We start from the raw sequence: 114,192 nt of genomic DNA, 5'->3' as shown, positions 1-114,192 counted from the left end.
AGCCGCAAGGCCAGCCGGAAACGGCCGGGATAAGGCAAGACGGCTGCCAGCACATTGCGGGTCAGCCGATCCATCAGCGGGCGCTTATAGGTGTTCTCGACATGGACACGCGCATGGTCGATCAGGTGCATATAGTCGACACCGGACGGACAGGTCGTGGTGCAGGCAAGGCAGGAAAGGCAGCGGTCGATATGCGTCACCACCTCGGCATCGGCTGCCCGACCGTTTTCCAGCATGTCCTTGATGAGGTAAATGCGTCCACGCGGACTGTCGAGTTCGTTGCCAAGCGTCACATAGGTAGGACAGGTGGCTGTGCAGAAGCCGCAATGCACGCATTTGCGCAGGATCGCCTCGGATTCGGCCACATGCGGGTCGGCAAGCTGTTCGGGCGTGAAATTGGTTTGCATTTACCCATGTCCCCGTTCGAGCAAGACCACGCCCCTCATCTGACCTATCGGCCACCTTCTCCGCGTTTTGACGGGGAGAAGGGGATTGGCGCATCCTCCGTCACTCCTCAACCTCTCTCGAGCCGATAAGGCGCCGCAAACGAGGTCGTCCCCTCGCCCCGCCTGCGGGGAGAGAGTTAGGGTGAGGGGCCATCGCCGACAGGAACCAGATTTCATCACGCCACTTCCCTGGATTGAAAATTCCGGCCGGATCGAATTTTTCCTTCACGCGCGCAGACAGCAGGGCCACGGCTTCGGGTTGCGGCTGGAAGGCCTGCGTGGTCGCACGTTGGGCAGGGGTGGCGCGCATCAAGGTGGCATGTCCGCCGCCCAAGGCATGAATGTAGCGCCTGAGCACATCACCTTCCGGTCCGGCTTCCATGCGCATCCAGACGAGCCCGCCCTGCCAATCATAATAGGCATCCACGCCTTCTTCCAGGCGAAGTGCTGCGACGAGCTGGTGGCCGATACTGGGTGCCACGGACACACGCCAAACGGGACGCGTCGTACCATCGGCATAGGGCTTCACATTGCGGATTTCGCGCCAGAGCCTGCGGCTGTCATCCTCCTCAAGGCGCTTCACCGAGCCGAGCCGGCCCATGGCGGCAGCAAGCTTTTCACCCCGGACCGAGACGGAACCCGGAAGACCCTCGACGCGCAGCACAGTCGCCTCCCCCTGCGGCAGCTTGCCGTCGAGAAAAGACCAGGAGACGGTCAGCGGCAAATGGGCGGCGCCCGATACCTCGAGCGGCAGAGCCATGGCCGCGGCCATCGCATTGGCGGCCTCCGCATCGTTGAGACCGGAGAGGACAATCGTCTCCTCGGTCTTCGGCTTGGGCGGCACCCGGAACGTTACTTCGGTCAAAAGGCCGAGCGTTCCGTGCGAACCGGCCATCAGCTTGACGAGATCGAGACCGGTGACGTTCTTCATCACCCGCCCGCCGGCCTTGACGATCTCGCCCTTGCCGTTAACGAAACGGACGCCGAGCAGGCTATCGCGCGCCGCACCGCTGACGAAACGGCGCGGCCCGGAGACATTGGCTGCGAAAATGCCGCCGATCGTTGGCTCACCTTCGGTTGCCATCAGCGGCCTGTGATCCATCGGCTCGAAGGCCATCATCTGGCCGGCCTCGGCAAGAGCGGCCTCGATCTCGGCGGCCGGCGTGCCGGCGCGGGCCGTCATCACCATCTCACCCGGATTGTAGGCGACGATGCCGGCAAGGCCGCTCGACGACAGCACCGCTTCGGACGGAACCGCATTGCCGAAGCCTGATCGCGTATTGCCGCCGACGATTGCTAGGGCCGCACCACGCGCGGCATGATCGCCGATGATGGAGGCCGTTTCCTCCTCAGTTCTCGGATGAAATTCGGTCATGCGGCGTTGCGTCCGTCGAGCGGGAAGACCTTGGATGGGTTAAGTATCCAGCCGGGGTCGAAGGCTGCACGAACCGACATCATCTGCGCCAGATCGACATCCGCATATTGGTGGCGCATCAGGTCGCGCTTCTCGATGCCGACGCCGTGCTCGCCGGTGAGGCAACCTCCGGCATCGACGCAGAGCCGCAAGATATCGTTGCCCGCCGCTTCCGCCTTGGCGGCATCTTCGGCGTCGTTGGCATTGAAGAGAATCAGCGGATGCATGTTGCCGTCGCCGGCATGGAAGACATTGGCGACGCGCAGACCATAGCCCTCAACGATCTCGCCCGTCTTCTTCAGCACATAAGAGAGCTGGCTCAGCGGCACGGTTCCGTCCATGCAGATGTAATCGGCAATGCGGCCGGTGGCGCCGAAGGCCGACTTCCGGCCCTTCCAGATTAAGGCCGCTTCCGTTGCCGACTGGCATTCGCGCACCGTTTTGACCTTGTGAGTGCGGGCAATGGCGACGATGCTCGCAAGCATATCGTCCATTTCCGCCTCGGAGCCTTCGACCTCGACGATCAGCAGAGCCTCGACATCAAGGGGATAACCGGCCTTGGCGAAGGCCTCGCAGATCTCAATCGCCGGCTTGTCCATGAATTCGATCGCGACAGGTACGATGCCGGCAGCGATGACGTCGGCGACGCAGGCGCCCGCCTCTTCGGAACTGTCGAAACCGAAGAGTACCGGCCGGGCGCCCTCCGGCTTGGCGAGCAACCGTACCGTTGCCTCGGTGACGATGCCGAGCTGGCCTTCCGAGCCGCAGACCAGACCGAGCAGATCGTAGCCCGCCGCATCTAGCGCCTTGCCGCCGAGATCGATGACGGTGCCATCAGTCAGGACAAGCTTGACGCCGAGCAGATTGTTGGTCGTGACGCCGTATTTCAGACAGTGCGCACCGCCGGAATTCATGCCGATATTGCCGCCGATGGTGCAGGCAAGCTGCGAGCTCGGGTCAGGCGCGTAAAAGAATCCGTCGGCGGAGACGCTTTCGGAGACATGCAGGTTCGTCACCCCCGCCTGCACGGTCGCCGTGCGATTGGCATAATCGATATCGAGGATGCGGTTCATCTTGGAGAGGCCGAGGACGACGGCATCCTCCTGCGGTATCGCGCCGCCGGAAAGCGACGTGCCGGCGCCGCGCGGCACGACGGGAATGCCGTAGCGATGGCAATATTTCATGACGGCCGCAACTTCCGCCGTCGAGCGTGGCAGGGCCACGGCAAGCGGCAGGCGGCGATAGGACACGAAGGCATCGGTTTCGAAGGGCACGAGTTCGCGCGGCTCATGGATTAGGCATTCCGGCGCTAGCAGATCGGTCAAATCGGCGACGATCGCACCTCGGCGCGCCAGAACATCCGCACGCGGCTCCAGAAATGAAATGGCCTCGGCCATGCCGTCCTCCTCCTGCATCCGATGTCGAACGCAGCCCTCATTTAGCGCATTACAGGCTTAGCGCTTTCCCAAGTTTGGAGCAAATGATAAGCACTTATTCCAAAACAGGAAATAATTCTGCATGACCAATTTGGGAGATCTCGAAATCTTCGCCAGCGTCGTTGCGACCGGCAGCATGTCGCTGACGGGTCGTGCTCTCGGTTTTTCGCCGGCCGTCATTTCCAAGCGCATCAAGCGCCTGGAAGACAGGCTCGGCACCCGGCTCCTGCAGCGCACCACACGGCAGATTTCGCTGACGGAAGCGGGCCAGGGCTTCTACGACCGCGTGCTCGCCATCCTCGCCGGGCTGGAAGAGGCGGAAGCCTACATTGCCGGGCGCTCCTCCCAGATGCACGGCACGCTGAAAATCTCCGCCCCGACATCCTTCGGCCGTCTCCACATCGCGCCGCATCTGAAATCCTTCATGCAGGCCCATCCCGAACTGGCGCTCAACCTCGTTCTCAGTGACGAATTCGTCGATATCGTCGGCGGCGGTTTCGATCTTGCCATCCGCATTGCCGAGCTGACGGATTCCAGTCTTGTCGCGCGCAGGCTGGCGCCGGTGCGCCGCGTGCTTTGCGCCTCCCCTGCCTATATCGGCGCCCATGGCATGCCCGAGGATATCGACGATCTGCGCCGGCATACCTGCCTGCCCGCGCACAATCTCGACCCCTGGCGGTTGGAGGGGCCGAAAGGCAGCCTGATCTTTCGGCCGGAGGGCAGGCTCATCACCAATTCCAGCGAGGTCGTACGCGAAGCCGTCATTGCCGGCCTTGGCATTGCGCTGCGTTCCACCTGGGATATCGGGCCGGAGCTGCGCGACGGCCGCCTCGTCCAGGTGCTCCCGGCCTATGAGGGCTCGCACAACGTCACGCTTTCGGCCGTTTACCCCAGCCGACAATTCCTGCCGGCAAAAGTGCGCGTCTTCATCGATTTTCTGGCGGAACTTTACGGGCCTGTTCCCTATTGGGAGCGATGAGAACCCTTTTGAGGATCGAGGAGACCGTCATGGCCGCGCCCGAGAGCATCCGTTCCGATCTTGATCTCAACTCGAAGACGCGCCTCACCGTTATGCTTGGCGATATTACCAGGCTTTCGGTCGATGCCATCGTCAATGCGGCCAATAGCAGCCTGCTCGGGGGCGGTGGCGTAGACGGGGCGATCCATCGCGCCGCCGGGCCGGATCTCCTCGCGGAATGCCGGACTCTGAACGGCTGCAAGACAGGGCAGGCAAAGATAACAGGCGGATACCGCCTGCCGGCAAAACATGTGATTCATACGGTCGGCCCCGTCTGGAATGGCGGAAACCGTGGCGAAGATGAGCTGCTTGCCGGCTGTTATCGCAACAGCCTCAACCTTGCCTGGCAAAACGGTCTGAAGACCATCGCCTTCCCGGCCATCTCCACCGGCGTTTATCGCTTTCCCGCCGAGCAGGCGGCTAGGATTGCGATCCGCACCACCCTTGCCGAAAGCAAGGATGGTGCCTTCGATGAAATCATCTTCTGTTGCTTCGGCGACGAGATGGCGGCACTCTACGAAAGATTGCTGCCGCAGGCGCTGTCCGGAGCCTGATGCCTATCGCGCCAGATCGAGATAGGCGGAGGCGACCAGGGCATCTATATCCGTGGGAACGGGGATGACGCAGGCCTCCTTGCCGAGGCCGCCCTTGGCGACCCGCTCCAGGCATCGCGCCTGCAGGGCGAAGCCGAGATCCATGGATTCGACGGTGTTCCCCAGCGGACGCGGACCGGCCAGATTGGCCATGTGGCCGCCGCCGAGAATGTGGAAGGCTCGGCCGTCTCGCATGCGAACAGTCTCGATCTGCTCAGCTTCGTAACTATCGACGCCGACAACATCGGGACTGCTGCGGAAGCCTTCGACATCGATCTCATGCGGAAAGTGGCCGCCATTCATCAGGATCGCCCCGTCCTTGATCAAGGGCAGATCGGCAACCGTGATAATGTCCGGATAGCCCGTCACGGTGACCAGCACATCGGCAGAGCGGATCGCTGATTCACGCGGCGGCGTTGTGAAGCCATCGAGATGAGCTTCGAGTGTGGTCACCGGATCGATATCGACGACGCTAACAGCGGCGAATGCGTTGCGGAAGCACGCCGCCGTGCCCTTGCCACAAGCGCCGTAGCCGAAGACGGTCACATGTTTGCCATTGGTGGAACGGTTGGTGAAGCGCAGATAGCTCTCGAACAGACTTTGCCCGACGGCATGCCGGTTTTCGGCGAACTGTTTGATCGGACTATCGTTGATGACGAGGATCGGCATGTTGAGCTTATCGCGCATCGGCATCAGGCGGGTGCGGCCGGATGTGGTTTCCTCGGTGCCGCCAAGCAGGTTGGCATGGGGCCTATCGGCCGCGCGGGCGAAGAGATCGCCGCCATTGTCGAGCAGCAGGTCAGGCTTTTCCGCCAGGATCGCATCGAGGCTTGCACCATGCTCCTCTGCGTCGCGGGTCTGCGTCGCAAAGACCTTGATGCCCTGAGCGCGCAGATAGTCCACCGTTTCCGGCTGGGTGCTGTTGAGATTGCCGGTGCAGACGAGATCGGCGCCGCCGGCACGCAGCGTCATCAGCAGCGCAACCGTCTTCGGCTCGAGGTGAATGCCGGTGCCGATGGTGAGGCCGGCAAAGGGTTTTGTGTTACGAAACTCCGCTGCTGTGGCCGCCAGCAGACGACAGCTGCGCGCCACCCAGTCGATACGCGAAAGAGAAGAAGAGTGATCCATGATGCGCTCCTGCCGGTTGGTTCGATGCCGCGATCTGGCATGATCGCAAAGGAGGTGTCGATGGACATTGCAATGCGCTGTATGGCAGAAAATCTGCCATGTCGATGCGCTTCGTTTTGATGTTTTGCTAAGCCGGTTCGGCCCCTGTCTCGCTTAGCCAATCCGCCAATCGTACCAGTGCCGGGTCCTTCACGTCGCCGCTGCGAATGCTGAGGCTGTAGCCCGCCGGCCTACGGATGAAGCCGAAGGGGGCGACCAGAGTACCGCGATCGATATCCTCGCCAATGGCGGTGCGCGGGGCGATGGCGACCCCGAGGCCCGAGCGGGCGGCGCCGATCGCAAGCAGCAGATCCTCGAATTCGCGATCGACGGCAAAGGGGATGGGCGCGCGACCGCTTTCGGCAAACCAGTCCTCCCACAGGCTCGGGGCGGAACGGCTGGCAAGGCCGACGGCTCCGGCAAGTGCCGAAACCCCACTGGCAAGCCCGAGGCGATCGGCGATATCTGGCGTTGTGACGGGACCGAACTCATCCTCCATGAAACGAATGGCCGTGATATCGCGCGTCGGCCGGTATTCGCCGCCCATGATGACCGCTTCCAGGTCGGCGCGCTTGGCAAGCGGCTCGACCGTAGCCATCGGCACGATGTCGATATCGATATCCTGAAGTGCCGCCTGAAGCGCCGCGAGACGCGGCATCAGCCACCAGACGGCAAAGGCCGAGGGAACGCCGAGCCGGAGCGACCGCCGTTGGCCAACGGAAAGTTCGGCGGAGGCCCGCGTCAGGATGCCAAAGGCGACGCCAACGGAATCGGCGAATGCCCGGCCCTTCGCTGTCAGCACCAGCCGGCCATTCTCCCGGTCGAACAGGGGCACACCAAAATGTGCCTCCAGCAGGGTCAGCTGCTGCCTGATAGCCCCGCGCACGACGCCAAGCTCATCAGCCGCCTTCAGAATGCTGCCGCAGCGCGCCACCGCATCGAAGGCACGCAGCGCGTTCAAAGGCGGCAAGCGTCGAGGCGGGATGCGTCCGGACATAATAAATTTTTTCTCTCTTTCCAAAACGATAGCAGCCACATCCAAGCAATTGCGCCATCTGCGGCACGGAAACGCTGTGGAATGTCGCTTTCAGCATAAGCGTTGGCGAATATCAGAAGGCAAATCTTTGTATTTTTATCTACGCAGCACTCAATAAATATGTGGGGAAATACCATATAGCGTTCCGTGGAACGCAAAATTTTTCCCCAAAGTGATAATATAGAATCAAGCTGTCACTCCAACTCCTAAAGGTGAACCGACAATTGGCCTTTCTCAGCCGTATAGCAAATGATGTGCAACTCATGTTTCGGCGTCCGCCGCGACAGCAATATGCTGCGCTCTGCTATCGGGTGAAGAAGAAGACGGGTCAATTTGAGATGCTGTTGCTGACCAGCCGCGACACCGGTCGTTGGGTCATCCCCAAGGGATGGCCGATGCCGGGCAAGCTCTCTCACGAGGTCGCCGCCCGTGAGGCCTATGAAGAGGCAGGTGTGCGCGGTGTGGTGGAAACCGAGCCGCTCGGCTCGTTCGGCTACGACAAGCTGCTGAAGGACGGCATTCAGGTGCCGTGCCGGGTGCAGGTCTATGCCCTCGAAGTCAGCGAACTCGTCAAGAACTTCAAGGAAAAGGGCGAGCGCTCCATGGAGTGGGTCTCCTTCGAGGAAGCCGCCGAACGTGTTCGCGAACCGGAGCTGCACGATCTCATTCTTGCCTTCGCCGAGCGGATGACGGCAGCTTCCGCTGCGATCCAGGCGAAATAAGCCACATTCGTCACAAAAAACTGTGCCAGTGTGCCTAGCGGATATTGCGCGCCTCATCGGTCAGCGCAATACGAGAGTTTTGATCCAGGGAATTGAATGCCCGACCGACCGGCCACGCCTGCAAAAAGGACGCTCGACAAGGACCTCGACAAATTCACCTATGTCGAGGACGCGACCCATCACGTCACGAGGCGCCTGGTGGCGCCGGGCATCGGCCTGATCTTTCTCGGCCTCGCCATGGTCTTTGCCGGTATCTACGTGCTCGACCAACCGGGGGCCACACTGATCTTTGCCGCGGTGGCGCTTGCCGGCTACATGGCCATGAACATCGGCGCGAAGGACGTCGCAAACAATGTCGGCGCCGCCGTCGGTGCGCGCGCGATCACCATGACGCAGGCGCTCGTCATGGCGGCGATCTTCGAGATTCTCGGCGCGACGATCGCCGGCGGCCCGGTCATCAACACGATCTCGACCCATATCGTCGACACCAACCGCATCATCAGTGTCGGCAAGCTTGCCTGGCTGATGATGGCGGCACTTCTCGCCGCAGCCCTATGGATCAATTTCGCCACCTGGCTGAAAGCGCCCGTTTCGACCACGCATACGATCGTCGGCGCCGTCGTCGGCGCAGGTTCAGCCGCTGTCGGCCCCGAGCTCGTGAACTGGAACACGCTGGCGGCCATTTCCGCAGGCTGGGTTGTAACGCCCTTTCTCGGCGGTGCCATCGCCGCCGGCATCCTCTATTTCATCGAGAACTGCATCATCTATCGCGACGACAAGATCGCCGCCGCCAGATACTGGATTCCCATCCTGATCGGGCTGATGGCCGGTGCCTTCTCAGGCTATCTCGTGGTCCAGCTCGAACCCAAAGGCGCGATACCCAGTATCCTCAATCTGACGATCGGCCTCGCGGTCGGCATTATTGTCGGGCTCGGGGCGCGACCGCTGGTAACGGCGCAATCGGTCGGGCTGGAAAACAAGAATAGCTCGCTGCGCAAGCTTTTCCGCCTGCCGCTGATCTGTTCGGCAGCCCTGATGTCCTTCGCGCATGGCGCCAACGACGTCGCCAACGCGATCGGGCCACTGGCCGCGATTGTCCGCGATATCGGACTTGGCGGCTCGCTGAATGTCTTCGCTGAAACGACGACCCAAAAGGCTCCCTTCTGGGTGGTCATGATCGGCGGCTGCGGCATCTCCGTCGGCGTTCTGCTTTACGGCCCGCGGCTTATTCGTCTTCTCGGCGAGCAGATCACCAAACTCAATCCGATGCGTGCCTATTGCGTCGCCGTATCCGCGGCCCTCACCGTCATCGTGGCCGCCTGGTTCGGTTTCCCGGTGAGTTCGACCCACATTACCGTTGGCGCAGTCTTTGGCGTCGGCTTCTTTCGCGAGTGGTCAACCGTCCGTTCCAAGCGGCGATTTGACTATATGCGCAAAAAGGCCGAGGCGGCGGGCATACCCTGGAGCGAGCCGGAAGCCACCGATGAGCGCAATCCCGATGAGGTTCATCGCCGCCGGCTCGTGCGCCGCTCGCATTTCATGACCATCATCGCCGCCTGGGCGATCACCGTGCCGGTCGCAGCCCTGCTTGCCGCCGTCGTTTATTGGGTTATGGTCGCGCTCTTCATTTAGAGCGGTTCGGTTCCCACCGGGTCTTCGAACCGCCCTATCTCATTGTTCTAAGCAATTCCGGGAATCATCCATGCGCGCCAATTTCCGCATGCAGCGGCTGTTCGTGACATCAGACATCAAGGCAGGTGCCTCCATCGAGGCGGACCATGACCAGTTCAACTATCTCGCCAATGTGCTGCGCTTGGAGGATGGCGCCGAACTCCTGATCTTCAACGGCCGCGACGGAGAGTGGAAAGTTAGTGTCTCCTTCCCCACCCGCAAGCGCATCCTGCTGACGCCGATCGAGGAGACACGCCCGCAGCCGGCCCCGTCCGATCTGCATTATCTCTTCGCGCCGCTGAAGGTTGGGCGCCTCGACTACCTCGTTCAGAAGGCCGTGGAGATGGGTGCCGGTCTGCTGCAGCCGGTCATGACACAGCACGTGCAAGGGAAGATTACCAATCTCGACAAGGTCAAGGCCAACGTCATCGAGGCTGCCGAGCAATGCGGCATTCTTGGCATTCCCGACGTCGCCGAGCCGGTTAAGCTTACCGATCTGCTGGCAAGCTGGCCGCGCGAGCGCCGTATCATCTATTGCGACGAAGGCGATGCCGGACAAAATCCGCTGCCGCTGCTGACCAAAGTGAAGGAGAAACATCTGGCGCTGCTGGTCGGCCCCGAAGGCGGCTTTTCGGAAGAGGAGCGTGCCCTCCTGCGCAGCCTCGATTTCGTCACCGCCATTCCGCTCGGGCCGCGCATCCTGCGTGCAGATACGGCCGCCGTTGCCGCGATGGCGGTAATCCAGGCCGCGATCGGCGACTGGAACTGACCCTTTACTCCAAGACGGCAACGATGGTCGCAACGACCAGCAGGATTGCGAGCGAGATGTTGACGATCCGCGAGATCTTCGGATCTCGGAGGAAACGGGATAGCGAAGCACCCACAAGCAGCCAGACCATGTGAATGGCCACGATCATGGCCATGAGCAGCGCGATCTTGACGGTGGCGTCGAGCAGCCGCCGATCCTGAAACAGGCTGACAGTGGCGAAGACGGCAGCGATCGCCAGATAGGCCTTGGGATTGGCGACGGCGAGCAGGAAACCACCAGAAAAGGCAGGCGCCGCAACGTGATCGTCGCGGCGAGACAGCGGCGGCGCCGTGGCGATCTTGAAGGCGAGGTAGAGGATATAGACGGCGGAAACCACCGTCAGCAGCAATGCGCCGTGGGGCACGGACAGCAGAATCGCAACGACGCCGGCGGCGACGGCCAGCAAGACCGCTACGGTGCCTGCGATGAGACCGGAAACGTAAGCGAGCGACCGCCTGAAACCATAGGCGGCGCCCATCGCTGTCGCGCTGATCGTGGACGGGCCTGGGCTGCCCATGATGACCACCGAAGCAAACAGCAGTGTCAGTATGGAATAGTAAAGGGCGTTCGGACCGTTCATCGATGTGCTCCGCTTGATGTCAGTGGACGCAAAACTAGCGGCGTGAATAGAGAGGCGTCTTGAACGCTTGTGCAAATATGCTTGTGCCTGCCACTGGCGTGATGCACTAGCGAGACATAAAATCCTATTTTTTTGAACGACCCTTGAAAGAAATTCACTTGCACCGTACGTCAATCCGCGTCAATCACCCTCCAATTGACCTGCAACTGACGCGGGCTCTGCTCCGAGATCTAAGGTAATACCATGGCGCGCGATACCACCGACCAGACTCCGCTCTCCTCGGTCTCGGAAATGACGGCCTATCTGGCCGCCGGCAACAAGCCGAAGGAGAAATTCCGCATTGGCACCGAGCACGAGAAATTCGTGTTTTTCCGCGCCGACAACAGCCCGGTCCCCTATTTCGGCGAAGCCAGCATTTCCGCGCTCCTCACAGGACTGCAGAAGAAGAGCGGCTGGGATCCGATCATGGACGGCGACAACATCATCGGGCTCGGCGAACCCACAGGCATGGGCGCGATCTCGATCGAGCCAGGCGGTCAGTTCGAGCTTTCCGGCGCGCCGCTCGAAACTATCCATCAGACCTGCAAGGAATCCAACAATCATCTGGCGACGGTGCGCGAGATCGCCGAACCGATGGGCATCCGTTTCCTCGGTGTCGGCGGCAGCCCGAAGTGGACCCTTGCCGAAACCCCGCGCATGCCGAAATCGCGCTACGACATCATGACCCGCTATATGCCGAAGGTCGGCACCAAGGGTCTCGATATGATGTATCGCACCTGCACCATCCAGGTGAATCTCGACTTTTCCTCGGAAGCGGATATGCGCCGCAAGATGCGCGTGTCGATGAAACTGCAGTCGCTGGCAACGGCGCTCTTTGCCTCCTCTCCCTTCACCGAGGGCAAGCCGAACGGGCTTTCTTCCTGGCGCGGCGAAATCTGGAAAGATACCGACAACCGCCGCGGCGGCCTGCTCGATTTCACGTTCCGCGACGATTTCGGCTTCGAAGACTATGTGAAGTGGGCGCTCGACGTTCCCATGTATTTCGTCGTTCGCGACGGCCGTTATCACGACTGTACGCATGTCACTTTCCGTCGGTTCATGGATGGAGCGCTGAAGGGCGAAATCGCCGATTGGCAACCGACGATGGGCGATTGGACGAACCATCTCTCCACCCTCTTCCCGGATGTCCGCCTCAAGCGCTTCCTCGAAATGCGCGGCGCTGACGGTGGCCCGTGGCGCCGCATCTGTGCGTTGCCGGCCTTCTGGGTCGGCCTGCTCTATGACGATGAGGCGCTGACGGCGGCCGACGAGCTGACCAAGGATTGGAACTTCCAAGAGGTCAACGCACTGCGTGACGCGGTGCCGGCGCAGGGCTTGAAGGCTTCCATCAAGGCCCACGGTCTGCTTGATATTGCACGCGAAGTGGTCGGCATTTCGCGCCTTGGCCTGAAGAACCGCAATCGCTTGAATGGCGACGGCCAGGACGAAACCGTCTTCCTTTCGCCGCTCGACGAGGTGCTTGCCAAGAAGGGTACGCTCGCTGACGATCTGCTGATGCTCTACAATGGCCGCTGGAACCAGTCTGTCGAACCGATCTTCGAGGAATATCAATACTGATAGGCGGTTATCTGCCGTCGCGGCCTGGCGAGTTCACGGCAGAAACCGGTATGCGCCCTCTTTTTTCCGCTATACTATCGGAATCAAGCGCCGCCTGATTCCGAAGCGGCCTCATAGCGGGGAAAGGGACTTCGATGCTGCCACTCTTCGACATGATGATGCAGGCACAGAATGGCGCCGCCACGGAGGCCATGGCCAAGCAGTTCAGTCTTGCGCAGGAGCAGGCGGCGAAAGCGATGGCCGCGCTGATGCCGGCCTTTTCCTCCGGCTTCAAGCGCAGCGCCACCGATCCCTATAATTTCATGGGCGTGATGCAGGACATCAGCTCGGGCTCCTATGCTAAATATTTCGAGGACATGACCAAGGCCTTTACGCCCGAGGGCATTGCCGACGGCAATGCGGTGCTCGGACGGCTGTTTGGTTCCAAAGACGTTTCTCGTGCGATCGCGGCGCAGGCAGCGCAGATGACCGGCATCGGGCAGGAAATCTACAAGCGCATGTTGCCTGCTATGGCCGATACGCTGATGGGCGGTCTGTTCAAGGAGACGAGCGGCCAGATCCCGCAGATGGCCAATCCCTTCCTCAACACCGATATGGGCGAGATGATGCAGGGCTGGCTGCAGAGCATCGGCTTTGCGCCCAAACAGCAGCCGACGCCGCAGGCAAGCATCTTCGACAATCCCTTCACCCAGGCGATGGAGCTGATGTTCGGCGCCGATGCCGTCAAGCGCGAGAGGCCGGCGCCGACCAATCCTTTCCTCGACAATCCCTTCGCCAAGGCGTTTCAGGACATGATGAAGAACTTCCCGATGCCATCGGAGCCGCCAAAGGAAGAGCCGAAGGCAAAGCCCGCTGCCGGGGTCGACATGGCCGCTTATACCGAGATGTTCAACGCCATGTTCGATAGCGGCCTGGAAGTGCAGAAGAATTATCAAAAGAACATGGAAGCGATCTTCGACAGCTATTTGAAGACCGAGGACAAGCCAGCCCCAGAACAGAAGTGACATTCGGCTGATCGTATTCCGTTCCATTGTTCGCTATTCCGCACGGGCCGTGCGGATTGCGCCCGATTATCACACACTAAGACTGAGCCTATTTCTTATTTCATCTTGAAAAGGAGATAGCATGTCCAGCATCGATCAATCCGGCAGCTTTAGCCTTGGGGACAGCAAGGTCAAACGGATCGGCTACGGCGCCATGCAGCTAGCAGGCCCCGGAGTATTCGGCCCGCCGAAGGACCATGACACCGCGCTCGCAGTCCTCCGCGAGGCCATCGCCTTGGGCGTCAACCATATCGATACCAGCGACTTCTACGGTCCGCATGTGACCAACCAGCTGATCCGGGAAGCGCTCCATCCCTATCGCGACGATCTCGTCATCGTCACCAAAATCGGCGCGCGGCGCGGCGCTGATGCCTCCTGGCTGCCGGCCTTTTCCGCCGATGAGCTGAAGCAGGCGGTGCACGACAATCTGCGCAATCTGCAGCTCGACGTGCTCGATGTCGTCAACCTTCGCGTCATGATCAATCCACATCACCCGACCGAGGGTTCGATCGAGGCACCGCTGACCGCCCTTGCGGAGTTCAAGCGGCAGGGTCTGGTGCGTCACATCGGGCTTAGCAACGTCACGCGCAACCAGATCGCCGAGGGGCGCAAGATCACCGAGATCGTCTGCGTGCAGAACCTCTACAATCTGGCGCAGCGCACGGATGATGCACTGGTCGATGAACTGGAACGCGACGGCATCGCCTATGTGCCCTTCTTCCCGCTCGGTGGGTTCACACCGCTGCAATCATCGGCGCTTTCCGATGTGGCCGCGCGCCTGAACGCCACGCCAATGCAGGTGGCGCTTGCCTGGCTGCTGCAGCGCGCGCCGAATATCCTGCTCATCCCAGGCACCTCGTCGCTTGCTCACCTCAGGCAGAATATCGCGGCCGCCGAGCTGAAGCTTCCGGAAGATGCGATCGCCGAACTCGATCGCATCGCCGGTGCCGACCACGCTTGACGCACCTCTCACCGATCCGAGAAGGCTCGGGCAGAGAGCTCGAGCCGTCTCTCTATGCCGATATTGTTGAGAAACACCTCGTCGTGGCTGACAACCAGAAGCGCGCCGTCATAGGCCCGCAGCCCGGCTTCAACCGCGGCGATGGAGTCGATATCCAGATGATTGGTCGGTTCATCGAGGATCAGCAACGAAGGCGCCATCGCGCCGCCAAGTACACAAGCAAGTCCGGCCCGCAGAAGCTGGCCGCCGCTCAGGCTGGAGACAATCTGCAGCGCGGCATCAGCCCGAAACATGAAGCGCGCCAGGGCGGCTCGGCAGGCATTTTCGTCCGCATCCGGGTTGATCCGCCGGAAATTATCGCGAATCGAAAGGGATGGATCAAGCAGGCTCACTCGCTGATCTAGCAGGGCGGAATGGACGACCCGCACCGTGCCGCTCCCGGGTTTTAGCGCGCCGGAGACCAATGCCAGCAGTGTCGTTTTGCCTGAGCCGTTCGGCCCGGCGACGGCAACACGCTCCGGCCCCGTCATGATGAAATTGAAGTCGCGCAGGATCGGCCGTTCTGGCTCGTAGCCAGCGGTGACGCCTTCCATCCTGAGGACGATCCTGTTTGCCGGCAATCCCGATGTCGGCAGCTTGACGGCCAGGGGCTGCAGGATCTCGATCTTTTCGCGGGCGGCGGCGGCATCCTGCAGGGCTTGGGAGCGGCGGCGTTCGGCAAGCCGCGTCTTTTCTGCGCTCGTCATTTCGGCCCGCTCCTTCAAACCGCCGAGCATGATGCGCGGAATACCGCCCTTTGCCGCCATCTTTCGGCCGGCTTTGTCCCGCCTCGCTTGCCGCTCGACGGCTGCCTGGGCGCTTCTCTCCACTTCGGCGATACGCTTCTCCGCCTCGGCGAAATCATGCTCGGCGGCGGAAAGCTCCAGCGCCTTACGTTCGCGATATTGGCTCCAGTTGCCGCCATAGCGTGAGGCGCCGAGCGATGTCAGTTCGACGATCGCATCCATGGTATCGAGCAGCTCACGGTCATGGCTGATGACAATGGCGCCTGCCCTCCAGCCCGCAAGCAGATGGATGACAGCGGCGCGACCGTCACGATCGAGATTGTTGGTGGGTTCGTCGAGAATGAGGAAATCCGGATCGTCGACGATAAGGGCAGCCAGGCCGCAGCGCGTGCGCTGTCCGCCGGACAGGGCCACGAGAGGCGTTTCCGGAGTGACGTCAAGCCCGACACGATCAAGGGCTGCGGCGATGCGCGCCTCGAGCGTCCAGTCGGCCAAGACGAGTTCGTCATTGGTCGCCTCGCCGGCTTCCGCCCGTTTCAACACGGCAAGGGCTTTGCTTGCGCCAAAAAGATCGGCAACGGTTTCGTCCGCCTCCACCTGCACGCTCTGGCGCAGGATTCCCAATCGGCCGTTGAACGAGATGCTGCCGGATTGCGGCTGCAACTCGCCGGAGATGAGCTTGATCAGGGTCGTTTTGCCGACGCCGTTGCGCCCGACGAGGCCGGTGCGCTCAGCGCCGAAGCTCAGATCGAGATTAGAAAGAAGCGGCCGGCCGTCAGGCGTGGACCACGAAAGATTGGATAGAACGATGGATATGGGCATGAACATGAATGTCCTCGATGGCAAGGCTGAACGGCATTGCGGTCGAGGTGAAATCCATTGCTGCACACATCCTGTTGGTATCAACGATGCTCATAAACTAGGCGAGCGGCATCTTCAGTTCAAGTCCTGCGAGTGAAGATGCGGGCATTTCACGCATTGGCATCGATGGCGCCAAGGAAGTCTATGACACGCTTCCAGGTGAGATCGGCAGCCCTGGCGTTATAATCGGGTAGGCTGGCATCGGTATAGAGATGGCCGCCGCCCGGATATCGAAAAATCTCTGCGGCGGTTCCGGAGCGCTCGACGGCCTGCCGCCAGGCGGCAACGTCTTCCTCTGGTTCGAACGGGTCCGGTTCGGCCAGATGCAGCTGCAAGGGCAGACCCTTGCGCGTGTTCTCGGCGATCGGGGCGACGCCATGCAGCAAAAGGATGCCGGCCGTCTTTTCCCGCTTGGGCCAGAGGCTGGAGATAACGCCGGCCCCCATTGAAAAGCCGGCCAACACGGTCGAGGCCGGCAGCCCGGCCAGCGCCCATTCGGCGCGCTCGCAGATCGTTTCCCAGCCGATCTCGTCCTTGAATTCGAACCCTTCTTCGATCGATCGGGCGATCAGCCCATCATAGAGATCCGGCGCGAAGGCCTTGTGCCCGGCCGCCTGCACACGCTCGACCGCCTCATGTTCGAGCGACCGCAGACCATAGACGGAGTGGAAGAAGATCACCGTTGCCATCATCACTTCCCTGCTGTTCGGATCAAGTCGTTAGATAAGACAGTTGCTGCAGGAGGCAACTTGCCCGCGCGTGATCCATGACGAAAACCCGGTCTTCAGAAAGAAAAAACCCGGTGTTGGCCCTTGGGCCGAACACCGGGAAAGAGGCAGGGCTTATTGGCTATCACCCTGCGGGGAAACTATCGTCCACCATCAGCCTCTAAAGCTGCTGAAGGCGGAGAGGCGCGCGCAGCGACGCGCGGAATTGGTGAGATGGCCGGACGGATCCCCGAAGAAGGTCGAGGTGGTCAGCGCGGCGTTCAAATCCTGCCTGGTGAGGCCGATGTCGCTCAACTGAGTGTCGTTCAACTCATTCAGATATTCGATTTCCTTACGATTTCGGATTGCGCGCCAGATCGATGCGACATTGCTCAAAGCAAGCCCCACGCGTGCCGTCAGCGACAGCGATGGCGTTGCTAGGCCGAGGTCAAGGGTCCGATCTGTCGTGCGCATTTCCGTGTTCCTTTCTTTGGGCACACGCGAGCCAAGCCCCTTTCCGATGATCCGGAAAAGGGGCGTAGGCCGGGAGGAATTCGACAGGTGTTTCTGTTCGATTGGTATGCTGAATTGCATTCAGAAGATGCCAAAGCCCTATTGATCAGTCCAACGAATGTTTCTAATGATAACTATCAAACTCCTTTATAGGTGAACCCATGTCCGCGCCGCTTGATATCGATCAGTTGCAGACCTTCATCGCAATCGTGGATTCCGGAAGCTTCACCAAGGCAGCCGACCGCGTGTTCAAGACGCAATCGGCCGTCTCCATGCAGATGCGGCGGCTGGAAGAGCGCGTCGGCAAGCAACTCTTTATCAAGGATGGCCGCGGCAACCGCCTGACGGCGGAAGGCGACAAGCTGTTGAACTATGCCCGCCGCATCATTCGCCTGAACAACGAGGCGATGGCGGCTTTCGACGACAATCGGCTCGAGGGCACGCTGCGCATCGGCACGCCGGACGATTATGCCGACCGCTACATGCCCGAAATCATAGGACGTTTTGCCAAGACGCACCCGAATGTCGAGCTCTACATCGTCTGCGAACCCTCGGTCGATCTCGCCGAGCGCATGCATCGCGGCGAGCTCGATATCGCGCTCGTCACCCACAATCCGCGTGAACGCATGTCGGATGTCGTGCGAACGGAACCACTTTGCTGGGTCGGCTCGGCCAATCATCCGCTGCGCGACGATGCGCCCATTCCGCTCGCCGTCGGGCGGCGCGACTGTCAGTGGCGCCAGCTTGCCTGCTCGGCTCTCGATGCCGGCGGCCGCGACTATCAGATCCTGTTCACCAGCTGGTCCTGCACCGTGGTTGCCGCGGCCGTGCTCGCCGGCATGGCGGTTTCGGTCATGCCGGAATCGGCGCTCAGGACCGGCATGAAGGTGCTGACCCAGGCCGATGGCTTCCCACCGCTGCCGCCGGTGCAGATCGGCATCATGAAACGGGCCGGCCTGTCCGTATCGCTGATGAACGCCATCACCGCTCATATCTCGGCCTGCCTGGACAACATCACGCCGGCTGCGGTGGATGACGATCTTGACGGCGAGGTGAAAACCTATACGCGCTTCTATCCCCGACTACGCGCCGGGCACATTCTGCCGGGCTGGTGAGCTCGGGGATCACCAGCCAATCGCCTTCGGGAATCGTTACTGCGCCGGCTCTGCCAGCAAGGTAACGCGGATCACCTGCTTCAATTCATACAGCATACGTAGCGCCATCTCGTCCTCGCTCACGATGGCGAAGCGGATGGATGCGCCGATCAGATGGCTGAACAGCTGCGTGCGTGCCTCAAGGTCGATGCGACTTTCAGCGGGCAGGAAAGGCCGGATACTTTCCAGGAAAATTTCGGCGACGCGATTGCTGTGCTGAATGTTGAGCTGGAGGATATCCCTGTCGATATCCGTGCCGAGCCAGACGCCGATATAGGCGGGATCGCTGCGAAACTCGCGATAATACCAGTCGATCATGGTGCAGACGAGCTCGATGGCATGATCGAGCGATGCCACGAAAGCAAAAGCCTCTCCGACCTTTTGCCGGATTCGGCTGGAATGGCGTTCGAGCAAGGCACGGACGATCGCCGCCTTGTCCGGGAAATACTGATAGACGGAGCCGATCGGGATTGCGGCAACCGTAGCCAGTTCGGTCATCTTCATCGCGCTCACCCCCTTCTCGGCGATCAGCGCGGCCGCAACCGACAGGATGGCATCGACACGCTGGATGCTGCGCTCCTGCTGCGGCCTCTTTCGAAAGTTAATACGGTCGGGATTATCCGGATTCATTCTCTTCCCGTTTCATTCTCGCACTGAACGACGCTCAAGCGCGGCCGACGCTATGACACCTGAGGGGTTCAATGCGCGTAAACGGGAAAAGTCCAATTTTAATCATCACTTAGGAGTCAGAATGAACTCCGGAATCGGGGCCAAGACATGGTTTCGGCCCCGGTAATCGGTGAGCCCGCATGCTCAATCCGCGTCGTTCTAGGACAGGTACTTCCTCAGGAAATCGACGGCTCTGCCCCAGGCCAGGTCAGCAGCTTTCTTGTCGTATCGGGCTGCTGAGGTATCGTTGTTGAAGGCATGATTGACGCCTTCATAGACGAAAATCTCGAAGGTCTTGCCGGCTGACTGCAGCTCCTTGCGATAGGCCTCGATGCCGGCGTTGATGCGATCGTCCAACCCGGCATAGTGCAACAAGAGGGCAGCCTTGATGTCAGGCACGTCGTCCGCCGGCGGCTGCGCGCCATAATAGGCAACGCCCGCCTTCAGCTCCGGCGAGATGGTCGCGAAACGGTTGACGAGGCCGCCGCCCCAGCAGAAGCCGACGGCGCCGACCTTGCCGTTGGCGCCATCCGTCTTGGCGAGATAGGTCAGGCTCGCCTCGGCGTTAGCGGCCGTCAATGCCGGATCGAGATTGGTGAACATGTCGCGCGCCTTGTCCTCGTCCTCGGGCGTGCCGCCGAGCGGGGAGAGGAAATCGGGCGCCAGCACCACGAAGCCTTCCAGCGCCATGCGGCGGGCGACATCGCGGATATGCGGATTGAGGCCGCGATTCTCGTGGATGACGATGACCCCGCCGAGCTTGCCGGCTGCATCTTTCGGGCGGACGAGATAGCCCTTCATCTCGCCTTTGCTGCCGGCGAACGTCACATCCTTTGCGTCCAGCCTGCCGTCATCGGCGGCAATGATCTCGGCGCTGGCCTTATTGGCCGCGAGCAGCGGCGCGATGGCAGCGGCGGCACCCGCCGAGCCTGCAAGCTTGGTCAGCTTTTCCATGAAACCCCGACGATCGAGCGTCAGATGCGTGTATTCGTCATAGGCGTTGATCATCGCCTGCGTCACGACCGGCTTTTCCGTGCTCATAATCCGCTTCTCCCTGTTTCCCCGGTGGTAGGCAACAAACGACCGGCCACCCGCTGACAAGATAGGTCAACCGATGTCGGCGTAACGATAAAGGAAAAACACAAACACGTTACCGCAGGTTGCGGCTTACGGAATGCAGGCAGCCTCAGGAGAAGGCGAGCCAGATGCCAAGCCAGCCCCACATGCAGACCAGGGCTGCAAAGCCGAGAGTGAAGAGCGAGCTGCGATAGCGCAGATCATTGCTGGTCACATGCACGAAGGCATGAGCGTAGCGCGTGGCGACGAAGATCCAGGCAAGGATTACGGCCGGCAGATTATCCGCTTGAGCGGTATAGAGGACGATACAGCCGACATGGAAAAGCAAGGGAAGCTCGAACTGATTGGCGAGGCTGTTTCGCACCACCAGGCTTTCCGCCGGTTCGTCGGCTGTATGGTTTTCGCGGAATTGCGCTGGCTGGATGCGGCCGGCCTTCACCAGCACGCGGCGGCGCCATCCGAGGAGCGCATAAAGGATGAAGACCAGTACCGCATGCGCCATCATGGGCCAGAACATTTCAAAGCCAGTCACGCCGCCAACTCCTTTGGAACTTCCGAAAGCCGATAGGGACAATCAGGACGGCCGCGTGCCGTCCGGCGAGAGGTAGCGAAAAATCGCAAAGCGGGCCAGCAGAATAACCGTCACAACCAGCGTCAGGAATTTCAGTCTGACGATGATGGGCAGCAGGCCGGCCAGCAGCGATACCGTGGCATCGGAGGGCGTTGCCGGCGGATAGAGCATCAGGCCCGCAATATTCTCGGCATAATCGACAAGCGCGTAGAAGATCGGCAGGCAGAAGATGACTGCGGTCGCGCCAGGTGGAATCGGCCGGCCGAAGAAAAAGCCGCCGGGGCCGACGAGCCGCATCAGGCAGAACAACAATCCGCCCAGTACCAGCGGGAAGATCAGCTCAGGCCCGAGATACATCGAATGCAGGATTCTGGCCGGGTCGGGATGATCCTTGAGATAGCGCAGCATGGCGACGACGTCTTCGCGCTCATAGCCGCCGATGCGTGCATCGAGCATCTGCTGGCCGGCTGCGGCATCGCTAAAGGTGCGCATGAAACCGGCATAAATCCAGGCGAACAGTGCCAGCGAAAGCGCTGCGAGGATCGCCGCCAGGCCCTGCAAGGACCTGGCGTTGTCCAAAGCGCGATCTGTCATCGATCAGCCGCCTGCGCCCGGATAATTCGGGCTTTCGCGGGTGATCGTGACGTCATGGGCGTGACTTTCGCGCAGGCCCGCGCCGGAGATGCGCACGAAGGTGGCGCGCTCCTGGAAATCCTTGAGATCGGCGCCGCCGACATAGCCCATGGCTGCCTTGAGACCGCCTGCGAGCTGATGCAGCACGCCAGAGACAGGCCCCTTGTAGGGAACCTGGCCTTCGATGCCTTCCGGCACAAGCTTCAGCGTGTCGCGGACCTCGGCCTGGAAGTAGCGATCCGCGGAACCGCGCGCCATGGCGCCGACAGAGCCCATGCCGCGATAGGCCTTGAAGGAGCGACCCTGGTAGAGATAGACCTCGCCCGGGCTTTCATCCGTGCCGGCGAGCAGCGAACCGATCATGGCGGCGGATGCGCCGGCGGCGATCGCCTTTGCCAGGTCACCAGAGAACTTGATGCCGCCATCGGCGATAATCGGGATGTTCTGATCCTGCGCTGCCTGCACAGCCGACATGATGGCGGCCAGCTGCGGAACGCCGACGCCGGCGACGATACGGGTCGTGCAGATGGAGCCGGGGCCGATACCGACCTTGACGGCATCCGCACCTGCATCGATCAACGCGCGCGTGCCGTCATAGGTGGCGACGTTGCCGGCCATGATTCGGACGGAGTTGGACAGCTTCTTGACGCGGGTGACGGCATCGAGAACGCGCTGCGAGTGACCGTGGGCGGTATCGACGACCAGAAGGTCGACGCCGGCGTCGATCAGGCGCTCGGCGCGCTCATAGCCATCGTCGCCGACGCTGATGGCGGCTGCGGCACGAAGGCGGCCCTGGGCATCCTTCGAAGCATGCGGGTTCAGCTGCGACTTCTCGATATCCTTGACGGTGATCAGGCCGACGAGACGGCTGTCGCCATCGACGACAAGTAGCTTTTCGATGCGGTGCGTGTGCAGCAGGCGTTTGGCTTCATGCTGCTGAACACCGTCCTTGACCGTCACGAGATTCTCGCGGGTCATCAGCTCGTAGATCTTCTGCTGGGGATCGGAGGCGAAGCGAACGTCGCGGTTGGTGAGGATGCCGACGAGGCGGTGCGACTTTTCGACGACCGGAATGCCGGAAATGCCGTGGGCCTTCATCAGGCTGAGCGCTTCGGCGAGCGTTGCGTCCGGACCGATGGTGACCGGATTGACGACCATGCCGCTTTCGAACTTCTTGACCTGTCGGACCTCTTCGGCCTGCTGCACCGGTGTCAGATTACGGTGGATAACACCCATGCCGCCGGCCTGAGCCATGGCGATCGCAAGGCGGCTTTCCGTGACCGTATCCATGGCGGCGGAAAGGATCGGCAGGTTGAGCTCGATGTCCTGGGCGATGCGGGTGGCAATATTCGTCTGGCCCGGCATGACCTCGGAGTGTCCCGGCTGCAGGAGCACGTCGTCGAATGTCAGAGCATCCAACCCGGTTGACGTTTCAATGATGCGTGCCATGGCCAATTCCTTCGTCTGTGAAAAACAGGAAAGCCCGGAACGAATCGTCTACCGGGCGATCTTGCAAGTGTTGCTTGGAAGTTGGCGAGGGCTGGTAACACGTCTATGACAGGAAGGGAATAGCAAAAAGCGATGGGCAGGTATGCTAAGCCGCGACTTCAATGCGGGATCCGGCTGCAGTGTTCAGGGATTTCCATGCGGGGGTTGTTAAACACATGCGAAAGCCCTCGTAATCGTCGGCCGCTTTCGGCAAGAGCAGCAATTGCGAGCGGTCTATTCCGGAAGAGTGCGCCATGACATAAGGTATCACGGTCGATTGGACGCAGGAATCCTGATGCCTGCTTGTAACCTAAAGAAATGATCTTTCAATGCTCAAAAGCCCGGTTACATGCGAAGTTCGCTACCACATCGATCACCACAGAATTTCGGAATTCGAAGCTTACAGTCGGATTTGGATTGAGCTCATCGAACGCCATGGCGGAACACATCACGGCTATTTCCTACCCCGGGACAAGCCCGCAGAGGCCGGAGTGAGCTTTCCGGGCATGGGTGAAGAAGGCCCCGGCGGTATAGCGGTCGCACTATTCACATTTCCAGATGAGATAACCTACCTGCAATACCGCGAGCGTGTTGCAGCCGATCCGGACGGAATTGCCGCAAACGAACGCTTCGGTAAGAACCCGCCATTCATCAGCTACGAGCGAACTTTTTTGCGGCCGATGCTACGGGCAACGACTTAGACAGAGGTGGCACTCATGAGTTTCTGGATAGCAAGTGTCGCTGGATTGGCGATCGCTTATCTCGTAGGCTCCATTCCCACGGGCTATCTGGCGGGAAAACTGCTCAAGGGCATCGATCTTCGGGAACACGGTTCCAAGTCCACCGGAGCAACAAATGTATTGCGTACGCTCGGGAAATGGCCTGCTCTTGCGGTGCTTGTGATTGATGTACTGAAGGGTGCTGGAGCGATCATCTTTGCCCGTTGGTTCTATCCTTGGCTCTGCACGCTGCCAACTGCCTCGTTGTCCACGGCACTTGATCCACGCAATCAACAAGCCTGGATGCCCTCGGCGGTTTGCTTGGCCGGGCTAGCCGTGCTGCTCGGGCATAGCCGCCCCATTTGGCTGAATTTTCGGGGCGGTAAGTCCGTCGCGACCGGATTAGGCTTGCTGCTGGCGATAGCTTGGCCGGTAGGCTTGGGCGCGGTAACGGTTTTTGGCGTCGTCCTGGCTATATTTCGGATTGTTTCCTTGGGATCGATCCTGGCAGCACTGACCGCGATTGCCCTTGCCTGCGGCCTGGAGCAGCCATTGCCCTATCGGCTGCTGGTGATTGCTGGCAGCCTTTACGTGATTGTGCGCCATCGTACGAACATTCAGCGTCTGCTGGCAGGAACGGAACCTCGTCTCGGGCGAAGTGCCGTGGTCCCGAATTGAAACGGGATCGCACATCCGGCATATGCGATCCCATGCTGCCTCGATTGGCTCAAACATCGAACTGGTAGCTTTTCGGAATGTAGCGGAAGCCTTCCGGTTGTTTCTCGACGAAGCCGACGGCGGGGAAAGGCATGTGGAAGCCGAGGAAGGGGATGCGGTCGGCGGCGATCATGTCGAAGATACGGCGGCGGGTTTTCGCGGCCTGCGCCTTGTCCACATCGAAGCGGACCTCCCAATCCGGGCGGCCGAGCGACAGGACATAATGGTTGGCGGTGTCGCCGGTCATAACAAGCTGCCTACCACCGGATTCCAGGTGGAAAACGAGATGGCCGGGGGTGTGGCCCGGCGCCAGCATGGCGGTCATGCCGCTGACGATCTGACCGCCATCCTTTAGGAAGGTCATCTTCTCGGCGAAGGGTACGACATTGGCGAGCACCGCCTTATGCCCGCCTTCCGCCGGCGTTCCCTCACGCGCCTTGTCCGTCCAGAACCCATACTCGATCTCGCCGGTAACGTAGCGAGCGTTCGGAAACGCCGGGCCGCCCTCCTCCATCAGTCCGTTGATGTGATCGCCATGCAGATGCGTGAGCGCGACGACGGTGACCTGCTCGGGCGTGTAGCCGACGGCCTTCAGCCCCTCGAGAAAACGGCCGAGGCCACGCGCGCGTCCGGCTGCACCAAAGCCGGTATCGACGACGATCACATCGGAACCGGTATCGATGATGGCGGGCGCATAGCTGTTCACGAGCTTTTCCGTCGGCAGGAAATTCTGCTCCAGCAATTTGCGAACCGTATCGGGGGCCTGGTTCGAGCCAAAGGTCTCCCAGGGATTATCCATGATGCTGGCGCCGTCCTTGACGACGGTTACGGTGCAGGATCCTAATTTGAACTGATGCGTATCCGGGGGCAGGACGGCAGTCATGAACTTACTCCTTGTGCTGATGCGCAACGTAAGCTGCGCCTATCGGCGTCGTCGGCAGCAACGGCCCTGGAACACATGCTGCTTGACCGAAAATTGGTCATGACAAGACGATCCGAATCCGCTAATACACCGAACGATGTTTTATGCGTTTGGCATTTACATGCTCTTAGCATATGTCAAACCCTGTGTTCCGCGCCAGCGACAGCGGCCATCACGAAGACGTGATCCCCAAGCATTCATGGAGTAAGATCCGGGATTGGCAGCGGCCTCGCATAGGACTACAGAGCGGCTGATCGCGCCAACAGCGATAGCCTTACCGCAGACAGACCTATCGAGGCAGATGCCTATGAATCGCATCGTTCCATTGATCCTCGCCGTCGCTCTCTTCATGGAACAAATGGATTCCACCGTCATCGCGACAGCGCTGCCGGCCATCGCCAACGATCTCCATGTCGGCCCGATCACGCTCAAGCTGGCCCTGACCTCCTACATGGTGTCGCTGGCCGTCTTCATCCCGATCAGCGGCTGGATGGCGGATCGCTTCGGCGCGAAGAACATCTTCCGTGTTGCCATCTGCGTCTTCGTCATCGGTTCCATCATGTGCGCCTTTTCGGGCGGCCTGCTGGAATTCGTCTTCGCCCGCTTCCTGCAGGGCGTTGGCGGCTCGATGATGACTCCGGTCGGGCGCCTTGTGCTGGTGCGCACCACGCAGAAAAGCGACCTGGTTTCGGCCATGGCGCTGCTTTCCATCCCGGCGCTCGTCGGCCCGCTTGCCGGCCCGCCGCTCGGCGGCTTCATCACTACCTATGCTTCCTGGCACTGGATCTTCCTGATCAACGTTCCCGTTGGCATCCTCGGCGTGATCTTGGCGTCAATCTTCCTGCCTGAGGTGGAAGCGACCAAGCCACCGAAGCTCGATGTCATCGGCTTCCTGCTGACGTCCTTTGCCGCCTCCGGGGTCGTTTTCGGCATGTCCGTCATCAGCCTGCCGGCGCTGCCGCCCTATATCGGCATCTCGGCCGTCGTCATCGGCTTCGTCTGCGGCTTCCTCTATATCGGCCATGCGCGCCGACACCCGGCGCCGATCCTCGATCTCACGCTGCTGAAGAACGCCACCTTCCGCGCCTCGGTGACGGGCGGCACGCTGTTCCGCATCTGCATCGGCGCCATGCCGTTCTTAACCCCGCTGATGCTGCAGCTCGGCTTCGGCCTTAATCCGTTCCAGTCCGGCCTCATCACCTTTGCCGGCGCGATCGGTGCGATCTCTACCAAGTTCATCGCGCGCCGCGTCTTCACCGCCGTCGGCTTCAAGACGGCGCTGCTTTCGGCTGCTGCCGTCACGACAGTCACGACGATCTGCACCGGCCTTTTCCAGCCGTGGACGCCGCATCTCATCATTGTCGGCATCCTGCTGATCGGCGGCTTCTCGCGCTCGTTCTTCTTCACCGGCATCAATGCGCTCGCCTTTGCCGATATCACCGACAAGCAGGCAAGCCAGGCGACATCGATGAGCTCGGTCATGCAGCAGATCAGCCTGGCGCTCGGCGTTGCCGTCGCCGCCATGATCCTGGAAGCCTCGACCTTCTTCAGCGGCACGCAGCTGCAGGTTCGCGATTTCCATATCGCATTCTTCTGCATTTCGATCCTGACCGTGGTCGCCACCATCCCCTTCATCCGCATGGATCGCAGCGCCGGCGCCATGGTTTCCGGCCACAAGGCTGGCCTCAAGCGTGTCGCAGCGGTACAGCCGCAGGTGGAGCAGACGGCCGCAAAGTGATGGTCCAGCCCTCATTGCGCTTCAGCCAAACGGCAGCGCAATGAGGGTTTCGTCAGTTTAGCGATTGAGGGTCGCCGGATTTAGCGGTCGGCGGCGGATTGCTCTTCTTCGGTCTCGCCTTCCGGCTTCCGGCCCTTGAAGCCTTTAGCCAGCAGGAACATTTCCACCGACTCGGCTCTGGATGCGCCGGGCTTTACATGGACGACCTGACGGAAATTCTGCTTGAGGAAGGTCAGCAGGTCTCGCTCCGTGCCGCCCTGGAAGGTCTTGGCGAGGAAATGCCCGCCTTCGGCCAGCACCTCGACGGCGAAATGCGCTGCCACTTCGCAGAGATGCATCGTGCGCAGGTGATCGGTCCGGTGATGACCGGTCGTCGGCGCGGCCATATCCGACAGCACCAGATCGGGCGTACCTCCGACCGCATCGATCAGCCGCTGCGGCGCATCCGGCTCCAAAAAGTCGAGCTGCAGGATGCTGACGCCAGGGATCGGCGCCATTTCGAGGAAGTCGATAGCGGCGACGCGGATATCCTCCTCGGTCGAATCGGTCACCTTGGCGGCGATCTGCGACCAGCTGCCCGGAGCGGCACCCAGATCGATGATGCGGCGCGCGCCCTTGAGGATCTGATGCTTCTCGTCGATCTCCAGTAGCTTGAACGCGGCGCGGGCGCGGTAACCTTCAAGCTGGGCGCGCTGCACATAGGGATCGTTGATATGGCGCTGCAGCCATTGGCGCGACGAAGCCTTCAGCTTCTTTTTCTTGACGCGCTGGCCGAGCTTGCGGCCCGTGCGGTTGCCGGCGATGGTTGGCTTGGTCACGTCTGCGGCCCCTTCATATCCCTCGGTCGATGACCCCGGCGCGAGCGGCCCCGCCGCCAAACGCCATCGTCTGCCATCATGTCGGTCAGCAATCCCTCGCGTAGGCCGCGATCGGCAACGCGCATACGCGGGCTCGGCCAGCGGCGGCGGATCGCCTCCAGAATGGCGCATCCCGCCAGCACCAGATCGGCGCGATCCGGTCCGATACAGGGATTGGCGGCGCGGCCGGCAAAATCCCAAGACAAGAGCTTGGCCTGCATCGCGCTCACCTCGTCATCCGACAGCCAGACGCCGTCGACCCTGCGCCGATCGTAACGCGGCAGATCGAGGTGAACGCCGGCAAGCGTCGTCACAGTGCCCGAAGTTCCGATCAGGTGGAAGTCGCCGCTGTCGCGTGCTGCGCCATGCACCGGCGGGCAATCGAAACGCTCGAGCATGCGCTGGACTTCGCACACCATCGTCTCGAACAGTTCAGGCGTTACATCGCGACCGCCATGCCGCTCGGAGAGCGTGACGACACCGACGGGCAGCGAGGTCCAATGGGTGATGTGATTGGCCAGCCGGCTGGAGCGATTCTCGCCGATACGGATGACGGCAATTTCGGAGGAGCCGCCGCCAATATCGAACAGAACGACAGAGCGCGCCTCCGGTCCCACCAGCGACGAGCAGCCGGAAACGGCAAGCCGTGCCTCGGTCTCGCGATCAATGATTTCGAGCTGGAGTCCTGTTTCTTCGGTCACGCGCGCAAGGAAAGCTTCGCCGTTGTCCGCCGCGCGGCAGGCTTCGGTCGCGATCAGCCGCATGCGCCGGATTTCGCGTGTCTTCAGCTTGGCCGCGCAGATGCGCAGCGCCTCCACAGCCCGATCCATGGCATCGCTCGACAGACGTCCGCTGGCTCCAAGTCCTTCGCCGAGGCGCACGATGCGCGAAAAGGCATCGACCACCCGGAACTGGCCGGGGCGGGTCGGCTGCGCGATCAGCAGGCGGCAATTGTTGGTGCCGAGGTCGAGGGCCGCATAGAGGTCGAGTGGCCGGGAATCAGCGTCGGCATAGTGGTGATGTTGGCCCTGCCCTTCGCGGCGCGGCGGCGATTGCCTGATCTGGCGATGCTCGTCATGGGCCACTGGCGCATGCGCGTTCGAAGGCGCATTGGCAGGCGCGACGATCTGCGCCACTTTCTCATGCACCAGAGGCCGGCCCTGCAGGCCACGCTTGCTGCGATGCTTGCGTCGGTTCTTGCCGCTTTTATGCGAAGACGGATGGCCATGATCCGGCGAGGCACGATGCTCAGCCGGTGTCGAAAGCTGCTGTGTCTGGGAAGCAGGCTGCGGGCCACCTTGGGCTGCGCGTGCACGGCGCCGGCGCTTGCGCTTTTTGGCCGGTAAGCCGGCCTCATCCTCTGCTGGGCGTTGCGCCACCTGGCCGGACTTGCCTGCCTGGGCGGCCTCCGCAGAATGAGCGTTCGGACGGCCGTGACCGCGCTTACGCTTCGCGCGCCGGGAGGATTTACCCTTCCTGCGCTCTGCTGCCGACGCCCCGTCTGCCTGCGGCGCTAGGCCGCTGTCGGGGTCACTCACGTATCTTTTCCACCGCGCCGCGCAAGGCCCCTGAGGGTATGCTGCTGGCGCTCGTTCGATTTTCGTTGGGCAAAGAATACCAGCAGGATGGGTTTTCGCCAAATTCTTTTTGAATCACGCCATTTTAGTCGCGCGCCAAACAGCCCTCACGCGACCAGATGCGCCCTGACATCAGCCGCAAGTTGCTCCATCCGGTCGATCGGCGCATGCCCGATCAGCATGAAGGCGTGGGTGGCGCTCGACCAATAAACGACATTCATGCCCTTGCGATTTTCCATATCCGGCGCCGCCGCACCCTTGGCGGATCGGACGATGCAGAGCGCCATGGGACCGCTTTCCGGATCGAGATAGGCGATCTGAGCCAACGGCTTGCTGTCATAATTCAGGATCTGAGCACGCTTGAACTCGATACCCGGCATGGCGACGGCTTCGGGCGCCAGCGATAGATTCAATTTGGCGCCGACTTCATTCAATTGCACAACCTGTTGCGCATGATCACCGGCCGGAGCGCTCAGCGTATCCGCCGTATAGAGCGAGAGATATTCCGCCACTACGGCACGCCATTCCGCATCTTCGTCCGGTTTCGAAAGCCGGTGGCCGATGCCGATCACGGCACGGTCGACGGCAATAGCAGCGACGAAGCTTGCGGCGACGGCCGCAAGGAAACCACGGCGGCCGATGCCGGCAGTGCTGGCTTTGCTCTCCTCTCTCAAGGGAATGCCGGCAAGCATGGCATCCAGCCTCGCAGCCGGAGCCTCGGCAAGCATCGGCTGGAATGCCTCTGCGAAGGGCAAGGTGCTGCGCGACAGAAAATCGAATCGCTCCGCCACGCGCTCGTCGTCGGCGATCAATCGTTCGATCCGCTCGCGCTCGGAGACATTCAGCTCGCCATCGATGAAGGCGGTGAGCTGCTCGTCCGAGGGCATCTGTCCTTTATGCGATTCACTCATTTCCATTCCCCAGTCGCTCACCTCCGGACGATTTCCCGTCAGCCGCCATTCCCATGCCCTCAGCGAGTTTCGCCCGCGCCGCCGCCAGCCGGCTCATGACCGTTCCGATCGGCACATCAAGAACGTCAGCCACCTCGCGATAGGAAAGCCCTTCGACATAGGCCAGGAACACCGCAGTGCGCTGCGCCTCCGGAAGGGCCTGAACGCGCTGCAACACCTGCCCGACCAAAATATGCGTTTCGGTTTGCCGAGCACCGTCGAAAACCAGCGTCTCGTCGGCATCGACAAAGCCCTGCCCCATACGCACTCGGCGCGAGCGGACCTCGTTCAGCCAGATCGAATGCAGGATGGCAAAGAGCCAGCGATCGAGCCGCGTGCCCGATGTGAACTGAGCCGCTCGCTCTAGAGCCCTGACGCAGGTCGCCTGCACGAGATCGTCGGCCACGTCACGCTGACGCGACAGCACCACACCATAGCGCCACAGCCGCGTCAGATGCTGGGAAAGTCCCGCCCTGATATCCTCTTCGCTCGCTATGACAGCCTCCGCCATTCCCGCATGTCCGGGAGCCGCCGATCTTTTTGGCGGCTCCGCTGCCGTCAGACTATAAGCGGAAATTGCGCCACGAGCGACTGGCATCACTCCCATATCCCTCGCAAAGCTCCCTGCTTGCCGTCTTTATCCCCGGCGCTTACCTGCGATCACAGGCTGGACGGATTCATGATCGCGGCGTGAAGATCGCGATATTCCTCGCAGCTCGTATTGCCGCAGAGCGTCTTGATCGTGCTCAGCTGGTCCTTGGCGAGGTCCATCTGGCCCTTGATGACGTAGGCTTCGCCGAGATATTCACGAACCAGCGTGTACTTCGGATCCATGGCGACAGACTTCTGGTAATAGGAGATGCCTTCGTCGGTACGGCCGAGCTTACGGGTGGCGTAACCGCGATAGTTCAGCGCTTCTGCCGTATTCGGATTCTTCATCGTGTCGAGAACCGCCAGGGCTTCCTCGTAACGATGATCCTTCTTGGCGAGCGAGTATGCATAATCCGCGCGGTTCTCGTCCGTGACGTTGGCACCCTGCTGCTTGACGCACTTCTTGGTCTTCTGATCGTAGATCTCGCCCTTCTTGCAGGTCGGCGTCGTGCTCGAATCGTTGCCGGCAGCAAAGACCGGGATGGCGAAAGCGCCGAGGGTCAGGCTTGCGCCGAGAGCGATGGAAGCCAGGCGAATTGCTTTGGTCGTCATGGAATGTCTCCTTGGCAAAATGAACGTTGCGAGGGGAGAACACACCATCGGCATCTTTTATTCGGATGATGCGCGAAATTTTTTCGGCGCATCCCAATGCGGGACGCCGTCACTCTTTCGTGACTGCTCCGGCATCGAATAGACCACCCTCACGACGTGTTTCCATCCCACGCCCCTCAAGGGCGCAGGAGAAACTCGTGACCGATACCGTCAAACTTCTAAGCCTTGCCGTCGCAACCCCCGACAACATCATTCTCCAGACCGACGCTGCCGAGACGGCGGCCCGTCTGTTCTCGGATCGTTTTCAGGATTTCAAATATCTCGCGCGCGTGTTCGAGAGCACCAGCATTCGCAAGCGCCATGTGGCACGGCCCCTTTCTTGGTTCGAAGAGCCGCACGGCTGGCAGGATCGCATGGCTGCCTATGTTGAGGTGGCCTCCGAGCTTTTCCGCCGTTCTGCAACGGCAGCGCTGCAACGCGCCGGCCTTGAGGCCCGGCATGTGGACTGCGTTGTTACAGCCTCATCCACCGGGCTTGCGACGCCGAGCCTCGACGCGCGGCTGGCCGGCTTGATGGGCTTCCGTGCCGATATCGAGCGTGTACCGGTCTTCGGGCTCGGCTGTGCAGCCGGCGTATCCGGTCTTGCGGTCGCGACGAAGATGGCACGAAGCCGGCCAGGCGCCGTTGTCCTTTTTGTCTCGATCGAACTCTGCTCCCTTGCCTTTCGGCTGGACGAACTGACACGGCCCAACATCATTGCCACCGCGCTATTCGGCGACGGAGCAGCGGCCTGTGTGCTGCGGGCCGGCGAAAGCGGCATTGCGGAAATCGAATCGACCGGCGAACATCTTTTCCCCGAGAGCCTCGGCATCATGGGCTGGAAGATCGATGATACCGGCTTCGGTATCATCCTCGAACAATCGCTGCCGGTCTTTGCCGAGACGCATCTCAAGGGCGCGGTTGCCGGCATTCTGGAGCGATCCCGGCTTTTGATCTCCGATATCGACCGCTTCATCTGTCATCCGGGCGGCGCCAAGGTGCTGGCGGCACTCGAAAGCGCGCTCGGCCTTGAAGAAGGCTCGCTCGATATCGAACGCGAGGTGATCCGCGACTACGGCAACATGTCTTCGCCCACCGTGCTGTTCGTGCTGGAGCGCGCCATTGCGGCCGGCTTGCCGGAGCGTTCCGCCCTGCTGGCCATGGGGCCGGGATTTTCGGCAAGCTGCATCACCTTGAGGAGGGTCGCCTGATGCTGTGGCCATCGATCGCACTTCTGACTTTCGTGACGCTGCAGCGGCTGGCGGAGCTCGTCTATGCAGGGCATAACACCGCAGCACTCCTTGCCCGCGGCGCCCGGGAATATGCAGCGGAGCACTATCCCTTCATGGTGGCGACGCATGCGGCCTGGCTGATCGGATTGTGGCTGCTCGCCATCGGCCGGCCTGTCGATCTCGTCTGGTTCCTGCTCTTCATGGTGCTGCAGGGACTGCGCCTCTGGGTACTGGCGACACTGAGGGATCGTTGGACGACGCGCATCATCATATTGCCCCGCGCGGCGCTGGTGACCAAAGGACCCTATCGCTTCCTCAGCCATCCGAACTATACCGTCGTCGTCGGCGAGATCGCTGTCTTGCCGCTCGCCTTTGGCATGCCGCTTTACGCCGCGATCTTTTCGCTGCTCAACGGCATCATTCTTGTGATCCGCATCCGCGCCGAAAACGCCTGCCTGAAACAGATGCGGCCTGACCGCATTTTTCAATTGCGCCGCTGAAATTTGGCAGGCATTTTCGATGCTTAGAGCGCGGTCAGACAATACGGAACGATCGAGCGGCAATGCAATAGGCATGCGGATAGCAGGATAAAATGACAAAGGACGCAATCGTTCTCGGTGCAGGCATCGTCGGTGTTTCGACGGCAATCCATCTGCAGCGGCGGGGGCGGCAAGTCGTCCTCGTCGACCGCCAGCCACCGGGCCAGGGAACATCCTTCGGCAATGCCGGCCTCATTCAGCGCGAGGGCGTCGTGCCCTACGGCTTCCCGCAGCAATTCGGCCTGCTGCTGCGCTATGCCTTCAATAATCGCATCGACGCGCATTACCATCTGCGCGCCCTGCCTGCGCAAATCGCCTTCCTCGCCCGCTATTGGTGGAACTCCAATACCAAGCGCCATGAGATGATTTCGCGCGCCTATGCGCCGCTGATCGAACATTCCGTCAGCGAGCACAATGATCTCATCGAAGCCTCGCATGCCGAAGAGCTCATTCGCAAGAACGGCTGGGTGGAGCTGTTCCGTTCGAACGGGAAGCGCGACGCCGAGTTTGCCGAGGCCGAACGACTCAATCGCGAATTCGGGATCGGTTACGACGCGCTGAGCGGTGCGGATATCATAACCATGGAGCCGCATCTCAGAGGCAATTTTTCCGGCGCGCTTCGCTGGCGCGACCCCTGGTCGGTGCTCGACCCGCACGGGCTGACATCAGCCTATCGCCGATATTTCGAAAGCATTGGCGGGCGTGTGACGACGGGAGATGCCGTCTCGCTCGGAATGGCCGGCTCGGCCTGGAGAATGGTGACGGCGGAAGGGTCGATCGAGGCGGAGGATGTCGTCGTCGCACTCGGTCCCTGGGCCGATATCGTCACGAAACGTTTCGGTTATGCCTTCCCGCTCGGCGTCAAGCGCGGCTATCACATGCATTACGCCACCGAGGGCGACGCCATCCTCAACAACTGGACGCTGGATGCCGAGCGCGGCTATCTGCTGGCGCCGATGAGCCGCGGCATCCGGCTCACAACCGGTGCCGAATTCGCCCTGCGCGATGCTCCGAAGACACCGGTCCAGCTCGACCGTGCCGAAGCCGTCGCGCGCACCACCTTCCCGCTTGGCGAGCGGCTCGATCCGGAACCCTGGATGGGAGCACGGCCTTGCACACCCGATATGATGCCGATCATCGGAAAGGCACCGCGCCATAACGGCCTATGGTTCGCCTTCGGTCATGCCCATCACGGGCTGACGCTCGGCCCGGTGACCGGCCGCGTGCTCGCCGAGCTCATCACCGGCGAGAAGCCCTTCATCGATATTTCGACTTACGCTCCGGGCCGGTTTGCGCCCTGAGCCGCTCTATCTCACGCAATTCCGGACGGAAAACCGCTACGCACTTTTCCTGGAATTGCTTTAGAGGATTGCCCGGAGGCTTCTGACAGACGCATCGACGATCTCTTCGATCGTGGCGTCGATGTCGACGGTGACGACACCGGGCTCGCCCGTCGGTACTTCCAGCGTCTGCAATTGGCTTTCGAGCAGCGAGGTCGGCATGAAATGCCCCTTGCGCTCGCCCATGCGCTTCGTCAGCAGCTCTTTGGAGCCTTCGAGATAGATGAAATAGAGATGACCGCCGGCGGATGCCCGCAAGCGTTCGCGATAGACGCGCTTCAACGCCGAGCAGGTCACGGCAACGCCTTCGCCTTTCGCAAGGCTTGCCGATATTTCCTGGCCGATCTTTTCGAGCCACGGCCAGCGATCCTCATCCGTCAGCGGAATGCCCTTGCTCATCTTCTCGACATTGGCTGCCGGATGCAGGGCATCGCCTTCGATGAAATGGATGCCGAGCTTGGCCGCCACACCCTCACCGATGGAGGATTTACCGCTGCCGCTCACACCCATGACGATGATGGCAAGCGGGGTGTCCTGATTATCGCGCATAGGCCTATCCGAAATGATTGATTTCAAACCGGGCACGGTCGCTCTTCAGCCATGCCCGATTCGCAACTTGGATCAATCCAGCGGAAAGAAACAGGAAAATTTATGCGTTCCGTCGCCCGCCAGTTCCGGTTCAACCTGCCGGCACTTGTCCTGGGCACGCCAGCAGCGCGGATTGAAGTGGCAGCCCTTCGGCGGATTGAGCGGCGACGGCAATTCACCCTGCAGGCGGATGCGGTTCTTTTCGCGATCCGGATCGGCGATCGGCGTCGCCGACAGAAGGGCCGCAGTATAGGGATGGCGCGGCCGGTTGAAGACCTCGTCCGCCGTGCCGGTTTCCACCGGACGTCCGAGATACATAACCATCACGTCGTCTGCGATGTGACGGACGACGGAAAGGCCATGCGAGATAAAGAGGTAGGCAAGGCCCATCTCCTTCTGCAGATCCATCAGCAAGTTCAGGACCTGCGCCTGGATCGACAGATCGAGTGCGGACACCGGCTCATCGAGCACCAGCACCTTCGGCCGCAGCATCAGGGCACGCGCGATGGCGATGCGCTGGCGCTGGCCGCCCGAGAACATATGCGGGTAACGATCATAGTGTTCCGGACGCAGACCGACGCGTGCCATCATCTCCTCCACCTTGCGGCGTCGGGTGGCGGCATCATCATCCGTGTTGATCTTCAGCGGCTCTTCCAGGATGGAGCCGACCTTCTGGCGAGGATTCAGCGAGCCATAAGGGTTCTGAAACACGATCTGCACGGCACTGCGCAGGCTGCGGTCGCCGAGCCTGGCGGGCTTGCCGTCTATCAGCAATTCGCCGGCCGTCGGATTTTCGATCATCGTCACGAGGCGAGCGAGCGTCGACTTACCGCAGCCGGATTCGCCGACGACAGCGAGCGTGCGGCCCGACTGCAGGCTGAAGCTGACGCCGTTCAGCGCCTTGACGGTCGCTTCCGGTTTGAAGGTGCCGCGCTTGACGGTGTAGAAGCGGGCGAGATCGCGCCCTTCGAGAACAGCGCCGGTCATGCGGCACCTCCTGCTTTTTGCGTGGCGACAATGCCGGGGTGGCCGAGTGGCTTGCCATGTTGCAGCGGATAATTGCATAGGGCTACGCCCAGTTCGGGCCCCTGGCGCCTCACGCCCTTGTCGCATTCCGGCGTTGCAAAGGAGCAGCGCGGCGCAAAGAGACAGCCCGTCGGTCGATCGTGCTGACCGGGAACGACGCCGGCAATCGACGGCAGACGCTCGCCGACTTCGGCGCGCTCCGGCAGAGCCGAAAGAAGGGCTGCCGTATAGGGATGGCGCGGATCGCGGAACAGTTCCTTGACCGGCTGCTCCTCGACCTTCTGGCCGGCATATTGCACCTGCACGCGCTCTGCCGTTTCGGCGACGACGCCCATGTCATGCGTGATGAGCACGAGCGCCATGCCCTGCTCCCGCTGAAGGCGCACGAGCAGGTCGAGGATCTGCGCCTGGATCGTCACGTCGAGCGCGGTCGTGGGTTCATCGGCAATCAGAAGCTTCGGATTGCAGGCGAGCGCCATGGCGATCATGACGCGCTGGCTCATGCCACCGGACATCTGATGCGGGAAGTTCGACAAGCGATCCGCAGGGGCTGGAATGCCGACGAGATTCAAGAGTTCGATCGAGCGTTCGCGGCGAGCCTTGCGGTCAAGGCCCATATGGATGCGGAGCGTCTCGCCGAGCTGGAAGCCGACCGTGAAGCACGGATTAAGGCTCGACATCGGCTCCTGGAAGATCATGGCCATGTCCTTGCCGATGATCTTGCGGCGCTGACGCGAGGAGATACCGCGCAGGTCCTTGCCGTCGAACATCATGCGGTCGGCGGTGATCTTCGCCGTCCAGGGCAGAAGGCCCATCATGGCAAGCATGGAGACCGACTTGCCGGAACCGGATTCGCCGACGATCGAGAGGATTTCTCCCTTGTCGCATGTCAGCGAGACGCCATCGACGGCCCGGAACAAGCCGGACGAGGTCTGGAATTCGACGGAGAGGTTTTCAATATCGAGGAGTGCCATTACGACCTCTTCAGCTTCGGGTCGAATGCATCGCGCAGGCCGTCGCCCATCAGATTGATGGCGAGCACCGTGATCAGGATGCAGAGACCGGGGAAAGTAACGAGCCAAGGGTTGCTCTGGAAGAATTCACGCGAATCCGCCAGCATCGTCCCCCATTCCGGCGTCGGCGGCTGAGCGCCTTGACCGAGAAAGCCGAGCGCGGCGGCATCGAGAATGGCGGAGGAGAATGCCAGCGTCGCCTGGACGATCAACGGTCCCAGACAGTTCGGCAGGATAGTCTTGAACATCAGCCGCAGCGGGCCGGCGCCGGCTACGCGGGAGGCGATGACATATTCCTTGTCGCGCTCGGCCATGACGGAAGCGCGGGTCAGACGAACGAAATGCGGCTGGTTGACGATGGAGATCGCGATCATCGCATTGGTCAGGCCCGGTCCGAGGATAGCCACCAGCACCAGGGCGAGCAGCAGGGAGGGGACCGCGAGGATGATGTCCATGATGCGCATGATAATCGTATCGACACGGCCACGCACATAGCCGGCGACGAGACCGATCAGGATGCCGGCGAGTGCAGAAAGCGAGGCAACGACGAGGCCGATGAACAGCGAGAAGCGTGTGCCATAGATGAGGCGCGACAGGAGATCACGGCCATTGGCATCGGTGCCGAGTAGGAAGCTGCTGTTGCCGCCCTCCGCCCAGGCGGGCGGCAGGCGCTGCATGTCGCTGCCATAGGCCACATCGGGATTATGCGGCGCCACGAGACCGGCGAAAATCGCCAGAAACAGGACGAAAAGGAAGATCGCAAGGCCGATGACGGCGCCCTTGTTGCGAGAGAAATAATACCAGAACTCCGCAAGAGCGGAAGGACGGTCGGATTTGACACTAACCGTTTTGACGCTAACCGTGCTCATGGGCCGCTCCTAGTGACGAATGCGTGGATTGACGAAGCCGTAGAGCAGGTCGACGACGAGATTGACGAGCATGACGATGCCGGCGATCAGCAACAGGCCACCCTGCACCACCGGATAATCGCGCTTGAAGACCGCATCTATCATCCATTTGCCGATACCCGGCCAGGAGAAGATGCTTTCCGTCAGGATGGCGCCGCCGAGCAGCACGCCGACCTGCAGGCCGATCGTAGTGACGACGGGGATCATCGCATTTCGCAATGCGTGCACGGAAACGACGCGCAGCGGCGAGAGGCCCTTGGAACGAGCCGTGCGCACATAATCCTCGCCGAGCACTTCGAGCATCGCCGAGCGCGTCTGGCGCGCGATCACGGCGAGCGGGATCGTGCCAAGCACGATGGTCGGCAGGATCAGCGAATTGAAAGCGGACCAGAAGGCGCCCTTCTGGCCGGACAGCAGGCTGTCGATCAGCATGAACCCGGTGATCGGCTTGAAGAAATAGATGAGTCCGATACGGCCCGAAACCGGCGTCCAGTGCAGATAGCCGTTGAAGACGATGATAAGCAGCAGGCCCCACCAGAAGATCGGCATGGAATAGCCGACGAGGGCGACGCCCATGACGCTCTGGTCGAACCATGTGCCCCGCTTCACGGCGGCGAAAACACCGGCTGGTATGCCAAGACAGATCGCGAGGATCATGGCACAGATCGACAGCTCGAGCGTGGCCGGGAAGAAGGTCAAAAAGTCGGTCAGCACGTCACGCTTTGTCGTGATCGAGGTGCCGAGATCGCCATGAAGGGCATTCCAGATATATCGGCCGTACTGCACGACCATCGGCTGGTCGTAGCCGAGATCGTGCGAGATCTGCGCATGACGCTCCGGCGACATGACGCGTTCGCCCGACAGCAGCATGACAGGATCGCCGGGAAGCAGGCGGATGAAAGAGAAGGCGACGATCGATACACCGAGGAATGTCGGGATCAGCACCGCTAGCCGGCTGAAAAGAAATCGCAACATGGCAGATGTCCAAATTTTTCCGGCGGTCAGACAGAGTGTCTGACCGCCGGTTCGCCCGATACTAGCCGGGCATTCTCACAGATTTTTCGTTATTCGGCGATATCGACGCCGTCGAAGCGATGAATACCGAGCGGATCCTGGAAGTAGCCCGTGACATTCTTCGTCATCGGCATGAAGACTTCCGAGTGATCGATCGTCATCCACGGTGCTTCGCGCTTGAAGACGACCTGAGCCTCTTCGTAGAGCTTCGTGCGCTCCTTGACGTCAGCCGTCTGCTTGGCCTTCTTCACCAGACCGTCGAATTCCTTGTTGCACCACTGTGCGCGGTTGTTGCCGCCAACGGCATCGCAGCCGAGCAGCGTGTCAAGGAAGTTGTCCGGGTCGCCGTTGTCGCCAGTCCAGCCGAGGATGGCCGCGCCATCGCGGTCCTTGGCGGAGGAGAGCTTCAGGTACTGCGCCCAGTCATAGGTGACGATCTCGACCTTGACGCCGATCTTGGCAAGGTCCGCCTGCATCAGCTCGGCAGCGCGACGGGCGTTCAGCATGTAGGGACGCGACACGGGCATCGCCCAGATCTTCATGCTGAGATCCTTGACGCCGGCCTTTTCGAGCAGCTTCTTGGCTTCTTCCGGATTGAATGCGTCGTCCTTGATGTCCTTGTTGTAGGACCACATGGTCGGCGGGATCGGGTTGGTCGCAACCTTGGCGGAGCCCTGGAAAACGGCATCGACGATGGCCTGCTTGTTGACAGCCATGTTGATGGCCTTGCGTACTTCGACCTTGTCGAACGGAGCAACCAGCGTGTTGTAGGCGAGATAGGAAACGTTCAGGCCAGCCTGATCGAGAACCTTGAGGTTCTTGTCGGCCTTCAGATCCTTGATATCAGCCGCATTCGGATACGGCATGATGTTGCACTCACCGGACTTCAGCTTCTGCGCACGAACGGAGGCGTCCGGCGTGATCGCGAAGACGAGATCGTCGATCTTTTCCTTGCCCTTGAAGTAGGTTTCGTTCGCCTTGTAGCGGATAACGGCATCCGGCTGATAGGCGACGAAGGTGAATGCGCCAGTGCCTAGCGGCTGCTGGTTCATCTGCTCCATCTTCTTGTCGGCCTGCAGCTTATCGGCATATTCCTTCGACAGGATCGAGGCAAAGTCCATAGCGAGGTCGGCGAGGAACGGAGCTTCCGGGCGGTCAAGGACGAACTTGACGGTGAGATCGTCAACCTTGTCGATCGACTTGATGAGCTTCGGGAAGCCCATGCCATCGGCATATTCGTAGGTACCGCCGGCGACATATTTTGCCCAGGGGCTGTCCGTGCCGAGCTGGCGGCTGATCGAGAAGATCACGTCATCGGCGTTGAGGTCACGCGTCGGCGTAAAGAAATCGGTGGTCTGGAACTTGACGCCCTTGCGGAGCTTGAAGGTGTATTCCTTGCCGTCCGGAGACACGGTCCAGCTTTCGGCAAGGCCCGGCTCGATTTCGGTGCTGCCATGCTTGAATTCGACAAGGCGGCTATAGACCGTGCGCGACGAGGCGTCGAAAGTATTGCCTCCGGTGTAGAGACCCGGGTCAAAACCTTCCGGCGAGCTTTCCGAGCAATAGACAAGCGTTTTTGACCAGGCGGACGTCGCCATGACCGAAGCCAAGGCTGTCACTGCCAGCAGGACAGAAATCTTTTTCATGATATCGTTTCCCAGATTGTTATTCTTTTGAAGCCGTGGACACCAGAGGTTCCCATCCGGATCGCGCCGATGGAACTTTATTTTAAGTTTGAAAGCAACAAGCGCCGCCTAAAATTTTTCCAATTTCTAGAGTTTGGAAATTTTTGAACGAAAAAACCTATGAATTGGTAATTTTCTGGCAAAAATTTGCATGCCTTTAGCAGATTCAGAACGATTTGCCGTTTTGCTCTTTCAATCCGCCAACCGCCTATTGCCCGGATAGGAGGCAATACAAGCGAAAATCCGCAGCTACCGGCGGTAACTGCGGACTGAAACATGTTCGAATTTCAGAGGACTGATCAGGCGGCCGGGGCTGCAACCACCGGCTTCTTCGCAATCGCCTTGTGATCTTTGTCGGTAAGGCCGAGGAGAAAGTTGATCTGCGGGCGAGCCTTGACAAGGTCGTCGATGGAATATTCGGTCAGAACGTCGAAGAAAGCATTGAGCGCCTTGCGCAACGCCGAGTTGAGGCCGCAGCTATCGACCAGTGGGCATTCCACCACGCCATCCTCGAAGCATTCCGCCATGGCGAAACTGTCTTCGGTAACACGGACGACATCGAACAGACTGATATCGGTCGCCGGCTTGCCAAGGCGCACGCCGCCATTGCGGCCACGCACCGTTTCGACAAGGCCAGCCTTGGTCAAGGGCTGCAGAATCTTAAAGAGAAACAGCTCAGATACGCTGTATGCCCTGGCGATTTCCGGAATTCGGCTCAGATGGCCTTCATTAGCGGCGCAATACATCAGCATGCGCACTGCGTAATTGGTCTGCTTGGTCAAACGCATGCCGATCTCCTGGAATCGAGGCTGCTTAGGGGCTGGCCCCGTATATAGTGGCTTTCTTAGTTTTGAACAATTCCAAAATATGAAATTCATATTCAGCTTATTTAGAAAGCCTGAGCTCCTCACCCCTTCGGCTTCGTCCCCTTCTCCTTCAGCTCACTGGCATAATCAAGGATCGCCTGCTTGCGCTCGGGCGTCCCCGGATGGGTTGAGAGCATGCTGGCGCTGCTATGATCGCCAAGTTTCGTTTCAAGGATATCGAAGAACCGTGAGAGTGCCGTCGGATCCATGCCCGCCGCCTGCATCAACTCGACAGAGCGGCGATCGGCCTGTGCCTCCGCCTCGCGGGAATAGGAAAGCGCAAGTAGGCCGCCGCCTTGCGTCAATAGGTCCTGAATGCCGGAACCGACGTCACCAGCTATCAGAAGCACGAGACCCGCAACACCCGCGGCACGGTAAAGCTGACGCAGGCTGTGCCTGTATTCGACGTGACCCATCTCGTGACCAAGCACAGCTGCAATCAGTTCCTTATCACCGCCGGCGAGTTCGACCAATTGGTCAGTCAGAACGAGGTTTCCGTCCGGCAGCGCGAAGGCGTTCGGACCGATGAGGCCGCCATCGCGGAAATTCAGATGGTAACGGCCGGCACCACCTTCCGCATTTGCAGCTATCGTGGCGAAATCATTGCGAATTTCCGTCTGCTGTGCCGCCGGCAGCTTGCTGGGGCCGAAGGTCACCTGGTCCAATGTCTTCAGCGTCCCTGCCGACATCATCTCCGGCACCACGGGCGGCGTCGCCAGCACCGCAATCTCCACCAAGATCGGCAGGGCATAGCGATAGATGGCCGAAGCAAGGACGATCGTCGCAAGAGCAAAGGCGATCAGACGGGGACGAACGATCTCAAGTCCATGAACGAAACCACTGCGTCCCTCGCCGCGGCTTCGCAGGTAAGCATCGATGGCGTCATTATCGCAGGTTTCAAAAACCGATTCATTTCCGAACACAATGCGACGCGGGATGGAGCCGACGCGCGGGCTGACCTCGATATCCGAGCGGATACCCCAGGCAAGCCGCTTGTCTTCCTCATCCTCTTCAGACGAGAGCACCATGAGAGACCCGCCGATATCCATCAGCCGGGACGGAACCTCCCGGCTGGAATGCGGCGGATGCCAGACACCCGTCGCGATCGTCTGCGGATCAGAAGCCAAAGTCGAATCCATCGACATCGAGATATTCCGCGCTGATCGCGTTGCCGGTCGAGCGGATCTGGTCGAACACGACGCCGATTTCGCCATCGATACTGATCGCCGTATGCTCTGCCAAGAAGCGCTGCATGCGCACCGCCGCCCACGGGCGCATCAATCCGAGAGTTACCAAGGTGACGACGACATTGGAAATCGCAATCCACGCATAGCGCCGGCGACCAAGATCGCTTCTGAGCTCATGACGATGATCGACCGTTGCGGCCGACCAGACGATGTTGCGCACCGTCGCGCGGTAATAAAGACCAGCGAATAGGTAAATCGGGAAAATAAGCACAATCATCCAATGCCACAGGCTGAGGCTGCCCATTCCCGGTCCCATCGAGTTGCTGCTGAAACCGATCGCGAAAGCGCTTACAACTCCCAATATCACGATGCTTACGATCATAATCGCGATTACGGTGACGAGGGCCTCGTAGAGCGCGCCCAATCGCGGCTCGGTCGAGAACGGCCGATCGCCATAGCGCAGATTGTCGAAGATATATTTATAGAACCATCGGCTTGCGATCGGGGACAGTAGCCCAAACGATACAATCGTTACTAGGGCGCCGAGGAAGATTGCTTTGAATGCACCGCCATAGGTCCCAACGAAATCGAAGCGCACATTGCGATAGCTCGTAACCCGCGCATTGAACCGAAGGCCGCGCATGAGGAACCATGGGAATACCACCAGCAAGACGGGCCAGATCACCAAAACCGCCAGCGGCGCAATATGCGAAAGTACATTCAACACCAAGAAAACGCCGAATACGATCAGCCGGCCGATCAATATCTGCTTACCCTTGGCATGATATTCGAAACTGTGGTCCAGAATGACCGTATTCCCATAGAAATACCGGTTCCGGCGGACCTTTGCCCAGGCCGAATAAATACCCAGCGTAACAATCGTCAGCAGAATATTGACGATCCAGATGCCGAAATATTCCGAAGCGTTGCCTGTGAAGGAAGCTCTTTGGAAAAAAGGGCTTCCGCCCAGCGGATAATCTTGCTCAACAACTGCCATGCTATGTTCCCCTACCCCACAAGAGGACGAGCGTTCCCACCGGCACTCCAAGTAAGCACCAGACGTTGGGCGACGTGTTGCGCGGCACGTCACTCGCCTTAACATTGCATTTGAGATCAGGAAAACGACCGCCGATCAACGGAAAAATACAGGCTTACCGCACTTGAGGCGCGAACGGGCAATTTGCAGCAAGACTGCAACCTTAATGCCACAACGGCTCCAACTCACTTATGGCACGGAAATCCATACCGCCATTTCGCAGCCGCCCGGCTCGCGGAAATGGAAGCGACGTCCACCAGGAAAATCGAAAGCCGGGCGGGTGATGACGCCGCCGGCGAATTCGACGGCACGTTGAGCAGCTTCCAGATCGGTGGTGCGCACGACGGGCAAAGGCGTGCCGGCCGCCTCCCCCGCGTCCCCGTCTATGCCGGCATCTATTCCGGCTGCCTCGATGACATGGTAAGTCGGTCCATAGCTGACAAAGCTCCAGTCGAAGGCTTCTTCGAAGAAGCGGCGGGTCTTCAGGCCGTCTTTCGACGGAAATTCGAGATAGTCGATCTGATAGGTCACGGCCATCGCGCGGCCCTCCCGTTGTTCTTGTTTTGTTCTAAATGAAAACAGCGGCCCTGACAAGATGACTCCATCGAAAACAAACGCAATAAAAAAGCCGCCGTCCGAAAAAATTCCGGACGACGGCTGATGGAAGCCAATGATTGCGGTGCTTATTTCATCGTCGGCATGACGAATTCGGCGCCATCCTTGATACCGGACGGCCAGCGCGCGGTGATCGTCTTCGTGCGCGTCCAGAACTTGATCGAGTCCGTGCCGTGCTGGTTGAGGTCACCGAAGCTCGAAGCCTTCCAGCCGCCGAAGGAGTGGTAGGCAAGCGGAACCGGGATCGGAACGTTGACGCCGATCATGCCGATATTGATGCGCGAAGCGAAATCGCGAGCCGCATCGCCGTCACGGGTGTAGATGGCGACGCCGTTGCCGTATTCGTGCTTCATCGGCAGGTCGAGGGCATCCTCGTAGTTCTTGGCGCGAACGACCGACAGAACCGGCCCGAAGATCTCGGTCTTGTAGATGTCCATCTCCGGCTTGACGTGGTCGAACAACGTGCCGCCGACGAAATAGCCGTCTTCATAACCCTGCAGCTTGAAGCCGCGGCCGTCGACGACCAGCTTGGCGCCTTCTTCGACGCCACGGTCGATCAGGCCGTTGACGCGGTTATAGGCATCCTTGGTGACCAGCGGGCCCATGTCGGCCTTCTCATCGGTATAGGGGCCGATGCGCAGGGATTCGATCTTCGGAACCAGCTTCTCGACGAGACGGTTGGCCGTCTCCTCGCCGACCGGAACCGCGACCGACACCGCCATGCAACGCTCGCCGGCAGAGCCGTAGCCGGCGCCCATCAGGGCATTGACGGCCTGGTCCATATCGGCGTCGGGCATAATGATCATGTGGTTCTTGGCGCCGCCGAAGCACTGTGCGCGCTTGCCGTTCATGGCGGCCGTGCCATAGACGTAGCGGGCAATCGGCGTGGAGCCGACGAAGGAAACGGCAGCGATATCCGGATCCGTCAGGATGGCATCGACGGCAGCCTTGTCGCCATTGACCACGTTGAGGATGCCTGCCGGCAGGCCGGCTTCGATCATCAGTTCAGCAAGGCGGATCGGCAGGGACGGATCGCGCTCTGACGGCTTCAGGATGAAGGCGTTGCCGCACGCGATCGCCGGCGCGAACATCCACATCGGGATCATGCCTGGGAAGTTGAACGGCGTGATGCCGGCGCCGATACCGACCGGCTGGCGGATGGAGTACATGTCGATAGCCGGGCCGGCGCCTTCGGTGAACTCACCCTTTTGCAGATGCGGAATGCCGCAGACAAATTCGCAGACTTCGAGGCCGCGGATGATATCGCCCTTGGAATCCTCGACCGTCTTGCCGTGCTCCGAAGAAAGCAGGGTCGCCAGCTCATCCATGTTCTGGTTCAGCAGTTCGACGAACTTGAAGAAAACGCGGGCGCGGCGCTGCGGGTTGGTGGCGGCCCATTTCGGCTGCGCAGCCTTGGCATTTTCGACGGCTGCGCGCAGTTCGTCAACGTTCGCGAGCGCGACGGTTGCCTGCACTTCGCCGGTTGCCGGGTTATAGACGTTGCTCGTGCGTCCGCTCGTGCCGGCGACGTGCTTGCCGCCGATGAAATGACCGATCTCACGCATGGATGTGCCTCCTCGTTTTCTTGGATGCTGACAGGATGGCACTTCAATTTGCACAAATCAATGAGCTGTTATAAGCAACCGTTGTGCAAAAATTAAAGTCCGAAAGCATGTCGCGTAAAAGTGTATAGCGGTTTTTGCGATAACGACATGCGCGAGACCAAAGGCCGAACGCGCAAAAGGATGTGTGCTGATGGATTGGGATGACGTCCGCATGTTTTTGGCTGTGGCGCGCACGGGCCAGATCCTGGCTGCTTCGAAACGGCTGGGCGTCAACCACGCCACCCTCTCCCGCCGCGTGACGACGCTGGAGGAACGGCTGAAGACGCGGCTGCTGGTGCGCCGCACCAATGGCTGCGACCTGACGGCGGAAGGCGAAATCTTCCTTCACGCGGCAGAGCGCATGGAAACTGAGATGCTGCGCGCGCAGGCAAGCGTCGGTCACCTCGACAGCGCGATCACAGGGACCGTGCGCATCGGCGCGCCCGACGGCTTCGGGGTTTCTTTCCTCGCGCCGCGGCTCGGGCGGCTGATCGCCCACTATCCGGAGCTGCGCATTCAGCTCGTGCCCGTTCCCCGCTCCTTCTCGCTGTCGCAGCGCGAGGCCGATATCGCCATCACGCTGGAACGGCCGGAGCAAGGACGTTTGGTCTCATCGAAACTGACGGATTACACGCTCGGGCTCTATGCCTCGAAAGGCTATCTCGAGCAGGCAGGATTGCCCGACAGCGTCGAGGCGCTGAAGCTGCATCCGCGCGTCGGCTATGTCGAAGACCTGATCTTTACGGCATCGCTCAATTTTTCCGGCGAGATCATGCGCAGCTGGGACGCCTCTTTCGAGATCTCCACGGCCATCGGCCAGACGGAAGCTGTGCGCTCCGGCGCAGGCGTCGGCATTCTGCATGATTATATTGCCCGACAGTTTCCGGAGCTGACCCGTATTCTGCGGGATGTCTCCATCAAGCGTGCCTACTGGACGACCTATCATGAAAGCGCCCGCGATCTCGTGCGTGTGCGCACTGTCGCGGACTTTTTGCAGGAGCTGGTCAGCGAGGAGCGGCGGATCTTCCTGTAAATAACGCCGATGGAGGCGCCTCCGGCTCGGAGGCAATGGTCACGGCATCAAGCTGCGCCACCATGATGGGGCATGCGGCGGTTGAGCCTCCGCATGCTTCGGCGGCCCCTCGTTTTCGTCGGGGTTGGGCACGGGATCTTCATCCGGCAACCTGTCCGGCTCCGGCTCTCCGATCGGCGGCTTCGGCGCCCAGCCTGGCTCCGGCATCGGAGGCGTATCGGGAATAGGCTCGTTCGGTACAGACATGCCCGCTCCTTTCGTCTGCTTGCCGATATGGACACAACGATGAGCGATGCCGACGGTTCCAAGATAATTTGGGCATGCGGGCAGCGTTTGCGATAGAGACGCGGTTCGCCACCCTCACGCCTTGCTTCTGGACAAAGGCCGGGTGAAGCTTAGTATTTTCGCGGAGAGATCAGGAGCCAGGACGATGAGCGACAAGAAGCAGCAGAAACTGGACGAGAAAGAACACAAGGAACAGGACGATTATCTGGAGGAAGCGCTGGAGGAGACTTTTCCGGCAAGCGATCCGATATCGCCCGGCCATGTCTCGAAGAAGCCTGAAGAAAAGAAGTAGGCCCGCGAGGCCAAAGGCGTCGGCATCTTCTACGAACGAACCGGGGAGAAAATGGTACGGTTGGGGGGTCTCGAACCTCCGACCTCAGGTGCCACAAACCTGCGCTCTAACCAACTGAGCTACAACCGCACTTGCTCGCGTCGCCGCGAACGGGGGTGACATACGAGGACTTTGAAATTATTTCAAGTCCTATCTCCCCGCAATATGAAAAAGCTTTGCAGATATCCAAATGATGATGCGCAGCCAGATACCGGCCAGGCCGGCTTCTGCTGTAAACGAAAAGTCCCGCCCCAGGCTTTCACCTGGGAACGGGACATTCGTGCCTTGGGAGGCTTGTCGGAAATGATTAGGCCTTGAAGGAGGCCATTGCCTTTTCAGCGGCGTCCTTGGCGGGCTTTGCCAGCTTTTCAGCAACCTTCTTGGTGGTGTCCTGAATAGACTTGGCCTGCTCGACGGTAACTTCGGCCTGCTTGCGGATGAAAGCGGTCTGAAGCTCGAAGAGTTCCGCCGCTGACTTGACGCGAAGCAGGGCTTCCATGTGAGCCAGCGAGCTTTCAGCATTGGTGCGCAGAACGTCGATAGCCTTGAGGCCGATTTCTACGGACCCAGCCTGTGCAGTCTGAACGGTTGCTTCAACCGTCTTGCCTGCCTCTTCGGTGGCGGCCTTCAGCTTTGCAAAGGCTTCCTTGGACTGGGCAGCGCCCTTTTCCGCGAAGTCGCGGAAGGATTCGGAGAACTTGGACGGGTCGAATGCCGCCGTTGAAAAAACGTCGTCTTTCTTTACAGTAGCCATGATTATGCTCCTAAAAGGGCCTCCCTGCGGGGGCCGCCGTGAACCTGTGTGAGGAGTATATAATATAAATTATTGTGCAGTGCAACATAATTGTGCGCCGCACAAGGCGTTAACCTTTCCGGCCGAAAAATGGACCGTTCGCTGGACCGAAAAGCGGGGTGCCGTTATTAATAAACCGTTAAATCACGAGAGGCGGTTACGCCCGCAAAACAGGTTGGAAAATGCCCGCAATTCAATATCCGTTCATTGACATTGCCGTGCATCCGCGCGTTCGGGAGCGTTTCGCGCGCGGTGAAGCCATGGTCATGTTCTCGACCGGCATGGATCGCGTGCTATGGGCAAACGCCGCCGGCGCCAACCTTTTCGGCTATAACATCATTTACGATTTCATCGAGCAGGGCCCGAAGTCCGGCGACATCTCGTTTCGCCAGATCGAGGCGACCGCGCGTGGCCTCGGTGCGGTGGGCGACCAGCGCACATTTCTGATCCGCATGGCTTCGGGCTTCCAGCGGGCCGTCGTCAATGCGGCTGTCGAACTCATCCGCATCCAGGCCGGCGAAGAAGCGGTGCTGTTCTCCTCTCCGGTTTCCTCAAAGCCGCTCACATCAGCCGAATGCGCCAAGCGCATGATCGATGGGTTCGACGATCCAGATACCCATATGGCCGTCATCGGCCGCGATGGCGAAATCGTTACCGCCTCAGCCGGCTTCAGGACGCTTGGCGTAACGCCGCAGACCGCGCGGATGATGACGACCATGGCCGGCGCACAGCCGGATCGGCTGATCAAGCGACCGATCCCGACCGGGCGTGGTTATCTGCCCGCCGCCATCGGCAAGCTTTCCGAAATCCCGGCGCTGCACCTGCTGTTCGTCGTCGAAACGGTGCTTGGCCATCTCGACCCGACGGAAAGTCTTGCCGACGAAGCCCGCCCCGCTGCGGCCAGCGAACCGCAGGCGGAGGAAGTCCGCAAGGAGCTTGAGGCAGCAGTGCCGGACGAAGAACAATCCCTCGCTCCGAATGCACCCTTCGGCGACGTCATCGATGCGGTGGCCGGCATTGAGGAGCTGGACGAAACCCCGGAATATCGGGAGGACGAACAAGCGGAGGCGGTCTCGGCCTCCGGAAGCTCGATCGAAGCCGGAACGGAAGCGGCTGCCAATGCGGATATCGCGACCGACGCAATGGCCGAGACCGAAGCTCACGCCGATGAGCATCAGCCGGAAACCGTGAGGGATGGCGGAGACAATGCTGCCGCAGAGGCGACGGCAGCTGCAGAGCCGTCTTCGCGAGAAGCCCATGCAGATACCGAAAACACGCCCGCACAAGGTTTCAATTTCAAGCGCAACGGACGCGCCACTCGTTTCGTCTGGAAGATCGATGCCGCCGGTAATTTCAGCGAGGTTTCGCGCGAATTTGCCGATGCGGTGGGGCCGCATGCCGCCCAGATAGCCGGCACGGCGTTTGCCGATGTGGCCCGCCGTTTCAATCTCGATCCGGACGGCAAGATCGCGGAACTATTGGCGCGGCGCGACACATGGTCCGGACGCACGATCTACTGGCCGGTGGAAGGGACGAGCCTGACCGTGCCGGTCGACCTTGCCGCCCTGCCGACCTATACGCGCAGCCGCGAATTCGATGGCTTCAGGGGCTTTGGCGTCGTCCGTCTGGCGGATGCCGTCGAAGATCCGATGAAACGCGGGATGGCTCTCGGCACGCAGGCGGCTGACGACGCCGCGACAGATGCCGAAACTCCCCCGGAAGCAGAGGCGGTATCGAACGAGCACCTCGCCCCCGAAGTTGAATCCCCTCCGGCGACAGAAGAACTAGAGAGCTCCGCTCAGGATAGCGCAGACACCGACCCGGTTCCCACTTACGAACCGCCCGCCCTGCGAATTTCCGACACGCCGAACCGTCGCGAGTCGGACAAGATCGTTCGCCTGCATGAGCGCCGGACATTGACGCAGACCGGCCTTTCACTCAGCGAACAGGCAGCCTTCCGCGAAATAGCGCGACAGCTTGAACCTTTGGGCAAACGCGCGGAACCGTCTGGGGAGCAGCCTGGTGACGAACGGCATGAGGACGGTGCCGACACCCCGCCGCAACCGAATGCGGCAGACGAAATCCTTTCCGAGACCTCCGAAACGGGCGATGAAAATGGCCACGTCGACGACCAGCAGTCGGCTATACCAGGTGCAGAAGAAAAAGCATCGCCGCCGGTCGTGACGTTCATTGAAGCGACGGATGATGATGGCCCGAAAACGGCTGACGAGGCCACCACCGAAGTTGCGCCGGCATCAGCCGAGCCAGAGGAGGATTTCGACCCCCTCGATGTCCTGAACAACGCCATTCCGTCACGCGTGAAGATGCGCACAGGCCTGTCGTCCGACATCGTCGACCAGCTGCCGCTCGCGATCCTCATCCACGCCGGTGACCGGCTGATCCACGGCAATCCTGAATTCCTGCGGCTCACCGGCTATGAGAACCTGACGGATCTCGAGCAGGTCGGCGGGCTGGATGCGCTGCTGCAGCGCAACGATCTGGAAGGCAAGACCGAGCAGCCCGGCGCGATGATGGTCGTGCGCGCCGACGATGCGCTCGTGCCTGTGACGGCCCGCCTGCAGTCGATCCGGTGGGAAGACGGCACAGCCTTGATGCTGGCGTTGATGCCGGTGGAAAGAAGCGAGCCGCCGGCACCGCCGCAGCCAATTTCTGAAGAAGCCCGCCCCGAGCGCATCCTCGAAAAGGTCGCCAAGTTGCAGGTGGAGATCGAGGAGCTGCGCTCGACGCTGGAGACGGCGACGGATGGCGTGATCATCATCGGCCAGGAGGGCGAAATACGCTCGATGAACCGCTCCGCGAGCGCGCTGTTCAACTATGACGACCAGGAAACCCGCGGCAAACCCTTCGTCATGCTTTTTGCGCATGAAAGCCAGAAGGCGGTGCTCGATTATCTTAGCGGCCTTTCAGGCCATGGCGTCGCCAGCGTGCTGAACGACGGTCGCGAGGTGATCGGACGCGAGGCGTCCGGCGGCTTCGTGCCCCTGTTCATGACCATGGGCCGGCTAAACTCGTCGAACGGCTATTGCGCCGTCATCCGCGACATCACGCAATGGAAACGCACCGAAGAAGAGTTGCGCAATGCCAAGCGTGCCGCCGAAACCGCCAATGCCCACAAGACGGATTTCCTTGCCCGAGTGAGCCATGAAATCCGCACGCCGCTCAACGCCATCATCGGCTTTTCCGACATGATGGCCGGCGAGCGCTTCGGGCCGATCGGTCACTCACGCTACATCGAATATGCGACCGATATCGGCCGCTCCGGCCGCCACGTGCTCGACATCGTGAACGACCTTCTCGATATCTCGAAGATCGAAGCCGGCGAGATGGATCTGGATTTCGCTTCGGTCGGCCTGAACGAAGCGATTACCGAAGCAGTGTCGCTGGTGCAGCCGCAGGCCAACAGCCAGCGCGTTATCATCCGCACCGCTCTGTCGCAAGCCGTGCCGAATGTCGTCGCCGACCTTCGCTCGATCAAGCAGATTGCGCTGAACATCCTTTCGAACGCCATCCGCTTCACGCCATCGGGCGGCCAGATCGTCGTGTCGACTGCGTATGAGGGCAATGGCAGCGTCGTCCTGCGCATCCGCGATACCGGCGTCGGCATGACACGCTCGGAGCTGGAGCAGGCGATGAAGCCCTTCCGGCAGGTGTCCACCAATTCCCGCAAGCGCGGCGATGGCACGGGCCTGGGACTGCCTCTGACCAAGGCGATGGTCGACGCCAACCGCGCCACTTTCTCGATCAACTCGGCTCCGAACGAAGGTACGCTGGTTGAGATCACCTTCCCCTCGCCACGAGTATTGGCGAATTGAGATGATCTCGGCGTGCCGTCAAAACCAAAGGTCGCACACGCATCGTCCGTCGGAAGGAAGATCTTCAAACGTGTCGAGCCCATCGAAGTGATCGATCGGCAGGTCGGCAACGAGATCCGGCGGCGCCAGCCGAACATTGACCGCCATGCGCCGGCGGCCATCCTTTTGCGGCCTCAGGCCGCGCCAGCTCACCACGCAGGCGCAGGACGGGCAGAACAGTATTTCGAGAGACGGCCTGTCCTTGCCGGCGCGGATATAGGAGGCAGTCTGGCCCGTAACGGAGACACGCTCTCCTTCGTAATCATAGGCCCATAGCGTGCCGTAGCGCCGGCAGAGCGTACAGTTGCAGGCGGTAATCGAGCCTGGATCGCCTTCGAGCGTCCAGCCCGCCTTGCCGCAATGACACGAGCCGATCAGCATGTTTTACTTTACCTAAAGTGCTTTAGGAGTCCTGCGAAAGGACCAGTCCGTCGAGAGTGATGTCGTTTGCGTGCCTGACCTCGCCGTCTGCGATCCAAACAGGTTTTCCGATACAATCCGCCCGTCCGTTCGAAACGACAATGCCATCCCCATCATTGCACGCCAGAATTGGTCGGTTCGTGAACTTGCTGTAACGGATAAGCTCGTTGAGATAGCTTGCCTTTTCGTTCAGGTGCGGAAAGAATTCGAACGGCACGAGGTCGAGCGCCGTTTCCTTGACCAGAGCTTCCGGAATTTCATCTGTGAATAGGGCGTCGGTGGCAATCGTTGGTGTCATGAGAATGGCGCCGGCGCTGGTCCCGATCAAAACACCGCCGCCGAGCGCCCAATCTCTCAGAAGCGAGAGCATCCCGCTTCGTCGCAGTCGCTGTAGATATTCAGCAGTGTGACCGCCCGTCAGATGAATGCCATCGCACGCGAAAAGCGCTTCTCTGTCTTCGATAGCCCTCGACCCTTCCGGATCATAGAACAGCGACACCTCTATACCGTGGATATTATAATATTGCCTACGGTCGTTAAAAAAGCGCCGGTCCGGTTCAGGGCCAGATGGAATGTATCCGATCCGGTTTCCCAATTTGAGAGCAGCCATCATTGACAGAAGCTTGAGGTCCACTCTTCTGTTCTCAGGTATTATTTGATCACTATAAAAGACTAGATTGACCATGCTAGATTCCAACGGAAGGGCGATCGGGGCTTCCACAGTGTGCGGCGAAACGGGCACTATTAAAACTGCCGCCAGTCTTCATTCCAAACACGATCTGCAGAACTTGCACCTGTCGAGCGCTAAAACGGCGATGTTAGTCGGGTTGGCAGTAACGCTGATGGGCATTTGGCTGCCCTTGCGCGGTTGAGGACGCGAATACTTCTTCCGTCAAGAAACGAAGACAGTCCAGCCAACGCCCAAAGCTGCGGATGCCAATAAGGTCGATATCACCGACATCTTCAGGCGAAATATGGCGATGGCGGCAAGTAAGGTCAGCACCAGCGAGGGCAATGAAAGCGAGGTAAGGACGGGCACATCCATCGTCCAGGGGCCGTAGGTGAAGCTTGCGGTCTCTCGGAACAGCACATGGAGTCCGAACCAAATCGCCAGATTGAGGATGACGCCCACTACAGCTGCCGTTATCGCAGACATGGCGCCGGTCAGCGCGACATTGCCGCGCATCTTCTCGATGAACGGCGCACCTGCAAAAATCCAAAGGAAGCTTGGCAGAAAGGTGACCCATGTTGTCAGCATGGCAGCGAAGGTCGCCGCCGCAAGGGGGCTAAGGGTGCCGGGATTGCGATAACCCGCCAGGAAACCAACGAACTGCGTAACCATGATCAGCGGTCCCGGGGTCGTTTCCGCCATCCCCAGACCGTCCAGCATCTCGCCCGGCCGCAGCCAGCCTAATTGCTGCACGGCCTCCTGTGCGACATATGCCAGCACGGCATAAGCGCCCCCAAAGGTCACGATTGCCATCTCGCTGAAGAACATCGCGATTTTGGAAAAGACATTGTCGGGGCCGAGCGTCATCACGAGGGCCGCAACCGGAATGAGCCATGCGGCGGCCAGCAGACCCGAGGCCTTCAAAGACCAGGCAAGGTTTGGTCGAGCGTGCAAAGGGATCTCCTCGCCAAGAACGGAGTCCTTGTCTTTCAGAATTGTCCCCGAGCCCGACTTGTGCCCGCCGCCCATCTTGAAGGCGGCGACCCCTGCCCGAGAGGCCAGGTAGCCGATAATCCCGGCTCCAACGATGATGACGGGGAATGGAACATGCAGGAAGAAGATCGCCACGAAGGCAGCGGCGGCCAAAGCAACCATAGTCCTGCTCTTGAGGGCTCGGCTCCCGATGCGAAAGACCGCCTGGACGACGACCGCCAGCACGGCGCATTTGAGCCCGAAGAACATCCCTTCGATAAAAGTCAGGTTCCCGAACAGGACGTAGACATAACTGAGCGCGAGAATTGCCAGGAAGCCTGGCAGGACGAACAGAATGCCGGCGATCATCCCACCCAGGGTCCTGTTCAACAGCCAGCCGATATAGATGGCAAGCTGATGTGCTTCCGGACCCGGCAGCAACATGCAGTAGTTCAGGGCATGAAGGAACCTGTGCTCTCCCACCCATTTCTTCTCGTCGACGACGATACGGTGCATGACGGCGATCTGCCCAGCCGGTCCGCCGAAACTCAGGGCAGCAACGCGGGTCCAGACCTTAATGGCCTCATGGAGGGGAACGATGTCCCGATCAACCGCGCTTGATCGCTCGGCTACATTTTTTGCGAGGTCGGTCATAGTCTCTTACATCTTCCTCGGATTTGGCCAATTGTGCGTCTCTTCCGTCGCATCACGACACCAACGATAGAAGGCATCGTAAAGCGCCATGCCGGATTCCAACTGCTGCAGGTCGTCGTTGAACATTCGCGAAAGCCCAAGCGAGGCCGCAAGCAGCCCCGGCACTTCAGGTGCCAGGTCCGGCCGGGCGGTATCGGCACCGCGAACGATGGTTGCAAGATGAAGGAGAGGTTCCGTGCCGAGACCGAATTCCTCGATCATGACATCGAAGGTGCACAGCTCGCCGCGATGACTCCAGAAAACATCTTCGATATCGAATGCCGTCGCCATGAAGCGATCGGCGACGGCCGAAACTTCGGTTGCGGGAACGAACAGGAAGATCGCTGACGGATCGATGAAGCGTCGGATCAGCCATGGGCAAGCGATACGATCGATCTTCGGCCGTGCCCTCGTTACCCATACCGTCCGCCCCTTGGCATCGCGGGGAGGCAGCTTTTCCTCGGCGACCAGCATGTATTTCGCGCTGCGCCACGCTTCGAACCCGCCTTCGAGGACCTCCGCCTCCTTTCCGACCACACGCAGATGGGCAGCAACTCCGTGGGCGAGTTTCTGTCCTTTCTGACAGAGAATGATGGTGGGCCCCGCCAGTTCGTTCGCCCAGTCGGCTACTAGTCGATAGTCGCGACGGATCGAACTGGGAACAAGATGGGGATCGGCAGCGAAATCCTCGTCATTACGGACATCGATAATCGTCGGCAAATTGGGCGTGCCGATAATGCGATTGAGCTTGTCGGGTGTAATTTCCAGAAATGACGGCATAGCGCGTCCTCCGTTGGCTCGGTTTCACGGACGCGATTCTTCAGCCGTAGCCTCGTGGGGTGATCGCAGCCCCATGATCAATTTTCTGCCTGACGCGCTTTAAATGTCAAGCCGAATAACCGCTTGCTGCACCGGGCAAACATTTTCTTGGCTTCGGCAGCCACTTGCAGATGGCCGTAACGTCTCGGTTGTCGTGAAGTTCTGCCACGACGACTTCGCCCGCGCCGCAGGCCAAGAATATCTGATGTATCTTTTCAGTATTATCGATAACAAACTTAAAGTCAGGCGCCTTTTGTGAGATAGTTCATCCTTACGATCGACTATTCCGGTCGGTCATTGGGCACATAAGGGGGATCCAATGTCATCGACGGCAGTAGAAGCAGACGTCGGCGAAGTTTCGCCCAATCTAGTGGTCGATGCAATGTTTGCGTGCCGAAAGACGGCCGCCATCGTAGCCGCCATTGAACTCGATCTTTTTACCTTGATTGGTGTCGGCAGCAATGCAGCATCCGTGGCGGCCGCAGCAAATGCAGATGAAAGAGGCGTTCGCATTCTGTGCGACTATCTCGTTGTGAACGGCTTTCTCACGAAAACAGGCAATCAATACGCTCTGACCCCATCCAGCCGAGTTTTCCTCGACCGGCATTCACCAGCCTATATGGGCGGGGCCATCGAATTCCTGGCCGCCCCGGAGATCCTCAAGCAGATCCTGGACAATCCGGCTTCCTATGTCCGCAACGGCGGGTCCATTGGATTGGCAAACATGTCTCCGGATAATCCGGTGTGGGTGAAATTTGCTCGCGGCATGGGCTCGTTCACTGGCGGCAGCGCGATCAGCCTCGCCACCGAAATGGCCAACTTGCCCATGCAGCCAAGGAAGATACTCGATATCGCCGCAGGGCACGGGCTTTTCGGAATCGAGATGGCGAAGGCTTTTCCTTCGGCCGAGATCGTTGCGGTCGATTGGGGCTCCGTTCTGGAATTGGCCAAACGTAATGCGCAGCAATTTGGCGTCGCCGAACGCTACAAGGTCATTGCCGGCAGCGCATTCGAAGTCGACTGGGGCACGGACTATGATCTTATCCTGCTGCCGAACTTCCTGCATCACTTCGACCTGGAAACCTGCTCCGGACTGCTTAGGAAGAGCCGAGGTAGCCTGAGCGCCGAGGGCAAGGTGGTTGCGGTGGACTTCGTGCCCGACGACGATCTCGTCTCGCCGCCCTTCCCAGCCGCTTTCTCATGGGAGATGCTGGCCAGTACACCAAAAGGCGAGGCCTACACGCAGAAGGGCCTGACCGAGATGGCTAGGCGTGCCGGTTTTCATAATGTGAGGGTAAAGCCACTACCACCATCGCCGGCAAGCTTGATCTTCTTCGAGTAACGGTGCTCGGAATAGCAGCCTCCTCTTGCCGGGGGATGCGGAGATAGCGCCAAGGGGGCGGCCGCCCCCTTGAACTCGGCGACGGAGATTATTCTCCCTGAGCCCGCGTGGCCTTGCGCTTGGCCCTCGAATTCGGCTTGCCTGCTGGCGGCCCGTCGTTCTTGGCGAAGCCCGGCTTTCCGGGCTTTTTCGCCCAGGGCTTCTTGTCGGAACGCTCGGAAACGCCGCCCTCGCCTGCATTCGACCGCTCCGGCTTGCGGTCGGACTTCCATTTCGGCTTCGGGCCGTCATTCGAACGGGCGCCCTTCTCAGCGAAGGGCTTCTTCTTTGCGAAGCCGCCTTCCCGCTTGGTCTGGAAATCCGGTATGCCGGCAAGCGGCTTGACCCTGATGCCGCGCTCCAGCGTCTTGTCGGGGCCGATGGCCGCGAGGAAGCGCTCAAAACTCTCCGTCGAGAGCTCGACGAAGGTTTCCTCGGGCTGCATCTTGATGGCACCGATGTCGCGCTTGGTCAGATTGCCGTTGCGGCAGAGCATGGGGATCAGCCAGCGCGGTTCGGCGTTCTGCTTGCGTCCGACAGAGAGCGATACCCAGAGACCATCGGTGAAGTCGTTGCGTCCAGCAGACGAGCCTTCATCGCGAGGCGTGACCGGGAAATCGTCGCGGCGGGGCTTTCGGCGCTCGCCTTCGGCCGGCACGTCCTGCAATTCCTCGGGCGCGGAATGGCCGGCGCGGTATTGCCGCAGGAATGCGGCGGCGACCTGCTCGGCGCCGTGGCGCTCCAACAGCTGCCGGACGATCGACTCCTCGTCTTCCGCAAGCGGCGCTTCAAAGACCGGATCGGCAAGAAGCCTTTCATCGTCGCGCTGGCTCACTTCATCGGCTGACGGCGGCTTTGCCCAGGTGGCGCGGATGCGGGCAGCTTCCAACAGGCGTTCGGTGCGGCGGCGGGCGCTGAGCGGCACGATGAGGGCGCTGACGCCCTTGTTGCCGGCGCGGCCGGTGCGGCCGCTGCGATGCAGCAGCGTGTCCGGATTGGTCGGCAGATCGGCGTGAATGACCAGCTCCAGCCCCGGCAGATCGATGCCGCGGGCGGCGACGTCGGTTGCGATGCAGACACGAGCGCGGCCGTCGCGCATGGCTTGCAAGGCGTGCGTGCGCTCGTTCTGGCTGAGTTCGCCTGAGAGCGCAACAACCGAAAAGCCACGATTGTTGAAGCGAGCCGTCAGGTGATTGACGGCAGCACGCGTCGAGCAGAAAACGATGGCATTGCGCGCCTCATAATAGCGCAGCACGTTGATGATGGCGTTTTCCCTGTCGCTCGGCACGACGGTCAGCGCGCGATAATCAATATCGACATGCTGCTTGGCCTCAGAGGCGGTCGCGATGCGGACGGCATCGCGCTGATAGTTTTCGGCGAGCTTGGCGATCGCACGCGGCACGGTGGCGGAAAACATCAGCGTGCGACGATCGGACGGCGCGGATTCCAGAATGAACTCCAGATCCTCGCGGAAACCGAGATCGAGCATTTCGTCGGCCTCGTCGAGCACGACGGCCTTGAGTTCGGAGATATCGAGCGAATTGCGTCGGATGTGATCGCAGAGACGCCCCGGCGTGCCGACGACGATGTGGGCGCCGCGCTCGAGCGTGCGGCGCTCCGTGCGCATGTCCATGCCGCCAACGCAGGAGGCGATCGTGGCGCCTGTCAGCCCATAGAGCCATTCCAGCTCTCGCTGGACCTGCAGCGCCAGTTCGCGGGTCGGTGCAATCGCCAGCGCCAGCGGCGCACCTGCGCGGCCGAAACGTTCCGCGCCGTCAAGCAGGCCGGGCGCCAGCGCCAGGCCGAAGGCAACCGTCTTGCCCGAGCCGGTCTGGGCCGAGACAAGCGCATCCTTGCCGGCCAGGCCCGGATCGAGCATGGCCTTTTGCACCGGCGTCAGCGTTTCGTAACCGCGCTTCGCCAAAGCCTGGGCAATCGCAGGAGCGATGCCTTCGAATTCAGTCATCATCTGTCTTTCGGAATTCTTCGCGCGCCATCAGGCGGCGATCATCGTGGCTCGCACGTCGCGAACCTCTTCTTCACGCGTGCACATACTTGCTCAAGGCGGCAATGTACAGAGCAGACGCGTTTTCGTGCCGGGCGAAACGAAAAAAAGGCAGCGAATCGCGCTGCCTTTGAAGTTTATGCTGTCGAAAAGCCAGCTCGAGTCGGGGAACTTCATGTCTCGAGAGCCGATAGTGGCTCCAATCCGCTCCAGCTCATGCGAACGGTCTCAAGTTGGCCTTTACTTTTGACCAAGCTTTCTTAACGCGAGGTTAGCAAACGATGGTCATCGTTTGCCCCTCAGTTTTAAGGCCCACCTTAACTTTTGAGTTCTTCCAGCCCGGCGAAGAGATCGAGCGCTTCCGGATTGGCGAGCGCTTCCTTGTTCTTGACCGGACGGCCATGCACCACCTCGCGTACCGCTAGCTCGACGATCTTGCCGGATTTCGTGCGGGGGATATCCGTAACCGCGATGATCTTGGCCGGCACATGGCGCGGCGAGGCGCCGGTGCGGATGCGGGTTTTCATCGCCTTGACCAGGTCTTCGGTCAGGGCGACGCCGGCGGCAAGGCGGACGAAAAGCACCACGCGGACGTCATCGTCCCAATCCTGACCGATGCAGAGCGCCTCCAGAACCTCGGGAATCTGCTCGACCTGATTGTAAATCTCGGCCGTGCCGATGCGCACGCCGCCGGGATTGAGCGTGGCGTCGGAGCGGCCGTGAATGATGAGGCCGCCATGCTCTGTCCACTCCGCGAAATCGCCGTGGCACCAGATATTGTCGAAGCGCTCGAAATAGGCGGCGCGATATTTGGCACGCTCGGGATCATTCCAGAACATGACCGGCATGGAGGGGAAGGCCTTGGTGCAGACGAGCTCGCCCTTCTCGCCGCGCACCGGCTTGCCTTCGTCGTTCCAGACATCGACGGCGAGGCCAAGGCCCGGCCCCTGGATTTCGCCGCGCCAGACCGCTTGCAGAGGGTTGCCGAGCACGAAGCAGGAGACGATATCGGTACCGCCGGAAATGGAGGCGAGCTGGACATCGTCCTTGATGCCCTCATAGACGAAGGTGAAGCCCTCCGGCGACAGCGGCGAGCCGGTGGAGGTCATCAGCCGCAGGCTCGAAAGATCGTGCGAGATCTTCGGCGTGAGGCCACTCTTGTGGACGGCGTCGATATATTTGGCCGAGGTGCCGAACAGCGCGAATTTCTCTTCCTGCGCATAGTCGAACAAAATGTTGCCATCGGGTGCGAAGGGCGATCCGTCGTAGAGGCAGAGCGTCGCGCCGGCGGCAAGGCCGGTCACCAGCCAATTCCACATCATCCAGCCGCAGGTGGTGAAGTAGAAGACCTTCTCGCCCGGCACGACGCCGCAATGCAGGCGATGTTCCTTGAGGAGCTGCAGCAGCGCGCCGCCGGTCGAATGCACGATGCACTTCGGGACACCCGTCGTGCCCGAGGAAAACAGGATGAAGAGCGGATGGGAGAAGGAGACGGGCTCAAACTCGACCGCTTTCGCCTCGAAGGGGGCGACCAGATCGTTGAGGGTTCGCGCGCCCGGCGTTGCCGCCACGACCGCCTCGGCATTGCCGGCATAGGGCACGATGACGGTGGGCGCTTTCAGGCGCTGAGCGATGGCGCTGACCTTGGCAGTAACATCCTGCAGCTTGCCGCCATACCAATAGCCACTGCAGGCGATGAAGAGCTTCGGTTCGATCTGGCCGAAACGATCCATGACACCCTGCTCGCCGAAATCCGGCGAACAGGAGGACCAGATCGCGCCGATCGACGCGGCCGCCAGCATGCAGGCAATGGTTTCCGGCATGTTCGGCATCATGGCCGCCACGCGGTCTCCCTTGCCGATGCCCTCGGCGCGGTAGGCCTGCTGCAGGCGAGATACCATCGCGGCCAGCCGGTCCCATGACCAGCGATTGCGCACCTTGTCCTCGCCCCAGAAGACCAGCGCATCGCCCTCGCCGCTTCGCGACAATAGGTTTTCGGCGAAGTTCAGCTCGGCATCGGGAAAGAAGCGGGCATCCAGCATGACATCGCCATGGATCAGCGCCCGCTCACCGCGCTTGCCCTTCACAGCGCAGAAATCCCATACCGCCGACCAGAAGTTCTCTCGATCGGCGATAGACCAGGCATGGAGGCCGGCAAAATCTGCCAGCGAGAGGCCGAAGCGGCGGTTGCACTCCTGCATGAAGGCAAACATCGGGCTCTGGTTGCGAAATTCCTCCGACGGCGTCCAGAGCGGCTGCTGATCCTGCATATTTCTCTCCCCGCTTTTCGCTCTATATAGCGATGTTGCAGCGCATTATAAAACATGGTGTTGTGGGCATTGCCAGTGCGTGACGTTTGCATCGGGCAAACATTTCCTATATCCGGCAAACTCAGGCAGACTATCCCTATCAGTTCAAGAGTCTCCTCGGGATCATGAGAGCTTCGAAAAACAACAAGTGGCGGTTGACGATGCGTTCGGCCTCGCGCTGGCTGCCTGCCTTTGCTCGCACGACCGGCATCATTCTTCTCACGATCCTCATCGTGTTCGCTGTCTTCAGAGCGACCGCACCTTTCCTGATTTCAAGCGGCCTGGTGCGCTCCGGCATCGAGAAGGCACTTTCGGAATGGACGGGATATCGCGCCCAGATCGAAGGCGACCCGACACTTGATTTCTGGCCGACGCCACGCGTGACGCTCAACCAGGTCACCATCCGCGAACCGTCGAGGAACGGCAAGGTCCTCGGCCACGTCGATAGCCTCTCCGCGGATTTCTCGCTGTGGTCGGCGATCCGCGGGCACGCGCATTTTCACGAATTCCATTTCCTGCGCCCGACCCTTTACATCCGCCGCGACGAGAATGGCCTGATCGACTGGACGAACGAAGGCCGGCTTTCCAAGGCGATCGAGCAGGCCGGGGCCTCCTCCGGCGACGGCATGCGGATGAGCAAGGAACAGGATGCGGCCATCGGCATGCTGACCATCGAGGACGGCAGCATCGAGATGGCCGACGAGCGCAGCGGGAATATCTATAAGCTCAACGCCGTCAACGCCGACATCGCATGGCCACGACTTTCCCAGTCGCTGAGCGCCGTCATCCTTGCCCGCTTCAACGGTCAGGACATCAAGCTGAATTTCGATTCGCCGCAACCCCTGCTCTTCTTCGCCGGCAAGAATGTGAACACCACGACCAGCTTCGTCTCGCCGCTGATCAACTGGACCTATACGGGCATCACCAGCATAGCTGACTTTTCGGCGCTTTCGGGCAATCTGGATCTGAACGTGCCGAACGTTCCCTCCTTCATCGCCTGGAGCGGTCAGCGCCTGCCGGCAGCAGACGCCCTCAAGAATATCTCGCTCACCGCCAACATCGCGGCGATCGAAAACGGCCTGCGCTTCAACAATCTGAGCTTCAAAGTCAACGATTCCGCTGCCTCCGGCATCATGGACCTGAACTACACGAAAGCGGGCAAACCGAAGATTTCCGGCACGCTGGCCTTCGACCAGATGAACCTCAATCCCTTCCTGGCCGCCTTCTCCATGCGCCTTGCGGCTGAAACCGCCATCGATGCGCTGCTGAATGGCAACCCGCTGCAGCGGCTCGACCTCGACCTGCGGCTGTCATCGAACAAGGCGGCTCTCGGCCCCTTCCAGTTCGATGATATCGGCGCCAGCTTGCTGGTGTTAGGCGGCAAGGCGAAATTCGACATAGGCGACAGCGGCTTCGAAAACGGTTCCCTGACGGCGCATCTTGAGGTCGCGCCGGGCGATTTCGACGGCGGCGGCAAATTGCAGATATCGATTCGCAACGCCGATTTCGGTGGGCTCTTCACGCGACTGAAGCTGATCGGCCCGTTGCCGATGCCTTCATCAGCGTCCTTGGATCTTTCGCTCAGCACCTCGAAGCCGATCTGGGTTGCCACGCTCAGCGACGTCGCCGGCACGCTGCACTTCGCTTCGTCGGCAGGGTCGTTTCGCCAATTCAATCTCGCTACCTTCCGGACGCTTGCCGCCCAGAAGGCATTCTTCCGGATGAGCGACATCGCCGACTCGTCTTTCGACTTCGACAGCATCAACGCGGATGCAAGTTTTGCCAAAGGCTCCGCCGAGGTACAGAACGCAACCGTTACGGGCCGCAACGAAACGATCACCTTCAACGGCGTGGTTCCGTTCCGCACCAACGGGCTGGCCCTCTCCGGAGCGATCGAGGCGACCTCACCATCCGATGCCGACGAATTGCCGATGCTGCCCTTCTTCATTGGCGGCAGTTGGCCGAACCCGGTGATTTCGCCGGTCGCAACGCTTCTGCAAAAGCCGATACAACAGCCATAGTTCTTCGCGCCGTTTGCCTGCAGCACTTCAAGCTGCTGCAGCGGCGTGCTCATCCCTTTGTCGCTGAACCTCGCGACGTTTCGTCACGATAGAAGTGCAGATGACCCCGACGGCGACCACGCCGATCAGGATGGTACAGATGGCGTTGATTTCCGGCGTCACGCCAAGCTTTACCTGGCTGTAGATCAGCATCGGCAGAGTCTTGGCGCCGGCACCGGAGGCGAAAGTCGCAATCACCAGATCGTCGAGCGACAAGGTCAGCGCCAACACCCAGCCGGAGAAGACGGCCGGCGCGATGATCGGCAGCGTCACCTCGAAGAAGGTGCGCACCGGCGGTGCGCCGAGATCCAGCGCCGCTTCCTCGATGGAACGATCGAAGGTGAGCAAGCGGGACTGCACGACGACGGCGACGAAGCACATGGTCAGCGTCGTATGCGCCATCACGATCGTCCAGAATCCGCGATCGACGCCCGACGTCACGAAGAGCAGCAGCAGCGACAGGCCGGTGATGACGTCAGGCATGACCAGCGGCGCGTAGATCATTCCCGAAAACAGGATGCGGCCGCGGAAACGCGTGTAGCGCACAAGGGTAATCGCCGCGAAGGTGCCGAGCACCGTTGCAATCGTCGCCGAGAGCAGCGCGATGCGCACCGTCAGCCACGCGGCATTCAGCATCGTATCATTGCTGAAAAGATGAACGTACCATTGCGTCGAGAAGCCGCCCCAGACTGTAACGAGGCGCGAGCTGTTGAAGGAGTAGATCACCAGCAGCAGGATCGGCAGGTAGAGGAAGGCCAGGCCGAGCGTGACCGAGACGATGTTGAAGCGGGACCAGCGGATCATTTGTTATCTCCCCTTCTCATCGGCCTTAGCCTGGAAATGCTGGAAGAAGACGATCGGAATCACGAGCACCAGAAGCAGGATGGTCGCCACCGCCGATGCCAGCGGCCAGTCGGTGTTGCTGTAGAATTCCGTCCACAGCACCTTGCCGATCATCAGGGTTTGCGATCCGCCGAGCAGATCGGGGATGACGAATTCGCCGACGGCGGGAATGAAGACCAGCATGCAGCCGGCGATGACCCCGGGAAGCGAAAGCGGAAAGGTGACGCGCCAGAAGGCGCCGATCGGCGTGCAGCCGAGATCCTGCGCTGCCTCGATCAGCGTGCCGTCCATCTTTTCCAGCGCGGAATAAAGCGGCAGCACCATGAAGGGCAGGTAGGAATAGACCATGCCGATATAGACGGCGGTATTGGTGTTCAGGATGACAAGCGGCTCATGAATGATGCCGAGCGCCATCAGCAGTTGGTTCAGGAGGCCCGTCGTGCTCAGGATCGACATCCAGGCATAGACGCGGATGAGGAAACTCGTCCAGAAGGGCAGGATGACCAACATCAGCAGCGTCGGCCGAATCGTGCGAGGCGCCTGCGCCATGCCATAGGCGATCGGATAGGCGATGATCAGCGTCAGGAGCGTCGAGATACCGGCAATCTGCAGGCTCTCGATATAGGCGTTCATGTAGAGCGGATCGCCGGCAAGCCATATGTAATTGTCGAATGACATGGTTTGCAGCTTGTCCCACCAGTCGCCGAAACTGTCGGTCCAAGCGAAGGACGGATCATAGGGTGGCACCGACAGGGCCTTCGTCGACAGCGAGATGCGGAAGACGATGAGGAAGGGCGCGAGAAAGAAGAGCAGCAACCAGGCATAGGGAACGATGATGACGAGGCGCTGATAGATAGAGGAGCCGAGCGCTTTCATAATCAATCCTTCAACAAGACGCCGGCATTTTCATCGAAGGAGATCCAGACGTTCTGGTCGTAGGCGAAGGGCTCTTCCACGGCGCGGACTGCGTTCAGCGACGAGGCCTTGACCACTTGCCCGCTCTTCAGCTTAACGTGGAAAACGGTCATGTCGCCGAGATAGGCGATGTCCCAGATCTCGCCTTCTGCCGCATTGACCGAGGCATTGGCCGGCGGACGCGGCGAAACCCGAAGCTTTTCCGGGCGGATGGCGAGACTGGCGCGGCTTCCAGCCGATGGTATGTCGCCGGAAGCCGTGCGCACCGTGAAGCCCGATTCGACTGCTATCTCAACGATGCCAGATTGTGCCGAGGTAACATTGCCGTCGAGGATGTTCACATCGCCGATAAAGTCGGCGACGAAGCGGCAGTTGGGCGCCTCGTATATCTCGGCCGGCGTCCCACCTGCACGACCTTGCCGTGACTCATGACCGCGATACGGTCGGCCATGGTCATCGCCTCTTCCTGGTCGTGGGTGACGACGACGAAGGTCAATCCCAGGCTCTGCTGCAGATCCATGAGCTCGAACTGGGTTTCCTCGCGCAGCTTCTTGTCGAGCGCGCCAAGGGGTTCATCGAGCAGCAGCACCTTAGGCCGTTTCGCAAGCGAGCGGGCCAGAGCCACGCGCTGGCGTTGACCGCCGGAGAGCTGGTTCGGCTTGCGCTTGGCGAACTGCTCCAGCTTGACGAGCTTCAGCATCTGCCCGACGCGATCGTCGATCTCGGACTTCGGCATGCCATCCTGGCGCAGGCCGAAGGCGATGTTCTTTTCCACCGACATATGGGGAAACAGCGCGTAGGACTGGAACATCATATTGACGGGGCGGCGATAGGGCGGCGTGCCGGCAAGATCTTGCCCATCGAGCACGATTTCGCCCGTTGTCGGCTGCTCGAAGCCCGCCAGCATGCGCAAAAGCGTGGACTTGCCGCAGCCCGATGCGCCGAGAAGAGCGAAGAATTCACGATTGTAGATATTCAGGGAGAGGTTATCGACGGCGGTGAAATCACCGAACTTCTTCGTCACGTTCTTGAAGGAAATGTAAGGTTTGGCCGAAGGATCGGTCCAAGGAGCAAAGGAACGCCGGATATTACCGAGTGACTTCATTATCTATCCCCAAATGGATGCCCCTACGGGCGCTCGTCGCGCCGGCTCTTCCCCATCCCGGCGCGCTCGTGATTTCCGGCATTGTCCTCATAAGGAAAGGCCCGGACGTTGCCGTCCGGGCCGCTTCGATTTATTGGCCTGTCGTGACCTTTGTCCACAAGCGCGTCGCGACGCGCTGCGTTTTAGAGTCCCAAGGGGTCAGCGTGTACAGTTTCTCGCGAACTGCGTCGGTCGGATAAACGGACGGATCTTCCAGTACATCCTTGCTCACGAACTGCTGCGACGCCTTGTTGCCGTTGGCATAGGAAGTGAAATTGCTCGCCTTGGCGATGACCTCAGGCTTCATGATATAGTTGAGGAAAATATGCGCCTCCTCGACATGCGGCGCATCGGCGGGGATCGCCATGACGTCGAACCACATCTGCGCGCCCTTTGTCGGGATCGAATAGGCGATGTTAACGCCGTTCTTCGCCTCGGCGGCACGATTGCGGGCCTGCAGCACGTCGCCGGAATAGCCAAACGCCAGGCAGATATCGCCATTGGCAAGCGCATTGATATATTCGGAGGAGTGGAACTTGCGAACGAAAGGACGGATCGCGGTCAGGAGATCCTCGGCCTTCTTGAAGTCTTCCTGCTTGGTCGAATTCGGGTCGAGGCCCAGATAGCGCAGCGCGGCCGGAATGACGTCGGTCGGGGAATCAAGCACGTAGATGCCGCAATCCTTGAACTTGGCGGCGAGCTTCGGATCGAAGATCACGTTGATATCAGGCGCATCGTCCGTGCCGAGGATCTGCTTCACTTTGTCGACATTATAGCCGACACCGCTCGTGCCCCACATGTAGTCGATGGCGTACTGGTTGCCGGGATCGTAGGTCGCAATGCGCTTCTGCACCGTATCCCACATGTTGGAGATATTCGGCAGCTTGGACTTGTCGAGCTTCTGGAAGACCCCGGCCTTGATCTGGCGCTGCAGGAAGTAAGCCGTCGGCACGACAATGTCGTAGCCGGTCTTGCCGGCCAGCAGTTTGGTTTCCAGCGTCTCGTTCTGGTCGAAGGTGTCGTAGACGACCTTGATGCCGGTTTCCTTGGTGAAATCCGCCAGGATTGAGTTGTCGATGTAATCGGACCAATTGTAGATATTGACGACCTTGTCTTCCGCCTGAGCGACCGTCGCCAGCGAAACGACCGCAAAAGCCGTTGCTGCAAGCCGTGCGAACATGGACTTCATAGTCTCTCCTGTTTTGTTCAAGGGCATCCAGCCGATGCCCAACCCTCTGTTTTTCCCGTTAGACTAGAAAGGAAATCGAAAGGCGACAAGGGAAAAAGGCGGGTCAGCGCGCGCTTTAGCTTTTTTACCCAAAAACGATCGAGCGCTCTGCAAATGGCTGCCGTTCGCACGCAATCGTGAACTCAAGGCCTGCTTCACGCGTGAACACGGAAGCCGGCTTTGCTAACATTGCGACGTTCTCGCTCGCGAACATTTTCAAACCTGTTTCGCCGCCCCGCTCAGCGGGCAAACTCAAACCCATCAGCAGGGGTTCATCATGCAGTATCAGAAATTCGGCAATACCGGTCTTAGCGTCTCGCGTCTTTGCCTTGGCACGATGACCTTCGGCCTGCAGATCGAGCAGGAAGATATCGCCCATGCCATTCTCGACAAGGCGGCAGATGCCGGGGTCAACTTCATCGACACGGCCGATGTCTACCCGCTCGGCGGCGGCGAGCAGCTTGCCGGCCGCACCGAAGAGATCGTCGGGCGCTGGCTGAAGGGCAAGCGCGACCGTTTCATCGTCGCGACCAAAGCCGTCGGAAAGGTCGGCCCGTCTCCCTGGGATCAGGGTGCGTCGCGCAAGCATCTCCTCGACGCCATCGACGCTTCGCTGCGGCGGCTCGGCACCGATTATGTCGACCTTTACCAGCTGCATTCGGACGATCGCGAAACGCCGATCGACGAGACGCTGGAGGCGCTCGACGTCATCGTGCGCTCGGGCAAGGCTCGCTATGTCGGCGTGTCGAATTTCCTCGCCTACCGGCTGGCACTGGCGCTCGGCCGCGCCGATTTCCTGCGCACCGCCCGCTTCGTCTCGGTGCAGCCGCGCTACAATCTCTTGTTCCGCCAGATCGAGCGCGAACTGCTGCCGCTTGCCGAAGAACAGCGTCTCGCCGTCATCCCCTATAACCCGATCGCCGGCGGCCTCCTTACCGGCAAGCACAAGCATGATGTCGCGCCGACAGAAGGCCGCTTCAGTGCACAGCTTCGCAGCGCCGGCAGCAACTATCTGCAGCGTTATTGGCACGAGCGCGAATTCGCGACCATCGAGAAGCTCCGCGGCATTGCCGAAGAGGCCGGGCAATCGCTTACTAAGCTTGCCGTCGCCTGGGTTGCGGCCAATCCGGTCATCACCTCAGCCATCATCGGCGCCAGCCGTCCTGAACAACTGACGGACACGTTGGCCGCCATCGATCTGCAGCTCGATCCGGAGCTCAAAACCAAGCTTGACGAAGCCACTGTCGAATATCGCTGGGGCGACGCGGCCCGTTGAAGAAGCACGAACCGGCGGTCAATTGCCGTTGGCTCTTTCACAGATAAGTCGGGCGCTTGCCGGCAAAGAGTTCGGCATGGCTTTTCAGCAATTTGGTCATGCGGTCGACCACGGTGCGGATTTCCCGGCGATGGCGGTCGGCATTGTTCATGACGATCCATTGCCGGTGGCGCAGCTCGTGGACTTCCTCGCCGACCCGCTCCAGCCGCGGCTCCTGATCTCCGACGAAACAGGGCAAAACAGCAATGCCGGATCCGGCGAGCACCAGATCGTGCAGTGAGCGCGGGCGGCTGACCGTGAAGGCGATTTCCTCGCGTCTATTCTGATGCGGCCAGCGCAGATAGGCCGAGATCGCTTCCTCCTCCGCCACCGCGATCCAGCGCTCCGGGCCGACAAAGCGCATATTGCGGGCTTGATAGGCGGCATACGCGACATCCCCGATCTTGATGGCGGCGAGATTGGTCTCTTCCGGCTCGAAGGCACGGATGCCGATATCGCTCTCGCGATGGGCGAGGCTGGCGCGGCGCTCGCCGAGATGCAGATCGATGCGGAAGCCGTCCCGCTCCGAACAGATCGTCGGCATATTTTGGCTGAGCAGCCAGCCGACCCAAGTGCCGGCAGCGATGCGGACCACGGACGTGCCCTGGGCATCGCGCTGCCAGCTATCGACCTTGCGAGCGGCCGCCTCCATCTCCAGCAGTTGATCGAACAGCGTCTGACCGTCGCCGGTCAGCGTGTAGCCCGCCTGGCTGCGCTCGAAGAGCGGCCGGCCGATCTGCGCTTCAAGTTCCAACATGCGCCGACCGATCGTTGCCGGGCTGAGACCGCTTGAAGGGACCGCGCCCGTCAAGCCGCCGCCGCGGGCCACATCGAGAAAAAGCTGATACGAATCCCACGACGAGTTTTTCATAATTGAAAAACATAAGACGATCATGGCTGTTTATAAAGAAAATTCGGATGTGTAGTTGAAGGGATGCCTCACAGGAAGGAGACATCCCATGATAGACAGCATGGCCCTGGCGAAAGCCATAGAAATACAGAGCCTGGCGCGCGAAGAGCAATGGCGCTGCGACGAGGATCTATTCTACCTCGACTACGGGCTCGAACTGCCGCGGCTCTTCATATGGATTGAGCGCATATTTGTCGCTTCGGGCATCCGGCGCAAGGCAATGAAAAAGGCGGACCGGCCGGAAATCGGCCGATCCGCCAGCAGTGGCAATGATGGCTGCAGTCAGGCTGCCGCCTGCTCGCGCATGTAATTCGCGCTGTAACCAGCCTCGATCTTGAACTGCTGAATGAGGTGCAGCAAAGCATCGGCCTCGGCGGCCAGCTCCCGGCTGGCGGCGGTAGTTTCTTCAACCATGCCGGCATTCTGCTGCGTCATCTGGTCCATGTGATTGACCGACGAATTGACCTCCTGCAGGGCGCTTGCCTGATCGTGGCTGGCACGGGCGATCATTTCCACATGCTGGCTGATCGTCACGATCTGGCTGCTGATCTGCGCGAGTACCGAACCGGCCTCCTGCACGAACTGCGAACCGGAACTGACCTCCTCGGTCGACTTGTTGATGAGACCCTTGATCTCCTTGGCGGCAGCGGCCGAGCGCTGTGCCAGCTCGCGCACCTCCATGGCGACCACGGCGAAACCTTTACCGGCGTCGCCGGCACGGGCAGCTTCGATGCCGGCATTGAGCGCCAGGAGATTAGTCTGGAAAGCGATCTCGTCGATGACGCCGATGATCTGCTCGATCTTGCGGGATGCATCTTCGATCCGGGTCATCGCGTCGATGGCGTTGCCGACGACGACAGAGCTGTCATCGGCGCTGCGCTTGGCTTCGCGCACGATGGCATCCGCATCCTTGGCACGCTCGGCAGACGAACGGACGGTGACCGTGATCTCGTCAACGGCCGCGGCCGTCTGCTCGAGAGACGCCGCCTGCTGCTCGGTGCGCTTCGACAGAGCCTCGGCAGAAGCAGCCATCTGGTTGCCGTTGCTCTGAATCATCTCGACATTGTCGCGCACCTGGCTCAGCGTCTGCTGCAGGCGCGATAGCGAACTGTTGAAATCCTGGCGAAGCTGTTCGAGACGGCCAATGAACGGCGTTTCGATCGTTGCCGAAATATCGCCTTGGGCAAGGCGCTCGAGGCCGGCAGCAAGCTCGCTGACGGCATAGTCGATCTGCCGGTCGAGCTCGCGCTTTTCGGCGTCGTTGCGCTGACGTTCGTGCTCTGCGGCCGCACGCTCCTCGTCGCTCTGTTCCTCGATACGGATCTTCGAGATAGCGTTTTCCTTGAAGATGCCGAGGGCTCGGGCCATATCGCCGATTTCGTCGCGGCGCTGCTCGCCGGAGATCGAAGTTTCGAGCAAACCGTCGGCAATGCGGCGCATGGCGGCGGTGATCTGGCCGATCGGTCGCTGCAGGGTCAGGACGAGCGCGATGCCGCCGGCAATGGAGAGGATGATGCCGAGTGCGGTTGCCAGGATGGATATTGAATTTGCCTGGTTGCGCTCGCTGCCGGCGCTCTGCTTCTGCGTCTCGGCGAAGGCGGTGAGCTGGCCCCAGACCTGATCGAGCTGCTGACGGGCGCCGGCATATTCGGCGATCCGCTGGTTGATCGTATCGACCAGCTTGCCGCCGGCGTCATCCATCGATTTGATTGCCGGACGAATGGCCGAGTCGATGTCGCCCGCAAAATCCATGCTCTTGGCGCTCTGGTTCAGCGTATCAATATCGCCGCCGAGTTTGGAGACTTCTTGACGCAGGCGGACGAGATTGTCCTTGTTGGTATTGGCGTTGAAATCCGCCAGTACGAGCTGCAGGGAATAGATGGAATCCTGCAGGCGGCGCGTGTCCTGCAGAACCGAATTGGTCTGTGCGACGCGGGCGTCGAGGGACACGAAGGTCGTGGTCGCCTGGCGCATCATTTGCGTCGCCGTCAGCTGCGTGTAGGTCGAGGTCTGGCGGAAGCGCGAGAGCAGCCGGCCGATATTGGTGATCGTGTCATCGGTGGGAGCATCGGTGCTTTCAGTAAAGGCGGCGAGATCCTTGATTGTGCCCGTCAGCGACTGGACGACGCTCTTCTGGTTCTGCGGCAATGCGAGGTCGATCGACCGCTGCGCCTTGTTCAGATCCGGCAGACGATCCTTGAGAAGCTTGACCTTGTCAGCCGGCGTCGCCGCATTATTGAAGTCTTGCGCCACGGCAACCAGCAGGTCGCCGCCTTTCAGCAACCGATCGGCCGAGCGCAGGGTCGAGGTCGCATCAGCCTGATCCTTGCGCATCTGGTCTTCAAGCTGCTGGCTGTTGAAATTGACGTTAAAGCGGGCGCTGATCAGGGCGCGCTGGCCGTCGTCAATCGTCTTGCGCAGGGACAGTTCCTGTTCGTGCAGCGACCACAGCCTGCCGACGAGGTTGGACATGTCGGCGGTCTTTGTCGTCGCTTCGGTGAGGTTGTCGCGGCCCTCCGCCTCCGGAGCGAGCTGACTCAGCGTCGAATTGAGCACGCTCTGCTGCGACTTGATGTCTTCATAGAGCTTGTCGCGCTGGCGAGTGTTGGTGATGCGCAGGAAATCATCCATGGAACCATACAGGTTCTTGAACCCGGTCAAGGACTGCAGGACGCTGTTGGAAATCTCCATACGTCCCTGAAGCAGGCCCGACGCATAAAGCCCGGTAAGGCCCACGGCAGAAATGCTGATGACGAACGGCAGGACGAATATCAGAACCTTGGTCCTGATGTTGAAACGCGACAATATCTTGTCAATGAACATTTTGGCCCAGACCTCACACCGCTCCCCCGTCGACGCCGCCTCGGCGCTGACCGGATGTATAACCATCGTTCTTGAAATATCCGCAGGCGGGGTTCCTGAGTATAAGTCAGGAAGCAATCATTGCTTCGGCTCCAGCTTGCGGTAGAGCGCCCCAAGAAATCGAGTGAGATTGTGTGGGTGATTAATTAATTTTCAGATAAAGATGCAATGCGGCCACCGTCACACAACCAAACGCTGAAAAGCGGGCGATGAAGCCTATCTATATGCGCGAGGCAGCGCCGCCGCTCGATGGCGGCCAGGAACAATGGGGGCGGCTTTAATCAGAAGCCGCGGATGGCGAGGTAGGCGATGCAAGCGGCCGTAGCGCCAGTCGCCAACATCAGTAGTCTTGCCGCCAGAAGCTTGGCATTGTCACGGGTTTGAGCGATTGCAATGGCGCGAGCACGACGATGTGTTCTGTTCATGAGTATATTCCCATTTTCGCACTGACACGATAACCGGCAAAAGGCCGTTTTCGCAACAGGCAATATACAAAACAGAAATGTAGGAAAAGAAAACGTGAAAACCAGATGTTAGCCGCAAGCCTTGCGGCTAACCGTAATAGATGCGGGAATTGTGGCCGAAGCGCGCTACTTCAACAATGCCGCGATAGCAGGATCCGTCGCCGTTTCCGCAGCCGTCTTGCCGGAAGCAGACTTGATGGTCTTGTCGGCGCCATTCTTCAACAATGCCTTGACGACGGCCGGATCATCCTGCTGGCTCGCCATGTGCAACGGTGTCCAGCCATCGTAATCGCCGGGCGCGTTGACGTCGGCGCCCTTGGAAACCAGCAAATCAATCATTTCGGGAGGACCGTAATAGGCCGCGGTATGGAGCGGATACCAGCCCTCTGTCGTCTTCATGTCCAGCTTGGCGCCGCATGCCAGCATCTTCTTGACGACATCGCCTTTCTTGTCGCGGATCGCAATGGCGAAATTCGTATCGCCGCCCGCATCCTGACCGTTCGGATCCAGCTTCTTGCATTGCGCAGAAGCAGCGCTCGCGTCGGACACCGTGACGGCAAGCATGCCAAGTGGCATCGCCACGGCCGTAACGATACCTGAAAGAACTGTGCCGCGGAATATCAGAGCCTTAAACGTCATGATTGTCTCCATTGAGTATTTTCGCGCTGGAGATGCTCTTTGCCCGTTTCGCGGCCTGTTGGCAAGGTCAATTCAGGCCGCCTCGCCGGCGACATGCCCGGAAGCCCATGCCCATTGGAAATTGTAGCCGCCGAGCCAACCGGTCACATCGACGCATTCGCCGATGAAGAACAGACCGGGAATGGTCTTTACCTGCATCGTCCGCGAATCGAGGCAAGCTGTATCGATGCCGCCGAGCGTCACCTCCGCCGTGCGATAACCTTCGGAGCCCGAGGGTTTGACGCTCCATGACTGCATCGCTGCCGCGAGCTGCTGCAGGCGCTTGTCGGATTGATCGGCCATGTTGCCATAGATGCCTTCGCTATCGACGACATACTGGGCCAGCCGCTTCGGCAGGATTTCCGCAAGAGCGGTCTGCGCCGATTGTCGGCCATTCATCTGCTTGGCTTTCTTGAGAAGCGCAAAGACATCGATATCGGGCTCGATCACGACCATGATCTCCTCGCCTTCCCGCCAATAGGAGGAGATCTGCAGGATGGCGGGGCCGCTGAGGCCGCGATGGGTAAAGAGCAGGGCCTCGCGGAACGCCGTCTTGTCGTGGCGGATCTCCGCGGGCGCGGCGATGCCCGAAAGCGGTGCCAACCGCTGAAGCAATTGTGGATCGAGGGTTAGTGGCACGAGGCCCGGCCGGGTTTCGACCAAAGGCAGGCCGAATTGCTCGGCGATGCGATAGGCAAAGCCAGTGGCGCCCATCTTTGGGATCGACTTGCCACCGGTGGCGACGACAAGCGAGGATGCTTCGAAGGCGCCTTCCGAGGTGCTGAGGCGATAGCCGCCGGCAGTTTGATCGATATCGCCGATTTCCGTCCGCAACCGCAGTTGCGCGCCCGCATCGCGCACCTCGTCGGTCAGCATGCGGATGATGTCCTTGGCGCTGTTGTCGCAGAAGAGCTGGCCGAGCGTCTTCTCATGCCAGGCGATGCCATGGCGTTCGACCATGGCGATAAAATCCTGCGGTGTGAAACGGGCGAGCGCCGATTTGGCGAAGTGCGGATTGGCCGACAGGAAGTTCTTCGGGCCGGCATGGATGTTGGTGAAATTGCAGCGGCCGCCGCCGGAAATGCGGATCTTTTCGCCCGGCGCCGCAGCATGGTCGAGCACGAGGACGGACCGCCCGCGCCGGCCGGCGCGGATAGCGCACATCATGCCTGCTGCGCCCGCACCGAGGACGATCACATCATATCTGCCTGCCACGCTTCAGCCCTTCATTCTTCGCCGCGCGCTCTCGTCACTTTTCCATCATACGGCGAAAGTCCGAGCGGTTTTCCCCCTCGCCAATTGGCAAACTGCAGTTATGATGCAGTCGTCGATCAACCCAAATACGGTGTTTTATGCCCGCGAGAAAGACCCCGCTGAAAGCTTCCATACCCGTCTCGAAAGCCCCTACAGTACCTCCTTCTCTGAGATCGGCACGCGGCGTAGCAAACTGGAAGGAAGCGGCGCAATGGCTGCGGGCACGCGGGATCGAGGACATAGAATGCATCACGCCGGATCTCGCCGGCGTGCCGCGCGGCAAGATGATGCCGACCTCGAAATTCACCTCCAATACGTCGCTGGCACTGCCCTCGGCGATCTATCGCCATACGATTTCCGGCGAGTATCCGGAGGAGACCGAAAGCTTCCGCTACGAACCGCGCGACAGCGATCTGAAGCTGGTGCCGGACCTTTCGACGCTTTCGGTCGTGCCCTGGGAGAGCGATCCGACGGCGCAGGTGATCTGCGATATCGTCAATTCCGAAGGACATGCGGTGTCCTACACGCCGCGCAATCTGCTGAAGCGGATCATGGGGCTCTATCGCGAGCGCGGGTGGAAGCCGGTGGTGGCGCCGGAAATCGAGTTCTATCTCGTCGCCAAGAATGACGATCCGGACTATCCGCTGCACCCGCCGAAGGGCCGCTCCGGCCGCTCGATCCTCGGCGGACAGGGCTATTCGATCGCCGGCATCAACGAGTTCGACGAACTGATCGATGATATCTATCACTTCTCCGAGAAGCAGGGTCTTGAGATCGATACGCTGATCCATGAAGAGGGTCCGGCGCAGCTCGAGATCAACCTGCGCCATGGCGACCCGATCGAACTTGCCGACCAGGTGTTCATGTTCAAGCGCACCATTCGCGAGGCGGCGCTGAAGCACGGAATTTACGCGACCTTCATGGCCAAGCCGATGCAGAGCCAGGCCGGCTCGGCGATGCATATCCATCAGTCGGTCGTGAACATCGAGACCGGTAAGAACGTCTTCACCAATCCGGACGGCAGCCCTTCGCAGGAGTTCTTTCATTTCATCGGCGGCATGCAGCGCTATGTTCCGAATGCGCTCGCCATGCTCGCGCCCTATGTGAATTCCTATCGCCGGCTGGCGCCGAACATGTCCTGCCCGGTCAACAATGCCTGGGGCTACGACAACCGCACCACGGCCTTCCGCGTTCCCGTTTCCGATCCGCAGGCCCGCCGCGTCGAGAACCGGTTGCCGAGCTCCGATGCCAATCCCTATCTGGCGCTCGCCGCCTCGCTCGCCTCCGGCCTGCTCGGCATCATGAAAAAGGTGGAGCCCACCGCGCCGACCGAGGATTCGGCCAATGAAGGCTCGATCGACCTGCCGCGCGGCCTTCTGGAAGCCATTGCGCTGCTTGAGGGCGAGCCGGCCTTCGAGGAGGTGCTCGGCAAGGACTTCATCGACATCTATGCCGGCGTCAAGCGGGGTGAATTTGAAACCTTCATGCAGGTGATCAGCCCGTGGGAGCGGGAATTCCTTCTGCTCAACGTGTGAAGGAGGCGCCCATGACGCTCCAGGAAACATGGCAAAGCCCGATCGCGCCCGGCCTTTCCTTCTACCAAGCGACCGTCGGCCCGCGTGCGAGCTATCCGAAGCTCGACGGCTCGCGCCGCGCGGATGTCGCGATTATCGGTGGCGGCTATACCGGTCTTCAGGCCGCCTACAATCTTGCCAAAGGTGGCGCGGAGGTCGTGCTGATCGATGCCAACCGCTTCGGCGACGGCGCCTCCGGCCGCAATGGCGGACAGCTCGGCACCGGCCAGCGCTGGTGGCCGGAAGAGATGGAAGAGAAGATCGGCTATGAGCGGTCGAAGGCCCTGTTCGATCTGGCCGAGGACGCCAAGCGGCATCTTCTCGATTTCTCCGCCGAGCATGGCATCGACATGGATTTCCTGCCCGGCCAGATGAATGTCACGCACAAGCGCAGCGACAAGCGTGACCATGTGGACAGTGCGGAGATCGCAGCGACCCGCTATGGCTATCCGCACATGACGTTCATGGATGAGGCCGAAACCCAGGAGCGGCTGGGTTCGTCGTTCTATCTCTATGGCGTTCGGGATATGGGCACGGGTCATATCCATCCCCTGAAACTGCTCATCGGCCTTGCCCGCGTCGCGGCAGAGGCCGGTGCGTCTCTCTTCGAAATGACCAGGGCGAAGGGCTTCCGGCAATTCGGCGGCAAGACGATCATCGAAACGGATGGCGGCGAGATCATAGCCGACCGGGTGCTGATCGCCTGCAATGGCTATATCGGCAATCTGGAGCCGGTGACGGCAAGTCACGTCATGCCGATCCGCTCCTTCATCGGCGCGACCGAACCGCTCGACCGCTTTCCGGCGGTACTGCCTGGTAACGAGGCCGTCGCCGATTCGCGATTCGTCGTGCGCTATTTCCGCAAATCCAAGGATGGACGCCTGCTCTTCGGCGGGCGCGAGGCCTATACGGCGGACAATCCGCGCGACATAACGCAGCACATCCGCCGGCAAATCACCGAAATCTATCCGGCTCTCGGCGATATCAGCATCGATTATGCCTGGGGCGGCTCGGTCGGCATCACCATGCCGCGCCAGCCCTTCGTGCGCGAGGTCATGCCTGGCGTCACTTCCATCGGCGGCTATTCCGGCCATGGGGTGATGCTGTCAAATTATTGCGGTAAACTCTATGCGAAAACGGTTCTCGGGAATGCGGATGAACTTCATCTCTTCAGAGAGTTGAACATACCGCCCTTCCCCGGCGGTGCGCGCATGCGGGCGCCTCTGCTGTTCCTGGCGCTCTCGTGGTTTGCGTTGCGCGACAGGTTTTGAAAACCGGAGGATGATTTCTTCCGCCGGCAATCCGCTCTAAAAAGCCGCATCTGATTTTTGCGATGCACACTGGCCTTTTTAAATCGATTAGATTAAAAGGGGCCTCAACTAAGACCGATTGAGAGATAGCTCATGAGCAGCCAGATCATTCCCGTTGAACCATTTGATTATGTCGTTTTCGGCGGCAGCGGCGACCTTGCCGAACGCAAGCTCCTGCCCGCTCTTTACCATCGTCAGGTCGAAGGCCAGTTTTCCGAGCCGACGCGCATCATCGGCGCTTCGCGCAGCGCGCTTTCCAATGAAGAATACCGCAAATTTGCCGACGCCGCCCTCAAGGAACACCTGAAGAAGGGCGAATATGACGATGCCGAAGTCAAAAAATTCCTGGCTCGCCTGTTCTACGTGCCGGTCGATGCGCGCAGCGATGCCGGCTGGGATCAGCTCAAGAAGATCCTGGACGAAGGCAAGGAGCGCGTGCGCGCCTTCTATCTCGCTGTCGCTCCGGGCATCTTCGGCGACATCTCGCAGAAGATCCACGATCACAAGCTGATCACCAAGCAGACCCGCATCGTCGTCGAAAAGCCGATCGGCCGCGATCTTGCCTCGGCTCTGCAGCTCAACGACACCATCGGCAAGGTCTTCAAGGAAGAGCAGATCTTCCGCATCGACCATTATCTCGGCAAGGAAACCGTGCAGAACCTGATGGCGCTGCGCTTTGCCAACGCTCTCTACGAGCCGCTGTGGAACGCCAACCACATCGACCACGTGCAGATTACGGTGGCGGAATCGGTCGGCCTCGAAGGCCGCGCCGGCTATTACGACACGGCTGGCGCCCTGCGCGACATGGTACAGAACCACATCCTGCAGCTGCTTTGCCTGACCGCAATGGAAATCCCCTCCTCCATGGATTCGGAAGCCGTTCGCGACGAGAAGCTTAAGGTTCTGCGCGCACTGAAGCCGATCGATGCTTCCAACGTCGAGCAGGCGACGGTTCGCGGCCAGTATCGCGCCGGCGCTTCGGCGGGCGGCCCGGTCAAGGGCTATCTCGACGAGCTGGAAGGCGGCGTTTCCAACACCGAAACCTTCGTCGCCATCAAGGCCGAGATCGGCAACTGGCGCTGGGCGGGCGTTCCCTTCTACATCCGCACCGGCAAGCGCCTGGCCGGCCGCATGTCGGAGATCGTCATCACCTTCAAGCACATTCCGCACACCATCTTCGATCAGGCCGCCGGCCGCATCGTTGCCAACCAGCTCATCATCCGCCTGCAGCCGGACGAAGGCGTCAAGCAGTCGCTGATGATCAAGGACCCAGGCCCGGGCGGCATGCGCCTGCGCAACGTCTCTCTCGACATGAGCTTCGCATCTGCATTCAACGTCCGCAATCCGGATGCCTACGAGCGCCTGCTGATGGACGTTATCCGCTCCAACCAGACGCTGTTCATGCGCCGCGACGAGGTGGAAGCCGCATGGAAGTGGGTCGATCCGATCCTCAAGGGCTGGGAACACGCCGGCCAGCAGGTGCAGGGCTATACAGCCGGCACCTGGGGTCCGAGCCAGGCTATTGCGCTCATCGAGCGTGACGGCCGCACCTGGCACGACGATATCTAAACCGGGACGACAACGATGACAGCCAACATGCATGCTTTTGCCAATGGTGCCGAACTCGCCGGCAAGCTCGCGGACAAGGTGGCCGAAACCCTTTCGGCTGCGATTACCGCCCGCGGCTCCGCAAGCATCGCGGTCTCCGGCGGCTCGACGCCGAAGGCCTTTTTCCAAGCGCTGTCATCGCACTCGATCGACTGGGGCAAGGTGATGGTCACCCTCGTCGACGAACGGTTCGTGCCATCAGACAATCCCCGTTCGAACCACCTGCTCGTCCAGGAAAACCTGCTGAAGGATAAGGCGGCCGCTGCCAAATTCCTTCCGCTCTATCAGGCTGCAGCTTCCGTCGAGGAGGCCGCGGTCATCGCCACCGAAAAGACCAAGGCTATCGGCCATCCCTTCGATGTCGCCATCCTCGGCATGGGCAATGACGGCCACACGGCTTCCTTCTTTCCGGGCGGCAGCAATCTCAAGACCGCACTCGATCCGAACACCCCGCGTGGTATCATCACGATGGAAGCGGAAGGTGCCGGCGAGCCGCGGCTGACGTTCACTTTCTCCAGCCTTCAGGATGCCCGATTGCTGGTGCTCCATATCGAGGGAGAAGGAAAGAAGGACGTTTTGGCCAAGGCCGAAGCGCCGGGCGAAGAAACCGAGATGCCGATCCGTGCCATGCTGCGCCGGGCGGCTTCTCCGGTCGAGATTTATTGGGCTCCGTGATACGGCCTGAAGGCCTGGTCATCGAACCCCGACAGACACAGCAACCCGTGCTGCGCCATGTGCCCCTCGGGCGCAGCGGCAAAGCATTGACTTTTAGACCCCGCGCCGTGCCCTCTGACGAATAGGTACCAAGGGCACCGCGCAGAACAGACGGAGGCAGATCGACCATGGCCGCTGACGCCCGCATATCAGCGATTACCGCACGTATCGTCGAGCGCTCAAAGCCGACGCGCGAGCGCTATCTGGACCGCCTGCGCAGTGCTGCAACCAAGGGAGCGCAACGCTCCGTGCTCGGCTGCGCCAACCTTGCGCATGGCTTCGCCATCTGTTCCCCCACCGAGAAAGACGCGCTGGCGGGAGACCAAGTGCCCAATCTCGGGATCATCACCTCCTATAACGACATGCTCTCGGCGCATCAGCCCTTCGAGACCTATCCGGCGATCATCCGCGAAGCGGCGGCCGAAGCGGGCGGCATTGCCCAGGTTGCGGGCGGCGTGCCGGCCATGTGCGACGGCGTCACGCAGGGACAGCCGGGCATGGAGCTTTCGCTCTTCTCGCGCGACCTGATTGCCATGTCGGCGGCGGTCGGCCTGTCACACAATATGTTCGATGCGGCCGTCTTCCTCGGCGTCTGCGACAAGATCGTCCCCGGCCTCGTCATTGCCGCTCTCTCCTTCGGCCATCTGCCCGCCGTCTTCATTCCGGCCGGGCCGATGACTTCGGGCTTGCCGAACGACGAGAAATCGCGCGTGCGCCAGCTCTATGCCGAAGGCAAGGTCGGCCGCGCCGAATTGCTGGAAGCGGAATCGAAGTCCTATCACGGTCCCGGCACCTGCACCTTCTACGGCACGGCCAATTCCAACCAGATGCTGATGGAGATCATGGGCTTCCACATGCCGGGCGCCTCCTTCATCAATCCCGGCACGCCGCTGCGCGAAGCCTTGACGCGCGAGGCGACCAAGCGCGCGCTCGCCATCACCGCCATGGGCAATGAGTTCACACCGGCGGGCGAGATGATCGACGAACGCTCGATCGTCAACGGCGTCGTCGGCCTGCATGCGACCGGCGGCTCGACGAACCACACAATGCACATCGTCGCCATGGCGCGCGCGGCCGGCATCGTGCTCACCTGGCAGGATATTTCCGAGCTTTCAGACATCATCCCGCTGCTTGCCCGCGTCTATCCGAACGGGCTTGCCGACGTGAACCATTTCCACGCCGCCGGCGGCATGGGCTTCCTCATCAAGGAGCTCCTGAAGAAGGGTCTGCTGCACGACGATGTTCGCACCGTCAACGGCCAGGGCCTCGGCAGCTACTCCATCGACGTCAAGCTCGGTGCCGACGGCAATGTCGTACGCGAACCCGCCCCGGAAAAAAGCCACGACCCGAAGGTACTGGCAAGCATCGACACACCCTTCCAGAGCAATGGCGGCCTGAAGATGTTGCGCGGCAATATCGGCAAGGCGGTCATCAAGATCTCCGCCGTCAAGCCGGAGCGCCACATCATCGAAGCGCCGGCCGTGATCTTCCACGATCAGCTGGAAATGCAACAGGCCTTCAAGGACGGCAAGCTGAACCGAGATTTCGTCGCCGTCGTCCGATTCCAGGGACCGAAGGCCAACGGCATGCCCGAGCTGCACAAGCTCACGCCGGCACTCGGCGTGCTGCAGGACCGTGGTTTCCGCGTAGCGCTCTTGACCGACGGCCGTATGTCGGGCGCATCGGGCAAGGTGCCTGCCGCCATCCATGTGACACCGGAAGCCGTCGAAGGTGGCCCGATCGCCCGCATCAGGGAAGGCGACATCATCCGCATCGATGCGATTGCCGGTACGCTGGAGGTGCTGGTCGATGCCGCCGATATGGCGGAGCGCGAGCCGGTCGTGGCCGATCTCTCGGAGAATGAATTCGGTATGGGCCGGGAGCTCTTCGTTCCGTTCCGCCACGCCGCGGGACCGGCGGATCAGGGTGCAAGCGTCCTGTTCCGCCACTGAGATTGTCCGCCGGATTTCGGCAGGACGGCATCGAAGGCTGATCAAGGCGCTTTGGATGCTGCAGTTCCTGCTTCCGGCGGAACCTTGTCCGTCCATGCCGGCGGAAGGCCGAGGCGCCCGCCCACGAAGCCTGTCACGCCCGGCGATTTCCCGAATACCTTGCAGGCGTCGTATTTCGGTGCCCGGCCGATGAGTGACGCCAATTTCGCCCTGGATGGGAAGGAGGGCGCCGCGCCGAACGGCGTCTTGCCCTTGACCAGCATCTTACTGAAATCGCCGCCGAATTTGGCGGCGAGGCTATAGGCATCCCCTTCCTTGGCGATGGTGCCCGAATTAAAGAATGCGTTTGCACCACGTCCCCAGATCATGACAGCCTTCTGTACACCCTGGGGATTGAAAGCCTCAGCCTCGAGCGAGAGGCTGCCCATGCCGATCGGAATACGCGGAACGGGCACCGGTACACCCGGCAGCAACACGCTTTTGCCCACGGAGGCAATTTTCGAGACTCCGACGGCGGTTGCATTGGTTGCCTTCACCTGCGTCACGACGGCGCGAACGGTGAGATCCGCCGGCTCAGATAGACCGACGACGGCGAAACGTTCACTCAATCCGGAACAAAGCGCTCTATCGACGGCATTGGTGACGAGATCGCGCTGTTTGGGTGTGAAAGCAGCGGTTTCGGCGCGCATCGAAAAGGCGGTGGGAATGATCTTCACGGTCTTGGCCGCCAGAACATCGTCCTTGCTTACCCTAAGAAGCGAGTGCGCAACCAGTCCATCCGATCGGGTCAGCCCTTCATAGGACCGCAAAGATCCCGCCCGATCCAGCGGCGCGGAGGCACAGCCGCCCAGCAGGCTCATCAAGAGGGCCATCGACCACATATCAGCCCTCCGATGGCTTTCAGCGGCAGATGGACCATAGGGTCTGCTTACAGCATGATTTGAGATTGTAGCGACTGGCATGGATGTTTGCGCTCCTGCACCGGGTTATGAACATCAGCATCAACATTAAATATCGCACTTAGTGTAATATTAATATCGACCAATTTGCGGCAATCGAGAAGCGAAGCGGAGAATTTGTTTCACCAGAGATTGAGACCACACGGAGCGGAGTGCGGCGAACGCCGATAATTTGAGTGGTATTGCGACTCATGCCAAAGTAAGCGCATGCACGATGCAACATCAAAGCCGGAAGGCTTGCGCGAACAGAAGCGCCGCCTGACCTTTCAACGCATAGCGGACGTCGGAATGAAATCCTTTCTCGCGAAAGGCTATCAGGAAACGACGATCGACGAGATTGCCGCAGCGGCCGGGATTTCCCGCCGGACTTTCTTTTATTACTTTAGAAGCAAGGACGATATTCTTCTGGCGCATCAGCGCCGATATATGGACGCACTGCGGACTGGCATCCTGGAGAATGCGTCGGCCGGGCGACCGCTCGAGGTCGTCCATCAAGCCACCTTGGGACTTGTGGCCCGCATCGAGGCGGAAGCGCCTCGGCTTCTGGAGACTGCCAAACTTTTACGTCAAAGCGAGACCTTGCGCGCCCGTTCGCGGGGTAACTCTTTGCAGCTTGAGCAAATCGCCTACCAAGCCCTGTGCGAATTGTTTCCGACTAGGGACCGCGACGGTCTGCAGCTGGTTTCGATGATCGGAGTGAGCCCGCTTCGCCTCTCGGTCAACAAATGGCTGCAGGAAAATGGCAGGCTACCGCTGATCAAGTATCTTGAGGATGCGCTCGCAAAATGCCGAACGGAAATCTGATCCGTCAGCCGAACGCAGCGCTAGGCCGCTTCTTGTGGGTCGTTGATCAGGATCTGATGTCGAGCACGCGGTTTTTATGGGCCGGGTGCGTGCTGTAGACGAAGATCTTGTTCATTTCCTTCTCCGTGAGAAGCCGCAGGAAACGAACTTCCACCGTGTTGTTGGAGAAGACCTTCATTAGCACACAGCCGACCTTGGTGATGCGGGCGTCAGGAATATCCAGATAGAACTGCTTCGGCAGATTATACTGGGTGAGGATCGCAAGAACCGCGCTGCTCTGCGAGATACGGATAATATCGCAGCGGCGGGACGCAAGATTCATCACGCCCTTTTCAGTGTATTCGAGGCGTGCGGCATTCATGGTGTCTTCCATGCGAAACCGCACTTCGCGGTCATACATGAAGGATTCTTCCTTGTTAAGGAAATGCTGACCTGAATTAGCTCTGCCGAACGCGGCCATCTTGGTAGACCCCTGAAGTATATTATGAAGAGAAGACTATCAGCCGGTCTTTAACAGAAGGTTTGAGTGCGCCGGCCCAAGATGAATTTTGTTGTTCATTTTTACTTGGGCCGGGGCATCCGGTAAGCGCCTACTTGCGATAGGAGTGGCCGCTGGCGTCGAAAAGATGCAGCTTCTGACGGTCGGCGGCAAAACGCATCTTTTGGCCGCGATGAATATCGGCAATGCCGGGGATCTTGACGATGATCGGCTCGCCATCAACGAGGCCTTCGATATAGAGCTGCGTCACTTCGCCGAGCGCCTCGACGATGGAAACCTCGCCTTCGAAGAGATAGTCATCGCCCGTCGCGAGACGAAGATCTTCCGGACGTACGCCGAAGCTGGCGGCCTTGCCCTTTTCGGAGGCCTCCGTCGGCACGTCCAACGTTACCGATTTGCCGCCGGTCAGTGTTACCGTCGTCGCAGCGCCTGTTTCGGTTACCGTTGCCGGGATGATGTTCATGGCCGGCGAGCCGATGAATTTTGCAACGAACAGGTTGGCCGGGCGCTCGTAGAGTTCAAGGGGAGCGCCGACCTGTTCGACCCGGCCGGCCGACAGCACGACAATACGGTCGGCCAGCGTCATGGCTTCCACCTGGTCGTGGGTGACGTAGATCATCGTCGTCTCGGGCATGGAATCGCTGAGTTTGGCGATCTCGATGCGGGTCGCCACACGCAGGGCGGCATCGAGGTTGGACAGCGGCTCGTCGAACAGGAAGACCTTGGGGTTGCGGCAGATGGCGCGGCCGATGGCAACGCGCTGCCGCTGACCGCCCGAGAGTGCCTTCGGCAGACGTTCGAGATATTGGGTCAGCTGCAGGCTCGCCGCCGCCGCCCGCACACGACGGTCGATCTCCTGCTTGCTTTCGCCGGCAATCCGCATGCCGAAGGCCATATTGTCGTAGACGGTCATATGCGGATAGAGCGCATAGGACTGGAAGACCATGGCGATGCCGCGCCGTGACGGCGGCACTTCGTTCACCTTCTGCCCGGCGATCATCATATCCCCGGCGGTGATGCTCTCCAGCCCGGCGATCATCCTGAGCAAGGTGGACTTGCCGCAGCCGGAGGGGCCGACGAAGACGATGAATTCGCCTTCGTTGATCTCCAGATCGATCCCGTGCAGCACATGCACGCTGCCGTAGGATTTCTTGATATCCTTCAGAACAAGTCCAGTCATTATGCTTCCTCCTCCCAAAGGTCAGGCAAGACGCGCGAAATAGGCGCCCCAGGCCGGAATATCGATCTTGTTGCCGTAGTTGTTGCTGGTAAATCCATGTCCCGTCAACGCCTGCCAATTGCCATCAGGCAGGGTTGCCAGCGTTTCGACGGGGCTCATATTGAAGACGCAGAGAATGGTCTCTCCGGCATAAGTGCGGGTGTAGATCAGTACGTCGCCCTGCGGCTCCGAAAAGGCAATCTCGCCTTTGGCGAAGGCCGGATGCTGTTTGCGGAACGCGAGGAAGCGGCGGTACTGCTCCAGCACCGAATGCTCATCGCCCTGCTGGACGCTGACGGCGCGCAGGATATGTTCGACCGGCACCGGCAGCCAGGGCTTGACGGTGGAAAAGCCGCCCTGCGCCACCTGGCTGTCCCAGACCATGGGCGTGCGGCAGCCATCACGGCCCTTGAACTCGGGCCAGAACTGGATGCCGTAGGGATCCTGCAGATCCTGATAGGCGAGATCGGCTTCCGTCAGCGCCAGTTCCTCGCCTTGATAGATGCATACGGAGCCGCGCAGGGTCAGCAGCAGCGCCGCATAGAGCTTGGCGAAAGCATCGCGGTCGGCCACCAGATTGCCCCAGCGGCTAACATGGCGCACGACGTCGTGGTTGGAGAAGGCCCAGCAGGCCCAGCCTTGCGGAGCTGCCGTGTCGAAGTCGTTCATCACCTCTTCGACGCGATCCGGCGAAAGAGCGTCCGGCGCGAGGAATTCGAAGGCGTAGCACATGTGCATCTTGTCGCCGCCGGATGTGTATTCACCGACGATTTCGAGGCCGCGCTGGCTATCGCCGACTTCGCCGACGGCGGCAATCGCCGGATATTCGTCGAGCACGGCGCGGAAGCGCTTCAGGAATTCCAGGTTCTCGGGACGATTCTTGTCGTAGAGATGCTCCTGGAAGTTATAGGGATTGACGGCCGGTGCCGTAGAGGCATTGCGGCGCGAAGGTTCCAGCGCCGGGTTGTCGCGCAATTCCTTGTCGTGGAAGTAGAAGTTGATGGTGTCGAGACGGAAACCGTCGACGCCGCGGTCGAGCCAGAAACGCACGACGTCAAGCAAGCGGTCCTGCACTTCCGGATTGTGCAGGTTCATATCCGGCTGCGAGGTCAGGAAGTTGTGCATGTAGTACTGCATGCGGGTCGGATCCCACGCCCAGGCCGAGCCGCCGAAGATCGACAACCAGTTGTTGGGCGGTGTGCCATCCGGCTTGGCATCAGCCCAGACGTACCAATCTGCCTTGGAGTTATCCTTGCTCGAGCGGCTTTCGACGAACCAGGGATGGCGGTCCGAGCTATGCGACAGCACCAGATCGATCATTACCTTGATGCCGAGACGATGGGCTTCCGTCACCATCGCATCGAAATCGGCAAGCGTACCGAAGATCGGATCGACGTCCTCGTAATTGGAGACGTCATAGCCGAAATCGCGCATCGGCGAGGTGAAGAACGGCGAAATCCAGATCGCGTCGACGCCGAGCGACGCGACATGCGGCAGGCGGACGGCGATGCCCTTAAGATCGCCGATGCCGTCACCGTTGGAGTCCTGGTAGGAGCGCGGATAGATCTGATAGATCACCGCGCCGCGCCACCAGTCCTTGTCAACTTCCGAAGCCGATTGAAGAGCAATGCTCATGCTGAGTGAATCCTGTAGTAAGTGCGTGTTTTTGGATCAGCCCCCCTTCACCGACCCGGCGAGCAGACCGCGCACGAGATAGCGCTGCAGACCAAAGAAGACGAGGAGTGGGATAAGGATTGTGACGAAGGCCGATGCCGTCAGGATTTCCCAGTTGCCGCCGCGCGAGCCGAGCAGCGCGTTGAGGGCGGCCGTGAGCACGAGGTGATCCTTGTCGGTGCCGAGGAAGACCATCGCGATCAGAAGGTCGTTCCACACCCAGAGGAACTGGAAGATCGCGAAGGAGGCCAATGCCGGGAAAGACAGCGGCAGGATGATCTTGACGAAGATATCGAAATCGCTGGCGCCGTCGACGCGGGCGGATTCGATGATTTCCTTCGGCAGGCCGGCAATGTAGTTGCGCAGGAGATAGATGGCCAGCGGCAGGCCGAAAGCCGTGTGCGCCAGCCAGATGCCGGGATAGGTTTTCGACGGAACGCCGAATATCTGGCCGATTTCGTTATAGATGCGCAGAAGCGGGATCAGCGACATCTGCAACGGCACGACGATCAGGCCGACAACGAGCGCGATCAGGATCGCGCGGCCGGGAAACTCCATCCAGGCAAGCGCATAGGCCGCAAAGGCGGCGATCAGGATCGGGATGACGGTTGCGGGGATCGTTACCGTCAGCGAATTGATGAAGGACTGGCCGATCCCCTCGCCGCCGAGTACGTTGCGGTAGTTGTCGAAGGTGAATTGCGGCGGTGTGGCAATGGTCAGGTAGATGCGCTTGCTGCGGGCATCGGCCTCAAAGGGACCAGTTTTCTGGTAGCGATAGCTGCCGTCAGCATTCACTGTTAGGGTCTCGCCATTGCCGAGATCGGCTGGCGAGCCGATCTTATAGGCGGCCGGCTCCTGCACGCGCAGGCCGAAGGACTGGATCCTGCCGTTGCCGCTGTTGCCTTGACCGGCAACCGTACCGGCGATGACGTAATTGGCACCGTCCTGCTTTGCCTTGTCCGGGCCGTCGAGGCGGACGGCGGCCGTCTGCGACGAACCGGAGAAAGCCGTCCACCAACCGGAGGCGACGATCTGGTCCTTGTCGCGCAGCGCCGTGACGAAGATGCCGAGCGTCGGAAGCAGCCAGAGCAGGACGATGAGCAGCACCGCGGCATGAACGAAGATGCGTGCGGGACCGATACGGCCGAGATTCCCAATCATGTCAGCGCCCCTTCGTTTCTGCGTTTGCGCGGCGGATATTCCAGATCATGATCGGTGTGACGGCGACCATGATGACGAGCGCTATGACGGCGCTTCGGCCGCTGTCGCCGCCGCCACGGAACATCCAGTTGAACATCAGGTTGGCAAGCACCATCGTGTTCCATTGACCATTGGTCATGGTGAGAACGATATCGAAGACCTTGAGGACGAGGATAGTGATGGTGGTCCAGACTGTGGCGATCGTTCCCCAGACCTGGGGAACCATGATCTTCCAGAAGATCTGCCAGCCATTGGCGCCGTCGATGACAGCCGCTTCGATGGTTTCCTCCGGAATACCGCGCAGCGCCGCCGAGAGGATGACCATGGCAAAACCGGTCTGGATCCAGATCAGCATGACCATCAGGAAGAAATTGTTCCAGAACGGAATGGTGATCCAGACTTCCGGCGTGCCGCCGAACAGCTGGACGATCGCGTTCAGAAGGCCGATCTGCGCATCCGTGCCGCCGCGATATTCATAGATGAATTTCCAGATGACGGAAGCGCCGACAAAGGAGATTGCCATCGGCATGAAGATGACGGCCTTGGCGATATTGCCCCACCAGATGCGGTCGGTCATTACGGCGATAACGAGACCGAAGAAGGTGCAGGCCGCCGGCACAACGGCGAGCCAAAGGATGTTGTTGAAGATCGACTGGCGGAATTCGGTATCGTTGAGCGCCCAGAGATAATTGGCGCCGCCGACGAACTTGCTGCCATCAGGCCCGTAGAACGACAGGATGAAGGTCGCGACGACAGGATAGACGAGATAGACGACAAGCAGGAACAGCGCCGGCCCCAGGAACAGCCAGGGGCGGATAAGACCGCGGCGGCGAAGGTTGACAGCCGCCCGATGGACCTCATCGCCTTCCCTTGCCGGAAAGATCAAGTCCAAGAGCTTGTTGGAAAACCAGAAATAAGCGGCGCAAATGGCAACGCCGAATATCATGGCGGCAATCGCCGATACGATCTGCGAAAACATCCCTTCCCTCCCCGAATTATCTGCTTTTGTCCATCAGTCGGGCATCGGCCGCGCTGAAGGGCGCGTCGCCATATGCAGTATGGCGCCGCCGGCGAGTTGCCGGCGGCGATAGGGCTATGATGTCTTACTTGATGGCGTCCCAGGACTTCTGGATACCGTCGGCTACATCCTGAGCAGACTTGCCGCCGACGAAATCCACCATGCCGGTCCAGAACGAACCCGCACCAATCTTGCCCGGCATCAGGTCGGAGCCGTCGAAGCGGAACGTGGTGGCCGTGGTCAGGGTCTCGCCTTCCTTGCGCAGCGTGTCGTTGGCATAAGCCGCGGTATTGACGGCCTTGTACGGCGTCAGGAAGCCGGACTGGGCCATCCAGACTTCCTGAGCGATCGGCGTCTGCAGGAACTGGATGAAGGCGCGTGCAGCCTTCGAATCCTTGGTAATGGCAGCGAGCGTGCCGGCGCCGAGAACCGGCTTGCCGAGTTCAGGATGCGCGGCAGAGGGCGGGAAGTAGAAGAAGTCCGCATCTTGGCCGAGTTTGGTACCCTCCGGGAAGAAGGACGGGATGAAGGATGCCTGCTTGTGCAGGTAGCACTTCGGCGGAACGGTGAAGAGACCCTTCGGGCTGTCGCGGAAGTCGGTCGAGGCGACGGCCGCAACGCCGCCGGCAACATATTTCGGGTTCTTCGCGAACTTGCCGAACTCCTCAATCGCCGCAACGACCTTCGGATCGCTGAACTTCAGCGAGTTATCGACCCAGTGATCGTAATCCTGCGGCGTATTCAGGCGCAGCATCAGGTCTTCGACCCAGTCGGTTGCCGGCCAGCCGGTTGCGCCGCCGGAACCCAAACCGATGCACCAGGGCGTACCGCCGTCCTTGACGATCTGATCGGAGAGCTTGATCAGGTCCTCCATGGTCGTCGGGACCTTGTAGCCGGCTTCTTCGAAATTCTCCGGCACGTACCAGACCAGCGACTTCAGATCGGCCTTGTAGGGGAAGGCATAGAAGGCGTCCTTGCCGTCCTTGCCCTTATAAGTGCCGTAACCGACCCAGCTGTCGCCGGCACCGTAGTTCGTCTTGACCCAGCTCGCGAGATCATCGCCGAGCGGCGTCAGATAACCCTTGCTGGCAAGGTTTGCGAGCAGGCCCGGCTGCGGGAGGATGGCGACGTTCGGCGGCGAACCAGCCTGCGTGTCGATGACGATCTGCTGCTCGTAGTTTTCCGAGGACGAATATTTGGCGTTCACGCCAGTCGCTTCGGTGAAGTAGTTGAGGACGCTGGTGAAGAGAGCCTCGTCCTCGCCGCGCCAGGGGCCGAAGATGGTCAGCGTCTCGCCCTTCAGGTCGGCATGCGCCGACTTGAACTCGTCGTAGCTTTTCCAGTTGAACTTGGAGTCCTGGCCGGGCTGGAACTTCAGATCGGCCGCCATCGCCGTCCCGGCCACCAGAGCGGCGGCAGCGACGGTCATCAAGAACATCTTTTTCATGCGTTGTCCTCCCTAATAACGAAACCCATGAGCCCAAACACACTCTCGTGCTACGCGCCCCATTCCTCAAAGCGCTTTGGCTACCTCTCTCATCCATTGAGAGCGCGCCAAAGTCAAGCGGTTTTCAAATTCGGGCCGATATACACAGCAAATCTCGCATTGCAGCATAGAATGTGCGTCAATTTCTTGCTAATTGCCTTGTCTCGCACACTTCTCCTGCTACATAATTGAAAGCGCTTTGAATGCTCGCGGCTTTTCGGGAGGTTGGCTCGGCATCTTGGCTGGCTGTAGTGGGAGGAGCTGGAATACCGTGAATCTGAAACAGCTATCGCAGATGCTCGGGCTGTCGCAGACGACAGTCAGCCGGGCATTGAACGGATATCCGGAAGTCAATCACGAAACGCGCGAGCGCGTTCTCAAAGCGGTTCGGGAAACCGGCTATCGACCCAACAAGGCAGCTCAAAGACTTGCGACCGGTAAGGCCGGTTCGATCGGACTTGTGATGCCGACCTCGCCCGGCAACTCTTCGGACGTGCATTTCAGCGAGTTCCTGACGGGGCTGGGAGAAGAGGCCTTGCGGCACGATTTCCATTTCGTCCTGACGCCCGCGGATCCGAACGATGAAGTCGGCGCTCTCAGGCGATTGGCGGCCAGCGGCAATGTCGATGCCCTCTTCGTTAATTATATGCGTGGTCACGATCCGCGCCTGGAGATGCTGAAGTCTCTATCCATGCCCTTCCTCGTGCATGGACGATCGATCGGTTCCGAACCCGACTATCCATTTCTCGACATCGACAATGAAGCCGCCTTCTACGACGCCACGAAGCTGCTGCTGCAGCTCGGACACCGGCGCTTCGCCCTCTTGAACGGCCCGATCTATTTCGATTTCGCCATTCGCCGGAAGAACGGCATGGATGCGGCCCTTGCCGAGCGTGGCCTCGCGCTCGACGAAGCCTGCACCAGCCATACGCCGATGACGGATGAACAGGGCTTGCTCGCCATGGAACGCATCCTGCAAATGGAAAGGGACAAGCGTCCTACTGCAGTGCTCTGCTCCAGTACCGTGCTGGCGCTCGGTGCGGTTCGCGCCATCAACCAGGCTAAGCTCAGGCTTGGCGAGGATATATCGATGATCGCCCATGACGACGTGCTGACCTTGCTTAAGCCGGAAAATTTCACCGTGCCGCTGACGACCACCCGTTCATCGCTGCGTGCAGCCGGCGTGCGCATCGCCGAACGGCTGATCGGCGAAATCAAGCATACGGAAACATTTCCAGCGCAGGAATTGTGGAAGGCCGAATTGATCGTACGCGCATCGACCGGCGTTGCGCCGGCCGATTGACATATGCTTCAAAACTTCGGCGGCTTTTGACCAGCAGCGCGATGGGCTGCGATGACAGTATTGGCCATCAGCATGGCGATCGTCATCGGTCCGACACCGCCCGGAACCGGCGTGATCGCTGCGGCGACATCGGAGGCTTCACCATAAGCGACATCGCCCACCAGCCGGCTCTTGCCCTCGCCGCGCTCCGGTGCCGCGATCCGGTTGATGCCGACATCGATGACGGTCGCACCTGGCTTCACCCAATCCGCCTTCACCATCTCCGGACGGCCGACGGCCGCCACCAGAATATCGGCACCCCTTGCCACGGAGGCGAGGTCCTTCGTGCGCGAATGCGCCGTCGTTACCGTCGCATTGGCATTGAGCAGCAATTGCGCCATCGGCTTGCCGAACAGGTTGGAGCGGCCGATGACGACGGCATTCAGACCCGATAGGTCTTCGCCATGCACCTGGCGCACCAGCAGCATGGCGCCGGCCGGCGTGCAGGAGATCAGCCCGGTTTCGAGATCGCCGGTTGCAAGCTTGCCGGCATTGACGACATGCAGACCATCGACATCCTTCTCCGGCCGGATCGACTGGATGATCGCATCAGAATCAAGATGCTTCGGTAGCGGCAGCTGCACGAGAATGCCGTGGATGGACGGATCGTCGTTCAGCGACTGGACGAGCCTTGCCAGCTCACCTTGCGCCGTTTCCGCCGGCAGCGTGTGCTGGACCGACTTGAAGCCGCATTCCTTGGCCATCTTGCTCTTGGAGTTCACATAGGCGTGGCTGGCCGGATCATCACCGACGATGACGACCGCAAGTCCGGTCTTCACACCGGCCTCCTGCTCAAGCCCCGCTGCCGCAGCCTTCACGGCTTCGATCACCGAAGCGGCTGCCTTCTTCCCGTCGATCACTGTCGTCACGCTCGTCTCCCGATCATGAATTCGCTGGCAATCTACAAGCCATCCACTCCATGGAATGGCCTGCAAACGCCCTATGGTGTCTGAAAGCGGTAATTGCAAGGGAAAACGATGAGACGATCAGGCGCGGTCCGGATGTCTGCGTACAGCGTAGGTTTCGACCTTGGCACGCAGCGATGCAAGCTCTTGGCGGATGAGGCCCCACTCGTCCGCAATATCGAGCCGATCCGCATCATGGACGAGAGCAGCCGGTGGTTCAGGTGCGATCGCCGGCAGTAACTGAGGCTCCAGATCATCCTCATGGCGAAAAGCGTAGGCTTCCGGCATAGTGCCTTCATCAGCTGCCTGATCTTCTGTCGGCGCGGCACCAGCCAGCCATTTGCGCAGGAATACGGCGCAGAGTGCCAGACCAAAACCTATGAGGAAACCGACAGCCTGATTGCTCACGAGCCGGTTATCCAACGGGGCGGCGGCCGCGACGGCCTGGGACAATACCGTCAGCGGCGGCCTGACTTCGGAAATCGTCATGCCGGCATTCTGCTGATCGGCCTCGTAGCGGCTCTGCGCTGTCGTCACGGCATCCTGCAGCTGCCCGAGGCGAGCGAGGTCCACATCACTCCCCGTCTGACTGAAAGCCGTCATTTGCGCCGAGAGAGCGGTCTGCTTTTCCAGAGCCGCTTTCACGTCCGCCTCGCTGCTGACGGCGAGCCGCTGCAACTGACTGCGCATATTGGCCGCGAGATCATCGACCGTTGCCTGTTGCGCCAGCAGGCGGGGATGGCGCGGGCCGAGCTGCACAGAAAGCTGTGTCAATTGTGACTTTGCGGCGTTGTAGCGGCTGCGCAGGTCATCAAGACCTGGCGACGAAAGATCGCCCGACAATGCGCCACTCAGCACCGATGCCGGCGTCGCCGATTTGACAGCTGCGAGACGGGCCTTGGCGGTGCGTACCGCCAGATCGGCTGCCTTTATCTGCACATCCAGCTGCTGACGCTGCCGCCGGAGTGTCTCGGCCGCGGTAATCCTGTCTTCGCCATAGCGCGTCTTGAATTCGGCAAGGGCGGCAGAGGCGCGATCGAGTTCCTTGCGGCTGCGATCAACCGCCGTTTCAACCCCGAGTGACGTACCGGCCGCCTTCGCAACACCCGGATCATAGAGGGTTGCGATAACCAGCCGGTTGGCAATATCGGCCGATCTGGCGGGATCGCCCGAGGTAACGATCAGGCGCAGCAGACCCGTCTGACTATCGATCTCGACGGCAACGTCTTTGCGCAGCGTGGCCTGCGCGCGCGACGGCGCATCGGATGCGTTGCCGCTGCCGGAAAGCAACTCGACGGCAACGCCGAGGGCACCCGCCCGGCTGCCGGTAAATTCCGGATCGCGATCAAGCTTCATTCTGGCAACGACGTCGGACAATACGGACGGAGCGACGACCCGCTTTGCCGCAACATCCAACAGGGCCTGACGCGCGCGGCCATCGCCTTCCGCATGGAGCACTGCCTGCGAGACATAACGCGGCGGCGGCGCAAGCAGGATCGGAACGACCGCCCCCATCAGTGCGGTTGCGGCGACGAAACAGAGCGCACGGAGGCTGAGAGACCAGCGCCCAGTCCGCGACATGTGTTCAACGGCAACGGGAGCGGAGCCGATTTGCGGTGGAAGCTCCGGCATGCCCTCAAGCAGATCGGGCACGAATTCCAGCAAATCGGGCGCCGGTTCCGATACCCGTTCCGGCAACCGGCGGCGTTCCGCATAGTAGACGTCCGAGATATTTTCGGCCTGTGCGGCTGCTAGCGCGCGCTCCTGCGATCTTCTATGGCCGGACACCGGATAGGGGTCGCCATTCAAACGTCTGCGCAGGATGGCACGCAGTTCCGCATCACGCGGATCGTCGGTGTTGGCAGCGCGCAGATCGGCTCCACTGGTCAAATCATCGTCTTGACCATAGGGAGAGGCACGTGTTCCAGCGCGCCGCGAAACCTCAGGGGTTTGCGCATCGTGGGGGTAAAATCCGATCCTGGCTTTGCTTTCAAACATGGCGGGCTATCTCGCGCACACGGTCGGAGACCAATGCAAATGGTTAACCCACTCTAAACTTTCATACCAAAGAAAGAGTTAACGCCAAGCCCGCAATACCAAAGCATTTCCGCTTTTCTTCGAATCGCGAAAACGTTTTAAGCTCTTGTTTCTTTGCGCATTCCGGACGGAAAGCCGCTATGCACTTTTCCTGGAAATGCTCTAACTTGCCAATTTGTCCGGCGGAGCAATGCGCCGCTGCGGCAATGGATGCGGCTCTGCGCGAAGAACGCGTTCCTTGCGGCCGAACTGATGCCTGACAACCTGATAGAAGAACAGCGGTATGCCCAGCATATAGCGCCGCCAGAGCCTGCCCGGCTCCAACACGAGACGGAACAGCCACTCGCTGCGCATCGCACGCACGAGGCTTGGCGCCCGCGGCACAGTCTCCGAAATGAAATCGAACAGGGCGCCGACGGTCAGGACAAGACGGGCGTGCTGCGGGCCGACATGCTCGGCGACCCATTTTTCCTGCAAGGGCGTGCCCATGCCGACGATCAGGACATCGATCTTCTGGCGGCTGATTTCCGCCGTGACTGCGCTACTCCGGGCCGGATCGAAGAAGCCGTCCGATACGACGACGAACTGGTGCCAGGGAGCATGCCGGCGAAATCTCTCGGCTGCCTTCTCGACGACGGAGCGCTTGCCGCCCAAGAGGCCGATCCGTTTTGGCCGCTCCATGAATGTCAGCAGCGCGGGCACGAAATCCGTGCCGTTCAGATTGGCCGGGAAAGGCTCGCCATGAGCGACGCGTGAGGCGATGTCGAGGCCGACGCCGTCGGGAAGCACCAGATTGCGCTCGAGAACACTACGGTAGGTTTCATCGCGCAGCATGATAAGCATGTTATGCGCATTGACGAAGGAGATCGACGTCTGTCCGACCGGCAGGGAAGCGAGTTCGTTGACGAAGGTCAGCGCGTCATCCCAGTCGAGATCGCATACCGGCAGATCGAAGATCATGCGGCGTGACGCGGCGACGGCAAAATCGGCTACCTGGTTCAATCCAACACCCTCCTGCCCGGCATCGCTGACGCACATGATGCCAGTACGCATAAAGCGCATGCCCCTCACCGTTCATCGATGCGGCGACTGGGAGACATGGCTCGTAGGAGTTTATAGCAAGACAAATCCAACTTTCCGTTAGGAAGGAAGGTTGGATTTGCTGGAAGCTATCAGGAGTTTGTTAGGCATACCGACAAAATGTAAGAAATTGCTTACGTTTATCGCTTTGCAGCCCAGAGATCTCACTCGACCGGCACTTTGTCCTTTGCCGCATCCTGCACGATCTTGACAGGCTTGACCGTCCTCTTGCCCACGGTTTCGCCGCCGTGGGTTTCTTCTTTGGAAAGATAGTCGAGCTGCTCTATCAGCACATCGGCGACGTAGTCGCCACCAAGTCGCTCGTTCATCCGCTTTTTCAAATCAGCGCGAAAGGCGGCAATATCGAAATTCTGCGTATGAGCGATGTCGATCGTCTTGTTGCCGATCAACAGCGAAAAAAGTTCGTCCGTCGTCAGCTCCGGCAGGGGGATCTGCAGAGCATTCGCCTTGCCCTTCTCCATCATGAAGGAGATGCGCGTCAGGAAATAGCCGGTCACCTGGCCGTTGGCGATAACGGGAACGTTGATCGATTCGCCTTTGACGAGCTCCTGCTGCGCCTTCTTGGCATCCTCAGGGCTGATCGCGGGCGCCGTCGCCACCTGCACCGAAAAATAGACCGAGGCCAATGTTACGGCGCAGACCCACAGGCCGGTGATAACGAGCTTGATCATCCGGCCTCACGGACGCGGAACTGCTCCTGCGAATAGGTGCCATCCCCATCGGCATTCTGCACGGCATTCTTCAAGATGTCGGCGACAGCACGAACCGCCTCGAGATGCGCCTCGACCCGACGAGCGTTCAGAACCAGCTTCTTCTTTAGATCATGCAGCTGTTCGATGTGGGCGGCGGCGAGATCAGCCGGATCGGTATCGCGAAAGAGCATCGACAATTCGTAGAGGCAGCGGCTCTTGTGTGCGTTCGATACCTTGAGATCGAATTCCGGGTCGCTGCCGATCCGGTTGTTCTCATTGTCGATAATCATCTCCAGGCGACCAAGGACAGACTTGATCCGATAGTCCTGCGACATCATTTCCATGTTTGTTACCTCGCTCATGCTTTCTGGGACGTCAACGAATTCTGGTTGGTGATGCTGGTGTTGCCGTCGTTATCGGCATTGGCAGCGGCCAGCGTCTTGCGCTGAAAATCGGTAATCGCGCTGAGCGCCATTTTCTTGTCGTTCTCGTCGGTCGCCGCATGGATGGCGCCGGGATTGCGCATCTTGTCGACCTGTTCCTTGTACATTTTTTCGGCGATGCCCACGCCTCCATTCTTGGAGATCGTATCGCCCAGCTGCTCGGCCATCATACCCTTCCAGATCTCGCCGGCAGAACCTTTGCCGTAGAGCGTTTCGCTGCTCGGCAACATGTTCTTCACGAAGTTCTGCAGCACCATGGACTCGAACTTGCGATAGGCCTGCGGGACCTTGGTCCCGGCGACATGGGTATTGGCATTGGCAAGGCCCGCCTGGGTGGCGGCGCTGTTCATCGCATCCACCGTCGCGCCGAAGCCGTTGCCGTTTTCGGCAAGGCTGGTGGCAGCAAAAGCGGCCCGGTTGGCGGCAAGCTTGGCCTGCGCGGCCTCGACATCGGCGGGATTGGCGGCCTTGACGACATCAAGGACCAAATCACTCGGAGGCGAAATAGCCATGTCACGTCTCCTTCTGCTCTCGCATGCACTGAAAACGAGCGGCTCAGCGCTCGTGTCAGGGCATGTCGAATCAAACTGTCAAAACGGATCGGCAACCGAACGCTGCGAATCCTGTTCCATGATCGCGATGATTATGGTTTTTGAACCTTGCTGGAGGCTGGCGTTGCGCCGGCGAAGCGCTGATCGATGATGTCGTAGACGGCATTGTCATCCGCCTCTCGCGTTTCCAGCTCGCGGGCATCCTTCATGTGCTCTTCAGCCTGTCGCCCTTGGTGCGCTCCTGCTGGACCTTCATCTGAATGAGCGTCTGGATGCTTTCCAGCTGCTGATCCCGGATCATCAGGCGGCCATAGCGCTCGGCGTAATGGATCGAGAATGCCATGTGAACGGGATCAACGGAGCCGATGGCGACCATGACCCGCTCCATCGATTCGGTGACTTCCGACCGCTGTCGGGTGGTATCGGCCAGCTCGCTTTCCGCCATCCGTTCCAGATGGCGCTGCACCGCGACGAGGCGCTTCAGTTTTTCGGACCGGTTTTTCTCAGCCATCGCTACCTACCCGCCGGTCGCCTTGTTCCGGCTGCACTCGAATCGGTGTTCGCCCTTGTGTCATTACGGCTAATGCCCGTTGAAGACAGTCAGGAACGCATTGGAAAACTGACTGACCAACGCCGCAATACTGACATAGAGCATGAACAGCCCTCCCATCAGCAGATAGGGCGTGGAAATGAAATAGATCGGGATCTGCGGCGCCAGCTTGTTGATGAAACCGATCGAAATCTGAAACATCAGGCCGTAAAGCAGGAAAGGGCTTGCCAGCCGCAGCATGATGAAGAAGGTCGTCGCAAGCGTGTCGGTGATGGAAATCAGTGCCGCGCGCGGCTCGATATGTCCGCCGAAAGGAATGACCGAATAGGAATCGACCAACGCCTGCAAAACATAATGGTGAAAGTCGAGAATGAAGAGGATCATCAGCCCGCAAAAACTAATGAGGCTGGTGAGCGATGTCTCATTCGATTCCTCGACGAGGTCGGCACCGCCGGGCGCATTGAAGCCGATCAGCATTGATATGACCGTGCCGGTAAACTGCAGGCCCAGCGTGTAGATGCGAGCCATCATCCCATACATCAATCCGATGACGGTTTCGGTGAAGATGAGGCCGATATAGTTCGCATCGCCCTTCGACACCTCAGGATAGATCGTGTTCCAGAGCAACGGCAGGATCGCCATCGTCAGGGCCGCGGAAAGCAACAGCCTGATCTGCGGGGGGACGCGGCCAGAGGAAAATCCCGGGAGGACCATCATGCAGCCGCCGATGCGGCAGAAGGCGACGAACAGCGCCAGAATGGTCCCCTGGGGATCTGATATCATGAAATCGAACCTAGAATCTTGATCTCGATCCCCTTGGCCAATTCCACATGCGACAGGACCGGAAGCGTCGCGAACAGGCGTTCGATGATCATGCGCACATAGGAGCGCGTTTCCGGCGACGTGACAAGAACGAAGGGCATGCCCCGGTCCATGTATTCACGGATAACTTTGCCCGCCTGCTCGCTGAACTCTTCCAGGCTGCGCGGATCGATATCGAACTCGACGACTTCACCCTTCTGGTCGCGCTTCAACGCCTGATGGAAGATGAGGTCCCATTTGCTGCCAAGGCGCAGGACGCGCAGCACGCCGTTATCGGCCAGATCGCCGCAGAGCTGCTGCGCCATGCGGACACGCACATGCTCAACAATCTGCTCGGTCTTGCGCACATGCGGCGCCAGTTCCGCAACGGCTTCGAGGATGAGATGCAGGTTGCGGATCGAGACACGCTCGGCAAGCAGCAGCTTCAACACGGCCTGCAAGCCGGAATAGGACATATGCGACGAGCAGATTTCGTCGGCGAGCTTCTTGTATTCCGGATCGAGACGGTCGATCAGGACCTTCACGTCCTTATAGGACAGCAGCGCCGGCAGGTTGTTGCGGATGACTTCGCTCATATGGGTGAGCACGACGGAGACATTGTCGATTGGCTGGAAGCCCTCGCGCTTCAGATCCTCGGCAAAGGCTTCGAGGACAGAGAAGGCCGGCATGCCGAAAGCGGGCTCGCGGATCTCGTCGCCCGGGACGGTCGGCTTGCGACCGGAACCGGTGACGACGAGCACTTCGCCGACGCGCAGCATGTTGGAGGCGATCGTCGTGCCATGGATGCGGATCTGGTACGACTTGTCGGCAATCGCCATGTCGTCGATCACCTTGATCTCCGGCACGACGAAGCCGTATTGCGTCGCGAACTTCTTGCGCATCTTGCCGACGCGGAAAGCCAGTTCCTGATGGGCGCCGAGCAGACGGGTGGAGACGATCTTGCCGAGCGCCAGTTCGATCTCTGCGGTCTTCAGCACCGATTTGACCGAATCCTTTTCCATTTCCTTCGTCTGCATCACCTTCTGCTCTTCGGCGTCGCGGCGAAGCTTGTTCTCAGCTTCGATCTGGCGCGGAATGAACCAGGCGCCGGCGGCCATCAGACCGCCGAGGAAAACGAAGGGAAGGAAGGGCATGCCGGGCATGATGGCCAGGATGCCCATGAGGACCGCAGAGACGGCGAGCGCGCGCGGATAGCCGCTCAGCTGATTGACGACGGCCTGGTCGGTCGAGCCAGAGGTACCACCGCGCGAAACGAGGAGGCCGGCAGCGAGCGAGACGATGAGGGCCGGCATCTGCGACACCAGACCGTCGCCGACGGAAAGCTTCACGAAAACGTCCGCAGCCTGGCCGATCTGCATGCCATGACGGAAATAGCCGATGATGATGCCGCCGAAGACGTTGATGCAGGTAATCAGAAGACCGGCAACCGCGTCACCACGTACGAACTTGGACGCACCGTCCATCGCACCGAAGAAGGAGCTTTCCTCTTCCAGTTCGCGGCGGCGACGCTGCGCTTCCTTCTCGTCGATGAGACCGGCCGAAAGGTCGGCGTCGATCGCCATCTGCTTGCCGGGGATGGCATCCAGGGTAAAGCGGGCGCCGACTTCGGCGATACGCGTCGCCCCCTTGGTGATAACGATGAAGTTGATGGTGATGAGGATGAGGAAGACGATCAGGCCGATGACGAAATCGCCCGACATGACAAGGCTGGAAAAACCGGCAATGACGCCGCCGGCGGCATCATGCCCTTCATAACCGTGCGAAAGGATGACGCGGGTCGTGGCGATGTTCAGCGCCAGGCGCGTCATCGTGGCGATCAGCAAGATCGTCGGAAAGGACGAGAATTCCAGCGGCTTCTTTATCCAGAGCGCCACCATGAGGATCAGCACGGAAAAGGCGATCGAGAAAGCCAATCCAAGGTCGATCAGAAACGGCGGAATCGGTAGGAACAGCACGCACAGGATGACCATGATACCGAGGGCAAACCCGATATCGCGGACGCTAGGATTGGCTTTGGGGAGTGCTATTGCGGGTGGTTGTGCCATCGACCGGTTCCGTCTCTTCATGAGAGGAGGCAAGCGGCTGAACCGCCTGCCCTATTGGAACCGACCTCTAAAGGCCGAAGCTTGCGCGAGCATGGCCGATGCCATCGATGCGCGCGATCCGGAGGCCGAAATGGCCTTCAGATTTATCCTAGAAACCCGATTGAATGCGGGAGAAGACGAGATTGGTGAAGATTGAAATCTGCGCACCGACGAATGGCGCCGAGATGCCGATCGTGACCATGACGGCGACGATCTTCGGAACGAAGGTCAAGGTCGCCTCCTGCACCTGGGTGAGCGCCTGAATCAGCGCGATGACCAGACCGACGACCATGGCGGCGATGACAGCCGGACCGGAAGCCACAAGCACTGTCCAGATTGCCGCCTGGAAAATATCCAATGCATCGGCTTCATTCATAATCTGTCCGCTCCCGGTTCAGCGGCACGTCATGTGCCGCTGGTCTGATCCGTATTCGACGACGAATCACTGTTGCTACTATCGCTCGACGTGGGCGAGGTATCAATGGTCGTGCCCGCCGGAGCGATCGTCACGCCGGCCTGGATCAGAATCTTGTCGCCGGCATTAGTTTCGGCAATGATACCGTCCGTATAGACGCTTACCTGCTTGATCGTGCCGGTGGTCTTGCCGTCGGCGCTCATGATCTGCTTGCCGATGTAATCCGAGGCCTGCGAGATCCACTGGTTCTGCAGCACGGTTTCCAGATGCGAGTTCGTCTGGATCTGCTGCTCCACCTGGGAGAAGCTCGCCAGCTGGGAAATCTGCTGGCTGGCATCCATCGGACTGGTCGGATCCTGGTTCTTCATCTGCGCGATGAGGAGCTGCAGGAAATCGTTGTAGTTCAAAGTAGCCTTTGAGGATGCGGCGGCAGCATTGCTGGCAGTGTTCGGAGAGTTGGTGCTGCTGGCGACGCTATCTACCGCTGCCATGGAGCGATCTCCCGGCGGATGTGCTCGATCGTTGCCGCCGGCATTTCCTGGCTGTTCAGAATCTGATCCTCTATCGCGTACAGGCTGCGGATCGCCTTCAGCGCGTCAAAGGCGCGGCCGGTGGAGACAAGCCCGTCGATGCGCTTGAGTTCGGCCAGCACTTCCTCATTGTGGAAGCACGACAGCAGCATGACGATCGATTTGCGGAACATCGCCGTCGACTGCTCCTTGCCCTCAGGATTGATAAGGATCATCTGCGCGATGAAATAGAGCTGGCGCAGAGGCGTTGTCGCCTCCTCGGGCTGAAGCACGTGGTTTTCGAGCAGGAATGTCACATCATTCAGGAACTCCAGAGCAACCTTGCGATCGACACGCAGGACGGCCCCGTTGATAAAGATCTTTTCCCCGGCTTTGAGCGATATGCGAAGCGTACTTTTCATTTAAGTCCATCCCTGATGATGGTGGTGACATCTATGATGCCTTGATAATTTTCCGACTGGCGCAGCCGAATTCGATCGCATTCCTTCAAAATCCAGATGGCAATCGAGATAAGGTTGGCACGCAGTTCGACATTGAGCTGGTTCTCCGGGCTTTTAAGGTCGTCGACGAAGCTCACCCATACGCGACGCGTATAGAAGAGAGCCTCGATCGCTTCACGACCGTATTTTTCCGCATCGCGGGCCGCGGAGAGAAGAGCTATCGACCGGTCCAGAACTTGCCGTTCTCGTTCCTTGGCGTCGGCCACAGCGTCCTGCATGACTTCCGCATATGAGAACTGATACATTCATGCATCCTTCCTGGTCATTACATCCCTTTGATCATCAAAGGTAATTTACAAGGCTTAACTGCTGGATCTTGGAAACAATAGTGTAAGCCGTTTGGAGTTGCGTCTGGAGACTGTTGACCTTGGTCGACGCCTCGTAGGGGTCGACCCCGGTCAGGTCGCCAATGCTCGTGGTGAGAATGGTCTTCTGAGCGTTGAGCGTCGTATTCGCATCCGAAAGGCGCGACTGCGACAGGCCGAGCTGGCTTGCCTGGCTGTTCAGCCCGTCAACCGACTGACGCGTATAGCTGATGGCCTGCTTCGTGACCGCGTTCACGGCGCTCTGATTGAGACCGGGAGGCGTGCCCATGAGCGCGTTGGTCACGCTGGTCGCCAGCGCCAGATACCGAATGCCGGACGAATTCGCATTCGTCGAGCTTTCGATGACTTCCGAATTGCTGATACGACTGGTCATATTCTGATCGGACGCACTCGACCAGCTCGACCAGCTGGGGTCGGACGTGAACATCGGCTCGACCTTGGTCTTGATGAAATCCGTTATCTGGTCTGCGGATATGGTCGCTGCGGTTACCGCCGGCGACTGGGCGGCCATGTAGGTCGTCAGTGCCGATTGAATAGCCGCGTTCGTTGTAGCGGATTGATCCGTCATCGGCTGAACGTCGGTGTTGGTTCCGGCAAAGAGATATTCGCCGTTCACCATCGTATTGGCGGAAGCGATGACGTTCGACAGGGTCGATGACGCCGCCTGCTGCGCCAGGGCGACGCTGCTGCCGTCGGTGTTGCCGCTCAGCGCCACCAGTTGATCCATCAGCTTCTGCGCCTGCGTGCCCATGCCGGTCAGGGCGGTCTGCGAGGTTGTCATCCGCTGGTTGGCAATGGAATTGCTGCTGAGGATCGAGTCGATACGGGACACTTCCCGCGTCAGGTTCACATTGAGCGACGTGCTGCCGCCGAGCGAAACACCGATATCGGCGTAAACGCCAGTGGTCGCCTCCGTAGAGGCGCTCGTCATCTCATTTTGCGCCTGGCGGACGGTCTGCCGCATGGCATTCTGAATGGCTGTGCTCGAAATGAAAGAGAGTTTCATGGCTTAGCTCGCAAGGTCCAGTACAGCTTGAAGCATCTGGTTGACGGTGTTCAGTATCTTTGTTCCAGCCTTGTAGGACTGCTCAATATCCATCATCAGTGTCAGCTCTTCATCGAGACTGACACCGGTCGCATTCGAATAGGCGCCCGAAGAGCGCGAAAGAGCGGCGGACGTATTTTCCGCCGCGGTCGTCGCCGTGCTGCGCTGGCCTTCCAACCAGCCAATGGAGCTGGCTGAATAATCCATCAGGCTGGCATTGGTGCTGGAGCCTGCGGTAGGATCGAACGCCATCTTCGCATTCATTGCCGTAATGAAGGCATCAAGCTGTGTGGAATAGCCGCTGCCGCCGCTGGTATTCTTCGTATAACCGGTCTCAGTCGCGCTATTATTGATACCACCATCCCGCAGCAACGTGGGGTCGCCACCTTGGGATGTGATTAATTTCGAATTAACGGTGATCGAGCCGGCCAAGCCAGTGACCGCGGTCCCGCTGGCAGGAATAGTGCCGCCACTCCAGGTAAAAAGACCCGGCAATGTAGGCTTGGAAGGATTGCTGTTCGTTTCCGCAAAGACCGTAACCAACCCTCTGGCGATCTCATCGAGCTGCTTCTGGTAGGTCGGCGCAACGTCGTCACGGATCTGAAGCGCCGCCTGCAGAGTGCCCTGCGCCGTCGTATTCGCACTCTGGCCCGGGGTCAGAGCAACGCCGTCGATATAGACGCTGTTGCCGGGGACCGGAGTGGCCGCCGTATACGTATCCGTCGACTTGAACGTCACCGTGCGCGGAATGGTCTCGAACAGAGTCGTTCCGCTGCTGGTATAGAGCGCCATGTCGTTGTTGCCGCGCGTCACCGTCGTCACGCCAACGATCTTCGAGATCTGGTTCAGGATCGAATCGCGCTGATCCATCGCGTCGGCAAGCGCGCTCGACGTGGGATTGGCAGCCGCCGTGGCCGATTTTACCGCCTCGTTGGCCGTCTGGAACTGCTTGAGAAGGCTATTCAGCGTATCGACGTCGGACTTGATCTGCTTGTCGGCGTCGGCGCGGGCGCCCTGTACCGCCGTCGTGGCATTGTTGAGAGATGTGGCCAGGCTCTGGGCTGCATTGATCGCGGATTGGGCCGCCGTGGCATTGGACGGCGATCCGGCGTAATTTTGCATCGCATCCTGAAATGCAGACAGATAGGTCGCCGGCGCAATTTCGTTGTCGTTGCCGCCAATCGTTGCCGACTGAAGATTGCTGTAGGCGTTCAGGAGCAGTTGCTGCGCCGAATCCGACGACGCCGAGCTGAGATAGGCCTTCTGCAGTGCAGGTTCACTGCTGCGCGAGATCTGCACCACCTGTGCGCCGGCCATGTCGGTGGTCAACATTGCCTGGCGCCGCGAATAATTCGTATTGTTGGCGTTGGCGATGTTGTTCGACACCACGCTGCTCTGCGTGCCGGTATTATTGAATATTGCCTGCGCGTTGTTGAGAGCTGTTGTAAGCGACATGACTGACTCGATACCCTATTCGTTTAGCGCGGCAGATCGGCCGAGGACGCTGGAAATGTCGGAATAGCCTGTCGGAGCGAGGCCGGCGAAATAGACCAGATTGTCGTTGGCAACGGACGGACGGCTCCCCCAGAGAATCCGCGCACATTGATACGGCGGTCAGAAGCGGCGCTGAGGCGGGCTGCCTCTGCACTCACTTCCGCAAACGCGGTCTCTCTGCTGCCGAAATTCCTCATCTGGAATCCTCGTTATCCTTCATACGACTGAGAGTAGGTGGCGGGCCTTGCGTGAAGCTGTCTGAGAAAACGAAAAAACGATCATCGCGAAAAGCGTCGTCGCAAGTCTCGTGCGAGAGATATCACCGCTCGTTATTACGCCGTGGATGGTAAGGGAAGGCGCACTTATTCTTGCTGTGATTGTCCCGCGCACTGCAAAAGAATAAGCCCGGAAATCAAGGGATTTCCGGGCTTATCAGCAGGCTTTAACATCTGGAATGCACGACTGGCAGTATCAGCTCCAGTCGATGCAGTAACCAAGGAAGCGTTTGGAATCGACCGGATCGAAACCGAGCTTCTTGCGCAGCTTCTTGCGCAGCTTGGAAATATGGCTTTCGACGACGTTCTCTTCGACTTCCTCGTCGAAGATGCCGTAAATGGCGTTGAAGATCTGGGTCTTCGTCACGCGGCGACCGCGATTGGCGATCAAATATTCGAGGATGCGGCGCTCGCGGCGCGGCAGGGCAAATACGGAACCGTTTATTTCCGGATCGCGGCCATCGGCGAAGACGCGGATGGGGCCGATATCGGTGTAGTTGTTGATCGCCTTCAACCGGCGGCGGATCGCCGCCGCCCTGGCCAGGATTTCACGAGGATGGACCGGCTTGCGCACGACATCGTCCACGCCGCAATCAAAGAGTGCAAGCGTGGCTTCCAGCGAAGGCTGGTCGCTGACCGCGATGACAGGTGCCGCCGTCCGGTCGCGAATCGCCCTCGGAAGCTCGAGCACTTGCTGCCCCTGTCCGATCAGGAAGGCTTCGACCGCAGCAATGTCGCCCTCTGCCGCGGTCGAGACCCATTCGCTAAACTCACGCGGATCAAATCCCGTCGAAGGGATGCCCTCGCGCCCAAAGAGTGATGTGTATCCGTCTTTAACGAGCTCTCGCTCATCAACCACTACGATCATTCGTCCGCCTCCGAATCAGTGTGGTGTTTCGATGACCTATGGGTACGAATCGGGCGAATCACGAACAACTGTCGGAAATGAGTGACGGAAATTAATAATTGATTAACCATAAGGGTGCGATTTGCACTATATGTAGTATGCGCCTGGAGTTTTACACCGATAAAAAACCTGTTAGCAAGCGTATGATTAACACTTCCATTTTAGGCAAAACCACGGCAGTCAACCGCTTCGATTGGGTTAGTGCCGACTAACCGGATACCGTACTCAACCTATGGGTGCTTAATCCCGACAAAAGGTCGCCGCGTTTGGCGTCCATTTTCCATAACCGGTGGCGACCAGATTGGCGATCACGCGGCAGACATAGACCTTCTGGGCGGGGTCATTGTTCGGGCCGGCATGGTATCTTGCTACCGCCATAGTCCAGGTCTCATGCCTGTCATGCAGATTGCGGAGAAACTTTGCGGCATATTCAACATTGCTGCGCGGATCGAACATGGCGTCGACGGAAGTAAAGTTTTCGCCATGAAAATACTGATTGATCTGCATGCAGCCGACATCGATGAGCTTTGCCCCACTCTGCCGTGCAGCGGCAAATACCTGCAGAGCGGCCCCTTCCGACGGCGGGAAGATCGGCCGTCCCTCGACATTGAGCGCATAGGGATAAAGCGACCCCTTGCGACCCGTTTCCGTCAGACCGACGGAATAAAGGATCCCTTCCGGTATTCCGTATTTTGCGGCAGCGGACTGGATTTCGCGTTCGCAAAGACCTGCGGCACCGTTGTCCGGCGGCGTCGGATTGCCTGATGCCCGGACCTCAGAGGTAAACCGCACCAGAGTGAGAACGCTGCAAGCCACCACCAGCGCCGTCCTCAACGCTGCGCTCAACCGAACTGCGATTGCCATCGTTTCCATTTGCCTGCTGCCCTGAATAATTCTGGCCCCTGGAGCGCGCGTCGCCCCCCTGCCCCTGGTTCAACAGGGACTGCTGCTGCGGCTGGTTCGATCCGGAATTACGGCCGCCATCCGACTGCTGGTCGGCATTGGACGCCAGGGTGACGGTGATGTTATCGACCTGATAGCCTTGCGCGCGTAGCGCATCGACCATGCGGCTCTGATCGGCATGAAGCTGCCTGTAGGCTTCGCCGGTCTGCACCTTCAGATCGACGCTCAGCTGGTCTCCGGAAAGCCGCATGGTTGCCGTAACGTCGCCGAGATTGTCCGGACGCAGCTGGATCTTCAGCGTGTTGACAACCTTGCCGGTGCTCGTCAGGTTTGCGGCATTGGAAAGCGCCGAGCCCGGCTGCATCGCAGCCGACCATTCGCGGTCGCCCGTCAGGCTTCCGGCGACCAACGCCGAGTTGGTGGCAAGCCCGAGATAACGACGCGAATCCAGTACGGTCACTGCCACGGCATCGCCGCCCGCAGCAGCGCCGACTTTGACATCGGCAACGTCATCACCGCTCTTGCTGATCGACAGGTCGAGCGCGCCGCCGCGGCCATCCGCCCGCGTCAGGCGGAACGTCTGTGCGCCATCCGTTCCCTTGCCGTCATCCGGCAACGTCACAGCCGTGTCTGCGGCATCATTCGCAAATGCCGCCTTGCCTGATGACAATGTCTGGACCTTGGCATCGTCTGCCGTCTTGCCTGCCTGAACCGCGCTGCCCTGCGCCGTGCTAACCTGCGTCGCAACGACGGGCTGCGCAACGTTCAGCAGCGACAGGGCATCGGAAATCGTATTGGCCGGCAGGCTGCCTTGCGTCGACGCAGACTTACCATCATCCGCCGCCTGGACATCCTTTCCATCCTTCGCGCCAGACGTCCTGCCGTCGCCCTTGACCGGTGCGGTCTGACTGTTCGCAGTCGCGACATCGGCCAATTGCTGCGCGATCTCGGCAAGCTGGTCGAGTGCGGCAGACTGCGCCGGCACTTTGGTGGTATCGGTCGTGGGCATGGCCGGGTCTGTGGCTGCCGTAGGTTGATCGGCTCCGGTGGATGTTGCGCCGGCCTCACCGGCCGCTGCAGCTGCATTCTGCAGCGCTATCAGCGATTTCGAGAGCGACGCGGCGCCGGCAGGCTGCGAAGCTTTCGCGCCCTTGGCCAGGCCGGCGAGATTCGAAAGGTTGACTCCGGAGGTATCGATCATCCCAACTCCGGCCTTGGTGCTGTCGTCGAAGGAGAGAGCTGCCGCGGAGGAATTTCCCACGACCGTCTGTGCCGCACTTGCATCCTTATCGGCAGTCGTGTCCGCATTGGCGGAGGTATCGGCACCGGCATCGGAGCTTGAAGATTTGCCGCCATTGCCGAGCGAGCTCGTCAGCGCATCAATAAAACCCTTGCCGTCATCCTGCTTCGCCGAGCGGCCGCCTTTGGCAACCGCACGAATATCCGCCCCCGATGGGGCGCCGGACACACCAATGTCGTTCATATCAATGACTTTCCTGCTTCAACAGGCCGTCGATGGCATCCAGCTTCGAGCGGCTCGTCGTGACGAATGCGTTGAACGAAGAGTCGGCCTCCTGCCGCCCTCCCTCCGGGGCGGGAGCCGCGTTTGCCGAGGCTCCCTGCTCAACACCCGCCGTGCCGGGAGATTGGCTTCCCGCTTGATTCGTCACAGCAGCATCGTGTTCAGTCTTCTGTTGGTTGGGCAGGTTAGGAAAACTGCCTTGCCCGAGGCTTGCAGCATCGGGTGTTCGCAATATCTCCGCCGCGACGGCCTTTGCGGCGTCGCGCAATGCGCGGTCGCGCGCATTCAGCTCGCCCGCCGGCATCTGGTTCACATCGTCGATCGCCGCCTTCAGTTCGGGCGTGGATATGCCCGCCACGCCGCCATAGAAATTAGCCAGCGCACCAAAGGCATCGCCGCCGTCATTGGAGATCGCCTGGGCACGATTGGCCGCCAGCGCGGCAAGATCGGCCTTGCCGGCGATCGCGGCCCGGCGCGCCATGCGCAGATAGATCTCCCGCTGTCTCGGCGGGTCCATGAAGGACAGGATGTCGACGATGTCCTGCTGCTTCACGCCGGAATCGTGGTCCACCACCAGCTGCACGAAAAGATCGGCAAACTGGCTGGCGTAAGGCGAATGCAGAAAGCGCCGCGTATAACGCCGCGCATAATCTAATCCTTGCGGCACCATGCCCGCGTCGGCGCACAAAGCCAGCGAGCGGCGCAATGCCGATTCCTCCACGATCGTGCCGGGTGCCATCAATCGCGCCCAGTCGTAGAGAGGCAAGGCTGCCTTGGCATTCTTGCCCGACATGACATTGCCCGCAACTAGCGAGAGGTAGGGGCCGATCGGCTTGCCGCGATACTCCTTGGAGATGTCGACAAGCGTGTTGACGACAAGCAGACCCTTGCCGTTCAGATATTTCCTGAGCACATCCGCAACACGATTGTCGAAATTGCCGTTGACGTCGCGTGACATCAGATATTCGAGCGTTTCGGGGTTGCCGCCGCTCATGGCGTAGATGAGAGCCGCATCGACGTTACGACTGTCCTCGAAGACGGATTTGTCCGCGCTGCGCAGCCGCTCATCTATGGTTCCGAGCAGAAAGCGCTGCATCTCTGCGGCAGAACTGTCGCCCGCGACAACGGAATCCTGTACGAATTCGAGCGAGCGCAGCATCTTGTAGAGCGGCAGACCGTCCTGTCCCTCAGCACTCGCAACCCCAGACATCAGCATGCCGAGGGTGAGCGTGAGCGCAAGGCGATGACGATGCTGTTTGCGCGCCATGAACTATCCCTGCTTGCCTTGACCGGACTTGCCCTTGCCCGAAGCCGGCTTGACGGGAGCTTGCGTTCCCGAGGCTGCGGGGTCCGTCGCCGCCTGAGTAGAGGGACTCGCAATCAGGATCTCGATACGGCGGTTCGCATCGTTGAATGGATCGTCGGGCAACTTCAAACGCCGGTCCGCGAAGCCGGACACCTGCACAACCCGCTTCTCATCCAGCCCGCCGCTGGTCAGCATGTAATAGGCGCTCTGGGCGCGATCGAGCGACAGACGCCAATTGTCGTTGCGGCCGCCGACCAGATAGGGGCGCCCATCGGTGTGGCCGCGGATCAGGATCGATCCCTTACGCTCCGCGAGAAGCTGGCCGATCTTCTCCATCGCCAGCACCATCTCGCGCCGGGGAACCGCGGAACCGATATTGAACATCGGATCGTTGGTCTGGTCGGAAATCGTGACCAACACCCCGCCTTCAGCAGCAGTCACCTGCAACCCTTCGGCCAGTTGGCCGGCAACACCCTTGATCTCAGCCTGAATTGCCTGCTGCAGATCCTTGGCTTCCTGCTGCTGCGCTTTCGTCGACTGAGCATCCCTGTTTGCAGGCAAAGCGGCATTGTCTTCAGGGGTGGATGCGCCGCTTTGCGTGCCGGCCTTGGCAACCTGCTGAGCCTGCGTCTGTTTTTCCTGCGCCTTGCCGGCCGCCTGCTGCTCGCTCACCGTCGGCTGTTGTTCGGGCGTTTGCGGCTGATCGGCCGGCTGGCCGTTGTCCGCAGCCGTTGCCTTCGACAAGGCGACGACTTCACCCTTGGGCGATTGATCCGACTTGGCGGACTGTTCCTCGTTCGCCTTCTTCGAAGCGCTGGAAACCTGCACCTGCTTGGTCCAGAAATCCGGATCGAACGGATCTCGATAGGCCTGGCCGCCATCCGCACCTGTCGCCGGACCCGATTGGGCGGCACCGCCCTCGCCCTTGGCGCTGACATTCGCCTGCTGACCGACTTCCTGTGCGATCTCGGCTAGGACCGAATAGGGATTCTCGAAGAAATCCGCCTCGGAGTAATTCGTCTGGTCACCCGATGTCGATGTGAGGTCCTCACCGGTCTTGGCTGATTTGCCGTCATTCGGCTTTTCCTGCGGCTTGTCGGACTTCTGCTGGTTCTTTTCGCCCTGGGCCTGATCGACGGGCTTCTTGAGGCCCTTTTCCGTGGGCTTCTCGTCGGCAAGCTTGATGGGATTGAAATAGGAGGCGACCGAGGCCTTCGTTTCTTCGTTGGCGGCGTTCACCAGCCACATGACGAGGAAGAAGGCCATCATCGCGGTCATGAAGTCGGCATAGGCGATCTTCCAGGCCCCACCATGGCCGCCTTCGTGATCGCCGCCGCGGCGCTTGACGATGATAATCTCGTGCTTGCCGTGATTTTGATCGCCGTCGCTCATTTCAGGATCTCTTTCAGACTAGCGGCCCAGGCGGACATACGGGTCACGAGAACGCTCTCGCCGATGGTGACGGTGAGATCGACATCATTGGCCTCGATATGCCGCAGCAGTGCGCCGTCGTCGCCGAGGCGGCTACGGAGAACCTCGAAGAGATGGCGCGGCCCAGTGACCGAGATCGGCCCGACGCTGCCGTCGAGGATCGAAGCTTTGACCAGTTCGGCAAGATCGCCGACCGCCCTGGTCGTCAGCGTCTCTGTCATGATCGGCGCAAGGATGCCGGCGGCTTCTGTGCTGATCGCCTGCCCGAGCATTATGGCGACGCGGTTCATGTCTGCCGCGATCTTTTCCGCCGCCTGCTCTTCGTAATGTAGCCGCAGCGCATCCATTTCCGCGCGGAACGACTGGGCCATGGCATCGAGTTCGGCCTGATGCTTCTGCGTCAGTTCCTGCGTCGCCGCCTCATGCCCCTCCGCATAGGCAGCGCGACGCTCGGCCTCGACATCGACGGGCGGCTCGCCTGGAATTTCAGCAAACTCGATCGGCTCCGGAAAGGCCATATCCTCGACATGCGACGGAGGAACCTGTTCGGCGCTGAAATCCTTGAGATATCGAGATAGTGCCAAGCTCACGCGCGCATCTCCCCATTCGCGCCGCAGAGGCGCTGCAAGTCGATGCCGGCAGCCGGCCGATCCATTTCCATTCTCAAAACGTCGATCATCACGCTTCCGGTTTCCGTCATCAGGCAGCAGCGTCCGGGACCAATGTCACCGACACCTTACGCAACCAAGCCATTGCAAAGGACCGTAGGCAGTCAAACTTGTGCGAGGATGAATGCAATGCTGCATAGCCGATCCGAGTTCCGCCCGACGGTCATTTCGATTGAAGGATGATCAGAATCTTGCTCGCCATGCTGTTGGCGATCGACAATGTCTGAACACCCATCTGCTGCGCTGTCTGCAGGGCACTCTGCCGCACCGACGCCTCTTCCATGTTGGTGTCGACCAGGTCGCCGACGCTGCTCTTGATGGCGTCGCCAAGCTTGGAAATATAATCCGACTGGTCGGTGATGTTGGACGACATCAGACCCAAGGTCGAATCGGCAGACGTTGCCGATTTCAGGAGCGAATTGGTGACGTTGATCATGTCGGTCAATTCGTCGTCCGTCGTGCTGCTGGAGATCGAGATCTCCGTTCCACCTGATGGCGTCGAACCGCCGCTGGCGGCAAGGAGATAGTAGTTGCGAGCCGTCCCGCCGCTGGTTCCCGGAACGCCGAGTGTGCTTGCGTCGACATTCTTCGTCAACAAACCTCGCGCCGGTTGCGCGGTATCGATCATCAGGGTTTGGGAGCTGTCATAATCGATCGTCGTAAAATTGATCTGTCCGCCTGTGCCCCGCGTGAAGTTGCTGATCACCGATTGCTGCGTATTGGCT

Annotated in this window: 103 protein-coding genes, 1 tRNA gene and 3 pseudogenes (2 of these 107 cut by a window edge); 29 read left to right on the top strand and 78 right to left on the bottom strand. The window is 60.2% G+C overall.

The features are described from left to right. From glcF to ACK83U_RS02000, 3 genes and pseudogenes are all read right to left on the bottom strand, one after another. Nucleotides 1-407, bottom strand: partial view of a glycolate oxidase subunit GlcF gene (gene glcF / locus ACK83U_RS02010; protein WP_112608205.1) — the beginning only. 913 nt of this gene lie to the left of the window's left edge; only the first 407 of its 1,320 coding nucleotides appear in the window; the start codon lies at nt 405-407; the stop codon falls past the left edge of the window. A gap of 223 nt (nt 408-630) precedes the next feature. Next, nucleotides 631-1,821 (bottom strand): annotated as a pseudogene (locus ACK83U_RS02005) (FAD-binding protein); the annotation flags it as partial. Then, entirely contained in the window at nt 1,818-3,257 is a 1,440-nt protein-coding gene (locus ACK83U_RS02000) for an FAD-binding oxidoreductase (protein ID WP_112608209.1), read from the bottom strand. The pseudogene ACK83U_RS02005 and the gene ACK83U_RS02000, both read right to left, overlap by 4 nt. A gap of 121 nt (nt 3,258-3,378) precedes the next feature. Between ACK83U_RS02000 and ACK83U_RS01995 the strand changes: the two genes are divergently transcribed. After that, nucleotides 3,379-4,275: a LysR family transcriptional regulator gene (locus ACK83U_RS01995; protein WP_112608211.1), complete on the top strand. Its 897-nt coding sequence runs from the start codon at nt 3,379-3,381 to the stop codon at nt 4,273-4,275. Nucleotides 4,276-4,304: 29 nt separating this feature from the next. After that, on the top strand, nt 4,305-4,868 hold the full coding sequence (locus ACK83U_RS01990) for an O-acetyl-ADP-ribose deacetylase (protein ID WP_112608325.1): 564 nt from the start codon (nt 4,305-4,307) through the stop codon (nt 4,866-4,868). 3 nt (nt 4,869-4,871) lie between these two features. Here ACK83U_RS01990 and ACK83U_RS01985 read toward each other — a convergent pair whose 3' ends face one another. Together ACK83U_RS01985 and ACK83U_RS01980 are read right to left on the bottom strand one after the other, a co-directional pair. After that, nucleotides 4,872-6,035 carry an adenosylhomocysteinase gene (locus ACK83U_RS01985; RefSeq protein ID WP_112608213.1) on the bottom strand — a complete coding sequence of 388 codons (1,164 nt, stop codon included), beginning with the start codon at nt 6,033-6,035 and terminating at the stop codon, nt 4,872-4,874. A gap of 127 nt (nt 6,036-6,162) precedes the next feature. Beyond that, a complete protein-coding gene (locus tag ACK83U_RS01980; RefSeq protein WP_112608215.1) occupies nt 6,163-7,071 on the bottom strand; it encodes a LysR substrate-binding domain-containing protein in 909 nt (302 codons plus the stop codon). Nucleotides 7,072-7,334: 263 nt separating this feature from the next. Here ACK83U_RS01980 and ACK83U_RS01975 point away from each other — a divergent pair, with 263 nt between their 5' ends. From ACK83U_RS01975 to ACK83U_RS01965, 3 genes are all read left to right on the top strand, one after another. Beyond that, entirely contained in the window at nt 7,335-7,832 is a 498-nt protein-coding gene (locus tag ACK83U_RS01975) for an NUDIX hydrolase (protein ID WP_112409936.1), read from the top strand. Between the two features lie 96 nt (nt 7,833-7,928). Then, entirely contained in the window at nt 7,929-9,464 is a 1,536-nt protein-coding gene (locus ACK83U_RS01970) for an inorganic phosphate transporter (RefSeq protein WP_112608217.1), read from the top strand. A 70-nt stretch (nt 9,465-9,534) separates the two neighbouring features. Continuing rightward, a complete protein-coding gene (locus ACK83U_RS01965; protein ID WP_112608219.1) occupies nt 9,535-10,272 on the top strand; it encodes a 16S rRNA (uracil(1498)-N(3))-methyltransferase in 738 nt (245 codons plus the stop codon). Between the two features lie 4 nt (nt 10,273-10,276). Here the strand turns inward: ACK83U_RS01965 and ACK83U_RS01960 are convergent, their stop codons facing one another. Then, nucleotides 10,277-10,891, bottom strand: a complete 615-nt coding sequence (locus ACK83U_RS01960) for a LysE family translocator (RefSeq protein WP_112608221.1) — start codon at nt 10,889-10,891, stop codon at nt 10,277-10,279. A gap of 243 nt (nt 10,892-11,134) precedes the next feature. Between ACK83U_RS01960 and ACK83U_RS01955 the strand changes: the two genes are divergently transcribed. The 3 genes from ACK83U_RS01955 to ACK83U_RS01945 all read left to right on the top strand — a co-directional run bounded on the left by ACK83U_RS01955 (nt 11,135) and on the right by ACK83U_RS01945 (nt 14,512). Next, nucleotides 11,135-12,508 carry a glutamate--cysteine ligase gene (locus tag ACK83U_RS01955; protein WP_112608223.1) on the top strand — a complete coding sequence of 458 codons (1,374 nt, stop codon included), beginning with the start codon at nt 11,135-11,137 and terminating at the stop codon, nt 12,506-12,508. Between the two features lie 134 nt (nt 12,509-12,642). After that, a complete protein-coding gene (locus tag ACK83U_RS01950) occupies nt 12,643-13,512 on the top strand; it encodes a DUF937 domain-containing protein (RefSeq protein ID WP_112608225.1) in 870 nt (289 codons plus the stop codon). Between the two features lie 121 nt (nt 13,513-13,633). After that, nucleotides 13,634-14,512 (top strand): aldo/keto reductase family oxidoreductase, encoded by an 879-nt coding sequence (locus ACK83U_RS01945; RefSeq protein ID WP_112608227.1) that lies wholly within the window; start codon nt 13,634-13,636, stop codon nt 14,510-14,512. 8 nt (nt 14,513-14,520) lie between these two features. Here ACK83U_RS01945 and ACK83U_RS01940 read toward each other — a convergent pair whose 3' ends face one another. From ACK83U_RS01940 to ACK83U_RS01930, 3 genes are all read right to left on the bottom strand, one after another. Further along, complete coding sequence (locus tag ACK83U_RS01940; protein WP_112608229.1) at nt 14,521-16,119, bottom strand: ABC-F family ATP-binding cassette domain-containing protein; 1,599 nt, start codon at nt 16,117-16,119, stop codon at nt 14,521-14,523. 149 nt (nt 16,120-16,268) lie between these two features. Next, complete coding sequence (locus ACK83U_RS01935) at nt 16,269-16,847, bottom strand: dienelactone hydrolase family protein (RefSeq protein WP_112608231.1); 579 nt, start codon at nt 16,845-16,847, stop codon at nt 16,269-16,271. 192 nt (nt 16,848-17,039) lie between these two features. After that, nucleotides 17,040-17,339: a DUF1127 domain-containing protein gene (locus ACK83U_RS01930; RefSeq protein WP_112608233.1), complete on the bottom strand. Its 300-nt coding sequence runs from the start codon at nt 17,337-17,339 to the stop codon at nt 17,040-17,042. A 200-nt stretch (nt 17,340-17,539) separates the two neighbouring features. On the opposite strand from ACK83U_RS01930, the gene ACK83U_RS01925 reads away from it, so the two are divergent. Beyond that, the gene (locus ACK83U_RS01925; RefSeq protein WP_015338895.1) at nt 17,540-18,493 is read left to right on the top strand and encodes a LysR substrate-binding domain-containing protein; all 954 of its coding nucleotides are present in this window, start codon (nt 17,540-17,542) and stop codon (nt 18,491-18,493) included. Nucleotides 18,494-18,529: 36 nt separating this feature from the next. Here ACK83U_RS01925 and ACK83U_RS01920 read toward each other — a convergent pair whose 3' ends face one another. From ACK83U_RS01920 to guaB, 5 genes are all read right to left on the bottom strand, one after another. After that, nucleotides 18,530-19,162: a TetR/AcrR family transcriptional regulator gene (locus tag ACK83U_RS01920; RefSeq protein WP_112398732.1), complete on the bottom strand. Its 633-nt coding sequence runs from the start codon at nt 19,160-19,162 to the stop codon at nt 18,530-18,532. Nucleotides 19,163-19,360: 198 nt separating this feature from the next. After that, nucleotides 19,361-20,242 carry a dienelactone hydrolase family protein gene (locus ACK83U_RS01915; RefSeq protein ID WP_112608235.1) on the bottom strand — a complete coding sequence of 294 codons (882 nt, stop codon included), beginning with the start codon at nt 20,240-20,242 and terminating at the stop codon, nt 19,361-19,363. Nucleotides 20,243-20,387: 145 nt separating this feature from the next. Next, on the bottom strand, nt 20,388-20,810 hold the full coding sequence (locus tag ACK83U_RS01910; RefSeq protein ID WP_112608237.1) for an MAPEG family protein: 423 nt from the start codon (nt 20,808-20,810) through the stop codon (nt 20,388-20,390). Between the two features lie 42 nt (nt 20,811-20,852). Next, nucleotides 20,853-21,443 (bottom strand): hypothetical protein, encoded by a 591-nt coding sequence (locus tag ACK83U_RS01905; protein WP_112608239.1) that lies wholly within the window; start codon nt 21,441-21,443, stop codon nt 20,853-20,855. A gap of 3 nt (nt 21,444-21,446) precedes the next feature. Next, nucleotides 21,447-22,931 (bottom strand): IMP dehydrogenase, encoded by a 1,485-nt coding sequence (guaB, locus tag ACK83U_RS01900; protein ID WP_112335356.1) that lies wholly within the window; start codon nt 22,929-22,931, stop codon nt 21,447-21,449. A 368-nt stretch (nt 22,932-23,299) separates the two neighbouring features. Here guaB and ACK83U_RS01895 point away from each other — a divergent pair, with 368 nt between their 5' ends. Continuing rightward, nucleotides 23,300-23,671 (top strand): NIPSNAP family protein, encoded by a 372-nt coding sequence (locus tag ACK83U_RS01895; RefSeq protein ID WP_112608241.1) that lies wholly within the window; start codon nt 23,300-23,302, stop codon nt 23,669-23,671. Between the two features lie 15 nt (nt 23,672-23,686). After that, complete coding sequence (gene plsY / locus ACK83U_RS01890) at nt 23,687-24,367, top strand: glycerol-3-phosphate 1-O-acyltransferase PlsY (RefSeq protein WP_112608243.1); 681 nt, start codon at nt 23,687-23,689, stop codon at nt 24,365-24,367. Between the two features lie 49 nt (nt 24,368-24,416). Here the strand turns inward: plsY and ACK83U_RS01885 are convergent, their stop codons facing one another. Beyond that, a complete protein-coding gene (locus tag ACK83U_RS01885) occupies nt 24,417-25,289 on the bottom strand; it encodes an MBL fold metallo-hydrolase (protein WP_112608245.1) in 873 nt (290 codons plus the stop codon). A gap of 346 nt (nt 25,290-25,635) precedes the next feature. Here ACK83U_RS01885 and ACK83U_RS01880 point away from each other — a divergent pair, with 346 nt between their 5' ends. Beyond that, on the top strand, nt 25,636-27,066 hold the full coding sequence (locus ACK83U_RS01880; RefSeq protein ID WP_112608247.1) for an MFS transporter: 1,431 nt from the start codon (nt 25,636-25,638) through the stop codon (nt 27,064-27,066). 80 nt (nt 27,067-27,146) lie between these two features. On the opposite strand, the gene ACK83U_RS01875 is transcribed toward ACK83U_RS01880, so the two are convergent. From ACK83U_RS01875 to ACK83U_RS01855, 5 genes are all read right to left on the bottom strand, one after another. Continuing rightward, the gene (locus ACK83U_RS01875) at nt 27,147-27,884 is read right to left on the bottom strand and encodes an RlmE family RNA methyltransferase (protein WP_112398726.1); all 738 of its coding nucleotides are present in this window, start codon (nt 27,882-27,884) and stop codon (nt 27,147-27,149) included. Next, the gene (locus ACK83U_RS01870) at nt 27,881-29,461 is read right to left on the bottom strand and encodes a Ppx/GppA phosphatase family protein (protein ID WP_412474773.1); all 1,581 of its coding nucleotides are present in this window, start codon (nt 29,459-29,461) and stop codon (nt 27,881-27,883) included. The genes ACK83U_RS01875 and ACK83U_RS01870 overlap by 4 nt, the downstream gene beginning before the upstream one ends. A 146-nt stretch (nt 29,462-29,607) precedes the next feature. After that, a complete protein-coding gene (locus ACK83U_RS01865) occupies nt 29,608-30,411 on the bottom strand; it encodes an anti-sigma factor family protein (protein ID WP_412474772.1) in 804 nt (267 codons plus the stop codon). Further along, on the bottom strand, nt 30,404-31,048 hold the full coding sequence (locus tag ACK83U_RS01860; RefSeq protein WP_412474771.1) for an RNA polymerase sigma factor: 645 nt from the start codon (nt 31,046-31,048) through the stop codon (nt 30,404-30,406). Before ACK83U_RS01860 ends, ACK83U_RS01865 begins: the two co-directional genes overlap by 8 nt. A gap of 62 nt (nt 31,049-31,110) precedes the next feature. Continuing rightward, a complete protein-coding gene (locus ACK83U_RS01855) occupies nt 31,111-31,653 on the bottom strand; it encodes a tetratricopeptide repeat protein (protein ID WP_112608255.1) in 543 nt (180 codons plus the stop codon). A 197-nt stretch (nt 31,654-31,850) separates the two neighbouring features. On the opposite strand from ACK83U_RS01855, the gene ACK83U_RS01850 reads away from it, so the two are divergent. The 3 genes from ACK83U_RS01850 to ACK83U_RS01840 all read left to right on the top strand — a co-directional run bounded on the left by ACK83U_RS01850 (nt 31,851) and on the right by ACK83U_RS01840 (nt 34,764). After that, the gene (locus tag ACK83U_RS01850; RefSeq protein WP_112608257.1) at nt 31,851-32,903 is read left to right on the top strand and encodes a type III polyketide synthase; all 1,053 of its coding nucleotides are present in this window, start codon (nt 31,851-31,853) and stop codon (nt 32,901-32,903) included. Continuing rightward, complete coding sequence (locus ACK83U_RS01845) at nt 32,903-33,424, top strand: isoprenylcysteine carboxyl methyltransferase family protein (RefSeq protein WP_412474770.1); 522 nt, start codon at nt 32,903-32,905, stop codon at nt 33,422-33,424. Before ACK83U_RS01850 ends, ACK83U_RS01845 begins: the two co-directional genes overlap by 1 nt. Before the next feature lie 92 nt (nt 33,425-33,516). Beyond that, nucleotides 33,517-34,764, top strand: a complete 1,248-nt coding sequence (locus tag ACK83U_RS01840; protein WP_112608261.1) for an NAD(P)/FAD-dependent oxidoreductase — start codon at nt 33,517-33,519, stop codon at nt 34,762-34,764. A gap of 60 nt (nt 34,765-34,824) precedes the next feature. Here the strand turns inward: ACK83U_RS01840 and ACK83U_RS01835 are convergent, their stop codons facing one another. The 11 genes from ACK83U_RS01835 to ACK83U_RS01785 form a co-directional block, all read right to left on the bottom strand. Beyond that, the gene (locus ACK83U_RS01835; protein WP_112608263.1) at nt 34,825-35,352 is read right to left on the bottom strand and encodes a gluconokinase; all 528 of its coding nucleotides are present in this window, start codon (nt 35,350-35,352) and stop codon (nt 34,825-34,827) included. Nucleotides 35,353-35,424: 72 nt separating this feature from the next. Then, nucleotides 35,425-36,378: a peptide ABC transporter ATP-binding protein gene (locus ACK83U_RS01830; RefSeq protein WP_112398718.1), complete on the bottom strand. Its 954-nt coding sequence runs from the start codon at nt 36,376-36,378 to the stop codon at nt 35,425-35,427. Further along, nucleotides 36,375-37,391 (bottom strand): ABC transporter ATP-binding protein, encoded by a 1,017-nt coding sequence (locus tag ACK83U_RS01825; RefSeq protein ID WP_112608265.1) that lies wholly within the window; start codon nt 37,389-37,391, stop codon nt 36,375-36,377. Before ACK83U_RS01825 ends, ACK83U_RS01830 begins: the two co-directional genes overlap by 4 nt. Beyond that, a complete protein-coding gene (locus tag ACK83U_RS01820) occupies nt 37,391-38,299 on the bottom strand; it encodes an ABC transporter permease subunit (RefSeq protein ID WP_015338876.1) in 909 nt (302 codons plus the stop codon). The genes ACK83U_RS01825 and ACK83U_RS01820 overlap by 1 nt, the downstream gene beginning before the upstream one ends. A gap of 9 nt (nt 38,300-38,308) precedes the next feature. Beyond that, a complete protein-coding gene (locus ACK83U_RS01815; protein WP_112608267.1) occupies nt 38,309-39,313 on the bottom strand; it encodes an ABC transporter permease subunit in 1,005 nt (334 codons plus the stop codon). An 89-nt stretch (nt 39,314-39,402) separates the two neighbouring features. Continuing rightward, nucleotides 39,403-40,998, bottom strand: coding sequence for an ABC transporter substrate-binding protein (locus ACK83U_RS01810; RefSeq protein ID WP_112398716.1), 1,596 nt, complete (start codon nt 40,996-40,998; stop codon nt 39,403-39,405). A 338-nt stretch (nt 40,999-41,336) separates the two neighbouring features. Next, nucleotides 41,337-41,825 (bottom strand): iron-responsive transcriptional regulator RirA, encoded by a 489-nt coding sequence (gene rirA / locus ACK83U_RS01805; protein WP_015338873.1) that lies wholly within the window; start codon nt 41,823-41,825, stop codon nt 41,337-41,339. Between the two features lie 119 nt (nt 41,826-41,944). Further along, the gene (locus ACK83U_RS01800; RefSeq protein WP_112608269.1) at nt 41,945-43,048 is read right to left on the bottom strand and encodes a M48 family metallopeptidase; all 1,104 of its coding nucleotides are present in this window, start codon (nt 43,046-43,048) and stop codon (nt 41,945-41,947) included. Then, nucleotides 43,020-44,087 (bottom strand): YjgN family protein, encoded by a 1,068-nt coding sequence (locus tag ACK83U_RS01795; protein ID WP_112608271.1) that lies wholly within the window; start codon nt 44,085-44,087, stop codon nt 43,020-43,022. Before ACK83U_RS01795 ends, ACK83U_RS01800 begins: the two co-directional genes overlap by 29 nt. A gap of 228 nt (nt 44,088-44,315) precedes the next feature. Next, entirely contained in the window at nt 44,316-44,663 is a 348-nt protein-coding gene (locus tag ACK83U_RS01790) for a VOC family protein (RefSeq protein ID WP_015338872.1), read from the bottom strand. 146 nt (nt 44,664-44,809) lie between these two features. Then, nucleotides 44,810-46,306 (bottom strand): CoA-acylating methylmalonate-semialdehyde dehydrogenase, encoded by a 1,497-nt coding sequence (locus tag ACK83U_RS01785; protein ID WP_112608273.1) that lies wholly within the window; start codon nt 46,304-46,306, stop codon nt 44,810-44,812. Between the two features lie 190 nt (nt 46,307-46,496). Between ACK83U_RS01785 and ACK83U_RS01780 the strand changes: the two genes are divergently transcribed. Then, complete coding sequence (locus tag ACK83U_RS01780; protein ID WP_112608275.1) at nt 46,497-47,378, top strand: LysR family transcriptional regulator; 882 nt, start codon at nt 46,497-46,499, stop codon at nt 47,376-47,378. A 39-nt stretch (nt 47,379-47,417) separates the two neighbouring features. Here ACK83U_RS01780 and ACK83U_RS01775 read toward each other — a convergent pair whose 3' ends face one another. Further along, nucleotides 47,418-47,624 (bottom strand): hypothetical protein, encoded by a 207-nt coding sequence (locus tag ACK83U_RS01775; RefSeq protein ID WP_112608277.1) that lies wholly within the window; start codon nt 47,622-47,624, stop codon nt 47,418-47,420. Between the two features lie 184 nt (nt 47,625-47,808). Between ACK83U_RS01775 and ACK83U_RS01770 the strand changes: the two genes are divergently transcribed. Then, nucleotides 47,809-47,955 (top strand): hypothetical protein, encoded by a 147-nt coding sequence (locus tag ACK83U_RS01770; RefSeq protein WP_412474769.1) that lies wholly within the window; start codon nt 47,809-47,811, stop codon nt 47,953-47,955. A 52-nt stretch (nt 47,956-48,007) separates the two neighbouring features. On the opposite strand, the gene ACK83U_RS01765 is transcribed toward ACK83U_RS01770, so the two are convergent. After that, nucleotides 48,008-48,084, bottom strand: a tRNA-His gene (locus ACK83U_RS01765). A 217-nt stretch (nt 48,085-48,301) separates the two neighbouring features. Then, entirely contained in the window at nt 48,302-48,748 is a 447-nt protein-coding gene (locus tag ACK83U_RS01760; protein WP_015338867.1) for a phasin, read from the bottom strand. A 221-nt stretch (nt 48,749-48,969) separates the two neighbouring features. On the opposite strand from ACK83U_RS01760, the gene ACK83U_RS01755 reads away from it, so the two are divergent. Further along, a complete protein-coding gene (locus ACK83U_RS01755; RefSeq protein WP_112608279.1) occupies nt 48,970-52,620 on the top strand; it encodes an ATP-binding protein in 3,651 nt (1,216 codons plus the stop codon). Between the two features lie 18 nt (nt 52,621-52,638). Here the strand turns inward: ACK83U_RS01755 and ACK83U_RS01750 are convergent, their stop codons facing one another. The 4 genes from ACK83U_RS01750 to ACK83U_RS01735 form a co-directional block, all read right to left on the bottom strand. Continuing rightward, a complete protein-coding gene (locus tag ACK83U_RS01750) occupies nt 52,639-53,040 on the bottom strand; it encodes a GFA family protein (RefSeq protein WP_112608281.1) in 402 nt (133 codons plus the stop codon). A 22-nt stretch (nt 53,041-53,062) separates the two neighbouring features. Further along, nucleotides 53,063-53,764, bottom strand: a complete 702-nt coding sequence (locus tag ACK83U_RS01745; protein ID WP_112608283.1) for a Type 1 glutamine amidotransferase-like domain-containing protein — start codon at nt 53,762-53,764, stop codon at nt 53,063-53,065. Between the two features lie 207 nt (nt 53,765-53,971). Beyond that, complete coding sequence (chrA, locus tag ACK83U_RS01740) at nt 53,972-55,375, bottom strand: chromate efflux transporter (protein ID WP_112608285.1); 1,404 nt, start codon at nt 55,373-55,375, stop codon at nt 53,972-53,974. 6 nt (nt 55,376-55,381) lie between these two features. After that, entirely contained in the window at nt 55,382-56,194 is an 813-nt protein-coding gene (locus tag ACK83U_RS01735) for a sulfurtransferase/chromate resistance protein (RefSeq protein WP_112608287.1), read from the bottom strand. A 358-nt stretch (nt 56,195-56,552) separates the two neighbouring features. Between ACK83U_RS01735 and ACK83U_RS01730 the strand changes: the two genes are divergently transcribed. Then, nucleotides 56,553-57,575, top strand: a complete 1,023-nt coding sequence (locus ACK83U_RS01730) for a class I SAM-dependent methyltransferase (RefSeq protein WP_112608289.1) — start codon at nt 56,553-56,555, stop codon at nt 57,573-57,575. 88 nt (nt 57,576-57,663) lie between these two features. Here the strand turns inward: ACK83U_RS01730 and ACK83U_RS01725 are convergent, their stop codons facing one another. Continuing rightward, nucleotides 57,664-59,580: a DEAD/DEAH box helicase gene (locus ACK83U_RS01725; protein WP_112608327.1), complete on the bottom strand. Its 1,917-nt coding sequence runs from the start codon at nt 59,578-59,580 to the stop codon at nt 57,664-57,666. A 356-nt stretch (nt 59,581-59,936) separates the two neighbouring features. Next, entirely contained in the window at nt 59,937-61,889 is a 1,953-nt protein-coding gene (locus ACK83U_RS01720) for an acetoacetate--CoA ligase (RefSeq protein WP_112608291.1), read from the bottom strand. Nucleotides 61,890-62,053: 164 nt separating this feature from the next. On the opposite strand from ACK83U_RS01720, the gene ACK83U_RS01715 reads away from it, so the two are divergent. Further along, the gene (locus tag ACK83U_RS01715; protein WP_112608329.1) at nt 62,054-63,949 is read left to right on the top strand and encodes an AsmA family protein; all 1,896 of its coding nucleotides are present in this window, start codon (nt 62,054-62,056) and stop codon (nt 63,947-63,949) included. Nucleotides 63,950-63,976: 27 nt separating this feature from the next. Here the strand turns inward: ACK83U_RS01715 and ACK83U_RS01710 are convergent, their stop codons facing one another. The 4 genes and pseudogenes from ACK83U_RS01710 to ACK83U_RS01695 all read right to left on the bottom strand — a co-directional run bounded on the left by ACK83U_RS01710 (nt 63,977) and on the right by ACK83U_RS01695 (nt 68,070). Next, nucleotides 63,977-64,792 (bottom strand): ABC transporter permease subunit, encoded by an 816-nt coding sequence (locus tag ACK83U_RS01710; RefSeq protein ID WP_112398702.1) that lies wholly within the window; start codon nt 64,790-64,792, stop codon nt 63,977-63,979. A gap of 3 nt (nt 64,793-64,795) precedes the next feature. Further along, complete coding sequence (locus ACK83U_RS01705; protein WP_112608293.1) at nt 64,796-65,707, bottom strand: ABC transporter permease subunit; 912 nt, start codon at nt 65,705-65,707, stop codon at nt 64,796-64,798. Between the two features lie 2 nt (nt 65,708-65,709). Continuing rightward, nucleotides 65,710-66,851: pseudogene (locus tag ACK83U_RS01700) on the bottom strand (ABC transporter ATP-binding protein). A 130-nt stretch (nt 66,852-66,981) separates the two neighbouring features. After that, on the bottom strand, nt 66,982-68,070 hold the full coding sequence (locus ACK83U_RS01695; protein WP_246712063.1) for a polyamine ABC transporter substrate-binding protein: 1,089 nt from the start codon (nt 68,068-68,070) through the stop codon (nt 66,982-66,984). Nucleotides 68,071-68,395: 325 nt separating this feature from the next. Between ACK83U_RS01695 and ACK83U_RS01690 the strand changes: the two genes are divergently transcribed. Further along, nucleotides 68,396-69,394 carry an aldo/keto reductase gene (locus tag ACK83U_RS01690; RefSeq protein ID WP_112409912.1) on the top strand — a complete coding sequence of 333 codons (999 nt, stop codon included), beginning with the start codon at nt 68,396-68,398 and terminating at the stop codon, nt 69,392-69,394. A gap of 37 nt (nt 69,395-69,431) precedes the next feature. On the opposite strand, the gene ACK83U_RS01685 is transcribed toward ACK83U_RS01690, so the two are convergent. Continuing rightward, nucleotides 69,432-70,304 carry a LysR family transcriptional regulator gene (locus ACK83U_RS01685; RefSeq protein ID WP_112608299.1) on the bottom strand — a complete coding sequence of 291 codons (873 nt, stop codon included), beginning with the start codon at nt 70,302-70,304 and terminating at the stop codon, nt 69,432-69,434. Nucleotides 70,305-70,392: 88 nt separating this feature from the next. On the opposite strand from ACK83U_RS01685, the gene ACK83U_RS01680 reads away from it, so the two are divergent. Then, entirely contained in the window at nt 70,393-70,653 is a 261-nt protein-coding gene (locus ACK83U_RS01680; protein ID WP_112335327.1) for a hypothetical protein, read from the top strand. On the opposite strand, the gene ACK83U_RS01675 is transcribed toward ACK83U_RS01680, so the two are convergent. The 4 genes from ACK83U_RS01675 to ACK83U_RS01660 form a co-directional block, all read right to left on the bottom strand. Then, the gene (locus ACK83U_RS01675; protein WP_112608301.1) at nt 70,626-73,166 is read right to left on the bottom strand and encodes a methyl-accepting chemotaxis protein; all 2,541 of its coding nucleotides are present in this window, start codon (nt 73,164-73,166) and stop codon (nt 70,626-70,628) included. The two genes, ACK83U_RS01680 and ACK83U_RS01675, sit on opposite strands and share 28 nt — an antisense overlap. Before the next feature lie 320 nt (nt 73,167-73,486). Further along, on the bottom strand, nt 73,487-73,630 hold the full coding sequence (locus ACK83U_RS01670; RefSeq protein ID WP_181476150.1) for a hypothetical protein: 144 nt from the start codon (nt 73,628-73,630) through the stop codon (nt 73,487-73,489). A gap of 165 nt (nt 73,631-73,795) precedes the next feature. Beyond that, on the bottom strand, nt 73,796-74,308 hold the full coding sequence (locus ACK83U_RS01665; RefSeq protein ID WP_112608331.1) for an ankyrin repeat domain-containing protein: 513 nt from the start codon (nt 74,306-74,308) through the stop codon (nt 73,796-73,798). Between the two features lie 72 nt (nt 74,309-74,380). Beyond that, nucleotides 74,381-75,514: an NAD(P)/FAD-dependent oxidoreductase gene (locus ACK83U_RS01660; protein ID WP_412474876.1), complete on the bottom strand. Its 1,134-nt coding sequence runs from the start codon at nt 75,512-75,514 to the stop codon at nt 74,381-74,383. 185 nt (nt 75,515-75,699) lie between these two features. On the opposite strand from ACK83U_RS01660, the gene ACK83U_RS01655 reads away from it, so the two are divergent. From ACK83U_RS01655 to edd, 5 genes are all read left to right on the top strand, one after another. Beyond that, nucleotides 75,700-77,136, top strand: coding sequence for a glutamine synthetase family protein (locus ACK83U_RS01655; protein WP_112608305.1), 1,437 nt, complete (start codon nt 75,700-75,702; stop codon nt 77,134-77,136). Nucleotides 77,137-77,147: 11 nt separating this feature from the next. Beyond that, complete coding sequence (locus ACK83U_RS01650) at nt 77,148-78,446, top strand: NAD(P)/FAD-dependent oxidoreductase (protein ID WP_112608307.1); 1,299 nt, start codon at nt 77,148-77,150, stop codon at nt 78,444-78,446. 132 nt (nt 78,447-78,578) lie between these two features. Continuing rightward, entirely contained in the window at nt 78,579-80,054 is a 1,476-nt protein-coding gene (gene zwf, locus ACK83U_RS01645; protein ID WP_015338847.1) for a glucose-6-phosphate dehydrogenase, read from the top strand. Between the two features lie 15 nt (nt 80,055-80,069). Beyond that, on the top strand, nt 80,070-80,768 hold the full coding sequence (gene pgl / locus ACK83U_RS01640) for a 6-phosphogluconolactonase (RefSeq protein ID WP_112608309.1): 699 nt from the start codon (nt 80,070-80,072) through the stop codon (nt 80,766-80,768). A 167-nt stretch (nt 80,769-80,935) separates the two neighbouring features. Next, nucleotides 80,936-82,759, top strand: coding sequence for a phosphogluconate dehydratase (gene edd, locus ACK83U_RS01635; RefSeq protein ID WP_412474768.1), 1,824 nt, complete (start codon nt 80,936-80,938; stop codon nt 82,757-82,759). Between the two features lie 41 nt (nt 82,760-82,800). On the opposite strand, the gene ACK83U_RS01630 is transcribed toward edd, so the two are convergent. Further along, nucleotides 82,801-83,640, bottom strand: coding sequence for a DUF3313 domain-containing protein (locus ACK83U_RS01630; RefSeq protein ID WP_412474767.1), 840 nt, complete (start codon nt 83,638-83,640; stop codon nt 82,801-82,803). 366 nt (nt 83,641-84,006) lie between these two features. Here ACK83U_RS01630 and ACK83U_RS01625 point away from each other — a divergent pair, with 366 nt between their 5' ends. Beyond that, nucleotides 84,007-84,522: a TetR/AcrR family transcriptional regulator gene (locus ACK83U_RS01625; RefSeq protein WP_412474766.1), complete on the top strand. Its 516-nt coding sequence runs from the start codon at nt 84,007-84,009 to the stop codon at nt 84,520-84,522. A 46-nt stretch (nt 84,523-84,568) separates the two neighbouring features. Here ACK83U_RS01625 and ACK83U_RS01620 read toward each other — a convergent pair whose 3' ends face one another. The 6 genes from ACK83U_RS01620 to ACK83U_RS01595 form a co-directional block, all read right to left on the bottom strand. After that, nucleotides 84,569-84,922, bottom strand: coding sequence for a hypothetical protein (locus ACK83U_RS01620; RefSeq protein ID WP_112335318.1), 354 nt, complete (start codon nt 84,920-84,922; stop codon nt 84,569-84,571). Nucleotides 84,923-85,112: 190 nt separating this feature from the next. Further along, nucleotides 85,113-86,201, bottom strand: coding sequence for an ABC transporter ATP-binding protein (locus ACK83U_RS01615; RefSeq protein WP_112335317.1), 1,089 nt, complete (start codon nt 86,199-86,201; stop codon nt 85,113-85,115). Between the two features lie 21 nt (nt 86,202-86,222). Beyond that, the gene (locus ACK83U_RS01610) at nt 86,223-87,875 is read right to left on the bottom strand and encodes an alpha-glucosidase family protein (RefSeq protein ID WP_112608317.1); all 1,653 of its coding nucleotides are present in this window, start codon (nt 87,873-87,875) and stop codon (nt 86,223-86,225) included. Between the two features lie 36 nt (nt 87,876-87,911). Beyond that, a complete protein-coding gene (locus ACK83U_RS01605) occupies nt 87,912-89,075 on the bottom strand; it encodes a carbohydrate ABC transporter permease (protein WP_112409906.1) in 1,164 nt (387 codons plus the stop codon). A 1-nt stretch (nt 89,076) separates the two neighbouring features. Further along, nucleotides 89,077-90,093, bottom strand: a complete 1,017-nt coding sequence (locus tag ACK83U_RS01600; protein WP_112335314.1) for a carbohydrate ABC transporter permease — start codon at nt 90,091-90,093, stop codon at nt 89,077-89,079. Between the two features lie 124 nt (nt 90,094-90,217). Continuing rightward, complete coding sequence (locus tag ACK83U_RS01595) at nt 90,218-91,579, bottom strand: ABC transporter substrate-binding protein (protein WP_112608319.1); 1,362 nt, start codon at nt 91,577-91,579, stop codon at nt 90,218-90,220. Nucleotides 91,580-91,889: 310 nt separating this feature from the next. Here ACK83U_RS01595 and ACK83U_RS01590 point away from each other — a divergent pair, with 310 nt between their 5' ends. Beyond that, on the top strand, nt 91,890-92,921 hold the full coding sequence (locus tag ACK83U_RS01590; protein ID WP_112409904.1) for a substrate-binding domain-containing protein: 1,032 nt from the start codon (nt 91,890-91,892) through the stop codon (nt 92,919-92,921). An 8-nt stretch (nt 92,922-92,929) separates the two neighbouring features. Here the strand turns inward: ACK83U_RS01590 and folD are convergent, their stop codons facing one another. From folD to ACK83U_RS01480, 22 genes and pseudogenes are all read right to left on the bottom strand, one after another. Continuing rightward, nucleotides 92,930-93,829, bottom strand: a complete 900-nt coding sequence (folD, locus tag ACK83U_RS01585; protein ID WP_412474765.1) for a bifunctional methylenetetrahydrofolate dehydrogenase/methenyltetrahydrofolate cyclohydrolase FolD — start codon at nt 93,827-93,829, stop codon at nt 92,930-92,932. Between the two features lie 117 nt (nt 93,830-93,946). Further along, entirely contained in the window at nt 93,947-95,755 is a 1,809-nt protein-coding gene (locus ACK83U_RS01580) for a GumC family protein (RefSeq protein WP_412474764.1), read from the bottom strand. Nucleotides 95,756-96,064: 309 nt separating this feature from the next. Next, nucleotides 96,065-96,904 (bottom strand): WecB/TagA/CpsF family glycosyltransferase, encoded by an 840-nt coding sequence (locus tag ACK83U_RS01575; protein ID WP_112610984.1) that lies wholly within the window; start codon nt 96,902-96,904, stop codon nt 96,065-96,067. A 242-nt stretch (nt 96,905-97,146) separates the two neighbouring features. Next, nucleotides 97,147-97,674: a hypothetical protein gene (locus ACK83U_RS01570; protein ID WP_112610976.1), complete on the bottom strand. Its 528-nt coding sequence runs from the start codon at nt 97,672-97,674 to the stop codon at nt 97,147-97,149. Further along, nucleotides 97,671-98,039: a hypothetical protein gene (locus ACK83U_RS01565; protein WP_015338831.1), complete on the bottom strand. Its 369-nt coding sequence runs from the start codon at nt 98,037-98,039 to the stop codon at nt 97,671-97,673. Before ACK83U_RS01565 ends, ACK83U_RS01570 begins: the two co-directional genes overlap by 4 nt. A 14-nt stretch (nt 98,040-98,053) precedes the next feature. Then, entirely contained in the window at nt 98,054-98,650 is a 597-nt protein-coding gene (locus ACK83U_RS01560; RefSeq protein ID WP_112610974.1) for a rod-binding protein, read from the bottom strand. A 131-nt stretch (nt 98,651-98,781) separates the two neighbouring features. Further along, a pseudogene (locus ACK83U_RS01555) lies at nt 98,782-99,200 on the bottom strand (hypothetical protein). A gap of 69 nt (nt 99,201-99,269) precedes the next feature. Next, a complete protein-coding gene (gene fliR / locus ACK83U_RS01550; RefSeq protein WP_112610970.1) occupies nt 99,270-100,022 on the bottom strand; it encodes a flagellar biosynthetic protein FliR in 753 nt (250 codons plus the stop codon). Further along, nucleotides 100,019-102,106 carry a flagellar biosynthesis protein FlhA gene (gene flhA, locus ACK83U_RS01545; RefSeq protein ID WP_112336513.1) on the bottom strand — a complete coding sequence of 696 codons (2,088 nt, stop codon included), beginning with the start codon at nt 102,104-102,106 and terminating at the stop codon, nt 100,019-100,021. Before flhA ends, fliR begins: the two co-directional genes overlap by 4 nt. 148 nt (nt 102,107-102,254) lie before the next feature. Beyond that, the gene (gene fliQ / locus ACK83U_RS01540; protein ID WP_015338826.1) at nt 102,255-102,521 is read right to left on the bottom strand and encodes a flagellar biosynthesis protein FliQ; all 267 of its coding nucleotides are present in this window, start codon (nt 102,519-102,521) and stop codon (nt 102,255-102,257) included. A 29-nt stretch (nt 102,522-102,550) separates the two neighbouring features. After that, nucleotides 102,551-103,051, bottom strand: coding sequence for a flagellar hook assembly protein FlgD (flgD, locus tag ACK83U_RS01535; RefSeq protein ID WP_112336514.1), 501 nt, complete (start codon nt 103,049-103,051; stop codon nt 102,551-102,553). Next, the gene (flbT, locus tag ACK83U_RS01530) at nt 103,039-103,491 is read right to left on the bottom strand and encodes a flagellar biosynthesis repressor FlbT (protein ID WP_112336515.1); all 453 of its coding nucleotides are present in this window, start codon (nt 103,489-103,491) and stop codon (nt 103,039-103,041) included. The genes flgD and flbT overlap by 13 nt, the downstream gene beginning before the upstream one ends. Beyond that, nucleotides 103,488-103,835: a flagellar biosynthesis regulator FlaF gene (flaF, locus tag ACK83U_RS01525; protein ID WP_106996633.1), complete on the bottom strand. Its 348-nt coding sequence runs from the start codon at nt 103,833-103,835 to the stop codon at nt 103,488-103,490. The genes flbT and flaF overlap by 4 nt, the downstream gene beginning before the upstream one ends. A gap of 37 nt (nt 103,836-103,872) precedes the next feature. Next, nucleotides 103,873-104,922: a flagellar hook-associated family protein gene (locus ACK83U_RS01520; protein WP_112336516.1), complete on the bottom strand. Its 1,050-nt coding sequence runs from the start codon at nt 104,920-104,922 to the stop codon at nt 103,873-103,875. Between the two features lie 3 nt (nt 104,923-104,925). Then, nucleotides 104,926-106,416, bottom strand: coding sequence for a flagellar hook-associated protein FlgK (gene flgK, locus ACK83U_RS01515; RefSeq protein ID WP_112336517.1), 1,491 nt, complete (start codon nt 106,414-106,416; stop codon nt 104,926-104,928). Between the two features lie 510 nt (nt 106,417-106,926). Next, a complete protein-coding gene (gene rem, locus ACK83U_RS01510) occupies nt 106,927-107,598 on the bottom strand; it encodes a transcriptional activator Rem (protein ID WP_015338820.1) in 672 nt (223 codons plus the stop codon). A 279-nt stretch (nt 107,599-107,877) separates the two neighbouring features. Further along, nucleotides 107,878-108,501, bottom strand: coding sequence for a transglycosylase SLT domain-containing protein (locus ACK83U_RS01505; protein WP_112610968.1), 624 nt, complete (start codon nt 108,499-108,501; stop codon nt 107,878-107,880). Then, entirely contained in the window at nt 108,413-110,023 is a 1,611-nt protein-coding gene (locus ACK83U_RS01500) for a flagellar hook-length control protein FliK (protein WP_112610966.1), read from the bottom strand. Before ACK83U_RS01500 ends, ACK83U_RS01505 begins: the two co-directional genes overlap by 89 nt. Before the next feature lies 1 nt (nt 110,024). Further along, complete coding sequence (gene motC, locus ACK83U_RS01495; protein ID WP_112610964.1) at nt 110,025-111,329, bottom strand: chemotaxis protein MotC; 1,305 nt, start codon at nt 111,327-111,329, stop codon at nt 110,025-110,027. Nucleotides 111,330-111,332: 3 nt separating this feature from the next. Then, complete coding sequence (locus ACK83U_RS01490; protein WP_112610962.1) at nt 111,333-112,760, bottom strand: MotB family protein; 1,428 nt, start codon at nt 112,758-112,760, stop codon at nt 111,333-111,335. Beyond that, the gene (locus ACK83U_RS01485; protein ID WP_112610960.1) at nt 112,757-113,389 is read right to left on the bottom strand and encodes a hypothetical protein; all 633 of its coding nucleotides are present in this window, start codon (nt 113,387-113,389) and stop codon (nt 112,757-112,759) included. The genes ACK83U_RS01490 and ACK83U_RS01485 overlap by 4 nt, the downstream gene beginning before the upstream one ends. A 241-nt stretch (nt 113,390-113,630) precedes the next feature. Further along, nucleotides 113,631-114,192, bottom strand: partial view of a flagellin gene (locus ACK83U_RS01480; RefSeq protein ID WP_112610982.1) — the 3' portion only. It continues 419 nt past the right edge of the window; only the last 562 of its 981 coding nucleotides appear in the window; its start codon lies off the right edge, out of view; its stop codon occupies nt 113,631-113,633.

Origin of the sequence: Rhizobium sp. WW22, assembly GCF_047041135.1 — a bacterium.
Classification (GTDB): domain Bacteria; phylum Pseudomonadota; class Alphaproteobacteria; order Rhizobiales; family Rhizobiaceae; genus Rhizobium.
The sequence above is the reverse complement of the archived record's forward strand: the minus strand, read 5'-3'. Positions and strand labels throughout refer to the sequence as shown.

What these genes read in the sequence shown, in the direction of transcription:
- ACK83U_RS01790 (WP_015338872.1), bottom strand. Translation starts at nt 44,663, where the DNA reads ATGGCCGTGACCTATCAGATCGACTATCTCGAATTTCCGTCGAAAGAC.
- ACK83U_RS01670 (WP_181476150.1), bottom strand. Translation starts at nt 73,630, where the DNA reads ATGAACAGAACACATCGTCGTGCTCGCGCCATTGCAATCGCTCAAACC.
- ACK83U_RS01500 (WP_112610966.1), bottom strand. Translation starts at nt 110,023, where the DNA reads ATGAACGACATTGGTGTGTCCGGCGCCCCATCGGGGGCGGATATTCGT.
- ACK83U_RS01745 (WP_112608283.1), bottom strand. Translation starts at nt 53,764, where the DNA reads ATGGTCAATCTAGTCTTTTATAGTGATCAAATAATACCTGAGAACAGA.
- ACK83U_RS01825 (WP_112608265.1), bottom strand. Translation starts at nt 37,391, where the DNA reads ATGGCACTCCTCGATATTGAAAACCTCTCCGTCGAATTCCAGACCTCG.
- rem (WP_015338820.1), bottom strand. Translation starts at nt 107,598, where the DNA reads ATGATCGTAGTGGTTGATGAGCGAGAGCTCGTTAAAGACGGATACACA.
- ACK83U_RS01960 (WP_112608221.1), bottom strand. Translation starts at nt 10,891, where the DNA reads ATGAACGGTCCGAACGCCCTTTACTATTCCATACTGACACTGCTGTTT.
- ACK83U_RS01755 (WP_112608279.1), top strand. Translation starts at nt 48,970, where the DNA reads ATGCCCGCAATTCAATATCCGTTCATTGACATTGCCGTGCATCCGCGC.
- ACK83U_RS01810 (WP_112398716.1), bottom strand. Translation starts at nt 40,998, where the DNA reads ATGAAAAAGATTTCTGTCCTGCTGGCAGTGACAGCCTTGGCTTCGGTC.
- ACK83U_RS01940 (WP_112608229.1), bottom strand. Translation starts at nt 16,119, where the DNA reads ATGCCCATATCCATCGTTCTATCCAATCTTTCGTGGTCCACGCCTGAC.
- ACK83U_RS01965 (WP_112608219.1), top strand. Translation starts at nt 9,535, where the DNA reads ATGCGCGCCAATTTCCGCATGCAGCGGCTGTTCGTGACATCAGACATC.
- ACK83U_RS01505 (WP_112610968.1), bottom strand. Translation starts at nt 108,501, where the DNA reads ATGGCAATCGCAGTTCGGTTGAGCGCAGCGTTGAGGACGGCGCTGGTG.
- ACK83U_RS01735 (WP_112608287.1), bottom strand. Translation starts at nt 56,194, where the DNA reads ATGCCGTCATTTCTGGAAATTACACCCGACAAGCTCAATCGCATTATC.
- flgD (WP_112336514.1), bottom strand. Translation starts at nt 103,051, where the DNA reads ATGGCAGCGGTAGATAGCGTCGCCAGCAGCACCAACTCTCCGAACACT.
- ACK83U_RS01725 (WP_112608327.1), bottom strand. Translation starts at nt 59,580, where the DNA reads ATGACTGAATTCGAAGGCATCGCTCCTGCGATTGCCCAGGCTTTGGCG.
- ACK83U_RS01985 (WP_112608213.1), bottom strand. Translation starts at nt 6,035, where the DNA reads ATGGATCACTCTTCTTCTCTTTCGCGTATCGACTGGGTGGCGCGCAGC.
- flbT (WP_112336515.1), bottom strand. Translation starts at nt 103,491, where the DNA reads ATGAAAAGTACGCTTCGCATATCGCTCAAAGCCGGGGAAAAGATCTTT.
- fliQ (WP_015338826.1), bottom strand. Translation starts at nt 102,521, where the DNA reads ATGAATGAAGCCGATGCATTGGATATTTTCCAGGCGGCAATCTGGACA.
- plsY (WP_112608243.1), top strand. Translation starts at nt 23,687, where the DNA reads ATGAGTTTCTGGATAGCAAGTGTCGCTGGATTGGCGATCGCTTATCTC.
- ACK83U_RS01950 (WP_112608225.1), top strand. Translation starts at nt 12,643, where the DNA reads ATGCTGCCACTCTTCGACATGATGATGCAGGCACAGAATGGCGCCGCC.
- ACK83U_RS01665 (WP_112608331.1), bottom strand. Translation starts at nt 74,308, where the DNA reads ATGACGTTTAAGGCTCTGATATTCCGCGGCACAGTTCTTTCAGGTATC.
- ACK83U_RS01705 (WP_112608293.1), bottom strand. Translation starts at nt 65,707, where the DNA reads ATGAAAGCGCTCGGCTCCTCTATCTATCAGCGCCTCGTCATCATCGTT.
- ACK83U_RS01955 (WP_112608223.1), top strand. Translation starts at nt 11,135, where the DNA reads ATGGCGCGCGATACCACCGACCAGACTCCGCTCTCCTCGGTCTCGGAA.
- ACK83U_RS01860 (WP_412474771.1), bottom strand. Translation starts at nt 31,048, where the DNA reads ATGCCAGTCGCTCGTGGCGCAATTTCCGCTTATAGTCTGACGGCAGCG.
- ACK83U_RS01620 (WP_112335318.1), bottom strand. Translation starts at nt 84,922, where the DNA reads ATGTATGACCGCGAAGTGCGGTTTCGCATGGAAGACACCATGAATGCC.
- ACK83U_RS01660 (WP_412474876.1), bottom strand. Translation starts at nt 75,514, where the DNA reads ATGATGTGCGCTATCCGCGCCGGCCGGCGCGGGCGGTCCGTCCTCGTG.
- zwf (WP_015338847.1), top strand. Translation starts at nt 78,579, where the DNA reads ATGAGCAGCCAGATCATTCCCGTTGAACCATTTGATTATGTCGTTTTC.
- ACK83U_RS01720 (WP_112608291.1), bottom strand. Translation starts at nt 61,889, where the DNA reads ATGCAGGATCAGCAGCCGCTCTGGACGCCGTCGGAGGAATTTCGCAAC.
- ACK83U_RS01650 (WP_112608307.1), top strand. Translation starts at nt 77,148, where the DNA reads ATGACGCTCCAGGAAACATGGCAAAGCCCGATCGCGCCCGGCCTTTCC.
- ACK83U_RS01630 (WP_412474767.1), bottom strand. Translation starts at nt 83,640, where the DNA reads ATGTGGTCGATGGCCCTCTTGATGAGCCTGCTGGGCGGCTGTGCCTCC.
- fliR (WP_112610970.1), bottom strand. Translation starts at nt 100,022, where the DNA reads ATGATATCAGATCCCCAGGGGACCATTCTGGCGCTGTTCGTCGCCTTC.
- ACK83U_RS01835 (WP_112608263.1), bottom strand. Translation starts at nt 35,352, where the DNA reads ATGCGCGATAATCAGGACACCCCGCTTGCCATCATCGTCATGGGTGTG.
- pgl (WP_112608309.1), top strand. Translation starts at nt 80,070, where the DNA reads ATGACAGCCAACATGCATGCTTTTGCCAATGGTGCCGAACTCGCCGGC.
- ACK83U_RS01935 (WP_112608231.1), bottom strand. Translation starts at nt 16,847, where the DNA reads ATGGCAACGGTGATCTTCTTCCACTCCGTCTATGGTCTGCGGTCGCTC.
- ACK83U_RS01830 (WP_112398718.1), bottom strand. Translation starts at nt 36,378, where the DNA reads ATGACCGGCGCTGTTCTCGAAGGGCGCGATCTCGCCCGCTTCTACACC.
- ACK83U_RS01980 (WP_112608215.1), bottom strand. Translation starts at nt 7,071, where the DNA reads ATGTCCGGACGCATCCCGCCTCGACGCTTGCCGCCTTTGAACGCGCTG.
- ACK83U_RS01615 (WP_112335317.1), bottom strand. Translation starts at nt 86,201, where the DNA reads ATGACTGGACTTGTTCTGAAGGATATCAAGAAATCCTACGGCAGCGTG.
- guaB (WP_112335356.1), bottom strand. Translation starts at nt 22,931, where the DNA reads ATGGCACGCATCATTGAAACGTCAACCGGGTTGGATGCTCTGACATTC.
- ACK83U_RS01855 (WP_112608255.1), bottom strand. Translation starts at nt 31,653, where the DNA reads ATGACGACCAAAGCAATTCGCCTGGCTTCCATCGCTCTCGGCGCAAGC.
- ACK83U_RS01880 (WP_112608247.1), top strand. Translation starts at nt 25,636, where the DNA reads ATGAATCGCATCGTTCCATTGATCCTCGCCGTCGCTCTCTTCATGGAA.
- ACK83U_RS01715 (WP_112608329.1), top strand. Translation starts at nt 62,054, where the DNA reads ATGAGAGCTTCGAAAAACAACAAGTGGCGGTTGACGATGCGTTCGGCC.
- ACK83U_RS01785 (WP_112608273.1), bottom strand. Translation starts at nt 46,306, where the DNA reads ATGCGTGAGATCGGTCATTTCATCGGCGGCAAGCACGTCGCCGGCACG.
- ACK83U_RS01710 (WP_112398702.1), bottom strand. Translation starts at nt 64,792, where the DNA reads ATGATCCGCTGGTCCCGCTTCAACATCGTCTCGGTCACGCTCGGCCTG.
- flgK (WP_112336517.1), bottom strand. Translation starts at nt 106,416, where the DNA reads ATGTCGCTTACAACAGCTCTCAACAACGCGCAGGCAATATTCAATAAT.
- ACK83U_RS01920 (WP_112398732.1), bottom strand. Translation starts at nt 19,162, where the DNA reads ATGAATCCGGATAATCCCGACCGTATTAACTTTCGAAAGAGGCCGCAG.
- ACK83U_RS01625 (WP_412474766.1), top strand. Translation starts at nt 84,007, where the DNA reads ATGAAATCCTTTCTCGCGAAAGGCTATCAGGAAACGACGATCGACGAG.
- ACK83U_RS01795 (WP_112608271.1), bottom strand. Translation starts at nt 44,087, where the DNA reads ATGGCAGTTGTTGAGCAAGATTATCCGCTGGGCGGAAGCCCTTTTTTC.
- rirA (WP_015338873.1), bottom strand. Translation starts at nt 41,825, where the DNA reads ATGCGTTTGACCAAGCAGACCAATTACGCAGTGCGCATGCTGATGTAT.
- ACK83U_RS01990 (WP_112608325.1), top strand. Translation starts at nt 4,305, where the DNA reads ATGGCCGCGCCCGAGAGCATCCGTTCCGATCTTGATCTCAACTCGAAG.
- ACK83U_RS02000 (WP_112608209.1), bottom strand. Translation starts at nt 3,257, where the DNA reads ATGGCCGAGGCCATTTCATTTCTGGAGCCGCGTGCGGATGTTCTGGCG.
- ACK83U_RS01570 (WP_112610976.1), bottom strand. Translation starts at nt 97,674, where the DNA reads ATGATCAAGCTCGTTATCACCGGCCTGTGGGTCTGCGCCGTAACATTG.
- ACK83U_RS01930 (WP_112608233.1), bottom strand. Translation starts at nt 17,339, where the DNA reads ATGCGCACGACAGATCGGACCCTTGACCTCGGCCTAGCAACGCCATCG.
- ACK83U_RS01995 (WP_112608211.1), top strand. Translation starts at nt 3,379, where the DNA reads ATGACCAATTTGGGAGATCTCGAAATCTTCGCCAGCGTCGTTGCGACC.
- ACK83U_RS01655 (WP_112608305.1), top strand. Translation starts at nt 75,700, where the DNA reads ATGCCCGCGAGAAAGACCCCGCTGAAAGCTTCCATACCCGTCTCGAAA.
- flaF (WP_106996633.1), bottom strand. Translation starts at nt 103,835, where the DNA reads ATGTATCAGTTCTCATATGCGGAAGTCATGCAGGACGCTGTGGCCGAC.
- ACK83U_RS01695 (WP_246712063.1), bottom strand. Translation starts at nt 68,070, where the DNA reads ATGTTCGCACGGCTTGCAGCAACGGCTTTTGCGGTCGTTTCGCTGGCG.
- ACK83U_RS01760 (WP_015338867.1), bottom strand. Translation starts at nt 48,748, where the DNA reads ATGGCTACTGTAAAGAAAGACGACGTTTTTTCAACGGCGGCATTCGAC.
- ACK83U_RS01675 (WP_112608301.1), bottom strand. Translation starts at nt 73,166, where the DNA reads ATGTTCATTGACAAGATATTGTCGCGTTTCAACATCAGGACCAAGGTT.
- ACK83U_RS01770 (WP_412474769.1), top strand. Translation starts at nt 47,809, where the DNA reads ATGAGCGACAAGAAGCAGCAGAAACTGGACGAGAAAGAACACAAGGAA.
- ACK83U_RS01730 (WP_112608289.1), top strand. Translation starts at nt 56,553, where the DNA reads ATGTCATCGACGGCAGTAGAAGCAGACGTCGGCGAAGTTTCGCCCAAT.
- ACK83U_RS01595 (WP_112608319.1), bottom strand. Translation starts at nt 91,579, where the DNA reads ATGAAAAAGATGTTCTTGATGACCGTCGCTGCCGCCGCTCTGGTGGCC.
- ACK83U_RS01605 (WP_112409906.1), bottom strand. Translation starts at nt 89,075, where the DNA reads ATGATTGGGAATCTCGGCCGTATCGGTCCCGCACGCATCTTCGTTCAT.
- ACK83U_RS01895 (WP_112608241.1), top strand. Translation starts at nt 23,300, where the DNA reads ATGCTCAAAAGCCCGGTTACATGCGAAGTTCGCTACCACATCGATCAC.
- ACK83U_RS01905 (WP_112608239.1), bottom strand. Translation starts at nt 21,443, where the DNA reads ATGACAGATCGCGCTTTGGACAACGCCAGGTCCTTGCAGGGCCTGGCG.
- motC (WP_112610964.1), bottom strand. Translation starts at nt 111,329, where the DNA reads ATGGCGCGCAAACAGCATCGTCATCGCCTTGCGCTCACGCTCACCCTC.
- ACK83U_RS01565 (WP_015338831.1), bottom strand. Translation starts at nt 98,039, where the DNA reads ATGGAAATGATGTCGCAGGACTATCGGATCAAGTCTGTCCTTGGTCGC.
- ACK83U_RS01840 (WP_112608261.1), top strand. Translation starts at nt 33,517, where the DNA reads ATGACAAAGGACGCAATCGTTCTCGGTGCAGGCATCGTCGGTGTTTCG.
- ACK83U_RS01775 (WP_112608277.1), bottom strand. Translation starts at nt 47,624, where the DNA reads ATGTCTGTACCGAACGAGCCTATTCCCGATACGCCTCCGATGCCGGAG.
- ACK83U_RS01845 (WP_412474770.1), top strand. Translation starts at nt 32,903, where the DNA reads ATGCTGTGGCCATCGATCGCACTTCTGACTTTCGTGACGCTGCAGCGG.
- ACK83U_RS01680 (WP_112335327.1), top strand. Translation starts at nt 70,393, where the DNA reads ATGATAGACAGCATGGCCCTGGCGAAAGCCATAGAAATACAGAGCCTG.
- ACK83U_RS01820 (WP_015338876.1), bottom strand. Translation starts at nt 38,299, where the DNA reads ATGAGCACGGTTAGCGTCAAAACGGTTAGTGTCAAATCCGACCGTCCT.
- ACK83U_RS01970 (WP_112608217.1), top strand. Translation starts at nt 7,929, where the DNA reads ATGCCCGACCGACCGGCCACGCCTGCAAAAAGGACGCTCGACAAGGAC.
- flhA (WP_112336513.1), bottom strand. Translation starts at nt 102,106, where the DNA reads ATGGCACAACCACCCGCAATAGCACTCCCCAAAGCCAATCCTAGCGTC.
- ACK83U_RS01885 (WP_112608245.1), bottom strand. Translation starts at nt 25,289, where the DNA reads ATGACTGCCGTCCTGCCCCCGGATACGCATCAGTTCAAATTAGGATCC.
- ACK83U_RS01800 (WP_112608269.1), bottom strand. Translation starts at nt 43,048, where the DNA reads ATGTCGATGGATTCGACTTTGGCTTCTGATCCGCAGACGATCGCGACG.
- ACK83U_RS01520 (WP_112336516.1), bottom strand. Translation starts at nt 104,922, where the DNA reads ATGAAACTCTCTTTCATTTCGAGCACAGCCATTCAGAATGCCATGCGG.
- ACK83U_RS01945 (WP_112608227.1), top strand. Translation starts at nt 13,634, where the DNA reads ATGTCCAGCATCGATCAATCCGGCAGCTTTAGCCTTGGGGACAGCAAG.
- chrA (WP_112608285.1), bottom strand. Translation starts at nt 55,375, where the DNA reads ATGACCGACCTCGCAAAAAATGTAGCCGAGCGATCAAGCGCGGTTGAT.
- ACK83U_RS01780 (WP_112608275.1), top strand. Translation starts at nt 46,497, where the DNA reads ATGGATTGGGATGACGTCCGCATGTTTTTGGCTGTGGCGCGCACGGGC.
- ACK83U_RS01490 (WP_112610962.1), bottom strand. Translation starts at nt 112,760, where the DNA reads ATGAGCGACGGCGATCAAAATCACGGCAAGCACGAGATTATCATCGTC.
- edd (WP_412474768.1), top strand. Translation starts at nt 80,936, where the DNA reads ATGGCCGCTGACGCCCGCATATCAGCGATTACCGCACGTATCGTCGAG.
- ACK83U_RS01865 (WP_412474772.1), bottom strand. Translation starts at nt 30,411, where the DNA reads ATGAGTGAATCGCATAAAGGACAGATGCCCTCGGACGAGCAGCTCACC.
- ACK83U_RS01600 (WP_112335314.1), bottom strand. Translation starts at nt 90,093, where the DNA reads ATGTTTTCGCAGATCGTATCGGCGATTGCCGCCATGATATTCGGCGTT.
- ACK83U_RS01685 (WP_112608299.1), bottom strand. Translation starts at nt 70,304, where the DNA reads ATGAAAAACTCGTCGTGGGATTCGTATCAGCTTTTTCTCGATGTGGCC.
- ACK83U_RS01560 (WP_112610974.1), bottom strand. Translation starts at nt 98,650, where the DNA reads ATGGCTATTTCGCCTCCGAGTGATTTGGTCCTTGATGTCGTCAAGGCC.
- ACK83U_RS01610 (WP_112608317.1), bottom strand. Translation starts at nt 87,875, where the DNA reads ATGAGCATTGCTCTTCAATCGGCTTCGGAAGTTGACAAGGACTGGTGG.
- ACK83U_RS01690 (WP_112409912.1), top strand. Translation starts at nt 68,396, where the DNA reads ATGCAGTATCAGAAATTCGGCAATACCGGTCTTAGCGTCTCGCGTCTT.
- ACK83U_RS01750 (WP_112608281.1), bottom strand. Translation starts at nt 53,040, where the DNA reads ATGCTGATCGGCTCGTGTCATTGCGGCAAGGCGGGCTGGACGCTCGAA.
- ACK83U_RS01915 (WP_112608235.1), bottom strand. Translation starts at nt 20,242, where the DNA reads ATGAGCACGGAAAAGCCGGTCGTGACGCAGGCGATGATCAACGCCTAT.
- ACK83U_RS01925 (WP_015338895.1), top strand. Translation starts at nt 17,540, where the DNA reads ATGTCCGCGCCGCTTGATATCGATCAGTTGCAGACCTTCATCGCAATC.
- ACK83U_RS01815 (WP_112608267.1), bottom strand. Translation starts at nt 39,313, where the DNA reads ATGTTGCGATTTCTTTTCAGCCGGCTAGCGGTGCTGATCCCGACATTC.